At 67.9% G+C, this 113,141-nt stretch carries 100 protein-coding genes and 1 tRNA gene (1 of these 101 only partly in view); 56 read left to right on the top strand and 45 right to left on the bottom strand.

What is annotated here, in order from left to right; translation table 11 throughout:
* Positions 1–198 precede the first annotated feature (198 nt).
* The 5 genes from fabF (OJA40_RS07340) (at position 199) to OJA40_RS07360 (ending at position 5,250) form a co-directional block, all read left to right on the top strand.
* A complete protein-coding gene (fabF, locus tag OJA40_RS07340) occupies positions 199–1,464 on the top strand; it encodes a beta-ketoacyl-ACP synthase II (protein ID WP_263789320.1) in 1,266 nt (421 codons plus the stop codon).
* A gap of 87 nt (positions 1,465–1,551) precedes the next feature.
* Positions 1,552–1,962: a hotdog fold thioesterase gene (locus OJA40_RS07345; protein WP_208425804.1), complete on the top strand. Its 411-nt coding sequence runs from the start codon at positions 1,552–1,554 to the stop codon at positions 1,960–1,962.
* 36 nt (positions 1,963–1,998) lie between these two features.
* Positions 1,999–2,949, top strand: coding sequence for a ring-cleaving dioxygenase (locus OJA40_RS07350; protein ID WP_208425803.1), 951 nt, complete (start codon positions 1,999–2,001; stop codon positions 2,947–2,949).
* A gap of 35 nt (positions 2,950–2,984) precedes the next feature.
* Positions 2,985–3,638: an alpha/beta hydrolase gene (locus OJA40_RS07355; RefSeq protein WP_208425802.1), complete on the top strand. Its 654-nt coding sequence runs from the start codon at positions 2,985–2,987 to the stop codon at positions 3,636–3,638.
* A gap of 169 nt (positions 3,639–3,807) precedes the next feature.
* Complete coding sequence (locus OJA40_RS07360; protein ID WP_208425801.1) at positions 3,808–5,250, top strand: glycoside hydrolase family 13 protein; 1,443 nt, start codon at positions 3,808–3,810, stop codon at positions 5,248–5,250.
* A gap of 7 nt (positions 5,251–5,257) precedes the next feature.
* Here the strand turns inward: OJA40_RS07360 and OJA40_RS07365 are convergent, their stop codons facing one another.
* The 7 genes from OJA40_RS07365 to OJA40_RS07395 form a co-directional block, all read right to left on the bottom strand.
* Positions 5,258–5,638 carry a hypothetical protein gene (locus OJA40_RS07365; protein WP_263810232.1) on the bottom strand — a complete coding sequence of 127 codons (381 nt, stop codon included), beginning with the start codon at positions 5,636–5,638 and terminating at the stop codon, positions 5,258–5,260.
* A 186-nt stretch (positions 5,639–5,824) separates the two neighbouring features.
* A complete protein-coding gene (locus tag OJA40_RS07370; RefSeq protein WP_263810233.1) occupies positions 5,825–7,435 on the bottom strand; it encodes a cadherin-like domain-containing protein in 1,611 nt (536 codons plus the stop codon).
* A 286-nt stretch (positions 7,436–7,721) separates the two neighbouring features.
* A complete protein-coding gene (locus OJA40_RS07375; protein ID WP_208425799.1) occupies positions 7,722–8,222 on the bottom strand; it encodes a Uma2 family endonuclease in 501 nt (166 codons plus the stop codon).
* Positions 8,223–8,302: 80 nt separating this feature from the next.
* Positions 8,303–10,780, bottom strand: a complete 2,478-nt coding sequence (gene priA / locus OJA40_RS07380; protein ID WP_208425798.1) for a replication restart helicase PriA — start codon at positions 10,778–10,780, stop codon at positions 8,303–8,305.
* A 107-nt stretch (positions 10,781–10,887) separates the two neighbouring features.
* Positions 10,888–11,415 carry a UpxY family transcription antiterminator gene (locus OJA40_RS07385; protein WP_208425797.1) on the bottom strand — a complete coding sequence of 176 codons (528 nt, stop codon included), beginning with the start codon at positions 11,413–11,415 and terminating at the stop codon, positions 10,888–10,890.
* A 271-nt stretch (positions 11,416–11,686) separates the two neighbouring features.
* Positions 11,687–14,224 (bottom strand): ATP-dependent helicase HrpB, encoded by a 2,538-nt coding sequence (gene hrpB / locus OJA40_RS07390; protein WP_263810235.1) that lies wholly within the window; start codon positions 14,222–14,224, stop codon positions 11,687–11,689.
* Positions 14,225–14,461: 237 nt separating this feature from the next.
* Positions 14,462–15,115 carry an HAD family hydrolase gene (locus OJA40_RS07395; RefSeq protein WP_208425795.1) on the bottom strand — a complete coding sequence of 218 codons (654 nt, stop codon included), beginning with the start codon at positions 15,113–15,115 and terminating at the stop codon, positions 14,462–14,464.
* 366 nt (positions 15,116–15,481) lie between these two features.
* Between OJA40_RS07395 and OJA40_RS07400 the strand changes: the two genes are divergently transcribed.
* Entirely contained in the window at positions 15,482–17,995 is a 2,514-nt protein-coding gene (locus tag OJA40_RS07400) for a zinc-dependent metalloprotease (RefSeq protein WP_208425794.1), read from the top strand.
* 46 nt (positions 17,996–18,041) lie between these two features.
* Here the strand turns inward: OJA40_RS07400 and OJA40_RS07405 are convergent, their stop codons facing one another.
* Positions 18,042–18,677 (bottom strand): MlaC/ttg2D family ABC transporter substrate-binding protein, encoded by a 636-nt coding sequence (locus tag OJA40_RS07405; protein WP_263808819.1) that lies wholly within the window; start codon positions 18,675–18,677, stop codon positions 18,042–18,044.
* A gap of 116 nt (positions 18,678–18,793) precedes the next feature.
* Positions 18,794–20,260: a TolC family protein gene (locus OJA40_RS07410; protein WP_263808820.1), complete on the bottom strand. Its 1,467-nt coding sequence runs from the start codon at positions 20,258–20,260 to the stop codon at positions 18,794–18,796.
* Positions 20,261–20,438: 178 nt separating this feature from the next.
* Between OJA40_RS07410 and OJA40_RS07415 the strand changes: the two genes are divergently transcribed.
* The gene (locus OJA40_RS07415; protein ID WP_011405456.1) at positions 20,439–20,729 is read left to right on the top strand and encodes a DciA family protein; all 291 of its coding nucleotides are present in this window, start codon (positions 20,439–20,441) and stop codon (positions 20,727–20,729) included.
* A 21-nt stretch (positions 20,730–20,750) separates the two neighbouring features.
* Here the strand turns inward: OJA40_RS07415 and fabF (OJA40_RS07420) are convergent, their stop codons facing one another.
* Both fabF (OJA40_RS07420) and OJA40_RS07425 read right to left on the bottom strand, forming a co-directional pair.
* Positions 20,751–22,010, bottom strand: a complete 1,260-nt coding sequence (fabF, locus tag OJA40_RS07420; RefSeq protein WP_208427492.1) for a beta-ketoacyl-ACP synthase II — start codon at positions 22,008–22,010, stop codon at positions 20,751–20,753.
* 136 nt (positions 22,011–22,146) lie between these two features.
* The gene (locus OJA40_RS07425; RefSeq protein ID WP_011405458.1) at positions 22,147–22,383 is read right to left on the bottom strand and encodes an acyl carrier protein; all 237 of its coding nucleotides are present in this window, start codon (positions 22,381–22,383) and stop codon (positions 22,147–22,149) included.
* 386 nt (positions 22,384–22,769) lie between these two features.
* Here OJA40_RS07425 and metK point away from each other — a divergent pair, with 386 nt between their 5' ends.
* Entirely contained in the window at positions 22,770–23,930 is a 1,161-nt protein-coding gene (gene metK / locus OJA40_RS07430; protein WP_208427493.1) for a methionine adenosyltransferase, read from the top strand.
* 263 nt (positions 23,931–24,193) lie between these two features.
* Here metK and OJA40_RS07435 read toward each other — a convergent pair whose 3' ends face one another.
* Positions 24,194–25,228, bottom strand: a complete 1,035-nt coding sequence (locus tag OJA40_RS07435) for an isoaspartyl peptidase/L-asparaginase family protein (protein ID WP_263810236.1) — start codon at positions 25,226–25,228, stop codon at positions 24,194–24,196.
* A gap of 391 nt (positions 25,229–25,619) precedes the next feature.
* Between OJA40_RS07435 and OJA40_RS07440 the strand changes: the two genes are divergently transcribed.
* Both OJA40_RS07440 and OJA40_RS07445 read left to right on the top strand, forming a co-directional pair.
* Positions 25,620–26,285, top strand: coding sequence for an RNA polymerase sigma factor (locus tag OJA40_RS07440; RefSeq protein ID WP_013062898.1), 666 nt, complete (start codon positions 25,620–25,622; stop codon positions 26,283–26,285).
* A gap of 142 nt (positions 26,286–26,427) precedes the next feature.
* The gene (locus OJA40_RS07445) at positions 26,428–26,745 is read left to right on the top strand and encodes a DUF971 domain-containing protein (protein WP_263808823.1); all 318 of its coding nucleotides are present in this window, start codon (positions 26,428–26,430) and stop codon (positions 26,743–26,745) included.
* A gap of 245 nt (positions 26,746–26,990) precedes the next feature.
* Here OJA40_RS07445 and OJA40_RS07450 read toward each other — a convergent pair whose 3' ends face one another.
* The 4 genes from OJA40_RS07450 to OJA40_RS07465 form a co-directional block, all read right to left on the bottom strand.
* Positions 26,991–28,736 (bottom strand): DEAD/DEAH box helicase, encoded by a 1,746-nt coding sequence (locus OJA40_RS07450; RefSeq protein ID WP_263810237.1) that lies wholly within the window; start codon positions 28,734–28,736, stop codon positions 26,991–26,993.
* A gap of 208 nt (positions 28,737–28,944) precedes the next feature.
* On the bottom strand, positions 28,945–31,521 hold the full coding sequence (locus tag OJA40_RS07455) for a S9 family peptidase (protein WP_263810239.1): 2,577 nt from the start codon (positions 31,519–31,521) through the stop codon (positions 28,945–28,947).
* Between the two features lie 323 nt (positions 31,522–31,844).
* Complete coding sequence (locus OJA40_RS07460) at positions 31,845–32,738, bottom strand: 1,4-dihydroxy-2-naphthoyl-CoA synthase (protein WP_263808826.1); 894 nt, start codon at positions 32,736–32,738, stop codon at positions 31,845–31,847.
* A gap of 69 nt (positions 32,739–32,807) precedes the next feature.
* Positions 32,808–33,905, bottom strand: a complete 1,098-nt coding sequence (locus OJA40_RS07465) for a glycoside hydrolase family 113 (RefSeq protein WP_263810240.1) — start codon at positions 33,903–33,905, stop codon at positions 32,808–32,810.
* Between the two features lie 220 nt (positions 33,906–34,125).
* On the opposite strand from OJA40_RS07465, the gene lhgO reads away from it, so the two are divergent.
* The 9 genes from lhgO to msrA all read left to right on the top strand — a co-directional run bounded on the left by lhgO (position 34,126) and on the right by msrA (position 41,724).
* A complete protein-coding gene (lhgO, locus tag OJA40_RS07470; RefSeq protein WP_263810241.1) occupies positions 34,126–35,364 on the top strand; it encodes an L-2-hydroxyglutarate oxidase in 1,239 nt (412 codons plus the stop codon).
* Between the two features lie 108 nt (positions 35,365–35,472).
* Positions 35,473–36,033, top strand: a complete 561-nt coding sequence (locus tag OJA40_RS07475) for a peroxidase-related enzyme (protein WP_208427247.1) — start codon at positions 35,473–35,475, stop codon at positions 36,031–36,033.
* A 273-nt stretch (positions 36,034–36,306) separates the two neighbouring features.
* Positions 36,307–37,179, top strand: coding sequence for a class II glutamine amidotransferase (locus OJA40_RS07480; protein WP_263808829.1), 873 nt, complete (start codon positions 36,307–36,309; stop codon positions 37,177–37,179).
* Between the two features lie 46 nt (positions 37,180–37,225).
* Positions 37,226–37,984, top strand: a complete 759-nt coding sequence (locus OJA40_RS07485) for a flavodoxin family protein (RefSeq protein WP_263808357.1) — start codon at positions 37,226–37,228, stop codon at positions 37,982–37,984.
* Positions 37,985–38,125: 141 nt separating this feature from the next.
* Entirely contained in the window at positions 38,126–38,659 is a 534-nt protein-coding gene (locus tag OJA40_RS07490) for a hypothetical protein (RefSeq protein WP_263808358.1), read from the top strand.
* Positions 38,660–38,762: 103 nt separating this feature from the next.
* Positions 38,763–39,350: a TetR/AcrR family transcriptional regulator gene (locus OJA40_RS07495; RefSeq protein WP_208427722.1), complete on the top strand. Its 588-nt coding sequence runs from the start codon at positions 38,763–38,765 to the stop codon at positions 39,348–39,350.
* Between the two features lie 134 nt (positions 39,351–39,484).
* Positions 39,485–40,009 carry a carboxymuconolactone decarboxylase family protein gene (locus OJA40_RS07500; RefSeq protein WP_208427721.1) on the top strand — a complete coding sequence of 175 codons (525 nt, stop codon included), beginning with the start codon at positions 39,485–39,487 and terminating at the stop codon, positions 40,007–40,009.
* Between the two features lie 212 nt (positions 40,010–40,221).
* Complete coding sequence (locus tag OJA40_RS07505; protein ID WP_263808359.1) at positions 40,222–40,932, top strand: peptide-methionine (S)-S-oxide reductase; 711 nt, start codon at positions 40,222–40,224, stop codon at positions 40,930–40,932.
* Positions 40,933–41,031: 99 nt separating this feature from the next.
* Positions 41,032–41,724, top strand: coding sequence for a peptide-methionine (S)-S-oxide reductase MsrA (msrA, locus tag OJA40_RS07510; protein WP_263810242.1), 693 nt, complete (start codon positions 41,032–41,034; stop codon positions 41,722–41,724).
* Positions 41,725–41,748: 24 nt separating this feature from the next.
* Here the strand turns inward: msrA and OJA40_RS07515 are convergent, their stop codons facing one another.
* A complete protein-coding gene (locus OJA40_RS07515) occupies positions 41,749–43,182 on the bottom strand; it encodes a Na+/H+ antiporter NhaC family protein (protein WP_208426996.1) in 1,434 nt (477 codons plus the stop codon).
* Between the two features lie 87 nt (positions 43,183–43,269).
* Positions 43,270–43,956, bottom strand: coding sequence for an SDR family oxidoreductase (locus tag OJA40_RS07520; RefSeq protein ID WP_208426997.1), 687 nt, complete (start codon positions 43,954–43,956; stop codon positions 43,270–43,272).
* A 403-nt stretch (positions 43,957–44,359) separates the two neighbouring features.
* On the opposite strand from OJA40_RS07520, the gene OJA40_RS07525 reads away from it, so the two are divergent.
* Entirely contained in the window at positions 44,360–45,988 is a 1,629-nt protein-coding gene (locus OJA40_RS07525; RefSeq protein WP_208426998.1) for a sodium:solute symporter family protein, read from the top strand.
* Positions 45,989–46,136: 148 nt separating this feature from the next.
* Entirely contained in the window at positions 46,137–46,886 is a 750-nt protein-coding gene (locus OJA40_RS07530; RefSeq protein ID WP_208426999.1) for an SDR family oxidoreductase, read from the top strand.
* A 35-nt stretch (positions 46,887–46,921) separates the two neighbouring features.
* Here OJA40_RS07530 and OJA40_RS07535 read toward each other — a convergent pair whose 3' ends face one another.
* On the bottom strand, positions 46,922–47,290 hold the full coding sequence (locus OJA40_RS07535) for a DoxX family protein (protein ID WP_263789375.1): 369 nt from the start codon (positions 47,288–47,290) through the stop codon (positions 46,922–46,924).
* A gap of 287 nt (positions 47,291–47,577) precedes the next feature.
* Here OJA40_RS07535 and OJA40_RS07540 point away from each other — a divergent pair, with 287 nt between their 5' ends.
* Positions 47,578–49,071, top strand: a complete 1,494-nt coding sequence (locus OJA40_RS07540) for an HAD-IG family 5'-nucleotidase (protein WP_263810244.1) — start codon at positions 47,578–47,580, stop codon at positions 49,069–49,071.
* Between the two features lie 156 nt (positions 49,072–49,227).
* On the opposite strand, the gene nuoH is transcribed toward OJA40_RS07540, so the two are convergent.
* The 3 genes from nuoH to OJA40_RS07555 all read right to left on the bottom strand — a co-directional run bounded on the left by nuoH (position 49,228) and on the right by OJA40_RS07555 (position 52,165).
* On the bottom strand, positions 49,228–50,265 hold the full coding sequence (gene nuoH / locus OJA40_RS07545; protein WP_263810245.1) for an NADH-quinone oxidoreductase subunit NuoH: 1,038 nt from the start codon (positions 50,263–50,265) through the stop codon (positions 49,228–49,230).
* A 222-nt stretch (positions 50,266–50,487) separates the two neighbouring features.
* Entirely contained in the window at positions 50,488–50,721 is a 234-nt protein-coding gene (locus OJA40_RS07550) for a hypothetical protein (protein WP_263810246.1), read from the bottom strand.
* 796 nt (positions 50,722–51,517) lie between these two features.
* Complete coding sequence (locus tag OJA40_RS07555) at positions 51,518–52,165, bottom strand: TetR/AcrR family transcriptional regulator (protein ID WP_263810248.1); 648 nt, start codon at positions 52,163–52,165, stop codon at positions 51,518–51,520.
* A gap of 992 nt (positions 52,166–53,157) precedes the next feature.
* On the opposite strand from OJA40_RS07555, the gene OJA40_RS07560 reads away from it, so the two are divergent.
* Complete coding sequence (locus OJA40_RS07560; protein ID WP_263810249.1) at positions 53,158–54,141, top strand: PLP-dependent cysteine synthase family protein; 984 nt, start codon at positions 53,158–53,160, stop codon at positions 54,139–54,141.
* Positions 54,142–54,328: 187 nt separating this feature from the next.
* Here OJA40_RS07560 and OJA40_RS07565 read toward each other — a convergent pair whose 3' ends face one another.
* From OJA40_RS07565 to OJA40_RS07585, 5 genes are all read right to left on the bottom strand, one after another.
* On the bottom strand, positions 54,329–55,018 hold the full coding sequence (locus tag OJA40_RS07565) for a response regulator transcription factor (RefSeq protein ID WP_208426437.1): 690 nt from the start codon (positions 55,016–55,018) through the stop codon (positions 54,329–54,331).
* A gap of 630 nt (positions 55,019–55,648) precedes the next feature.
* A complete protein-coding gene (locus OJA40_RS07570; RefSeq protein ID WP_208426438.1) occupies positions 55,649–56,410 on the bottom strand; it encodes a response regulator transcription factor in 762 nt (253 codons plus the stop codon).
* Positions 56,411–56,567: 157 nt separating this feature from the next.
* The gene (locus OJA40_RS07575) at positions 56,568–57,269 is read right to left on the bottom strand and encodes a sensor histidine kinase (RefSeq protein WP_208426439.1); all 702 of its coding nucleotides are present in this window, start codon (positions 57,267–57,269) and stop codon (positions 56,568–56,570) included.
* A 506-nt stretch (positions 57,270–57,775) separates the two neighbouring features.
* Positions 57,776–58,375, bottom strand: coding sequence for a dephospho-CoA kinase (gene coaE / locus OJA40_RS07580; RefSeq protein ID WP_208426440.1), 600 nt, complete (start codon positions 58,373–58,375; stop codon positions 57,776–57,778).
* A gap of 95 nt (positions 58,376–58,470) precedes the next feature.
* On the bottom strand, positions 58,471–58,815 hold the full coding sequence (locus tag OJA40_RS07585; RefSeq protein ID WP_043552785.1) for a histidine triad nucleotide-binding protein: 345 nt from the start codon (positions 58,813–58,815) through the stop codon (positions 58,471–58,473).
* 258 nt (positions 58,816–59,073) lie between these two features.
* Here OJA40_RS07585 and OJA40_RS07590 point away from each other — a divergent pair, with 258 nt between their 5' ends.
* From OJA40_RS07590 to OJA40_RS07600, 3 genes are all read left to right on the top strand, one after another.
* On the top strand, positions 59,074–59,487 hold the full coding sequence (locus OJA40_RS07590; protein ID WP_208426441.1) for a 6-pyruvoyl trahydropterin synthase family protein: 414 nt from the start codon (positions 59,074–59,076) through the stop codon (positions 59,485–59,487).
* Between the two features lie 52 nt (positions 59,488–59,539).
* Entirely contained in the window at positions 59,540–60,196 is a 657-nt protein-coding gene (gene folE / locus OJA40_RS07595) for a GTP cyclohydrolase I FolE (protein WP_263789384.1), read from the top strand.
* A gap of 82 nt (positions 60,197–60,278) precedes the next feature.
* A complete protein-coding gene (locus OJA40_RS07600; RefSeq protein ID WP_208426442.1) occupies positions 60,279–60,977 on the top strand; it encodes an SDR family oxidoreductase in 699 nt (232 codons plus the stop codon).
* 7 nt (positions 60,978–60,984) lie between these two features.
* Here the strand turns inward: OJA40_RS07600 and OJA40_RS07605 are convergent, their stop codons facing one another.
* Positions 60,985–61,500: a DUF4442 domain-containing protein gene (locus OJA40_RS07605; RefSeq protein WP_208426443.1), complete on the bottom strand. Its 516-nt coding sequence runs from the start codon at positions 61,498–61,500 to the stop codon at positions 60,985–60,987.
* Positions 61,501–61,751: 251 nt separating this feature from the next.
* Between OJA40_RS07605 and OJA40_RS07610 the strand changes: the two genes are divergently transcribed.
* Entirely contained in the window at positions 61,752–62,303 is a 552-nt protein-coding gene (locus tag OJA40_RS07610) for a YiiD C-terminal domain-containing protein (RefSeq protein WP_208426444.1), read from the top strand.
* Positions 62,304–62,306: 3 nt separating this feature from the next.
* Here OJA40_RS07610 and OJA40_RS07615 read toward each other — a convergent pair whose 3' ends face one another.
* Both OJA40_RS07615 and nfi read right to left on the bottom strand, forming a co-directional pair.
* Complete coding sequence (locus OJA40_RS07615) at positions 62,307–62,765, bottom strand: GNAT family N-acetyltransferase (RefSeq protein WP_263808368.1); 459 nt, start codon at positions 62,763–62,765, stop codon at positions 62,307–62,309.
* A gap of 473 nt (positions 62,766–63,238) precedes the next feature.
* Positions 63,239–63,913 carry a deoxyribonuclease V gene (gene nfi, locus OJA40_RS07620; RefSeq protein ID WP_208426445.1) on the bottom strand — a complete coding sequence of 225 codons (675 nt, stop codon included), beginning with the start codon at positions 63,911–63,913 and terminating at the stop codon, positions 63,239–63,241.
* A gap of 291 nt (positions 63,914–64,204) precedes the next feature.
* On the opposite strand from nfi, the gene OJA40_RS07625 reads away from it, so the two are divergent.
* From OJA40_RS07625 to pheS, 6 genes are all read left to right on the top strand, one after another.
* Positions 64,205–64,278: transfer RNA gene (locus OJA40_RS07625), tRNA-Val, on the top strand.
* Between the two features lie 103 nt (positions 64,279–64,381).
* Positions 64,382–66,352 carry a threonine--tRNA ligase gene (gene thrS / locus OJA40_RS07630; protein WP_208426446.1) on the top strand — a complete coding sequence of 657 codons (1,971 nt, stop codon included), beginning with the start codon at positions 64,382–64,384 and terminating at the stop codon, positions 66,350–66,352.
* Positions 66,353–66,534: 182 nt separating this feature from the next.
* Positions 66,535–67,053, top strand: coding sequence for a translation initiation factor IF-3 (gene infC, locus OJA40_RS07635; protein WP_208426457.1), 519 nt, complete (start codon positions 66,535–66,537; stop codon positions 67,051–67,053).
* A 168-nt stretch (positions 67,054–67,221) separates the two neighbouring features.
* Entirely contained in the window at positions 67,222–67,419 is a 198-nt protein-coding gene (rpmI, locus tag OJA40_RS07640) for a 50S ribosomal protein L35 (protein WP_103015481.1), read from the top strand.
* 156 nt (positions 67,420–67,575) lie between these two features.
* A complete protein-coding gene (gene rplT / locus OJA40_RS07645; RefSeq protein ID WP_011405508.1) occupies positions 67,576–67,923 on the top strand; it encodes a 50S ribosomal protein L20 in 348 nt (115 codons plus the stop codon).
* 288 nt (positions 67,924–68,211) lie between these two features.
* Positions 68,212–69,222, top strand: coding sequence for a phenylalanine--tRNA ligase subunit alpha (pheS, locus tag OJA40_RS07650; RefSeq protein ID WP_208426447.1), 1,011 nt, complete (start codon positions 68,212–68,214; stop codon positions 69,220–69,222).
* A gap of 43 nt (positions 69,223–69,265) precedes the next feature.
* On the opposite strand, the gene OJA40_RS07655 is transcribed toward pheS, so the two are convergent.
* Positions 69,266–69,610 (bottom strand): four helix bundle protein, encoded by a 345-nt coding sequence (locus tag OJA40_RS07655; RefSeq protein WP_208426448.1) that lies wholly within the window; start codon positions 69,608–69,610, stop codon positions 69,266–69,268.
* A gap of 100 nt (positions 69,611–69,710) precedes the next feature.
* Here OJA40_RS07655 and pheT point away from each other — a divergent pair, with 100 nt between their 5' ends.
* From pheT to OJA40_RS07680, 5 genes are all read left to right on the top strand, one after another.
* Positions 69,711–72,203, top strand: a complete 2,493-nt coding sequence (gene pheT / locus OJA40_RS07660; RefSeq protein WP_208426449.1) for a phenylalanine--tRNA ligase subunit beta — start codon at positions 69,711–69,713, stop codon at positions 72,201–72,203.
* A gap of 279 nt (positions 72,204–72,482) precedes the next feature.
* The gene (locus tag OJA40_RS07665) at positions 72,483–72,872 is read left to right on the top strand and encodes a dopamine receptor D4 (protein ID WP_263808372.1); all 390 of its coding nucleotides are present in this window, start codon (positions 72,483–72,485) and stop codon (positions 72,870–72,872) included.
* 28 nt (positions 72,873–72,900) lie between these two features.
* On the top strand, positions 72,901–73,266 hold the full coding sequence (locus OJA40_RS07670) for a cell division protein ZapA (protein WP_208426451.1): 366 nt from the start codon (positions 72,901–72,903) through the stop codon (positions 73,264–73,266).
* Between the two features lie 63 nt (positions 73,267–73,329).
* Positions 73,330–75,339, top strand: a complete 2,010-nt coding sequence (locus tag OJA40_RS07675; protein WP_208426452.1) for an ABC-F family ATP-binding cassette domain-containing protein — start codon at positions 73,330–73,332, stop codon at positions 75,337–75,339.
* 152 nt (positions 75,340–75,491) lie between these two features.
* Positions 75,492–76,700: an FG-GAP repeat protein gene (locus tag OJA40_RS07680; protein ID WP_263810256.1), complete on the top strand. Its 1,209-nt coding sequence runs from the start codon at positions 75,492–75,494 to the stop codon at positions 76,698–76,700.
* Positions 76,701–76,874: 174 nt separating this feature from the next.
* Here OJA40_RS07680 and OJA40_RS07685 read toward each other — a convergent pair whose 3' ends face one another.
* From OJA40_RS07685 to OJA40_RS07715, 8 genes are all read right to left on the bottom strand, one after another.
* Entirely contained in the window at positions 76,875–78,044 is a 1,170-nt protein-coding gene (locus tag OJA40_RS07685; protein WP_208426454.1) for a family 10 glycosylhydrolase, read from the bottom strand.
* 167 nt (positions 78,045–78,211) lie between these two features.
* The gene (locus tag OJA40_RS07690; protein WP_263810259.1) at positions 78,212–79,945 is read right to left on the bottom strand and encodes an amidohydrolase family protein; all 1,734 of its coding nucleotides are present in this window, start codon (positions 79,943–79,945) and stop codon (positions 78,212–78,214) included.
* 24 nt (positions 79,946–79,969) lie between these two features.
* A complete protein-coding gene (locus OJA40_RS15585) occupies positions 79,970–80,164 on the bottom strand; it encodes a type II toxin-antitoxin system death-on-curing family toxin (protein WP_272506968.1) in 195 nt (64 codons plus the stop codon).
* 10 nt (positions 80,165–80,174) lie between these two features.
* Positions 80,175–80,351 carry a hypothetical protein gene (locus OJA40_RS15405; RefSeq protein WP_208425602.1) on the bottom strand — a complete coding sequence of 59 codons (177 nt, stop codon included), beginning with the start codon at positions 80,349–80,351 and terminating at the stop codon, positions 80,175–80,177.
* 6 nt (positions 80,352–80,357) lie between these two features.
* Entirely contained in the window at positions 80,358–80,582 is a 225-nt protein-coding gene (locus OJA40_RS07700) for an AbrB/MazE/SpoVT family DNA-binding domain-containing protein (RefSeq protein ID WP_208425560.1), read from the bottom strand.
* Between the two features lie 152 nt (positions 80,583–80,734).
* Positions 80,735–81,313, bottom strand: a complete 579-nt coding sequence (locus OJA40_RS07705; RefSeq protein WP_208425561.1) for a TlpA family protein disulfide reductase — start codon at positions 81,311–81,313, stop codon at positions 80,735–80,737.
* 302 nt (positions 81,314–81,615) lie between these two features.
* Entirely contained in the window at positions 81,616–82,170 is a 555-nt protein-coding gene (locus OJA40_RS07710) for a peroxiredoxin family protein (RefSeq protein WP_263810260.1), read from the bottom strand.
* 100 nt (positions 82,171–82,270) lie between these two features.
* The gene (locus OJA40_RS07715; RefSeq protein WP_208425563.1) at positions 82,271–82,648 is read right to left on the bottom strand and encodes a hypothetical protein; all 378 of its coding nucleotides are present in this window, start codon (positions 82,646–82,648) and stop codon (positions 82,271–82,273) included.
* 147 nt (positions 82,649–82,795) lie between these two features.
* Here OJA40_RS07715 and OJA40_RS07720 point away from each other — a divergent pair, with 147 nt between their 5' ends.
* The 12 genes from OJA40_RS07720 (at position 82,796) to OJA40_RS07775 (ending at position 100,754) form a co-directional block, all read left to right on the top strand.
* Positions 82,796–83,905, top strand: coding sequence for a methyltransferase domain-containing protein (locus OJA40_RS07720; protein ID WP_208425564.1), 1,110 nt, complete (start codon positions 82,796–82,798; stop codon positions 83,903–83,905).
* A 159-nt stretch (positions 83,906–84,064) separates the two neighbouring features.
* Positions 84,065–85,879, top strand: a complete 1,815-nt coding sequence (locus OJA40_RS07725) for a DUF885 domain-containing protein (protein ID WP_263808382.1) — start codon at positions 84,065–84,067, stop codon at positions 85,877–85,879.
* A 219-nt stretch (positions 85,880–86,098) separates the two neighbouring features.
* A complete protein-coding gene (locus OJA40_RS07730) occupies positions 86,099–87,943 on the top strand; it encodes a methyl-accepting chemotaxis protein (protein WP_208425566.1) in 1,845 nt (614 codons plus the stop codon).
* Between the two features lie 312 nt (positions 87,944–88,255).
* On the top strand, positions 88,256–89,611 hold the full coding sequence (locus OJA40_RS07735) for a TolC family protein (protein ID WP_208425567.1): 1,356 nt from the start codon (positions 88,256–88,258) through the stop codon (positions 89,609–89,611).
* Between the two features lie 97 nt (positions 89,612–89,708).
* Complete coding sequence (locus OJA40_RS07740) at positions 89,709–90,818, top strand: efflux RND transporter periplasmic adaptor subunit (protein ID WP_208425568.1); 1,110 nt, start codon at positions 89,709–89,711, stop codon at positions 90,816–90,818.
* Between the two features lie 50 nt (positions 90,819–90,868).
* Positions 90,869–94,117, top strand: a complete 3,249-nt coding sequence (locus OJA40_RS07745; protein WP_208425569.1) for an efflux RND transporter permease subunit — start codon at positions 90,869–90,871, stop codon at positions 94,115–94,117.
* A gap of 28 nt (positions 94,118–94,145) precedes the next feature.
* Positions 94,146–94,484: a P-II family nitrogen regulator gene (locus OJA40_RS07750; RefSeq protein ID WP_208425570.1), complete on the top strand. Its 339-nt coding sequence runs from the start codon at positions 94,146–94,148 to the stop codon at positions 94,482–94,484.
* Positions 94,485–94,540: 56 nt separating this feature from the next.
* Entirely contained in the window at positions 94,541–95,035 is a 495-nt protein-coding gene (locus OJA40_RS07755; RefSeq protein ID WP_208425571.1) for a hypothetical protein, read from the top strand.
* Positions 95,036–95,222: 187 nt separating this feature from the next.
* A complete protein-coding gene (locus tag OJA40_RS07760; protein ID WP_208425572.1) occupies positions 95,223–95,594 on the top strand; it encodes a high-potential iron-sulfur protein in 372 nt (123 codons plus the stop codon).
* 213 nt (positions 95,595–95,807) lie between these two features.
* A complete protein-coding gene (locus OJA40_RS07765) occupies positions 95,808–96,554 on the top strand; it encodes a response regulator transcription factor (RefSeq protein ID WP_208425573.1) in 747 nt (248 codons plus the stop codon).
* Positions 96,551–98,056: a sensor histidine kinase gene (locus OJA40_RS07770; RefSeq protein WP_208425574.1), complete on the top strand. Its 1,506-nt coding sequence runs from the start codon at positions 96,551–96,553 to the stop codon at positions 98,054–98,056. Before OJA40_RS07765 ends, OJA40_RS07770 begins: the two co-directional genes overlap by 4 nt.
* Before the next feature lie 727 nt (positions 98,057–98,783).
* Positions 98,784–100,754, top strand: coding sequence for a methyl-accepting chemotaxis protein (locus OJA40_RS07775; RefSeq protein ID WP_263810267.1), 1,971 nt, complete (start codon positions 98,784–98,786; stop codon positions 100,752–100,754).
* A 120-nt stretch (positions 100,755–100,874) separates the two neighbouring features.
* Here the strand turns inward: OJA40_RS07775 and clpB are convergent, their stop codons facing one another.
* Complete coding sequence (gene clpB, locus OJA40_RS07780; RefSeq protein WP_208425575.1) at positions 100,875–103,565, bottom strand: ATP-dependent chaperone ClpB; 2,691 nt, start codon at positions 103,563–103,565, stop codon at positions 100,875–100,877.
* A 389-nt stretch (positions 103,566–103,954) separates the two neighbouring features.
* On the opposite strand from clpB, the gene OJA40_RS07785 reads away from it, so the two are divergent.
* The 5 genes from OJA40_RS07785 (at position 103,955) to OJA40_RS07805 (ending at position 106,428) form a co-directional block, all read left to right on the top strand.
* Entirely contained in the window at positions 103,955–104,614 is a 660-nt protein-coding gene (locus OJA40_RS07785; protein WP_208425576.1) for a phasin family protein, read from the top strand.
* 123 nt (positions 104,615–104,737) lie between these two features.
* Complete coding sequence (locus OJA40_RS07790; RefSeq protein WP_263810270.1) at positions 104,738–105,103, top strand: cupin domain-containing protein; 366 nt, start codon at positions 104,738–104,740, stop codon at positions 105,101–105,103.
* A 125-nt stretch (positions 105,104–105,228) separates the two neighbouring features.
* On the top strand, positions 105,229–105,699 hold the full coding sequence (locus tag OJA40_RS07795; protein WP_263810272.1) for a hypothetical protein: 471 nt from the start codon (positions 105,229–105,231) through the stop codon (positions 105,697–105,699).
* Between the two features lie 82 nt (positions 105,700–105,781).
* Complete coding sequence (locus tag OJA40_RS07800; RefSeq protein ID WP_208425579.1) at positions 105,782–106,054, top strand: hypothetical protein; 273 nt, start codon at positions 105,782–105,784, stop codon at positions 106,052–106,054.
* Positions 106,051–106,428: a hypothetical protein gene (locus tag OJA40_RS07805; RefSeq protein ID WP_208425580.1), complete on the top strand. Its 378-nt coding sequence runs from the start codon at positions 106,051–106,053 to the stop codon at positions 106,426–106,428. Before OJA40_RS07800 ends, OJA40_RS07805 begins: the two co-directional genes overlap by 4 nt.
* A 179-nt stretch (positions 106,429–106,607) precedes the next feature.
* Here the strand turns inward: OJA40_RS07805 and OJA40_RS07810 are convergent, their stop codons facing one another.
* From OJA40_RS07810 to OJA40_RS07820, 3 genes are all read right to left on the bottom strand, one after another.
* Positions 106,608–107,051, bottom strand: a complete 444-nt coding sequence (locus OJA40_RS07810; RefSeq protein ID WP_208425581.1) for a hypothetical protein — start codon at positions 107,049–107,051, stop codon at positions 106,608–106,610.
* Positions 107,052–107,100: 49 nt separating this feature from the next.
* Positions 107,101–107,436 (bottom strand): hypothetical protein, encoded by a 336-nt coding sequence (locus OJA40_RS07815; RefSeq protein ID WP_208425582.1) that lies wholly within the window; start codon positions 107,434–107,436, stop codon positions 107,101–107,103.
* 125 nt (positions 107,437–107,561) lie between these two features.
* Positions 107,562–109,355: an ABC transporter ATP-binding protein gene (locus tag OJA40_RS07820; RefSeq protein WP_263810273.1), complete on the bottom strand. Its 1,794-nt coding sequence runs from the start codon at positions 109,353–109,355 to the stop codon at positions 107,562–107,564.
* Positions 109,356–109,613: 258 nt separating this feature from the next.
* Here OJA40_RS07820 and OJA40_RS07825 point away from each other — a divergent pair, with 258 nt between their 5' ends.
* Positions 109,614–110,012, top strand: coding sequence for a hypothetical protein (locus OJA40_RS07825; protein WP_263810275.1), 399 nt, complete (start codon positions 109,614–109,616; stop codon positions 110,010–110,012).
* 19 nt (positions 110,013–110,031) lie between these two features.
* Here OJA40_RS07825 and OJA40_RS07830 read toward each other — a convergent pair whose 3' ends face one another.
* Together OJA40_RS07830 and OJA40_RS07835 are read right to left on the bottom strand one after the other, a co-directional pair.
* Positions 110,032–112,566: a DUF5686 and carboxypeptidase-like regulatory domain-containing protein gene (locus OJA40_RS07830; RefSeq protein WP_263810277.1), complete on the bottom strand. Its 2,535-nt coding sequence runs from the start codon at positions 112,564–112,566 to the stop codon at positions 110,032–110,034.
* Between the two features lie 58 nt (positions 112,567–112,624).
* Positions 112,625–113,141 carry the 3' portion of an ABC transporter ATP-binding protein gene (locus tag OJA40_RS07835; RefSeq protein WP_263810280.1) on the bottom strand. It continues 248 nt past the right edge of the window, so the window shows 517 of its 765 coding nt (coding positions 249–765); its start codon lies beyond the right edge, outside the window — the gene reads right to left on this strand; its stop codon occupies positions 112,625–112,627.

A 113,141-nucleotide genomic window follows, 5' to 3' on the forward strand; every position in this document is an offset into this window, starting at 1 on the left:
AGTGTCTGGAGGTACAGGCGCTGTTTCGGGCACATCGACGTGTGTTCCCTTGGTGGCGGGGGCTGTTCCCCGTCACGGTCTTTTCTCCCCACACGGCCTCGTCGCCTGCGAGCGTCGGCCCTGCCCGTGAGGCATCGCTGCAGGGCCCCGCTGTGCTCGCGTCGCCCCGCACTGACTGCCGACCAGCCTGCCTGCTTCATGGATTCTACCGCTCCCTCTCGCCGCGTCGTCGTTACCGGCCTCGGGGCCCTCACGCCGCTTGGCCACTCCGTCGATGAGTTCTGGGACGGCCTCCTGGCCGGCAGGAGCGGGGCGGGCCCCATCACCAAATTCGACGCGTCGGACGTCCGCACCAAAATCGCGTGTGAGGTTTCGGGCTTCGACCCCACCGACTACATGGACGCGAAGCTGGCCGAACGCCAGGACCCGTTCAGCCAGTACGCCCTGGCCGTCGCCCAACAGGCCTTCGACGACGCGGACCTCGACACCGACGCCCTCGCCCCGGAGACGCGGGACGACATCGGGGTGATCTTCGGCACGGGCGTGGGCGGCAGCGACCTGTTTGTCGACTCGGTGCTCGACCTCGACGAGAACGGGGCGCGGCACATCTCTCCCTTCTTCGTGCCCATGATGATCAGCAACATGGCCGCCGGCCTGATTGCCATGGAGCACACGCTGCGCGGCCCCAACCACTGCGTCGTGAGCGCGTGCGCCACCGGCAACGACGCCATCACCGACGGGCTCCTGCTCCTGCGCCAGGGCCACGCCCGGGCCATGCTCGTGGGCGGCACGGAGGCGTCGATCAACGAGCTCTGCGTCGGGGGCTTCGCCTCGATGCGGGCCCTGTCGACCCGCAACGACGCGCCCACGAAGGCGAGCCGCCCGTTCGACGCGGCCCGGGACGGGTTCGTGCCCGCCGAGGGCGCCGGCGCCCTCATGCTCGAGACGCTGGAGCACGCCCGCGAACGGGACGCCACCATCTACGCCGAGGTGGCGGGCGTGGGGAAGTCAAACGACGCCCACCACTACGCCGCCCCCGACCCGGACGGACGGGGGGCCGCCCTGGCCATGGACAAGGCGCTCGACGACGCCGGCCTGGCCCCGACCGACGTGCAGCACATCAACATGCACGCCACCTCCACCCCCGTCGGCGACGTGATCGAGTCGGACGCCGTGAAGCAGGTGTTTGGCGATCACGCCGCCGCCCTCAACCTGTCCGCCACCAAGAGCATGACCGGCCACATGCTCGGCGCCGCCGGCACGGCCGAGGCCATCGCGTCGATCCTCGCGATCCGCGACGGGCGCGTGCCCCCCACCATCAACCACGAGACGCCGGGCGAGGACTGTGACCTCAACTACACCCCCAACGAGGCGGTGGACCGCGACGTCTCGGCGGCCCTCACCAACGCCTTCGGGTTTGGCGGCCACAACACCACGATTGCGGTCACGGCGTTTGAGGACTAATCGTCGGCCGCTCCCTGTCGCTCCCCTTCCGTGACCCATGAGTGATCCGTGAGCAGCCCGCCCTCTGCCTCACGGGTGCGCCCCGCAATGCCCTCCCTCCCCGACAACCTCGGCGGCGTCGCCGACCTGCTCGACATTGCGATCGAGACGGCCACCCCCGAGCGCGTCGTCGCGACCATGCCGGTCACGCCCGACCACCATCAGCCGTTCGGGCTGTTGCACGGGGGCGTGAGCGTGGTTCTGGCCGAGACGGCGGCCAGCGTCGGGGGGAGCCTGGCGGCGCCGGACGGACGAGCGGCGGCGGGCCTCGAGGTGAATGCCAACCACGTGCGCCCCGTGCGGGACGGCACGCTGACGGCCACGGCCGCCCCCCTCCACACCGGGCGCACCACACAGGTGTGGGAGATCAAAATCCGGAACGCAGACGATCAACTCGTGTGCGCAAGCCGTTGCACACTGGCCCTCGTCGATCAAACCGATGCCCCCTCGGCGGCGTGAGGGATCGAGCCCCCTTCATCTCGACGTCTCCTCCCGATGCCCGACGCTTCGCTCCCCGGCGTTCACCACATCACGGCCCTGTCCGGCGACGCCCAGGAGAATCTCGACTTCTACGCGGGCGTGCTCGGCCTGCGCCGGGTCAAGACGACCGTCAACTTCGACGACCCGACCACGCACCACCTCTACTACGGCGACGCCTCGGGCCATCCCGGAACCACGCTGACCTTCTTCCCCTGGCCGCAAGCGACGAGCGGACGGAGCGGGGCGGGCATGGTGCAGGCCGTGGCGTTTGCCGTGCCCGAGGGCGCCCTGTCCGGGTGGCGCGACCACCTCGACGCGCACGGCATCGAGCCGGAACTGAAGACCCGCTTCGGCGAACAGCGCCTCCACTTTGCGGGCCCGAGTGGCCTGCCGCTGGCCCTGGTGGCCACCGACGCCGCCGGGGACGCCGCGCCCTGGACCAACGGCCCCGTCCCCGCCGGCCTCGCGATCCGGGGGCTCCACGCGCCCGTCCTGCCCGTCTTTGCCGACGACCGCACCCCGGAGCTCTTCACGGACGTGTTCGGCTGGACCCGGGCCGGCGCGGACGGCGACCTCGTGCGTCTTCACGGCCCCGGACCGGGCGCCGGCACCGCGGTGGACCTGCTCGTGCGCGACCGACACCCGTCCGGCCGCATGGGCCGGGGCGCCGTGCACCACATCGCCTTCCGGGCCCCGGACGACGCGGCCCAACGGGCGTGGCAGTCCCGCCTGCGGGAGCACGGCCTCCAGGTGACCGACGTGAAGGACCGCCACTACTTCCGCTCCGTCTACTTCCGCGACCCGGACCGGACATCGGGGCTGCTTTTTGAGATCTCCACGGACGGGCCCGGCTTTTACGTCGACGAGGACGAGGCGGAGCTCGGCCGGTCCCTCGCGCTGCCGGAGCACCTCGAGCCGCGCCGCGCCGACCTGGAGAGCGCCCTCCCCACGCTCACCGCTCCCTAACACCGCCGGCCCTCTTCCCCTTCCCTCTTCTTCCGATGAGCACCGACGCCATCCACCAGGGCCAGCCCGTCCACACCGGCGGGGCCCCGCTCGACGACGCGCAGGCCGGCCTCGTGCTTCTGCACGGGCGCGGCGCCTCCGCCCAGGGCATGCTGCAGCTCGCCGACGACCTTGACGTGCCGGACGTTGCCCACCTTGCCCCCCAGGCCCGAATGCGCTCGTGGTACCCCCAGTCGTTCATGGCCCCCCGCGACCAAAACGAGCCCGAACTCTCCTCCGCCCTCGACACCGTCGGCACCGTGCTCAACGATGTACGCGAGGCCGGCCTCGGCCCCGACCGCACCGTCCTGCTTGGGTTTTCGCAGGGCGCCTGCCTCGCCACGACGTACGCCGCCCAGCGCCCGCAGCGGTACGGCGGCGTGGTGGGCCTCAGCGGCGGCCTCATCGGCCCCGAAGGTGCCTCGTTCGACTACGACGGCTCGCTCGACGCCACCCCGGTCTTTCTGGGCTGCAGCGACCAGGACCCCTACATCCCTCGGGCCCGCGTGGCGGAGACCGCCGAGGTGCTCCGGGGCCTGGACGCGGAGGTCACGACCCGAATCTACGAGGGGCTGGGCCACACCACCAACGACGACGAACTCCAGCGCGTCCGATCGCTCCTCCACGACGTCGCGGCGACCGACTCGTAAGCCGTCGGCCCTCTCGGGGACAGGCGGGTTGTGGACGCTCCGGTGGGGACGGAGGCCCCGAACCATCGGTTTCCAGGCTAGCCGGAATCGTCTCTCGTCCAGGCCCCCCAGCTTCCCGACGGGTCCCGCCTACACCAGACTCGTCTCCGACAGCCTCGCTACCCAATACATGTCCCCTCCCGACTGGGCCAAGCACGCCGTCTTCTACCAGATCTTCCCCGACCGCTTCGCTCGGAGCGGCGCGGTGAGCGCCCAGGAGAACACCGCGCTCAAACCCTGGAGCGCCCCGCCCGAGGAGCAGGGCTTTCAGGGCGGCGACCTCTACGGGATTGCCGACCGGCTCGACTACCTCGACGCCCTGGGCGTGACCGCCCTCTACCTGAATCCCATCTTCGCCTCGGCGGCCAACCACCGCTACCACACGTACGACTACTACGAGGTGGACCCGCTGCTCGGCGGCAATGACGCCCTGCGGACGCTGCTCGACGCCACCCACGCCCGGGGCATGCGCGTCGTGTTGGACGGCGTGTTCAACCACGCCAGCCGGGGCTTCTGGCCGTTCCACCACGTCCTCGAAAACGGCCCCGACTCCCCCTACGTCGACTGGTTCAAGATTGAGGACTGGCCCCTCCGGCCGTACGCCGCCGACCGGCCCCACAACTACGCCGCCTGGCACGACATTCCCGCCCTGCCGGAACTCAACACCGACCACCCGCCGGTGCGGGACTTCCTCTTCGACGTGGCCCGGCACTGGGTCGACTTCGGGATCGACGGGTGGCGCCTCGACGTGCCCCGCGAGATCGAGACGGACGGCTTCTGGGAAGACTTTCGCGGTGTCGTCAAGGACGCCGATCCGGACGCCTACCTCGTGGGCGAAATCTGGGACGAGGCCCCGGCCTGGCTGCAGGGCGACCGGTTCGACGGGCTCATGAACTACCCGCTGCTCGACATCACCCTTGGCTTCTTCGGGGCCGGGTCGTTGCGCGACTACTCGAAGGCCCACCTCACGTTCGATCCGCTCGACGCCCCGGCGTTCGCCCGTGAGCTTGAGCGGCTCCTGGCCCTCTACGACTGGGAGGCCACCTGTGCCCAGCTCAACCTGCTCGACAGCCACGACATGGCCCGGGCGCAGTGGATCCTGAACGAAGACACCGATGCGCTCCGCCAGGCGGTCCTCTTCCTCATGACAATGCCGGGCGCCCCCTGCATCTACTACGGCGACGAGATTGGTCTCTCGGCGGCCGGGGACCCGCACTGCCGCGAGGCCTTCCCGCGCGACGAGGCGGACTGGGACACGGACCTGCTCTCGTTCTACCAGTCGGCGACGGCCCTGCGCCACGAGCACGAGGTGCTGCGCACGGGCCGCGTCGAGGTCCTTCACGCCGACGCACGTGCGCTGGTGCTTCGGCGAACATTGGGCGACACGACGGCCCTCGTGGCCTTCAACGCCGGCCCCGAGTCCGTACAGGTCGACCTCGAGGCCGGCGCCCTGCCCGACAGCCCTCTCGCCCCCGCCTGGCCGCCGTCCGCCGAGGCGTCGCTTCCGGTTGCCTCGTCGTCGATGACCCTTTCCCTCTCGGGCCGGGAGACGCGCGTGTGGACGACGGCCTAATTCGGGGCTACGGCCGGAAGCGGGCGGCCACGCCTTTCCCGGCCTCTCCCCGCCCGTCCTCCCTCTTCGTCGCGCCGGCCCGGAGCAGCCGGTCGACGGCCCGGATCAGATCGGCCCGGGTGAACGGGTGGCGGAGGGCCGCATCAACCGCGTCGGACGGGGGGCGCGTCGCCCAGAGCGTCAACGTGGCGGGCGCCCCGGTGCGGCGGAGGGCGGCCCGGAAGGCCTCTTGCCCCTCTCCCTCGGGCAGGCGCCCAAGAACGAGCCCGCGGGGCGGACCGTGTCGCAGATGGACAGCCCCTTCTTCGCACGAGGCCGCCGTGGCCACCCGGCACCGCCGCCGCAGGCTCGACCGCAGAAACCGGCGGTGGTCGGCGCGTTGGTCCACCACGAGAACGGACGGCCGAGCTGCCCCGTCCGCCGGCGGGCAGACAAGCGTGGAAAGGAAGGGCCCGTTCGCCATGTCGAATCGCCTCGGTCCGTGCAACGCCAGCGCGAAGGTTCGCGGTCGACACCACGTGTCGGACGCCCTCTTCGCCCTCGGGACGCCCGCCGTTCTACGACACCGCTCCGTTCACCCTCCTGGCGGGGGCGGCGGCCTCAGCGCCGTCACCGCAATCGTGACCGTGGTTTCGCCGGAGGTCCATCCGTCCTGATCGGCCACCGTGTAGGTGTACTCGTCCGTCCCGGTAAAGCCCGGCTCGGGCGTGTAGGTCACCTCGCCGGTCGACTCATCGACGCGCACCGTTCCGTGGTCCGGTCCGTTCTGGACCTGCACCGTCGAGGCGTCGAGGCTGCCGTCCGGGTCCGCGTCGTTGGCCAGGACCGCCGTCGTCGTTGCCTCCCGCTCGGTCGTCTCGGCGCTGTCGTCGGCCGCCGTGGGCAGCCGGTGCCCCCCGGCCCCACAGCCCTGCGTCGTGCCCACCGCCATGACGGCGACGCCCTCGCGGCCGGCGGCGTAGACGTGACAGCCGACCCCCATCACCCGGCGGACCGGGGACACAGCCCCCGTAAGCTCTCTCAGGTGAAGGGTGCCCACGGCACGGAGTGCGGGGTCCGAGCCCCCTGTGTCGGGGCCGCCCTCATCCACCCGGTACACGTCGAGCCGCCCCTCGGGCCGGACGGCGTACACCAGTCCCGTCGGCTCGCCGGACACCTCCGGATCGTCTTCGTGCACGGAGATGCTGGTGTAGGCGGGCCCCTCTCGGCGGGCCAGCACGTCCCCGCTGGTCGCGTCGAGCACGGTCACCCCACCGGCGTCGGGGGCCAGAACCAGGCGCTCGCCGTCCAGAGCCGCCCCCGTTCGGGCCCGACGCTGATCCTGGCGTCCGTCCCCGAGGTCGAAGATCTGTGCGAAGGAGTCCTCCGTCTCGACCTCGCTGGAGTACACACCTCCACTCCGCCCGGCCACGAGCAGAGCCGTCGGCGTGGCATCCACCGACGCCAGGGCCGCGCCGGACATTGTCCGACGCGTCCTGTCGTCGAGGGCCTCACCAAACTCGGACAGCGCCTCCCCGCCCGACACGGCGTAGACCTCGTGCTCGTCGTCGCTCTCCGGTGCGCCCGCCACGCTGGTCCTGCCGGTGCCGGCCAGCCCGGCGACTGACACCTGTGGGGCCTCTCCCTCATTGACGGCCAATAGCGAGGCCGGGGTGCCCCGAAGGTCGCCGTCGTACGCGGAGGGGCGGAGCCCCCCGGCCACGTACAGGGCGCCGTCCTCGCTCCCCTGCGCCACGTCCTCTACGTCGACGGCATCTCCCCGAAGGCCGTTCGGGGCGAGCAGTGTCGTGGGGTCGCTCGCGTCAAGGCGGTCGATCCCGCCCCCGAAGGCCGGGCCGGGCGTGTCGTACCCAATGTATACCGTGCCGCCCGCGTGGGTCAGGGTCCGCACCCGCATCGTGTCGCGGGGCGGAGCGATCCGGGTCACGCTCGCCAGTGCGACGGTTTCCATCCCGTTCACCGACGAGGACTCAGGGGCCTTGAGGCGCGCGGCCCCGGCGGACTTCTGTCCCCTGGACATCCGCGTGTCGAGGTCGTTGGTCTCCGTCAGGAGCGCGGAGGACAGATCCGAACTGGAGCCCGCGCCCCGCTCCACCGGGGCCACACTGTCACATCCCGCGAGCGCCAGGATCAGCCCAAGGACGGGCACGAGCAGTCGGAGCGGGCGTGGCGTGCGGACGCGCATGACGCTGAGGGCGGCTGGTCGGAAGAGTGCGATCGGACGCTCGCCGGTCCCTCCGGCTCCGTATCAACGCCGGAGATGGTGTCCGAAAGACGCACCCACAGAATGCCGATGCCTCGGCGGAAATGATGGTAGATTTTGCGCAAACCCGTGTAGACATCTGGACTGTGTGCACTTCCCTCATGCACAGATCATGCACGGGTTTGTCATTTTCGTGCATCACCGTGGGTCAAGGGATGCGGGCCCTTCCTCGCTCAGCAGTATCGCCTCCCCCTCAATGTGCGTCCGCTTACGTCTCGATGGCCGTCGGTACGTCCGGAGCAAGGGCCGACTGGGTTCGCTCCCCCTCCGCGTCGAAGAACCGAAGGGCGCCCTCCTCGTCACAGACCCAGACCTCTTGCGCCCCCTCCTCCAGGTAGAGGCGACGCTTTTCCGTCATCTCTTCGTCGGTGTTGCCCGCCGACCGGCCCTCGACGCACAGCTCCGGCACCACAGGGCTGGCCTCCGCGTCCTCGGGAATTTGACTCCACCGATCCTCAGAGAGCCAGACCACGTCCGGCACCTTCACTCCCCTCGAGGTCTGCACGGCAAACTCGATTGTTGCCTCGCCGGAGGGTGGAGCATACTCGTCGAGCAGGCGAAGGACACGGCTTTGAAAACGACTGTAAAATGGGGTATGAGGACTCAAGACAAGTTGACCGTGTCTGTTCGTCTCAATTTTGAAGGGGAGATCCCGCAACTGAGGATCGTGTAGGACACGTTCCCAAATGGATTCAGTCGTGGCATCCATGTGGTCGGGCCCCTCAATTCGAGAAATGACGGAAGTCTTGTACCAAAGGCGTTCGTGACCGATCCCGACTGCCCTTCTCGTTACAGCACGTCCTGCGCGTCCACGTCGATTGCCACGTGGTACCCGTTCGGCGGACTGCCGTGGGCGTCGCGCGTCCGGCGCAGGGCCGTCTGGAGGGGGGCTGGACTCCCGCCGCGCACCTTCAGGAGGGTCCGGTACCGGTGCTGCTTCTTCACGCGCTGAATGAAGGCGGGCTCGGGCCCCATCACCCCGGCCGCCCCCGCATGCTGCCGCAGCTGCTCGGTCCAGTTCTCCGCGAGGCGCTCCACCCGGTCCTCGTCCGGCCCCCGAAACTCGACGGTCGCCACGTGCCCGAAGGGCGGGTAGCCCAGCTCGCGGCGCTCGGCGAGGGCCTCCGCCGCGAAGCCCGCGTAGTCGTGCTCCTGCGCGTAGCGGAGGGCCATGTGGTCCGGGTTGCGGGTCTGGAGAATCACCTCGCCGGCCAGCTCACGGGTCCGGCCCGCCCGGCCGGCCACCTGGGTGAGGAGTTGAAACGTGCGCTCCTCCGCCCGGAAGTCGGGAAAGAGGAGCCCCACGTCCGCGTCCACCACCCCCACCAGCGTCACGCGGCTGAAGTCGAGCCCCTTCGCGATCATCTGCGTGCCCAGGAGGATGTCCGCGCCGTTGTCGAACCGGCGGAGGAGGTCGCGGTGGCCGTGCTTCTGGCTCGTGGTGTCGCGGTCCATGCGGAGGATCGTCGCGTCGGGGACGACCTCCTCCAGCTCCGCCTCCACCCGCTGGGTGCCCGTGCCGATCTGGTGGATGTCCCGCCCGCCGCACTCCGGGCACTGACGCGGCACGCGGGCGGCGTAGCCGCAGTAGTGACAGCGCAGCTGCTCCCCCCCACCGTGTCGGTGCAGCGTGAGGCTCACCGAACAGCTCTGGCACTCGGGCGCCCAGCCGCAGTCCTCGCACTCCAGGACCGGCGCGTAGCCCCGGCGGTTTTGGAGCAGGATCGCCTGCTCGCCCCGATCCACCCGGGTGCGGATGGCCTCCCGGAGCGGGTCGGCCAGGGCGCCGTCCAGCTGATGCTTCTTGCGCTGCAGGGCGAGGTCGAGGACGCGAACGTCGGGGAGCGCGGCGGTCTTTCCCGAGGCGTCGGGCACGCGCTCCGGCAGTTCGAGCCGCTCGTACTTGCCCCAGCGCGCGTTCATGGTGCTCTCCAGACTGGGCGTGGCCGAGCCGAGGATGCAGACCGCGTCGGCGCGATGGGCGCGCATGACCGCCACGTCGCGGGCGTGGTAGCGCGGGGCCGGGTCGAACTGCTTGTAGGAGGTTTCGTGCTCCTCGTCCACCACGATGAGGCCCAGGTCCTCCAGCGGCGCGAGGACGGCCGAGCGAGGGCCAATCGCGATGGCGGCCGCCCCCGTGCGCAGCCGGCGCCACGCGTCGTAGCGCTCGCCCATGGTCATCTGGGAGTGAAGGACGGCAATCTCGTCGCCGAAGTGCGCCCGGAAGCGCTGGACGGTCTGGGGCGTGAGGGCGATCTCGGGCACGAGGATGATGCCGGTGCGCCCCCGCGCCCGAACGGCCCGGAGCGCGCGGATGTAGACCTCCGTCTTGCCGCTGCCCGTGATGCCGTGGAGCAGAAAGGTGCCGTAGCGGTGCGCGTCGACCGCGTCGGTGACGGCGTCGAGGGCCTCCTGCTGGGCCGGAAGCAGGTCGTGATCCGGCGGCGGGTCGGGCGCAGGCAGGTCGTCGAGGGGCGAGCGCATCACCTCCTTCTCCACCAGCTCCACCATGCCCTTCTCCACGAGGCTGCGGACGGTGGAGTACGAGGCGTCGGCCCGCTCCATCACGTCGGTCCGGCGCGGCTCGGGCGTGCCCTCCGCCCGGAAGCCCGCCAGCGCCCGGATTGTGGCCTGCTGCTTCTTGCCGCGGAGCTGCTCGATCAGGTCGTCCGGGGCGTCCTTGTGCTGGAACGCGGGGGCGAAGCGGAGGTGCGTTTCCGTCTTGGGGGCCACCCGCTCGTCGGAGAGGGTCGTCTCCACCGCCACGACATCGTCGGCGGCCATGCGGCGGATGAGGGCGAGCGGCACGGCGGGCCCCACACGCTTGCGGACCGCCGCGAGGGTCGTCTCGCCGTGGGCCGCCAGGTCTTCAAGGACGGTCCGTCCCACCTCGTGGTCGGCCCAGACGTCCGGGGCGGCATCGGTGCGGGCCAGGCGGTGCTCCGTCTCGACCGTGGTGCCGGCCGGAAGCACCGCCTTCAGCGCCTCCCCCCAGGGACAGACGTAGTAGTCGGCAATCCACTTCGTGAGGTCGAGCAGCCCGTCCGTGCATACCGGCACGTCGTCGAGCACGTCCAGGACCGCCTTCACGTCAAAGTCGAGCGCCTCGGCCGCCGGCCCCTCGCCCACGATGATGCCGGTCAGGCGCCGGTTGCGGAACGGAACCAGCACCCGGGCCCCCGCCTGGGCCGCCCCGGCGAGGGCCTCCGGCACGCGGTACGTGTAGGCCTGATCGAGCGGAAGGGGCAGGACGACATTGACGGTCACCGGGACGGGCAGCGCTGTTTTTGATACGACTCCGTCCCCCGTACGGACCGTCGTCGCGTGGGTGCCGGGGCGGCCTCGATCGCCCGATGCCCCCCGTGCCCCGTTGCCTACGTGTTGGAGGTCGCCTGGACCCAGTCCGCCGCGACCTCGATCTTGACGGCCTGTCGCACGGCTTGCACCTGCACCAGCAGGTAGGTCTGCCCCCGGTGCTGCAGCACCTTGCCCGTCAGGCCCTGCAGGCGCTCGGGCCCGCCCGTGATCGTGACGGTCTCGCCCACTGCCGGGCGAAGGTCGACCGTTGAGAGCCGTTCGGGCACCGCCTGGGCCTTCCGGAGCCGACCGACCGTCTCCTCGCGGAGGCGGGCCGGCTCGCCGTCGAAGTGGACACAGCGCACGATGCCGTTGGTGCGGAGCACGCGCAGGCGGTCTTTTTCGTCGACCCGGGCAAAGAGGTAGTTGCGGAAGAGCGGCTCGGTGACCTCCTTCGTGCGGTCGGACCACTGCCGCACCTCCGTCTTCTTCGGCACCATCACGTCGATGCGCCGCTCGTCGAGCCGGGTTTCGCACTTCTTTTCGGCCCGGGCCCGGGTGTAGAAGACGCGCCAGACGCGGTTGTCGTCGGGGGAGGGGCTCATGACACGGGCGCCCGCTGGGGCTGAAATTCGGGGGTCGACGGGACTGCGCGGACGGCGCGGTTGCCTTCGCGCCGAGGCGAGTACAGCGGTGTCTCTCGTGCCGCCTCCTTCTCCATCGCGGCATGGGGACAATCGTTCCCGCCCCGGCCGCCGGCGACAGCATCATACCTACGCCTTCTCGGCCGTAACCGCAACCGGCAGCAACACTCGGGCGTCCGTGGGCCGCCGCACCGGGACGGGACGGCAGTGAAAATGACGTGGGGCTTCCGCGTTACACGTCCGCGTCCATTCGTGCCTTCGTGGTGTGGGTCGCGGGGGCATCGATCGGGTCCTCGGGCCAGTAGTGCTTCGGGTAGCGCCCCCGCATGTCCTTGCGGACCTCGTGGTAGGTGCCCCGCCAGAACCCGTCGAGGTCCTGCGTGATCTGGACCGGGCGCTGGGCCGGCGACAGGAGATGAAGGGTCAGGGGCACGCGCCCGTCGGCGATGCGCGGCGTCTCGGTGCGCCCGAACAGCTCCTGGAGGCGCACCGCGAGGACGGGCGCTTCGGGATCGGAGTAGTCGATGGCCCGGTCAAACCCGCTGGGCACCGTAACGTCGGTCGGGGCCCACTCCCGCAGGCGGTCGCGCTGGTCATAGGAGAGCTGATCGCGCAGGATCTGGGGGAGGTTGAGCTGCTGGAGGTCGTCGGCCCGCTTCAGGCCATACAGGTGGGGCAGGAGCCAGTCCTCCAGCGTATCGAGCAGCGCCTCGTCGTGGACGTCGGGCCAGTCGTCGCCAAGGTGGTGGTGCAAAAACTGGATGCGGTGCTGAAGCTGACGGGCGTGGTCGGTCCACGGCAACAGGCCCAGCCCCGCCTCCCGGATGCCCTCCGCCAGCGCTTCCGCCACCGCCGTGGGGTCGGGCGCCTCAACGGGCCCCTCCGTGAGCGTGAGGGCGCCGAGCTGCTCGCGGCGCCGGGCCCGCACCCGCTTCCGCTCGGGGTTCCACGCCACCCTCGTCTCGGTCTCGATCTGGTCGCCGAAGTAGTCGACGATCTCGTCTTCCGAGAGGGGCGCGGCCAGGAAGATGCGGTTCTCCTGCCGGCGGGCGTCCACGTGGGCGGCCACGAGGTAGTCGGCGTCCGACAGCAGCTGGGGCCGCGGCAGCGTGGCGGCACGGCCGGTGCGGAGCCGGAAGCGCCCGCTTTGCCCCTCGCGCCGTTGCGCGAGGCGATCCGGGTAGGCGAAGGCAGTCAAAAGACCCGTAACCGCGACGTCGCCCGCCACCTTCGTGGAGACCCCCAGTTGGGCCCGCCAGTGGTCGGCCACCTTGCGGACGTGGCCGACGGCGCCGTAGGGGACCACGTAGCTGCGGGCATGGTCGGGGGTGGGCCGTTCGCCGCGGCGCAGGCGGTGGAGCGCCTCCAGGCGCAGTCGGAGGTCCACGTCCGGCGCCTCGCCCTGTCCCTTGAAGATGTCGCGCTCGCCGAGCAGGGCCGCGAGGTCGCACGCCACGGCCCCGTGGCCCAGCGCCTGCGCATTGAGGAGCATGTGGGCGAGGCGGGGATGCAGCCCGAGCTCGGCCATCTCGCGGCCGTGGTCGGTAATTGTGCCGTCGCGGTCGACGGCCCCGAGGCGTTGCAGGAGGGCCTGTGCCTGCGCGTAGGTGTCGTCGGGCGGCGGGTCGAGCCAGCGGAGCGCCGACGGGTCGGGCGTGCCCCACTTTGCCAGCTCCAGGGCGAGGGGCGCGAGGTCGGCGTTCTCGATCTCCGGCGCGGTGTGCGGGTCGAGGTGGTGCTGTGTGCGCTTCGTCCAGAGCCGGTAGCACGTGCCGGGGGCCACACGCCCGGCCCGCCCCGTGCGCTGGTCGGCGGAGGCCTGCGAGACACGCACCGTCTCCAGGCGCGTCATGCCGGTGGTGGCGTCGAACCGCGGGGCACGGCGGAGGCCGCTGTCCACCACCACCCGGACGCCCTCGATGGTGAGGCTCGTCTCGGCGATGTCGGTGGCCAGGACGACCTTGCGCTCCCCGTCCGGGCTCGGCGCGATGGCCGCGTCCTGCTCGTCCGGCGGGAGGTTGCCGAAGAGAGGATGCAGGGCCACGTCGCCGGGCACATCGTCCTCCAGTCGCGACTCGGTGCGCCGAATCTCGCCCGCGCCGGGCAGAAAGACGAGCACGTCGCCGTCCGTCTCCGTCAGCACGTCTTGCACCGTCGCCGCGACGGGCGGCGCAATGCGGTCGCCGGGGCTGAGCGGGCGGTCCGCGTAGTGCACGTCTACCGGGTAGCTGCGGCCCTCGCTCTGGATGAGCGGCGCATCGTCGACGAGGCCCGCAATGGGCCCGGTGTCGAGCGTGGCGCTCATGACGAGCACGCGCAGGTCGGGGCGGACGACCTCGCGGGCCTGGAGCGCGAGGGCGAGGCCGAGGTCGGCCTGCAGGTTGCGCTCGTGGAACTCGTCGAACAGCACCGCGCCGATGCCGTCCAGCGCCGGATCGTCCTGCAGCATGCGCGTGAGCACCCCTTCCGTGACGACCTCAATTCGGGTCTGGGCGCTTACCCGCGTGTCCATGCGCACCCGGTACCCCACCGTCTGCCCGGCGTCCTCGCCGAGCTGCCGGGCCATGTACTGCGCGGCGGAGCGGGCCGCCAGCCGCCGCGGCTCCAGCATGAGGAGCCGGTCGCCCCCGAGCCACGGCTCCCCCAGCAGGGCCAGCGGCACGCGGGTCGTCTTGCCCGCGCCCGTCGGGGCCTGGAGCACCGCCTCCGTCCGCTCGCGGAGAGCGGCCGTCAGGTTCGGCAGCACATCGTCGATCGGAAGGTTCGGCATTCGCGTCCAGGGCGCTCGTTCAGACATCTACCGCAGGGCTTGTAGCCGCGGGCCGAGCGGCGGGTTTCAGCCCACGTGTCGTCCACGCGCTTCCGAAGAACGACATTGTCCCTCCTCGTGCCCGGGCCACGCAGCGGAACGAGGACGAGCCCCCGCCCGGCGGTGAGGGGGCAGACTGGGCGAGACGCCCTCGTCTCCGCCTGTCACGCCCCCCGAAGCAGGGGTGTGGCTCGCCCCTCACGCCCCCTCCTCGTGCTGCCAATCCACGCGGAGCCCGGCGTCCCCGGCACGCACGTCAAGCGCCTTCACGTGGGGGATCACCGCCGTGGCCGCCGCGAGGGCGTCGGGCGGCTGCGAGGTCGCCACGCCGAGGACCGTCGCTCCGGCCCGTCGGGCCGACGCCACCCCCGCCGGGGCGTCTTCCAGCACGACGCAGCGCCCGGGATCGATGCCCAGCCCTGTCGCGGCCTGCTGGTACGGTTCGGGGGCCGGCTTGCCCCGCTCCACATCGTCGGCCGTCACAAACACCTCCGGCTCCGGGAGGCCGACGTGCGCCATCCGTGCGGTGGCCGTGCGGCGGCGCCCGCTGGTGGCGATGGCCCACCGGTCCCGCGGCAGGCGGTTGAGGAGCGCCTTCGCCCCGTCGAACGCCTCAAGGCCGTCGGTGGCCCTCTCGTCTCCCAACCGCTCGATCTCCGTCTCCGGGTCGAGGTGCGGCGCCACCTCCTCGATGACCTCAACGGCCGGGCGCCCCGTCTGGACAGCCTCGACCTCTTCGAACGGGATGCCGCGATCCTCGGCCCAGCGTTTCCATTGTCTCCGGACGACGGCCTCGGAGTCGACAAGCACACCGTCAAGGTCGAAGAGAATAGCGTCGCACGAATGCGCCATGGGACTGAAAATCGATGGGTGCCTGCGAGACGAGTTCGTGTTCGTGGCGTGTGGCTGATGTTTCTCACACCCTATGCCGGGGGATTGGGTTCGATCTCGTCCGGCGCGGAAGGGCTTTCTGCGTGCGCGCTTCACGAACATGTCTTTCGTCCCACTCGGTCCCCCCGTCCCGACACGGCCATCATTTCGATTCACCCCTCCTGCGTGCGATTCACGGCAGCCCCCCGCCGTACGTTTGCTTTCGTCCACCGGGACCCAGTTTATGTGACTGGTTTCGCTTTCCTGTTGGCGGGGCCAACACGATCGCCCCCATGACGACCGCCCTCCACCCTTCGCTGTAGGCTCACTTCCCCTGTACGGTCCTCAATGCCCTCATTGTCCCCTACTCGCGGCCGACTGCTCATTGCCGCGGCCCTGCTGATCGGCCTCTTCGCAGGCTGCGCAAGCTCTCAGTCCACAACCGCCCCCTCCCCGGACGGTTCGGCACAGGCGCAATCGTCGGCCCAGAACGAGACGGGGGAGAACGGCTTCAAGCCCTTCGGGGAGGTCGTCCCCGACTCGGCCCGGACCGACCCCGGACTGCTCACGACGCACCGCTTCGACGGCACCCTGTACGTCGAGATTCCCGACTCGCTGATCGGGCGGGAGCTGCTCATGGTCTCGCGGGCGGCCCAGACGCCCGACGGCTTCGGCTACGGGGGGGAGAAGACCGCCACCCAGGTGCTGCGCTGGCAGCGCCGTGGCGACCAGCTCTACCTGCGGGTCGTGAGCCACGAGGACATGGCCCAGGAGGACGACCCTGTCTACCAGGCCGTCCAGAACTCGAACCTGGAGCCCATCATCCAGTCGTTCTCCATCGAGGCCCTCAACGAGGACTCGACCGGGGTCGTGGCGGAGGTCACGGACCTGTTCACCGCCGACGTGCCCTCCCTCGGAATTCCGAGCGCGGCGCGGGAGGAATATCGGGTCCGCCGGCTCGACGGGGATCGGACCTACATCAAGGGCGTCGAGAGCTTCCCGGAAAACACGGACATCGAGGCCGTCCTGACGTACCAGGCCGAAAACCCTCCGTCCAACGCCTCGACGAAAACCCTGACGGTGTCGATGAACCACTCGATGGTGCTGCTGCCGAAGGAGCCGATGCAGCCCCGTCTCTGTGACGACCGGGTGGGGTACTTCAGTGTCGAGCGGGTCAACTACAGCTCCGACGAGCAGCAGGCGACCGAGGAATGCTTCATCACACGCTGGCAGCTGGAGCCGAAGGACCCGGAGGCCTACGCCCGCGGCGAGCTCGTGGAGCCGAAAGAGCCGATCGTGTACTACATCGATCCGGCCACCCCTGAGAAGTGGCGCCCCTACCTCAAGCAAGGCGTGGAGGCCTGGCAGTCGACCTTCCGCGAGGCCGGCTTCAAGAACGCAATCCTCGCGAAGGATCCGCCGAGTGCCGAGGAGGACTCCACCTTCGACCCGGACGACATTCGCTACTCCACGATTCGCTACTTCGCCTCGGAGGTCCAGAACGCCTACGGGCCGCACGTGCACGACCCCCGCTCCGGGGAGATCCTGGAGAGCGACATCGGCTGGTACCACAACGTGATGAACCTGCTGCGCAACTGGTACTTCGTGCAGACGGCAGCGGTCAACCCGGAGGCGCGGAAGCCAGTGTTCTCGACGGAGGTGATGGGCACGCTCGTGCGCTTCGTGGCCGCCCACGAGGTGGGCCACACGCTGGGCCTGCCGCACAACATGGGCTCCAGCAACGCCGTCCCGGTCGACTCCCTCCGCTCGCCCTCCTACACGGCGGACCACGGCACCGCCCCCTCCATCATGGATTACGCCCGGTTCAACTACGTGGCCCAGCCGGGCGACGGCGTCGAGAATTTCCTGCCCCGGATTGGCACCTACGACGAGTGGGCCGTGCGGTGGGGCTATACGAAACGCCCGACGGGCACGCCCGAGGAGCAGGCCCAGACGCTCGACGCGATGATTCGGGAGCACACCGACGACCCGCGCTACTTCTTCGGGGCCTCCGGCTCCATCGACCCGCGCGCCCAGTCCGAAGACCTGGGCCGGGACGCAATGGAGGCCAGTCGGCTCGGCATCGCGAACCTGAAGCGCATTCTCCCCAACCTCATCCAGTGGACGAGTCGGGACGGGGAAGGCTACGCCACCCTGGAGGAGCTGTACGGGGCGGTGGTGAACCAGTGGCGCCGCTACATGGGCCACGTCAGTCAGCATCTCGGCGGCGTGCACGAGACGCCGAAGACGTACGGCCAGGAGGGCCCGGTGTACGAGCCCGTCTCGGCCACGGATCAGGAACGCGCGGTGGACTTCCTCCTCACCCACGCGTTCGAGACGCCCACGTGGATGGTGGAGGCCGACGTGCTACGCCGCATCGAGCACGCCGGGGCGCTGGAGCGCGTGCGGGAGGCGCAGGTGGGCGTCCTCGACGGCGTGCTCGACCCGGAGCGCATGGCCCGCATGCTGGAGGCGGAGGCCATGAGCGAGGACGACGTGTACGGCGTCGGCGACCTGTTCGGGGACCTGCGGGGCGGCGTTTGGGCCGAGTTGGAGTCGGGCACGGCCATCGACCCGTACCGGCGCAACCTGCAGCGCGGCTACCTGGAGCGGCTGGACTACCTCATGACCGCGGAGGTGGAGGCCCCGCCGCCCGAGTACCGCCAGTACATCGACTACACGCCGGTCGACGTGAGCCAGTCGGACATCCGGCCGTACGTCCGGGCGGAGCTTAAGACACTGCGGGACGACGTCCAGCAGGGCCTCCGCCGCACGACCGACGAGACGACCGAAATGCACCTGCAGGACGTGCTCGCCCGGATCGACCAGACCCTCAACGGAAGCGAGGACGCCGGCGCATAGCCCCTACACAGGGCGACGCCCGGCGTGGCTCTCGGGGCCGTTGGGGCTAGCGCCCGGTCTCAGAGGTGTCGGTAACTTCGTCCCGCTTCTTGCGGAGGCTTTGCATCAGGGAGTCGAAGCCCCGCTTCCGAACGACCGTCTGGAACGAGCGGGCGTAGCCCTCCACGGTGCTCACCCCGTCGATGATGATGTCCTCCGCCCGCCACTCGTCCTCGCGGCGCTCCAGCACGTACTCGACGGACGTGGTGCGGCCTTCATACGTCGTTTGGGTGCGCACGAAGGCACTGTCGCGCTGTACGTCAATCTGGTCGTAGGTGACCGCGGAACTGTACACCCCGAGGTCGCTCATCGACTGCGCGCGCACCACCTCGCGGAAGACGGAGACGAACTCATCCCGCTGGTCGGCGCTGAGATCCTCCCAGTGCGGCCCAAGGGCCCGCTGGCCCATCACCCGAAAGTCGATGACGCCGTTGACCAGCTCCTTCAGCTGGGCACGCTGCTCGGCGGTATAGTCGTCCGTCTCGCCGAGGATGGACTTGATTTCCTGGTCGCGTTGCTCCAGCATTTGCCGAATCTCGGCCGCTGTGGCGCTTTCGCCCTGCCCGAACGCGGTCGGGGCGCCGCCGCTCAGGAGCAGAAGGGCGGGAAACAGGACGGAGAGGGATCGGCAAAGACGTGTCATGGCGTAGCGTCGATGATGGGTAGAACTGCGCGACGAAAACCTGTATGCGTTCGTGTAGGGGCCGGCGTTTGTCTCGGTGGATCGCGGGGCGTCTCGTGCACCAATTTCGGCCCCGGCTATTCCTGCTCGTCTCTGGTCTCAAGAAGCGTACCGCTCTGCGCCCGGTCGGCGAGCGTGCCGGTGGCCCGCAGGAGATCGAGCACGGCCACGTTGTACCGCCGCACCGCCCGGAGGTACTCGGCCTGCGCCTGCAGGTCGGCCCGCACGGCCTTCACCAGGTCCTCGGTGTTCCCCAGGTCGAGGTCGAAGTTAACCTGCTCGGTCCGGAGCCACTCGCCGGCGATGGTGGTGGAACGGTCGCGAGACTCGACGGCCGCCTTGGCCGTGAGGAGCGACCGGTAGGCCTCCTCCACCTCGAACCGCACGAGCTGCTCGGCCGCGGTGCGCTGGTACTGCACCGCGTCGAGCTCCGCCTCCGCCTGCTCCACCCGGGCCCGCGTCTGTCCGAAGTTGAGGTTCTGCTGAATGCCGATGCCGCTGCGCGTGCCCGTCCCCATGAACGAGTCGCCCACGAAGGCATTGTCGGGGTTCGGTCGCTCCGGGAGGGTGATGCTCTGGGACAGGGTGGCCTGCAGGCCGATCGTGGGGTAGTAGTCGGACCGGGCCACGTCCACGAGCGCCCGGCGCGCCTCCACGCCCGCCGCGGCCTGCTCCACCTCCGGGCGGTTCTGCAGGGCCCGCCCGATGTAGTAGTCGAGCGAGTCGGGGTGGATGGCGAACGAGAGGGGCTGCAGCTCGTCGGCAGCCGGCTCCACCCACATCCGATCCGACAGGAAGAGCTGGCGCCGCAGGGCCGAGCGGGCCGTCTTCTGATTCTGCTCGATCTCGACGATGCGACGCTTGGTTTCCTCCTCGGTCAGGCGCGTCTGGAAGAGGTCCGACTGGCTCACGCCCTCGTCGCCCTCGTCGAGCAGGCGGTTGATCTCCCGCTTCGCCCGGTCGATGACCTCCTGGGTCCGGTCGGCGAGGCGGTCGAGGGCCTCCGTGAGAATCAGCCCGTAGTAGGTTTCGCCGGCCCGGACCGCCACCTCCAGGGCCTTCTGCTCCACGCGGGCGGCCTCCACGTCGACCCCGCGCCGGGCCGCCTCGATAGACCCCGACAGCTCGCCCCAGGTCCAGAGGGGCTGCTGGACCGCAATCTCAAACCGACTGAACGGGCGGAGGGCCCTGGGCGACCAGTCGTTGGTTACGCCGGGCTGCAGGTACAGCCGGTCCCCCGAAACCCCGTCGGGGACGTTGTCCAGCCCCGGCGCGAACGAGTGGGCCGTGCTCAGCGAGACGTCGGTCAGGAACCGGTTGGCGCGGGCCTCCTCGCTCCGGGCCGTGGCAAACTGCTTCTGGGCCTGGCGCCGGTCCACCTCCGGGCTCTCCTCCAGGGCCCGGACGACCGTTTCCGTGAGGCCCACCTCCACGGTGTCCATGGGGGCGGGGGGGGCGGTCTGGGCAGCGGCGGGCCCGGCCCCGGACAGGAGCCCGGCGAGGGCGACGGCCCCGAGCAAACGAGCAAAGGAGGAGGCGGTCATTCCGGAGGGACCAGGGTTGGGTACGGGAGAACACCGATCGTATAGGCGACGAGCCGTGACGCCAACAGGGCCGCCCACTGCCGGACGAAGGTAACGCCCCGGCGGCCCCGGCACACGATGACACGCCCGGCGTAGGAGACACAAACCCACACTCCCCCCTGATTATTTCGCCGTCCCCATGCCCGCCGACGGCCCCCGTCCCCTCGGAGAGGTTCTCAAGGAAGTCATCGACGAGCTCGGCGTTCAGGAGGAGGTCGATGAGGCCCGCGTCGTCGAGACGTGGGCGAGCCTCGCGGGGGAGAAGATCAACAGCGTGACCGAGTCGGCCTGGATGAAGGGCTCGACGCTGTACGTGAAGATCACCTCGGCCGCCTGGCGTCAAGAGTTGCACATGAACCGGCGCAAGTGGCGCGATCGCCTCAATGGCGCGCTCGAGGCCGAACTGGTCGACGAGATCGTGTTCCGGTAAGGGGCCTGACCGCCCCCGTCGTCACTCGTCGTAGGCGCGGAGGGCGAGGGAGGTGTTGTGCCCGCCGAAGCCAAAAGCGTTGGACAGGGCCACGCTCACGGGCCGCTCCTCGGCCTCGTTGAACGTGTAGTCCAGGTCGCACGCCGGATCGGCCTCCTCGAAGTTGATGGTCGGCGGCACCACGTCGTGCCGGAGGGCCTGGATGGCGGCGATGGCCTCAATGGCGCCCGCGGCCCCGAGGAGGTGGCCCGTCATGCTCTTCGTCGAGGACACGTTTAGGTCGTACGCGTGGTCGTCGAACACCTTTTTGAGCGCCTTCGTCTCGGCCTCGTCGCCGAGGGGGGTCGACGTGCCGTGGGCGTTGATGTAGTCGACGTCGGTCGGCTCCAAGCCGGCGTTGTCGAGCACGCGGTTGAGCGCGAGGCACACGCCGCCCCCCTCCGGGTCGGGGGCCGTCAGGTGGTGGGCATCGGCGGACATGCCAATGCCCTCGATTTCCGCGTAGATGGTGGCCCCCCGGGCCCTGGCCCGCTCCAGGTCTTCGATGAAGAGCGCGCCGGCCCCCTCGCCCATCACGAAGCCGTCCCGGTGAGCGTCAAACGGCCGCGACGCCCGGGCCGGGTCGTCGTTGCGCGTCGAGAGGGCCCGCATGCTCGCAAAGCCCGCAATGCCGAGCCGCGTCACGCAGGCGTCGGTGCCGCCGCAGAGGGCGGCATCCATGTCGCCCCGCTGGATCATGCGGTAGGCGTCCCCGATGTTGTGGTTGCCCGTGGCGCAGGCCGAGACCATGGCGTGGTTTGGCCCCCGAAAGCCGTGCGCCATGGCGATCTGGCCGGCCGCAATGTCGGGAATCAACGTCGGGATGAAGAAGGGCGACGTGCGCTTCTCCCCGCCCTCGATGAACTCTTCGGCCTGGTCCCGAAAGGTTTTGATGCCCCCAATGCCGGTGCCGTAGACGACCCCGATCCGGTCCTTTTCGTCCTGGGACATCCCGTCGGGGTTGAGGCCGGCGTCCGCCACCGCCTGGTCGGCGGTGACGAGGGCGTACTGGCTAAACGGGTCCACGCGCCGGGCCTGCTTGGCAGGAAGGTGGTCCTCCGGGTCGAAGCCGTCGAGCTCGCAGGCAAAGGTCACCCGAAGGCCCTCCGGATCGAAGGACCCGATGGTGGCGGCGCCACTCTCCCCCTCCACGAGCCCCTGCCAGTACTCCTCCACCGAGAGCCCGAGGGGGGTAAGCGCCCCCATGCCCGTAACGACGACGCGACGTGACGTGCCTGCCATGCTTTGTGTGGTTGCGACTGCCTATACAGTGTACGCGGCCCGCGCCCAATCCGACCCTGTGCCCCAAAACACAAACGCCCGGCGAGCCGTCCGGCCCTTCCGGGACGGCGCTCACCGGAACGCAGGAGCAGAGGGACTACGCCTTCTCCTCGAGGTACCCTACGGCGTCGCCGACCGTCGCGATCTCTTCGGCCTCCTCGTCCGGGATCGTCAGGTCGAACTCCTTCTCAAACTCCATAATGAGCTCGACGGTGTCGAGCGAGTCCGCGCCCAGGTCGTTCGTAAAGGAAGCGTCCGACGTCACGTCGTCTTCGTCGACGCCCAGTTTGTCGACAATGATCGACTTGACCGTCTCTTCGATGTCGCTGGCCATGGTTGGCAGTTTCGTTGATGAGAAGTAGGCAGATGAGTGAATACGCGATTTACCACCCCGAACGACGCGTCCTCCCGCTGGGAGGACCCGAGCCCAAAATCGCCTCGGGCTTGCCGGGGCAGGGGGTATTCAGCCACGCTAAAGTACAACGGGACCCGTGGAGAAGCAACGTTTGATGCAAGCTTCGCACTCGCGGAACCCGGCCGTGGGCCGTGTTGGGCGTGTCTTTACAATCCAACGTTGGCAATAACGCCCCCGGGTCTTATGTTATCGGTCGATTTCGAAACTTTCCTTTCGCCTCCGCTTAGGGCGTAGTCGTTTGTCCCTTCTTCGGAGCGGAGCCGTTTTTAAGGCGGCGCGTTTTTCTCACGGACCGATTGTTGTTCATGGCTTACCTCTTCACCTCCGAGTCGGTCTCGGAGGGCCACCCCGACAAGATCGCCGATCAGATTTCGGACGCCATCCTCGATGCCCACCTGGCCGAAGACCGAAACAGCCGGGTGGCCGCGGAGACGCTCGTGACGTCCGGGCTCGTCGTACTCAGCGGCGAGATCACGTCTCAAGCTCGTGTGGAGCCGCGGGAGATTGCCCGCGAGGTCATCCGGGACATCGGGTACACCGACCCTCGCATCCGGTTCGACGCCGAATCATGTGGGGTCATCAGCAGCCTCCACGAGCAGAGCGGCGACATCAGCCAGGGCGTCGACGGCGGGGAGGAACAGGGGGCCGGGGACCAGGGCCTCATGTTCGGCTACGCGTGCCGGGAGACCGACGAGCTGATGCCCATGCCCATCACGTTCTCGCACCGGCTCGTGCAGGAGCTCGCCCACATCCGCAAGGAGACGGACAAGATGCCCTACCTGCGGCCCGACTCGAAGAGCCAGGTCACCATCGAGTACAACGAGGACCGCATGACGCCGCGGCGGGTGCACACCGTTGTCGTGTCTACGCAGCACGACGAAGGGGTGCCCCAGAAGAAGATTCGGAAGGATGTGCGCGACATTCTCCTCCCCCGCGCCCTCCCCACGGACCTTCTGGACGAGGACCTCATCCTCCACGTCAACCCCACGGGCCGGTTCGTCACCGGCGGGCCGCACGGGGACACGGGCGTCACGGGCCGCAAGATCATCGTGGACACCTACGGCGGCAAGGGGGCCCATGGCGGGGGCGCGTTCAGTGGAAAAGACCCCTCGAAGGTGGACCGGAGCGCCACCTACGCCGCCCGCCACGTCGCCAAAAACCTGGTCGCGGCGGAGCTTTGCGACGAGGCGGAGGTGCAGCTCGCCTACGCCATCGGCGTGGCCGAGCCCGTGTCGATTGACGTGTCGACGAACGGCACCGGCGTCCTCCCCGACACGGAACTCTGCGAGATGGTGCGGGAGCACTTCGAGCTGTCCCCCTCCGCCATCATCGACCGGCTCGATCTGCTGAAGCCCCGCTACCAGAAGACCGCCGCGTACGGGCACTTCGGGCGCCCGACCTTCCCGTGGGAGGAGCTGACCCACGTGGAGGCCCTGAAGCGAGAGGCCCCCGCGGTGGCCCCGTAGCCCGGCCCCACTGCCATTCCGCGTCGCCCCACGCCCTCGTCGCCCACTCGGCGGCGAGGGCTTTTTGTGTTTGGTGGCGGTCTGGGAGCAGACACCTCACCTCTACATGTTTTCTCCATCTTTTCCCTGTAACCCTGCCGGCGTTTGCAACGGCCCGCCCGGCGACCCGCCTGGAAACGGCAATCCGCCCGACAGAGGCCCGCCGGACAACCCGCCGGGGGGCGGGAACGGCAATGGAGGGGCGTAGCGACGCCTCCGATGCCTTACTCCGCGCCCCCGGTGTCGAAGATGCGAACGTCCGTGTTGCCGTCCGGATCGACATACGCCCGGAACATGCCGCCGGTGCTGAAGGGCGTGGCGATGTTGCCCTCGCGGTCGAGCGCAATGACGCCGCCTACGCCGCCGAGCTCTTCAATCTCGTCGATCGTGCGCTGGGCGGCCTCGCCGAGCGGAAGCCCCCCGAATTGCATGCGCGACGCCACACTGTGGGCCGCCACGCCGCGAATAAAGAACTCGCCCTGCCCCGTGGCCGACACCGCACACGATGCATTGTGGGCGTACGTCCCGGCCCCGACGATGGGGGAATCGCCCACGCGCCCGAACTCCTTGTCCGAGATGCCCCCCGTCGACGTTCCCGCCGCCAGGTTGCCCGCCGCGTCGAGCGCCACGGCGCCGACCGTGCCGTACTTCTCGTTCGACCCCGGTGCCGCGGGCGGGTCGGCGGGCGCCTGGCCCTGCCCGGAGCGACGCGCGTCCGTGATGAAGTACTCGTTCTCCACGAGATCGAGCCCCTGCTGCTCCGCAAAGGCCTCCGCCCCCTCCTGAGCAAACATCACGTGGTAGGAGTCCTCCATGATGGCCCGGGCGAGCCGAATCGGATGCTTCACCGTCTGTACCCCCGTGAGCGCCCCGGCGTTGCGGGTGGCCCCGTCCATGATGGCGGCGTCGAGCTCCACCGCGCCCTCACTCGTGCGAACCGCCCCCCGGGCCGCGTTGAAGAGCGTGTCGGCCTCCATGGTGGTGATGGCGGCCTGGACGGCATCGAGCGCACTGCCGCCGTCCCGGAGCACTGCGTTGCCCTCCTGCAGCGCGGTGCGGAGGGCCGACCGGTACGCCTCCGCCCGGTCGTCACTCATCTCGTCGGCGCGCAACGACCCAGCCCCCCCGTGAATGACGAGGGCCGTTTCCGAGGATGGACCGTCCTGCCCCTGCACCGTAACAGGAAGCAGGCACACCCAACCCAAAAGAGTCCCCACAATGAGAAGAGCACGATGGACTCGCACCGGAACGTCGCACATGGTGGTGTACAAAGGACATGTGTGTTGAATAATTTGCGCGGAGGCCCCATAAATAGGAAAACAAAACAGAGAATCGCCACCCGGATTCCGCCCGACGCCCCGACGAATCGACCCACACATCGCCCGTCGCCTGCTCCTCCCCTGACCCTGTGGCGGAAGTTGCATGACCTTCACACAATCTTAGGGGCTACTTCCCAAAAAACCCCCGCCTGGATCGCATTTTGCCGGACAATAATGTCCCGATGTTACACGTTTGGGAACACGCCCCTACATAGCTGATTTGTAGCATTTTCCGCTTGCGACTCAGCGGAATCCTTTCCACATTATATCTTCCAGGAAGCAATTTCCTGGCGTTCGGCACTCCTCCTACACAGACCGATCCCCCACATACATGGCGAAGGACAAGGCAGAAGTCGTCACCAAAAAGACCGCCTCGAAGGACAAGAATGCCTTCAACCAGCATGAGGCCCTCCAGGAGATGAGCGACGAGGACCTCATGTCTCAGTTCCAAGCCGGGACCGTGGAGGCCTTCAACATCCTCGTGGAACGGTACTCTGATCGCTTGATGCAGTACCTCTACCGCTTCTTGGGCGACAAGAAGCGGTGCGAGGACCTGCTGCAGGAGACGTTCCTGCGCGTCCACCGGAACCGTCACTCCTACCGGCGCATCGCCAAGTTCTCGACGTGGCTCTACACCATCGCCGGAAACCTCGCGCGCTCCGAGTATCGGAAGCGGAAGCGACGGCGGATGCAGTCGATCCAGTCCGTCAACCGCGACAACGAGGAGTACGAGATGGAGATTCCGGACGAGTCGTTCTCGCCGGACAAGCACGCGGAGAGCACGATTCAGGACCACTACATTCAGGAGGCCATGAACGAGATTCCGCCGGCCTTCCGCGAGGTGGTGGTGCTACGCGACATCCAGCAGCTCGCGTACGACGAGATTGCGGAGATCACGGGCCTGCCGATGGGCACCGTCAAGAGCCGCATCAACCGCGGGCGGACGAAGCTGCAGGCGCTGCTCCAGGACGTATACCCGTTCCAGGAAGAGGAGTAGCCTCGGCCGCACGGTCCACGAGGGTGACTTGCCGATCGCACTGGGCGATGCCACGCCGGATCCCTACAGGGGTCCGGCGTTTTTATTTGGCCCCGCCCCGCCGTCTCTTCCCCGCACGCGACCGGTTCCGTCCCGAATGAACATGCCCGAGCCGAGCCGGCTCCAGGTAGACACGAAGGCCCAAACCCTCACCGTGGACTGGGCAGACGGACACACCTCCGTCTTTCCCCTCTCGCGCCTCCGGGCCGCCTGCCCGTGCGCCGAATGCCAGGGCGACGCGATCGACCGGATCGACCCGCCCGCCCCCGACGCCGGGCCGCCCGACGCCTCCCCGCAATGGACGGATCTCGAAATCGAGCCCGCCGGGAGCGTCGGCATCCGCATCACGTGGGACGACGGCCACAACGCCGGCATCTTTCGGTGGGACCGACTTTGGGACCTCCAACCGCCCCGTGCATGAACGGGCCCCGCCGTCCGTTCTTATCCGGTGACCTGGGCGATGGCGATGAACAGGAGGACGATGCCGGCGAAGACCCCGAGGGCGATCAGGATCTGACGCACCACACGACGATTCATGGCAAATGGGGGGCAAGACGGGGGGCTGGCGAGATTGTACGGCGCGGACGGGTCGGGCCTCCTCACCCACAATGTCCACCCGTACTTGTTAAGATCGGCCACCCCACCCGTCTTTGTCAAGGCCGGCGCCTACACCAGCCGCTTGCTCCGAAGGCACCGCTTCAGCCATTTCTTCTTGCGCCTCAGCAATTTCAGGCTCATGTCGGACTGGGCCTTGCGGAAGCGATCCTTGGCCTTGGCGTGCACATCGCGCATGTGGACGTCCATCCCGCGGTTCTGCAGCGCGTAGGCCACCTGCGTCGCAAGTTCCGAGCATTCCTGACGGAGCTCCTCCTCCTGCGCCGAGAGGTCGAGCGTATCGGAGCCCGACTCCTCAAAGGGCTGGCGCTGCACCTGGAGGTTGGAGTCCCGTCCGTTGTCTTCCAACTCCAGCCGGTGGGTCTCGATTTCCCCCTCGTTGACGCCCGTCAGCGCCCACTCGGAGCGATCGTCGGTCTGCTCGGACTTTTCCGGCGAGGTGCCCTCTTCCGTCCGCCGGCGGAGGCCCTCCTGCACCTCCCGCGTCATCCAGGCCAGCGTTTCGGAGAGGCCCAGGTCGCCGGACGTGAACACGTCGCACACGTTGGCGTCCTCGTCCCACGCGTCGTAGTACCGCATGCCCCGAAAAATCTGCTGCAGCGTCTTGGAGCGGGCGCTCACGAGGTCGAGCTTGGCGATGACGCTGATGGTTTTGATGTCGGTGCCTTCCCCAATCATGTCCACCTGCACCATCACGTCCACCTCGCCCTGGCGGTAGGCCTCCAGGCGCTCCGCCCGCTCGTCGCGCGGCACGTCCTGCCCGATGCGGGTGGCGCTGAGCCAGCCGTAGCGCCGCTCCATGAAGTCGAGCACGTCGGCGGCGTGGCGGTTGCTCATGCAGGTGACGAGCATCTGGTGGTTGCGTCCGTCCTCGGCACCGATCTGGCCGGCCCGCTTCTTCTGGAGGCGCCCCACGGCCGGGCCCAGCAGCGTGTCGAGGTAGACGTCGTGGAAGCGGAGACTGCGGCGGGCGAAGTAGCGGTCCAGGTGCGAGGTGTCCCGCCCCACCTCATCTCTGAGCTCGCCAAGCGAGACCTCCACCTCCTCGCCGGTGTCCTCCTCCACCATCGTAATGGTGTAGTCGATCACGTGCGCCTCGATGCGCTTCAGGATCTGCCCTTCGGCGTGGGCGTCGCGCAGGCTCACCTCGTGGAGGGCGCGGTAGTGGAGTTGCTCCCGACCGTCGTCGCCCGCCACCACGTCGTGCGGCACGCCGAAGAGGGGCTGGCCGTCGCTGCGGAGGGGCGTGCCGGAGAGGCCGATGAGCGAGTCGTACGGCAGGCGCCCCACGGCCTGCGACCAGGTGCCCTCCTCCGGCAGGTGGTGAATCTCGTCGAGGACGAAGAGCGGCGCCCCCTGGTTGCAGTAGCGCTGCAGGTCGCGGGTGCCCGACTCTCCACAGGCGTACTGGTAGGTGGCGATGACGATGGGGATCTCCGGGTTCTTGACGAACACGCGGTCCGCGTCGGCCACACAAAAGGGCATGCGCGGCGCCCCGATCCACCGCAGCATGCGCGCCATCTCGTCGGCGTCGGCGTACTGCTCCTGCAGGTTGCTCCGCGGCACGAACACGACGAGCGTATCGCTCACGCCCATCGCCCGCGCCACGGCGAAGGAGGCAAGGGCGGTCAGGGTCTTGCCGTAGCCGGGGACGAAGACGCCGAGGTGGTCGGTGCGGCCCTCCTGGTACGCCTTGGCCAGCTTGGCGAGGAAGGCGCGTTGGCCGTCGCGGAACGAGAAGTCCTCGGCCGGGTCGAGGCCGGGCAGGTTGGCGGCGGAGACGGACGACACAGACATAAGGGGGCTGCGAGACAACAGATACTGCGGCGGGGCAGCCGGGGCGACGGCCCCGGCGTAGACACCGCACCCAACGTACAGGTCACGATCCGGAGGGGAAAGGCCTTCAGCCAGAGTTAGTCGTGCCGGGCCCCGCCGGATCTACGTTCGGGGCGCCGCACCAACAAGGCTTGGGAAAATGGCCCCGTTCCGCCTCGCCTTCCGGTCGTTAGGGCCGCTCACTGGCCGGCGTCTCCTGCTGGAGGGGCGTCACATTTGGACGGTCCCGGCCGTCGTTCAGCAGATGCTCGGCGAAGTACTCGGCCCGGAGCCAGAACCAGTAGTCGTCCATGCTGCCGTAGCCGTGCCGCTGGCCCGGAAAGACGAAGAGGTCAAACCGCTTGCCGGCCTCGATCAGTGCCTTGGCCATCCGATAGGTGTTGGCCGGGTGCACGTTGTTGTCGATTGTGCCCGTCGTCAGCAGAAGGTCCCCCTCCAGGTTGCCGGCGAGGTCCGAGTTTTTCCCGATGGAGAAGTCGAAGGAGACCTCCCCGGAGTCGGTCTCGGTCGGCTCCACGCCGTGGTGCGTCTCCGCCCACCAGCGGTTGTACACGTTGTTTTCGTGGTTGCCCGAGGAGGCCACCCCCACGTCGAACACGTCCGGGTACTGCAGCAGGGCCGCTGTCGTCAAAAAGCCGCCGCCGGAGTGCCCGTAGATGCCCACGCGATCCCCGTCGATGAAGTCGTGACGGGCCGCGAGCTGCTCGATCGTGGCCTTCTTGTCCGCGAGCGGGTAGTCCCGCAGGCTGCCGTAGCCGTAGGTGTGGTACCACCGCGAGCGATCGGGATGGCCGCCCCGATGCCCCGCCACCACCACGATGACCCCCAGCTGGGCGAGGCCCACCTCGTCCCCACTCGGGGCGAAGGCCTTCGGGACCGCCTCCGTCTGCGGGCCCGGATAGACGTAGGTGATGACCGGATACTCCTTCTCCGGGTCGAAGTCGAACGGCTTGTACATCACGCCGTGGAGGTCCGTTACCCCGTCGGCCGCCGTCACCTCGAAGGGCTCCGGCATCTGCCAGCCCGCCTCGTTTAGGCTGCTTAGATCGGCCGTCTGCAGCTCCGTCACCACCTCGCCCTCGCTGTTTCGGAGGACGGCCCGGGGGACGGTGTCCACCCGGCTGTGGTTGTCGACGAAGAACCGGGCCGACTCGTTCATCGTTGCGCTGTGGTCGGCGTCACCGGGGTTTAGGAGCTCGACCCCCGACCCGTCGAGTTGGACCCGGTAGAGGTGGTCGTAGTACGGGTCTTCGCCCGCCGCCCGGCCGTTGCCGGAGACGTAGGCAACGCCCGCCTCCTCGTCGACCGCCTCCACCGCGTCGACGTGCCAGTCGCCCTCGGTGAGCTGGGCCTCCACCGTGCCGTCCGGCCCGTAGCGGTAGAGGTGCGACCACCCGTCCCGTTCGGACAGCCAGAGCACGTCGCCGTTTGACAGCAGCTCCGGGCGCTGGGTGTGGAAGTACGTGTTGAACCGCTCCTCCACGACCGTCCGCTCGACCTCGCCCGTCTCGGCGTCGGCCACCACCAGATCCGCTTTCGTCCGGTCGCGGCTGTGCCGCTCGTACCAGAGCCGATCGGAGCCCTCCGAGAGCCAGACCCGGCGGCGCGGTGCCTCGGAGCCGGGATAACGAAACTGCCGGTCGTCGATGATCGAGAGGCTCTGATCCGTCCAGCTCGTGTCTGCGACCCGGGTCTTCTCCATCGCCTCCAGGTCGTAGACCCAGAGCTCGTCGCGCCCGACGCTGTCCTCGCCGGGCATCGGGTACTTGAAGGTCTCCAGCTCGGGCCGGTCGTTGCCGGTCGCGTGCACCACCCACAGCTCCTCAACGTCGCGCAGGTCCGACCGGACGAGCGCAAAGCGACGCGAGTCCTTCGCCCAGGAGATGTCGACCGCCTTGCGCTCCCCTTTCTCCTCCTGCTTCTTCGTGTCTGTTTTCCCCCGTCCATCGTTGTTGGCCGCGTAGCTGTAGTACTTTTCGCCGTCCTCCGTCAGTCGCGTCTCCTCCAGGTCGAGCTCCTCGACGGCTTCTTCCGCGTCCTCCCCATCCTCGCCTCGGCGGGCATCGAGCACCTTCTCGTACGCCGCCCCATCCATCATCCAGAGGTCGTAGTTGCGGGCAAAGACGACCGTCTCGCCGTCCGGGGAGACGTTGGCCCAGTCGGGATGATCGTCCGGCTCTTCGTAGTCTTCGAGCTCGCGGAGGGTCTGCGTCGTGACGTCGTACTCGAAGTGGAAGACCTTCTGCTCGGTCTCCTCGTCGGCCTCGGCGCCTTCTTTGTCCTGTTTTTGCTGGTTCTCCTCCCTGTCCTTCTCGTCCTTCACCTCCTGCGAGGAGGTCACGTCGAACTGAAGCGTATTCTCATCGACGAACCGGATGTTTTCAATGGGCAGGTGTTTGGCATCCCAAGGGTCTTGCGTGATGCGCGTGAGCTCGGATGCCAGGCGTTCACGGTCGAACAGCTCGCGCTGCGTGCCGTCGTCGGGGTCGACGATCCAGTAGCGCGTGCCCGCGGCGGTCTCGAAGTCGTACCAAAACCCCTCCCGGCCCTCGATCCACTGCGGCTCGACGGTCAGGTCGTAGGCCATGTCCTCGACCCTGTACGGGGCGAAGCGCTCGGCAAGCTCGTAGTTGGCCGCCCCCGGGCCGCCGACCCGGCCCTCTTCGTCGCCGGCCGCCTGCGCGAACGCGGGCGCCGCGGGCCGCCCCACGACCACGGCCATCAACACCGCGCTAACGAGGAGCAACGAGCACGTAGATACACGAGTGGATGCGCAACGGGATAGGAAGGAGCTTCGAACGGACGAGAGGTGCATCGACGACAACTTAGAACCGACGGGAAGGCGCGAGGACGGGATGTGAGGTGAAAACCAAACACAAGCTACATCAGAGCCTCCCTCGAACGCAACCGCCAGCGGGCTCCGTCCATGAATTGCATCCCGGCCCGAATCAGCCGCACCAGCAGACCGTGGAGACGAACCCACCCTCCGCTCCCTGCATTCCGACAGTCGTGGTGCCTGGCAGTATCACCGCGCGTTTGCCCTCGTGCCCGTGCACCATGGTGCCTTTCTCAGTAGTGCCACGGCACGTCGCTCCAGTCCGGGTCGCGGCCCTCCAGAAACGCGTCGCGGCCTTCCTGCGCCTCGTCGGTCATGTACGCCAGGCGCGTGGCCTCCCCCGCGAACACCTGCTGCCCCACGAGCCCGTCGTCGGCCATGTTGAAGGCGTACTTGAGCATGCGGATGGCCGTGGGGCTCTTGCCGTTGATGGTCTCGCCCCAGTCGAGCGCCGTCGATTCCAGCTCCTCGTGCGGCACCGCCTCGTTGGCCATGCCCATGTCGACCGCCTCGTCCGCCGAGTAGTCCTTGCCGAGGAAGAAGATCTCGCGCGCCTTCTTCTGTCCCACCTGCTGCGCCAGCAGGGCCGAGCCGAAGCCGCCGTCGAAGCTGGCCACGTCGGGGTCGGTCTGCTTGAACGTGGCGTGCTCGGCGCTGGCGAGGGTCAGGTCGCAGACCACGTGCAGGCTGTGGCCGCCGCCCACGGCCCACCCCGGCACCACGGCAATCACCACCTTGGGCATCAAGCGGATGAGGCGCTGCACCTCCAGGATGTGCAGGCGCCCGGGGCGCGTCGCGTCGGGATCGCCCGCCTCGTCCTCGTACTGGTACCCGTCTGGGCCCCGAATCTGCTGGTCGCCGCCCGAGGAGAACGCCCACTTCCCGTGCTTTTCCGAGGGCCCGTTGCCGGTGAGGAGCACACAGCCCACGTCGGGCGACTGGCGGGCGTGGTCGAGGGCCTGGTACAGCTCGTCCACCGTCGGCGGGCGGAAGGCATTCAGCACCTCGGGGCGGTCGAACGCAATCCGGACCGTGCCGTGGTCGACCGAGCGGTGGTAGGTGACGTCGTCAAAGTCAAACCCGTCGACGGGCGTCCACGCGTCGGGGGCGAACAGGTCGGAGACCATGCGAGGCTGTAGGGGTTGTGCAAAGGAGAGTGCATCGGGCGGCCCCGTTGCCGGCCGCCGCGAGGGCGCCTACGACGGTGAGGGCGCCGCGCCCGTGAACCAACGGCGCAGGACGCGCTCGGCGGGCTTGCCCTGCGGGGTGAAGGCGGTCGGCCCCTCCACCTCGGCCGGCGGGTGCCACTTCCAGATGATGCCGCCCTTCAGCCAGGGCGCCCGGCCCACGGTGGACAGGAAGGCCCGGTAGCAACGGGCCTGGAGGGCCGCGTCGGGCGCCGCGCCGTCGTCGCGCTCCGGCCATTCCCAGGGCCGCGCTGCCGCCCCTTCGGCACTCCGGTAGCCGACCTCTGTCAGGAGCACGGGGCGCCCGGTGCGCTCGTGGATCTCTGCCAGGGCCGCCCGGTGCGGGCCCCAGCCCGTCCGGAGGGCCGCGAGCGACGGGTCCGTGGCGTCCGTGAGGGGAAAGTAGGCCTGCACGCCGACGTAGTCGAGCGCGTCCCAGAACTGGATGCTGTCGTACGCCTTGTGCCAGTTGGCCGCGTAGGTGAGGGGGCCGTCGTAGACGGTGCGGGCCGCCTCGGCGAGGCCGCGCCAGAAATCCGGCCGCTCGGTGGCGGACCGGGTCAGCTCGGTCCCCAGCACGAGCGCGTCGGCGTCCACCTCCGCGGCGAGGCGGGCGTAGAGCATGAGGAAGCGGCGGTAGTCGGCCTCCCAGGCCGCCCAGTTGGCCTCGGTGTCAAAGCCGATGTCGCTCCGGTCCTGCGCCTCGTCGTACCCGCCCACCCACAGGTGCGGCTTCAGGATGACGCCCATCCCCAACGCGTCGGCCTGGCGGGCGAGGGTGCGGACGCCCCGGTGCGACTCGCTGTACCAGCCGTCGCCCGTGTCGGCCCGGACGGTCGGCACGTCGGGCGCCTTCTGCCACCCGAACGCGACCAGGGTGAGGTGCGTCACGCCGAGGTCGCGGAGCCGCACGAGCAGGCTGGAGTCGGGGCGGTTGCGGGCATCGAGCGTCACGGAGCGCACGTCGAAGATGGGCTCCGACGGCGCAAGCGTATCGGCGGCTGCCGGCGGCGCCCCGTCGGTCTTTCCGCACCCCGCCCCGGCGACGAAAAGCACGCCGAGGGCGAGCCCAGTCGCGAGACACAGACAGTGGAGCGGCTGGCGCACGGGACTGAGGACGCTGATTCGAGGACGCGTCGCCTAAACTCTCCGCGGGCTCGGGTGTTGCCTCTCTGGCGGACACGTCGCCCCTCCCGGCAGACCGGCGGGCACTCGACGGGGGCCGCTACGCACTTTTCAGTGTGCGTCGTCTTTGTACCTTAAGGCCCACGTCCCTGGAGCCTTTCGGGGCGCCTCGCGGTCTTTGCACTGGATCGATCATTGCTGTATGCCAACCTACGACGTTGCCATCATTGGGGGCGGAATTGTGGGCCTCGCCACGGCCTACCGCCTCACCGAGCAGTACCCCGACGCAGCCGTCGCCGTACTGGAGAAGGAGGACCGGGTGGCGGCCCACCAGACAAGCCACAACTCCGGGGTGATTCACTCGGGCATCTTCTACGAACCCGGCTCGCTGAAGGCGGAGAACTGCCGGACGGGCAAGCGCGCCCTCGTCGAGTTTTGCGAGCGTGAGGACGTCGACTATGAGATGTGCGGCAAGGTCATCGTGGCCGCCGACGAGAGCGAGGTCCCCGAGCTGGAGCGGATCGAGGCCAAGGGCCGCCAGAACCAGGTGGACTGTACCCGCCTCGGCCCGGAGCGCCTGCACGAGTTGGAGCCCCACGTGCAGGGCGTGGCGGGGCTCCACGTGCCGGCGGCCGGCATCGTCGACTACGAGGCGGCGGCCGAGGCCCTGGCCGCCCGCGTGAGGGACCGTGGGCACCCGATCCGGACCGGGGCCGCCGTGCGCGACCTGCACGTTACCCCAAACCACGTGACGGTCGACACCACGACCGGCGCCGTGCAGGCGCGCCATGCCGTCAACTGCGCCGGCCTCTACGCCGACCGCATCGCCGCAATGAGCGGCCAGGACCTGAACACGAAGATCGTGCCGTTCCGCGGCGAGTACTACGAGCTCGTGCCGGAGCGGCGGTCCCTCTGCGAGCGCCTCGTCTATCCGGTGCCCGACCCGGCCTTCCCGTTCCTGGGGGTCCACTTTACCCCGACGGTGGACGGGCGCGTGGAGTGCGGGCCGACCGCCGTCCTCGCGTTTGCCCGCGAAGGGTACGGCCTCACCAACATTGACGGGGGGGAGCTCCTGGAGATTCTCACGTACCCGGGCTTTCGGAAGCTGTCCGCCCGGCACTGGCGGAAGGGCCTCCGCGAGCTGCTCCAGTCGATGAGCAAGCGGGTCTACCTGCGGGCTGCCCGCCAGCTCATCCCCGAGGTGCAACTGGACGATTTCACGAAGCCCTGGGCCGGCGTGCGGGCGCAGGCCCTCCGGCGCGACGGCACTCTCGTCGACGACTTCCTCATCCGCGAGACCGACCGGGTCGTGAACGTCATCAACGCGGCCTCGCCCGCCGCCACCTCGGCGCTCAACATCGGATCGCTGATCGTAGAAAACCACCTGCGCGACCGGCTGGCTGACCTTCAGGTGTCGACTGGGGCCCTGGGCGAGGGATAGCCCTCGCTCCTCCCGCCCGGGGCCCCGGCACGGGGCGCCGTAACTGCGGAGCCGCAGCCGACACACAGCGTCCCGCGCGTCCACTCATCACCCCACACACAGCCTCATATGGCCTGGATCGACGTCATCGACCCCGAGGACGCCACCGGCGACCTCAAAAAACTCTACGACACGATCGCCGAACAGCGGGGCAAGGTCTCCAACGTCCTGACCGTGCACAGCCAGAACCCCGCGGCGCTGAAGGAGCACCTCGACCTCTACGACGCCGTCCTGTTCGGGGCCTCCCCCCTGAGCCGGGCCGACCGCGAGGCGATGGCCGTCGTCGTCTCCGCCGCCAACGAGTGCGACTACTGCGTCCGCCACCACGCCGAGGCGCTCCAGGCCTACTGGCAGGACGAGGATCGCGTACACCAGTTGGCCGACGACTACACCGCGCTCGACGCCCTCGACGATCGGCTCCGCACGGCGTGCGCCGTGGCCGAGAAGCTGACGGCCGCCCCCGGCGCCATGGCCGAGGCGGACGTGCATGCCCTGCGCGACGCCGGCTGGTCGGACCGGGCCGTGCTCGACATCGTGCTCGTGACCTCGTACTTCAACTTCGTGAACCGCATCACCAACGGCCTCGGCGTAGAGGCGACCGAGGAGGAGGCGGCCGGCTACAACTACTAACCCTGCCGGCCCCGGTCCCTCGCTCGTCGCTCGTTCCCTCCGCTGGATGGGCCACGCGCCCGGGGCCGTTCACTGAGAAAAGGGAGACGGGGCCGGACCACAGATGCGGGCCCCCACCGACCGGGCACGGCCCCCCTCCTCCTGACAGCCCACGGCGCGCGTCCGCTGCGAGGACCGTTTTGAGAGTCCGGTCGGGGCCGTGTAACACACTCCTCCAACCGCCCTGCGTAGGGACGCTTCGCCGAGCTCTACTCTGGACCCTCTACCACCCGCATGTGCCGACTCTACGGCCTTCAAGCCACCCACCCGACCCGCTCCGCCTGCGAGCTGCTCGACGCCCAGAACGCGATGATCCAGCAAAGCCGCAAGGACGCCCGTGGCCTCTCCAACCCGCACGGCTGGGGGATGGGGCAGGTCACCGACGGCACCACGTCGTGCTTCCGACAGGTAAAGCCCGCTTCGGAAAGCGAGTCGTACCGGGACGAGGCCCTCCAAACTGAGGGGACCACCGTGCTGGCCCACGTCCGGCGGGCCACAGTGGGCGACCCGTCGCACGCCAACACCCACCCCTTTCGGCACGGCCCCGCGCTTCTGATCCACAACGGCCACGTGCCGGCCTTCGACGCCGTCCGGCCGCACCTCCTGGGCCGCCTGTCCGACGAGCGGGCCCGCTACGTTCGGGGCACGACCGACAGCGAGCACGTGCTCGCGCTCCTCCTGCAGCTCCGGGAGGAGGCGCCCGACGCCCCACTGCACGCGGTGACCCGGGCGGCCCTCCAGCAGGTTCAGTCGTGGGTGGCGGCGGAGGCCGCCGACGCGGAGCCCGCTCCCACCGACGCCGACACGCAGGCCCTCTCCCACGACGAGCTGGAGCACATCCTCGCCCTGAACCTGCTGTGGACCGACGGGACGGCCCTCGCTGGCTCCCGACTGAACCGCACCCTCTGGATGCTCGACCGGCCTACCGTCCGGGCCTGCCCGCTCTGCGGGGAGGAGCACGCCGCGCCCCCGGAGGCCGAGGACTACCGCGCTACGGTCTTCGCCTCCGAGCGCATCACCGACGAAGACTGGACCGAAGTGCCCAACGGCGCCGTCTTCTCCACCGCCCCCGACGCCACCCCCCACCTCGAACCCCTCGACACCTGACGGCTCCCCCCAACCCTCCACCCTCCACTCTCAACCCCCACCCCCCATGTCCCTCAACGACACACAGCAGGCCCTCTGCGACGAGTCCGACACCGACTTCTCCGCCCTCAGCGCCCTCTTCCTCAACTGCACGCTCAAGCCCTCGCCCCAATCGTCGCACACGCGGACCCTGATGGACACGTCCGCCGCCATCATGCGGGAAAACGACGTGGACGTCGACATCGTGCGGCCCGTCGACCTGGACCTCGCGCCCGGGGTCTACGGCGACATGACCGAGCACGGCGCCGACGCCGACGACTGGCCGGCCCTGTACCAGAAGGTCCTGGGCGCCAACATCCTGGTGCTGGGCTCCCCCATCTGGCTCGGCGAGAAATCCTCCGTCTGCCAGCGCGTGATCGAGCGGCTCTACGGCAACAGCGGCGACCTCAACGAGGACGGGCAGTACGCCTACTACGGCCGCGCCGCCGGCTGCCTCATTACCGGCAACGAGGACGGGATCAAGCAGTGCGCGATGGGCATCCTCTACGCCCTCCAGCACCTCGGCTACACGATTCCGCCGCAGGCCGACGCCGGCTGGATCGGCCCGGCCGGCCCCGGCCCCAGCTACGGTGACGAGCGGGACGACGGCTCCCGCGTGGGCGTCGACAACGACTTTACCCAGCGCAACACCACGTTCATGACGTGGAACCTGATGCACACCGCCCTCCGGCTCCACGAGGCCGGGGGCGTCCCCGCCCACGGCAACCAGCGCTCGGAGTGGGAGGCCGGCTGCCGCTTCGATCACCCGAACCCGGAGCACCGATAGCGGCTCGCCCCCCCTGTGCGCCCCTCTCCAGAGGCCGCCTCCGGGCGGACATGTAACGCTGGCGGCGGCTGGTGACCTGAGTCCGTGCACGCTGAGTGCGAACGCTTGCACGAACTCCCCTCACAATACCCCCCTGATATCATGCCCTCCACCGCAGCATCCCCCCCACGCCCCACCGCGGGACCGGCCCTCCGCCGCGAGGTCGGGCCCTGGGACTGGGTCCGTGGGGCCTTCGGCGGCTTCGTCGGAAGCGTGGCTTTCGGCCTCTTCATGGCGTTTATCATGCCCCCACCGATGCTCGAGGTCGTCATTCCCAATCTGTACGGCATCGGGGCCACCCCCGAGGCTCCCGCCCCCCTCGCCGGCTGGGCGTTCCACCAGTTCCACGGCGTCATGCTGGGCATCGCGTACGTCGCGTACGTAGAATACCCGTCGGTCGCCGACTGGATGGCGCCGCGGAGCCTGCAGGGCGGCCTGGTGCACGGCCTAACCTGGGGCGTCGTCACGACGATCGCCTTCCCGATTCTCGTGATGCCCCTGTGGCTCCAGGCCGCCGGATTCGCGGGCGCGCCGCCGTTCCCGAACGTCGGCTTTCCCGCCACGCTCCTCGGCCTGACTGGCCACGTCATCTACGCCGTGCCCACGGGCATCCTCTACGCCCTGTACCGGAGGTAGCCGCGCACTGCCGTCTCTCCTGTGACTCGGGCCGCCGGAACCTTCCTGTAGGTACGGTATTCCGTTCGTTGCTTACCAACCAGTAAGTAACTGCGCCCGTCACATGGAGGACGCCCCGGATACCGACCGTACCCCCACGGCCACCCGCATCCTCGATACGGCTCAGGACCTGGTGCAGCGGCGCGGCTACAACGCCGTCAGCTACGGGGACCTCGCCGACGAACTGGACCTCACCACGACGGCCATTCACTACCACTTTCCTGCCAAGGCCGACCTCGGGCAGGCACTGGTGCGCCGGTACCGGCGGCAGAGCAGCCAGACACGGGCGGCCCTCGAAGACCAGCACGAGAACCTCCGCGAACGGCTCGTGCAGTACGTCGAGCTCTTTTCGGGGATTCTGGAGAACGGTGGGCTCTGCCTCTGTGGAATCCTCGCGGCCGACACGGAAACGCTCCCGGATAAGGTGCAACGGGAGACCCAGCGGTTTTTCGCCGAGCAGGAGGACTGGCTCACGACAATCATCGGGGCGGACTCGTCCGGCGGTGCGGGCCTGCAGGGCTGCCCCTCTCCACGGGCCACCGCCCGGGTGCTCCTGGCCGCGGTCGAAGGCGCCATGCTCACGACGCCACAGCGGGATCCGGAGACGTACACCGATACGCTTCGCCGTCTCATCGACTCGATTGTAACGTAGCCGGCAGCTCCACCACAGAGAAACAGCAGAAGGAACCTCCTGCTGTCCCGTATTTACTTACCTACTAGTAAGTAAATTAGCAGGACAGCCTCAATCCGCACTCACACCCACGCATCCATTCACTCTACCTCGTTATGGCTACGACCACCGCTGAAGAGACCGCTGCCGAGCAGGTACACGAGAAGGCCGAACAGGCCCTCGGCTTTGTGCCCAATCTCATCACGGAAATCACGGAGGAGAACCCCGCCGTCGGGGACGCTTACCTGACGTCGCAGGGCATTGTGGAAGAGGGAGGCGTGCTCTCCGCGGCCGAGCAGCAGGCCGTCATCCTCGCCGTCTCCAGCTACAACGACTGCCACTACTGCACGAAGGCCCACGCCGTCGCCGGGCAACAGGCCGGGCTCGACGCCGAGACGACCGCGACGATCAACGAAGGGGGCCTTCCCGACGACGACCGCCTGGGCGGCCTCGTCCGCGCCACGCGCCGCATTCTCGGCAAGCGCGGCTGGCTCTCCGACGTCGACGAGGCGGAGTTTGCGGACCTCGGCCTGGAGCGCCCGGAACTCTACGAGATTGTTGCGCTCGCCGGCATCAAGACGATCAGCAATTACGTAAATCACATTGCCGACACGGAAGTCGACGAGCCATTCCAGACGTAGGGTCTGGCCCTTCATGTCGGGGACTGTTTGACGCCCCCACCAAGACGGCGGCAATGGATCGCCGCCGACCGAGTGCGCCGGCCTCCCCCCTCGGGGGACGGTCGGCGTTTTTTGTTGGGGCGACGCCCCGTTTCTCCAGGCCGGCCCCCCCCGACCGGACTGCGAAATCAACGTCGCTGTCCGCACGTTCGACGAGCAACCCGCCGCCCCTGATGGCACCCCCGACCGACCCAGCGATGCAGCCGCCCCCGATGGACCGGACCGCTCGGACCGACCTCGAGGCCGCCGTCGTGGCCCTCGGGTGTTTCTGGGGCGTGGAGGCGGCCTTCGGGGCGCTGGACGGCGTGGTCCGCACCACAGTCGGCTATGCCGGCGGGCAGGCGTCCGATCCCGCGTACGCCACGCTTGGGGACCACGCCGAGGCGGTACGGATCGAATACGACCCGGCCCGGTTCCGCTACACCGCCCTCCTGGATCGCTTCTGGTCCCTGTTCGATCCGACCCTCACGCCCGCCAAGCGCCGGTACCAGCCCCTGCTCGTGCCCCAGAACGCAGAGCAGGCGGAACAGGCGCGGGCCGCGTGTGCCAACGCCGTCGCGCAGGACGAGCGGGCCACGCGTGTTGAGGTCGTTGGCGACGGTGCATTCTGCGCCGCCGCGCTCCGACACCAGAAGCACCTGCTTCGGCGCCACGACGACGTGACGGCCGCCCTCCAGGCCCGGCTCCCGGACGCACGAGCGCTGGTGCGATCTCCCGCGGCCACGCTCGCCACCGGCTACCTCGGCGGCCACCGCCATCCCTCCCGCCTCGCCGACGACCAAGACCGACTCGGACTTCCCGCCGGCGCCCTCTCGACCCTCCGTGCGGCGGCCCGGCGGCACGGAAGCTGGGGCACCTTCGTACAGGCAGAACGATCCACGTAGCGTCGGGACCTCCTTCGTGCCCCTCCGTGGACCCGCCGAACGCTCACCGGGGCCGTCGGGGAATTCTCGCGTTCGCTTCTCCATGCCTCTCTCCTCCCCATGCCCTCTTCCTCGACACCCCCCGCCGACGCCTCGATGGACATGCCGCCCATGGACCGCCGTGCCCCGGCCGACCTGTCCCACGCCGCCTTCGGGCTGGGGTGCTTTTGGGGCCCGGACGCCCTCTTCGGCGCCCAGGCGGGGGTGGTGCGCACCACGGTGGGGTACGCCGGCGGCGGATCCCCCAATCCCACCTACGAAGACATTGGCGACCACGTCGAGACCGTCCGCGTGGCGTACGCCCCGGATCAGATTTCGTACGCCGACCTGCTGGATCTCTTCTGGGCCGCCCACGACCCCACGCGGGCGCCGCTGAAGCGACAGTACCAGTCGGCCCTCTTTCCCGCCACGCCCGAGCAGGCCGAGCAGGCCCGTGCGTCGAGATCCGATGTCGCCGCCAGGCACGACAGCGCCCTCAGCACCGAGATCATCGAGGCCGCCGCTTTCACCCGCGCGGAGCCGTACCACCAGAAGCACAAGCTCCGCCGCCACGCCGCGGTCGCCGACCCGCTTCGGTCCGTGTACCCGGCGGATCGGGCCTTTGCCGATTCGCCCGCCGCGGCCCTCGCAAACGGCTACGTCGGCGGCCACCGCGCCCCGACCCGGCTCACGGACGACGCGGCCCGCCTCGGCCTGCCCACAACGGCGACGGAGGCCCTTCGCACGATCGCCGAGGATCGCCATCGGGCGTGAGCGAGGCGTCGTCGCCGGGGGGAATCATCCGGCGAGCAGGCCCGCCACCACGAACGCGACGGCGGCCAGCCCGGCCTGCACGAGGGCGTAGGGCATCTGCGTGTTGACGTGGTCCACGTGGTCGGACGCCGCCGCCATCGACGAGATGATGGAGGTGTCGGAGAGGGGCGAGGTGTGGTCCCCAAAGATCCCCCCGGACAGCACGGCCCCGAGCATGAGGGACGCCGGCAGCGCAATCTCGACGGCCAGCGGCATCACCACGGGAATGAGGATCGCGAAGGCGGTCCACGACGAGCCGAGCGTGAACGCCACGAAGCTCGTCACCGCAAACACGAGCACGGGCATCCACCAGGCCGGGCCCTGCTCGCCGACGAGCTGCACCACGTAGTCGCCCATCTCGAGCGCCTGGGAGACCTGCCCAAGCGCAAACGCGAGCACCAGCAGCAGCGTGACGGGCACGAGGCCGGACGCGCCCTTCACGACCCAGTCCATCGACGTGCCCAGCGTGAGGGTGGCGCGCCCCTCCCGGAGCGGACGCGGGAGGGCGTAGAGCAGCAACGCCGCCCCGAGGGCCGTCCCCACCGCCCACAGCACGGCCGTCGAGCCGCTCCCCTCCATGAGATTGCCCCCGCCGGTGACGTACAGCCCGACGAAGATCATCGCGACCATGACGGCGACGGGAAGCAGCAGGTTGCGTGCCTGCGGCGTCACGTGGCCGGGCGGCTCGATGCGGGCCACGTCGTCCTCAATCATCGGCTGGGCGTCGGGGCGCAGGACCTGCCCGGTGTCCGCCGCCCGCTCTTCGGCCCGTCGCATGGCCCCGAAGCCCCAGCCCGTCAGCGCCAGCACGAGCGAGAAGCCGATCGCGAACAGGGCGAAGAAATTGAAGAGCACCGCCTCGGCCAGCACGGCCACGGCGTTTTGCGACAGCTCCTGGGCCCCGACCAGGCCCAGGACGAAGGCGCCCCACCCGTTGAGCGGGACCGACATGCAGACGGGCGCGCAGGTGGCGTCGCAGTAGTAGGCCAGCTTCTCGCGGGGCAGGCTGAGGCGGTCGAACAGCGGGCGGCTCACCGCCCCAACGGTCAGGGACGAAATGTTCGACTCGACGAAGAGAACCACCCCGATGCCCCACGCCAATAGCTCGGCCCCGCGCCGGCTCTCCCCCCAGCCGCGGGCCCGCGCCCACTTGATAAAACCCTGCACCCCGCCTGAGGCCTGGACCAGCGCCACGAGCCCGCCCACCAGCAGACAGAACACGAGGATGCGGGCGTTGCTCTCGGTCGTGAAGACCGTCACGATCTGGTCGGCCAGCTCGCGGAGGCCCAGCACCGGATTGCCCCCGGCCAGGATGGTGGTGCCCAGCCAGAGCCCGGCAAAGAGCGACAGGTAGATCTGCCGGGTCCACATCGCAAGTCCAATCGCCACGACGGGCGGCAGCAGAACGATCCAGTCCATTCAAACACTACGTCCCTGGAGGAGTCCCGTCGACGAGGCCGGCGCCGCCGGGTGTACCGAAAAGGAGGATGACCGTCACGGGAGGCACTACGACGTTGCGCGGACCTTCAGCTCCGGCACGTGGCCGCGCGGGCTGCGGGTGGCGGCGTAAAGCATCGCGTCGGCCAGCTCGCGCGGGTCGACCCAGGTGGACGGGTCGGCGTCCGGCATCGCCGCGCGGTTGTCCGGCGTGTCCACGACGCCCATCGGGTAGAGGACCGTCGTGCGCAGGCCTGCGCCCCGTTCTTCGAGCCCCAGGGACTTGACGTAGGACGCCACGGCGGCCTTCGACGCCCCGTAGAGGCCGGCTTCGGCCTGGCCCTCCAGTGCCGCCGGTGCGGACACGCCGAGCAGAAAGCTGCTGTCCGCCCGCGTGAGGAAGGGCACCGCCGCACGGGCCGTGTTGAAGAGGGTGCGGAAGTTGAGCTCCATCATGCGGGCGTAGTCGTCGGCCGTCGACTCGACGGCCTGCTGCATCGCAAACCCGCCCGCGATGCCAAGGACGGCGTCGAGCGCCGCCTGCTCCTCCCAGACATCCGCGAACGTCTCCATCGTGGCGTCCGCGTCGGTCAGGTCGACGTCAAAGACCTGCGCGTCGGGAAAGGAGGCCTCCAGGGTGGCCCGGTTCTCGGCCCCGATGTCGATGAGGGCAAGGTCCCAGCCCGCGTCGTCGAAGACCTCGGCGGTCACGGAGCCGATGACGCCGGCGGCCCCAGTGATGGCTACGGTGGGCATAGCGATCGAAGCATTGATCTGTGGGCAGTGCGTGTGCCCCCAACGTACCGACTGGAACGGTTCGGGTCAACGAGCCGGAGCCTCCGCGTCGGGCGCGCCGAAGATACCGGGGCAGAGCGGTTGGTCGCAGGCGAACGTTATGTCTTTCCACAACACCACACGGCATTCCTCTGTGCCGAGTCCATACTCCCTCACTTCATATTCACACCTGTATGAAGGTCTGTAACAATCCGGAATATGGACGGCAGATCGCCCAAAACGGTGGCGACTCGTCGAACGAACCTATACGTTTGGTCGTGGTCTTGCAGGTGCGGAGGCGCTACGAGCACCGTCGGACTGTGCACGCCGGCCCGCAAGCAGTCGTGCGGCACGGGCTCTCTTCCATCACACCGATTCTCAAGGGATGAGTGAACTAGCGATCTACTGGGTCTTCGCGGGGGCGTTCTTGGCAAGCATGGTCGCCATCGGCGCCTACCAGTTTATTGGCCTCCGGACGGTGGACGACCGGGGGGAACGGGCCTTCGACTTCTGGATCGGCGAAGGAACGGTGCCGGGCTGGTGGACGGCCGCCTCCCTGGCGGCCGGCTGGCTTTTGCTCGGCTGGATGACGTGGCAGATGTACCTCTGGTACGCCTACGGCCTCGGGGCCATCTGGATCTTCACGATCCCCTGGCTCCTGTGCACCGTCGGGCTCCTGTTCGTGCCCAAGCTGTTTCGGCGGTTTCCGGGCGTCTCGATTCCCGAAATCCTCCGCTTCCGCTTCAACCGCATGACGCAGACGCTCCTGGGGCCCGTGCAAAGCTTTGCGTACCTCACGTGGCTGGCCGCCGAAATCTACGTGCTGAGCGCCGTGCTGTCGAAGCCGCTGGAGGTCGGCATCGTGACGATGGCCATTATCGTGAGCATCACGTTCGGCATTTACGTGACCATGGGCGGCTTCCGCTCCGTCCTGCGCACGGACCTGATCCAGTTCGTCTGCGCGGCGATCATGCTCGTGGCCCTCTCGGTGTTCGGCATCATGGAGGCCGCGGCCCTCTCGGGCGGCTTCGGACAGATCGTCGCTCAGATCAATGAGACGCCGCCCGTCTACGCCGATCACTTCTGGGACTGGGACTCGCCGGGCTACTCCTACATGTTTGCGTCGCTCCTTATCTACACGCCCGGCTTCATCACCCTGCAGGGGGCATGGCAGCGCGTGATGGCGACCTCCACCGAGACGGAGGCCCAGAAGGGAATGTGGTGGAACGTCACGTTCAACGTCATCATCGTGGTCCTCATGCCCACCCTCATCGCCGTGGCGGCACTGGTCGTCTTTCCGCCCGTCGGCGGCGAGATTCCGAGCGAGGTCGGCAGCTTCGGCTACTTCATCTTCTCGTCGATGATCACGGAGCTGTTTAGCAACCCGATCGTCGCCGGGGCGCTCATCGTGGCGCTCATGGGGATGGCGCTCTCGTCGGTCGACACCTACGTGAACGTCTGCGCCATGAACCTCACGAAGGACGTGCTGGAGCCGCTCGTATTCGAGCGATACGACGTGAGCGGACAGGCTCGCCTGAACACCGGCCGCGCCGTAACGGCCGGCTTCATCGGCATCTCGCTCCTGTGGGCGTTCGAGTTTCCGGGGCTGTTCGACATGTACTTCCTGTCGAGCGCGCTCATCTCGGCGACGACGGCCGTCGCCACGTTTAGCGCGTTTTCCAAAAAGCCGACGACGCTCTCGGCCTACCTGGCCATCATCTTCGGCACCGTCGGCATCTTCCTGTTCTTCTTCCTCGGCAAGTACGAGATGCTGGGCTGGCTGCCAACGTGGCTCACCAACTCGGGCCTGGCCTACGGCGTGATCGGACTCGCCCTTTCCATCATCGGCATCTTCGTGGGCATCGCCTTCGGCACGCCCCCGAGCGACCGCGTGCTCGAACGCTACGACGGAGACTACTACTCGGGGCGCCGCGAGATGTACGAGCTGAACCAGCAGCTGAAGCAGGAGGAGAAGGAAGAACGAGAGACGGCCGCGGCGGCCCCCTCCGCGTAGGCGTTCGGCGATGCGGGGCTACTCGCCCCCCCAAGCGCTCCTGCTCCCTGGCCGAACTGCCCCTCACCGCCCCCTCCGATACGCCTGTCCCGGGCTTCTCTTGTCGGACAGGCCCAATGCGTTTCCAACCACAATCCGTTCCAACTCCATGACCGACCTCACGGGAACATCCGCCATCGTCACCGGCGCCTCAAGCGGCATCGGCGAAGCCACCGCACACCGTCTTGCGCAGGACGGCGTGTCCGTAGCGCTCGCCGCCCGCCGCGCGGAGCGCCTCAACACCCTCCGCGACGACATCGACGCCGAGGGCGGCACCGCCATCGTCTGCCCGACCGACGTGACCGACCGGGACCAGGTGCAGACCCTCGCCGACGCCACCCTCGACGCGTTCGGGAGCATCGACATTCTGGTCAACAACGCCGGCATCATGCCGCTCTCCCTCATGGAAAACCTCCACGAGGACGAGTGGGAGCAGATGGTGGACGTGAACGTGAAGGGCGTGCTCCACGCCGTGGGCGCGGTGCTGCCCGCGATGATGGAGCAGGGGCACGGACACATCGTCAACATTTCCTCCGTGGCCGGGCGCCGCACCTTTCCCGGCAGCGCCGTGTACTCGGGCACCAAGTTCTTCGTCCGCGCCCTCTCGGAGCGGATGCGCAACGAGCTGGCGCCGTCGCACAACATCCGGGTCACCTCCATCGAGCCCGGCGCCGTGGACACGGAACTAACCCACACCATCACCGACGAGGACATCCTGGCGGGGATGGGCGACATGCAGGACGAGATGCAGATGATGGCGTCCGCGGACATCGCGGACACGATCCACTACGCCCTCACGGCCCCCGAGCACGTGGACGTGGAGGAGCTCCTCGTGATGCCGACCGACCAGCAGGGGTAGTCGCGTCGACGCTTCCAAGTGCTCCGATCGGCCCGTTACGCCCTTATTCGGAGTCCAAGGGCCCAGTAGATCCAGCCGACGAGGGCGACCTGAAGCGGCAGGCGCAGGTAGAGCGCCCACGCCGGGATGCCTTCGAAGTCGGCCGGGTGGAGCGCCATGTGTACGTTGGCGGGGAAGACGGCCAACGCGAGCAGGATGAGGCCCCACCCAGCGTACTCGCGCGATTTGGGGATCAGCACGCCCAGGGCGCCCAGCAGCTCGGCGGCCCCGCTCACGTACACCAGCACGTAGGGGGCCGGCAGGGACGGCGGGACAATGCGCGCAAAGGCCGACGGCCACACGAAGTGGGCCGTGCCCGCCGCGGCAAAGAGCAGGGCAATGAGGCACACGGAGAAACGGTGCATGGGGGCGGATCAAATGAACGTGAGAGCACAGGGGGCAGGGGCGGGACCTGGAGCCAGAGGATCGCACCCGCGTGGCCGTGGTGCGTGCCCAATCCGGGCAGGGGCCTGATGCAGATGTGCCCAGGCCGGCACACAGCGCCTTGACACTCCGTCAACCAGGAGTGCCCCGCATCCCTCTGTTTGACTGATCGTTTCGTAACGAAGCAATCCGGAGGCCCCCGCGTTTGTGAGGGATCCGAGTATACACTCCCTCCTCCGCCGCGCTTTTCTCCGACCCGCTTCGTTTCATGGACGCCACCGATTCCTCCCGGGGCCTCTTCTGCAACCGTACCCTCAACCTGCGGGGCATTCAGGCCATCGGGTACGACATGGACTACACGCTCATCCACTACCACATGCGCAAGTGGGAAAAGCGCGCCTACACGTTCATCCGGGAGGGCCTCCAGGCGAAGGGCTGGCCGGTAGACGATCTGCAGTTTGACCCGGAGCTGGCCATTCGCGGCCTCGTAATCGACGTCGAGCGCGGCAATGTGGTGAAGGCCAACCGGTTCGGGTACGTCAAGCGGGCCTTCCACGGCACCACCCCCCTCGGTTACGAGCGACAACGCGACGAGTATCAGCGCACGCTCGTCGACCTCGGGGAGGACCGCTGGTACTTCCTCAACACGCTTTTCTCCATCTCGTCGGCCTGCATGTACATGCAGCTGGTGGACCTGCTCGACGCCGACGCGCTGGAGGGCTCCATGGGCTACACCGATCTCTGGGAGCGCGTACAGCATACGCTCGACGAGGCCCACATGGAGGGGCGGCTCAAGGAGGCCATCGTCCAACACCCGGAGCGGTTCGTGGACCTCGACCCGCAGATGCCCCTCACCCTTCTCGATCAGAAGCGCGCCGGGAAGAAGCTGCTGTTGATTACCAACTCCGAGTGGAGCTACGCCCAGCCCATGCTGGCGTACGCCTTCAACGGCTTCCTTCCCGACGACATGACGTGGCGGGACCTCTTCGACCTCTCCATCGTGGGGGCGCGGAAGCCGGACTTCTTTTCGGTCGACATGCCGGCCTTCCGCATTGAGCGCGACGACGGCCTGCTGCGGGAGCACATGAACGGCCCGCTGGAGGAGGACAGCGTGTACGTGGGCGGCAATGCCCCGCTCGTGGAACGGTCGCTCGGGCTGCGGGGCGAAGAGATCCTCTACGTGGGCGACCACCTGTTTGTGGACGTCAACGTGTCGAAGAAGGTGCTGCGGTGGCGCACGGCCCTCGTGGTGCGGGAGCTGGAGCAGGAAATCGAGGCGTTTCAGTCGTTCGCCGACCGGCAGGCCCGCCTCTCGCGGCTGATGGAGCAGAAAGAGCAGTTGGAGGCGGAGTTCTCGGCCAAGCGCCTGCAGCGTCAGCGTCTGCACGCGAACTACGGGGAGACGGACGGCCAGGACGTGGAGGCCCTCGAACAGGAAATGTCGGCCCTCCGCACACGCCTCACCGCCCTCGACGAGGACATCGCCCCCCTCGCCAAGGCCTCCAGTCAGCTCGTCAACGAGAACTGGGGCCCCCTCATGCGCACCGGCAAGGACAAGAGCCTCTTCGCGCGGCAGGTGGAGCGCTACGCCGACGTCTACACCGGGCGCGTCTCCAACTTTCTCCACCACACCCCCTTCACCTACCTGCGCTCCCACCGGGGCAGCCTGCCGCACGACGAGGCCGCCGAGCGGGACCCGCAGTACGAGTCCCTGACCTCCGGCTACGAGTGGGACGAAACGACCGCCAAGGAGCGCGGGTGAGGAGGGCGGGAGTGCAAAGGAGCGGGGGAAGGAGAGAGTGGGCCCGGGGAGGACGGGGCGGCGACAGCCCCAGTCGTCTCGACCCAAACGTTCAACCTTCGAACCTTCAACCTTCTAACGCTCAACCCTCAACGCAAAACCCCCAACCCGAAAACCCTACAGCCCGACCGCCCCGAAGAGGACGACGCCGAGCGCGATCAGAATGGCGTTCGCGAGGGCAATGGGCAGCAGATACTTCCAGCCCACCTTCATGAGCTGGTTGTACTTGAAGCGGGGGAACGTCCACCGCACCCAGATGAAGACGAAGGAGAAGAAGCTGACCTTCAGCATCAGGCTCACGAACTGGAGCAGGGCGAGCAGGGTCGAGCCCTCCAGCGCCGGAAAGAGGGCAATCAGCTGCGGCTCAAGCGGCACCAGGTAGCCCCCGAAGAAGAGCGTCACGATGAAGAAGGAGGCGATGAACCAGTTCACGTACTCGGCAAGGAAGAACATGCCGAACTTCATCCCACTGTACTCGGTGTGGTAGCCGGCCACCAACTCCTCCTCCGCCTCCGGCAGGTCGAAGGGCGCGCGGTTGGTTTCGGCGAAGGCCGTCACGATGAAAATGAGACAGCCGATGGGGTTGCGCACCGCGTTCCAGCCCAGCAGCGCGCCGCCCGAGTTCTGGTGCTCCACGATCTCCATGAAGTTGAGCGACCCGGCGATGAGGACGACAGAGATGACCGCCAGTCCCATCGAGAGCTCGTAGGACACCATCTGCGCCGCCGACCGCAGCCCGCCGAGCAGCGAGAACTTGCTGTTGGAGCTCCAGCCCGCCAGCGTCACGCCGTAGACGCTGATGGAGGTGAGCGCCAGGAGCATGATGACCCCCACGTTTAGGTCGGCCACAACCACCCCTTCGGCAAAGGGAATGAGCGCCGCGGTGGTCATGGCGATGACGACCATGACGACGGGCGCCATCGAGTGAATGAACTTGTTGGACTGCGCGGGCTGCACGTCCTCCTTCAGCACGAACTTGAGCACGTCGGCGAACGGCTGCAGGAGGCCGAGGGGCCCCACCCGGTTCGGCCCCGGGCGGTTCTGAATGAAGGCCGAGACGCGTCGCTCCGCAAAGACCAGCAGCGACGCCGAAAGCAGCATCGCATTGATGACGAGGAAGGCGCCGAGGGCCGTCCAAACCATTGAGGGGATCATGTCCGCACGGTTGAGTTCGGGGGACGCGGGCAAGGAAAGTGTAGGTACACCTCTGAAACGTACTCGTTGCCGGCGACGGGCGCAAGCACTCCGGCAGCATCCGGTCCTGAAATGCTGCGGGGCCCCCGCCATTTTTGGGGAGAGTTCACGGCCCGCCTCTCGACGTCCTCGCCTCCCTCCGCCCGTTCACTCGCCCGCGGAGACGATCGTGGTTTGTCTCCTTTACGGCGACTTTACGGCGACGCCGTCGACCCGCAAGCTCAGCGCAGCCCGGACCGCGTAGGCACCGGGCGAAACCGAGGCGGCATTGCTCGACGTGCGGGCCGCCTGAAGGTCGCACCGGCGCGTCCGCACGCCCGCGATCACCGAGACCTCCGTCTGAACCGCCGCGCAGATCCGCCCTGCTCCCTCGACGGGCACCGTTTCGTCGCCCTCGTATATTCCGAAGCGGTACATGCAGGCACTCCCGGACAGGATAGAAACGGGAGGTCCGATGGGAGTTTTCGGTCTGGAGGTGCATCCGGAACGAATCGCCGAGCGCGACGGTGTCCGGTGCGTGACCTGAAGCCCCGGCCCCACGACGGTGCTGTCGGCCGTCCGCAGGGGGTGGGACTCGGAATTCGGAGGGGGCCCGTCAGAACCTGTTTTGCGAGCAGATGCTCAGCCGAGACACCGTGGGCAACGCCGCAAGATGGCGCCCAAATGAACCTTGTCGTGGAGCTACCGGGAAGGTGCCCCTCTTACGAGGGAAAATCAACATACCAGTCTCCAGGCTGCACGAGACCCACGCAGTCGCCGGCCGCAGCTGTCTCCCCGAACAGGTTCTCAAGGCCAAACGCATCGCACCCGACGAGGAGCCCCAAGAGAAGCATTGCACTACAGATCGACGTTGCCTGCGAGGAAAGGAACGAGAACGTGTGCCGCATCGGCTAGAACACGGAGTCAGGATGAGGGGAATGCGTCCATCCGGGGGACACGTCCCTGGACCGCAGAACCCAATCCCGCTCTTGACACACTGTCACCCCCAAACCATAAACCCGGTTCTCCAGAGCTCCCTGCCCGCTGCCTGCCTCCACGGCAGCCACTCCCGCAGGCCCCGAACCGACGATCCGCCAAACGCTGCGACATTGACTGACGGTGTGACAACGGCCAACCGTACGCGCGCAAATCATTTCCTGTGCTTCCCTCTACCCGCACCGAATTGCCCCCAGAGACGTGACGGCGCATCGGGTACGCCCTGCTTGACACTCCGTCAAGGTCCGTCCTGATCGGCGAGGGCCCGGCCGAGGAAGTCAAGCCCGTTGTTGACAAGGGAGCCGGGATCCAGGTTGTATCGTTTTTCGAGGCCGCTTCCTTTGTTGGCGGCAAGCTGGATAAGCCCATGCGTGGCCCCCCAGAGCGTCACGGCCGTCTGCCGCGGGTCAAGGTCCTGGCGGATCGAGCCGTCGTCAATGCCGGCCCGGATGGCGGTGCTTATGACCTGCAGCCCCCGATCCGCCTCGGCCAGGCACCGGCGCACCCGTTCGGAGGACTCGTCAGGGTCGGCGGCACGGGACTCAAACTGGGCGACGAGCTGGAAGAGGGTCGGCTTTTCCCGGGAAAACCGGACGTACGCGTCGCCAATCGCTCGGATCTGGGCTCGTCCGGTGTTGTGTTGCCGCGCGGCCGCCTCGAATCGCTCCCGCATTGACCGGAAGCCCCGGTGCGTGACTGCGAGCACGATGTCGGCCATGTTTTCGAAGTACACATAGAGCAGACTTCGGCTTACCTCCGCCTCGTCGGCGATTTCGGCCATTGTCATGGCGTCACGGCCCTTCTCGTCGAGAACGGTTTCCGCGGCGTCAACGATGGTGCGGCGGCGCTGGCGTTTTTCTTCGCGCTGTCGGTCATCAACGGACATGGGAAGGGGGTGGCAGTGAACATGGCGCGTTGGACCCGCACAACACGCCGTCAACATGGAGGTGTTCTGACGCGTCGGCCCGTGCCGGACGCCCTCCCCCCGCCCTGACACTCCGACACGTCCTCCAGACGGGCTCAGAGGGCTAGCGGCCGGACGGGTTTGAATGGCAGGTCGCTGCCCTCCGGTGAAGCTCCCTAAGAATTCCGGTCATTCTGAGCAGAGCGAAGTGGCGTCGAAACGCTAAAAACGCAGTGAGCGAGTGCTCCTTGTATGCTGGGGGGAATCTTCCTGAATAAAACGGAACTGGTCCCGAGAAACACGGCCGCCCGTCGAGCACAGGCGCCCTTTTCTGTTGTCCGCCATTTTCGAAGAGATTCTTCAGTCGCAATGATCAGAGAGAGCCCCGTGCCCGAGTCGGGGTCCCACGTTAAAGACGACGCCCCTACGTCTCCACACCCCCCGAATATGCAGTCGGTTTGACGAAACGTGGTGGGGACCGATGTCCCCTCCTCGCCGCACGCGTTCCGACCATTCTCTGGGCGGCCACGCCCCGCGCACGTTTTGACAATTTGCGAAAACGTCTTTTTCTGACACCTTGTCAAAAAAAAAAAAAAAGGACCTGCATCACACACCGTTCATCGTATTCGCCACCACGGCGGCGGGGGAAGGTTCATTGGTCGGGGACGACCGCCCGTGGTGGATCCCGGGACCGGCCGACTGCTGGCGTGGGCCCTGGGCAACAATTCCGGGGGAGGGGCCGCTAGCGGGAGTCCGCGTGCGGGCTCGGTGAGCGGGCGGCAACGGCAAGGCCCCATCAGAATCTCGGGGACAGTTTTCCAAGCGCGTACTCGTTCCCACTGGGGTCTCTGCCCGCCTCTGTCCCGCGTCCGGGCGAATGCCTCCCGAAATCAGCGAGGGGACCGAACATGAAGGAGGCGGACCGGTCCAATTCGCAGCATTTCGTCGTTTTCCTGTTCACTGCGTTCTCCCCCATGCCGACCGACGCGCCCCTCCGCTCCGCACAGCCCGACACCCTACCGCCGTCGCCCTTTCCCACCGACGATCCCATTCTGGGCCAGATCGGCGGCACGCCCATGCTCCCCTATCCCGGGGCGGAGGACGGGCGACTGCTCTGCAAGATGGAGTCGGCGAACCCGACCCGTTCGATGAAGGACCGGATCGCCATGGGCATCCTGACGGAGGCCCTGCAGAATGGGGAGTACGACCGGGTCGTGGAGGCCAGCTCCGGCAACACGGCCGGCGCCGTGGCCCTCGTTGCGAACCGGCTGGGGGTTCCCTGCACGCTGACGTGTCCGGAGGGGACGAGCCCGCACAAGATCGGCTACATGAAGGCATTCGGCGCGGAGGTGCGAACGTGTCCCGACGTGGACTCGGACCATCCCGACCACTACCGGGCGGTCGCCCAGCGCATCGCCGAGGACACCGGGGCGTTTTTGGTGGACCAGTACCACAATCAGTCCAATCCGGGGGTTCACTACCAGTGGACGGGGCCCGAAATTTGGGCACAGGCCGGCGCCGACATGACGCACCTCGTCAGCGCGATGGGCACGGGCGGACTCGTCAGTGGCACGGCCCGGCACGTCAAGGAACAGGCCGCGGACGCGGGACGAGACGTAACCGTCGTGGGGGTCGATGCCGAGCACTCCAACATCTCCACCTCGTTCTACGGCGCCGACGCGGTTCCCTACGACACCTGCGTGGAGGGGCTGGGCAAAGGGGGAGAGCTTCCCACCATGTGGTTCGATCACGTCGACGAGATGCGCGACGTGGCCGACGAAGAGGCGTTCCGACAGGCCCGCGAGGCCGCTCAGACCCACGGGATGCCCGTTGGGCCAAGCGCCGGGGCCGCCCTTTCCGTCGCCCGGGACATTCACGCCGAGCAGCCGGACGCGACGGTCGTCATGATCGTCTGTGACGGCGGCGAGCAGTACTTCGACACGCTGTTCAACGTGTAGCCGCCTGCTTCTGGACCCGGGCCACGTGCGATGCCCCTGTGGGAGGGGGGGCGGGACGGAGCAGGGTGGTGAGATGCCCTAGCGCCCGAATCCACTGCGCCCCCCGTGGAGGAGCCCCCCTTGAAAGAGGACCACGGGCGCCCCACGCACACGTCGGCGCGGCACAGACCGGAGCCCACCACGGGTGCTATTCCGTGTCTGTCTGCTCGCGCGTTCCCTGCTCCACCCACTGCACGGCGTGCCGCAGCAGGTCCTCCACGGTCTCGTGGCCGAGTTTTTCCTTCGCACGCCGCCGGTATGTCTCAATCGTCTTCCGGTTTAGGTCGAGCTGGTCGGCGATCTGGCGCACGCTGTGTCCCTCCCCGATTTTCCGGAAGACAGTCAGCTCGCGATCGGTGAGCTTTTCGAGCGGCGATGTCTCCGTGTCGCCGCTGCCGCGCACCAGCCGGCTCAGGATGCGGGACGAGACGTGCCGACTCAGAAACACCTGCCCTTCGCTGACGAGCTCGATGGCCCGCATCACCTCTTCGGTGGGCTTCGTCTTCATGACGTACCCGGAGGCCCCCGCCTCGACGGCGCGCTCCGCATACAGGTCCTCGTTGTACTTGGAGAAGACGAGAATGCGGACCTCCGGCACCTTGGAGCGAATTTCCTGGATGAGCGTCAGCCCGTCGGCGTCGCCCAGTGAGATTTCGACCACCACCACGTCGGGGTCGTGCTGCTCGACGAGGGCGAGGGCATCCTCCGAATTCGCGGATTCCGCTTCCAGCTCCATCTCTGGACGGCCCTCAATCCGGGACCGCAGAACCTCCCGGATGGCCGGATGCTTGTCGACGACGACAATCTGCGTCTTATCGCGAACCGTTTCGGAGCTCATTCGCCTGGAATTGAGATGGCTGGTGGTGTGGAGATCTCAGATTGGGACCGACGCCTCGGTGGCCCCGTCCCGAGTGACCGCGAGAGCAGGCAGCGTCGAACGGCCCGCACGCGGGATTGGCAAGCGACGGGAGGTCCGTCGATGCCGCTCCACCTCGCGTGCGTTTTCTTGATACGACCTGTTCACGTCGTGCTCGCACCCCGCAGTCTCGCCCAACGGATCTGCACGGGCCTCGTGGAAGAGCGGCTGGCTTGTCTGGTGGGGCCCAGAATGTTTTTTCTTTGGCACGCAAAGAAGGCGGACTTTCATCCCGTGAACGCCACCATTCATCCAACGGCGTCACCTTTGCCGAAGGACCGTGCCAAAATTTGCGGTCCGGTGCGCTTTCAGAACGATGCACCGAACACACCCCTCAATCACAGAGACGCGCACTTCGGCAGTCTACCACATCAGCGCATGCATACGGTGGGGAAACGGATCATACTTCCGTAATCTGGCAGAGCACTATTTTTCGATTTGACGCACCCCTTCTGTCGCCTTGGTGAAGTGGCGATCGCAGAAAATCGGCGTCAGAGTTGCCCTGCCGGCTTCTCTTCAGCAGCCCCCGCCCGCCCAATCGGGGCCCCAGACCTATTCATCGGTGTTCTCCCCCTCGCCTTCGCCCGAAGCCTTCCCGTCGGCCGACACTTCGGCGTCCCCATCGGGCATTCCCGAGACCTTTTTGCCAGCCCCCGGCGCAGACGCCCACTGCACCGCAAACTGGAGCAGCTTCGACACGGAGTCAAACCCCAGCTTTTCCTTTGCCCGCCGCCGGTACGTCTCTACGGTCTTCCGCGCCAGGTTCAGCCGGTCTTGGATTTCTTCGATGCTGCACCCCTCCCCGAGCATCTGAAAGACGGCCAGCTCCCGGTCGGTAAACTCCTCGATGGGGAAGCTCGGCTCGGAGGACTCCCCACGGGCAACCTTGTTCAGGATCTGTGAGGCCATCTCTCGGCTCAGGAAGACCTCCCCCCCGTCCACCACTCGGATCGCCTCGATGAGATCTTCGGTGGGCTGATCTTTCATCAGATAGCCGGACGCCCCGGCCTGGATGGCCCGCTCCGCGTAGACCATCTCGTCGTACATCGAATACACCACGACCTGCACCTCCGGACACTGCGACTGGAGGTTTTGCACAAGGTCCAACCCATGGGCGTCCTCCAGGGAGATGTCAACGACGGCGGTATCCGGCGCCATGTCTTCGATCTTTCGGAACGCCTCGTCCGAGGACGTTGCCATTCCGCACACCTCCACGTCGAGGGTGTCGTCGATGCGATTGCGAATCGCCTCCAAAATCGCCGGGTGGTCGTCGACGAGAAAGGTCTGAATGTGGGTGGTAGACTGATCCGGCATGTGGATCGCGGAGACAATGAAAGAGACAGCGCGGACAGAATACGAGCGCCCGGCCTTCGCGACTACGGACAAGAGTTGTACGTTTTCCTAAATGTATACATGGGCGCGCACGGCTACAACCCTGATGTGGGAAGACGCCGGGCCCGCCACCACCCCCCTACTGATGATTTGCGGATACGGACGCCGCCGGGAGGATGAGGGTGAAAATGCTCCCCCTTCCCTTCTCCGTTTCGACGTCCACTTCTCCGTCGTGGCGACTGATGATCTCGTTCACGAGGTAGAGCCCCAGCCCCAGCGACACCTCTCCGTCTGTGGGCTGCTGCCCGAGGCGCTGGAATGGCTTAAACAGCCGATCCAGGTCGTCCTCGCTGAGGCCGGGCCCGCTGTCGGACACAGCAAAGCGCACCTCCGCCTCGGTCTTTTGGACCTGCACGTCGACCGTCTCGCCACGGGGCGAGTACTTGAGGGCGTTGTTCACAATGTTCTTCATGGCCTCCAGGAGGCGCACCTCGTCCCCAACCACCATGGCCTCGTCGGCAAACTCGGCCCGCCGCAGCGTCTGGTCCTTGTACTCGGCGTGGGGCTGGAAACTCTCGACCACCCGCTCGGCCAGGGCCGACACGTCAACCGGGGCGAAGGAGAAGTCGTCGGCAAGGACCGGCGGAGAGGAAAAGTCCAGATCCTCCAGATAACCGGACGCCTCCTTCGCCGACGTATGGATCAACTCAATCTTGCGTTTGGTATCGCTGGAAAAATCCTGGTCGTTCTCGAGCAGAATGTCGGACAGACGCTCGATGGCCAGGATGGGGTTCTTCAACTCATGCAGTACGGCGGAGAGCTGTCTCGAATCGTTGCTCATCGCACTCCCTCAAGTTAGAAACCGTCAATGTCTACAGCCTGCGCGCGCCCTTCGCCGGCCCCGAACGTCTCGATTCCGCCAACGGAACCGGCCAAACAACAATCGCGCGCTTCTGCTCGGCAGACGAGCGCCGGATGCCCGCCGTCAATCAGACGTGAAAACAACGTGCCACAAATGCCCACCCGGGCCGATGTGATTGGTTCTCGTGCAGGGCCGCCCTCCGAGCCGACCGGCGTTCGGGGCTTCGCCCTCTTCCCCTCCCTGAATGGGACCTCAACAGGTCTTTGGAGGCCTAGCGGCCACGACGCGGTGGGCTACACACGAACTTGCCGTAAAGTACCGTGTAAACTTTTCGATTTCAAGGTACGAGTTTTCGGATCACGCCTCCTTAATTCATCCGGGGCCCGGGCCCGTCGCCGGGACGTGCGGGCGTTTCCTGCCCCGGCGGGCGGCCGTTGGGGCAAATCCTCCCCTTTCCCAGGGATGGACGAGAACTTTTTAAACGCTCATTGGTCGCCCGTGACGGCCCAGTACAGCTCTGCGCTTTGCCGACGCAGGTCGTTGAGGGTTCCGTCGTTCTCGAGCACGTGGTCGGCCCGCTCGCGGAGTTCATCCTGAGGGAGTTGATGCTGCATGCGCGCCCGGACCTGCCCCGAAGACACGTCGTCACGGGCCGTCACCCACGCAATGCGGTCGGCCTCCGGGGCCACCACCGCGGCCGTAACGTCGACGTGCTCGTCGCCGCCCGCCTCGAAGAGAAGTGCCGCCTCGTGGACGAGCAGGGACACCCCTTCGTCCCCTGCCCGCTCCTTTGCCGCCTCGAACGCGTCGAAGACGTGCGGGTGGACAATGCCGTTTAGCCGCTCCACACGCCCGGCCTCGCCGAATACCTGTTCGGCGAGGTACTCCCGGTTCAGGGTGTCGTCTTCGTGGTAGGCCGCGGCCCCGAAGGCCTTGACGATGGCGGCCCGCACGTCGGCGTTCTCCTGCATGAGCCGCTTCGCCTCGAGATCGGCGTAAAAGACGCGAGCCCCTTTTTCTTCCAGGAATCCGCAGACCGTCGTCTTTCCACTTCCAATGCCTCCTGTTACGCCCAGCGTGGTCACGGCGACGAAGCAGAAATGCAAAACACAGACGTCCCCCCGGCGACAGACGGCCGCCCCCTACTCGCAACATATCCCCGCAACGTGTCGGTGCTCAATCATCCCGGGGGCCAGCTCATGCGGCGCCCCCCGAGAAGATGGAGGTGGAGGTGCCACACCGACTGTCCGCCGTCGTCTCCACAGTTGATGACGGTACGGTAGCCGTCACGCAGCCCCTCCTCCTGGGCCAGTTCCCGGGCCACCACGAAGAGGTGGCCGACCAGGTCTTTGTCTTCCGTATCCAGGTCGTCGAGCGACGGGATCGGCTTTCGGGGCACGATGAGAATGTGGGTGGGCGCCTCCGGGTTGATGTCCCGGAAGGCCACGCACCGGTCGTCCTCGTGGAGGATGTCGGCGTCTTCTTCACCGTCGATGATGCGTTGGAAGATGGTCTTCTCGGACATGGGATCAGTCCACAGTCCGTGAGCGGAATCGAGCGGACGGTCCTGCATATACGGACCGTGCTTTCACAATATAGATGCGGCGGACGAATCACAAGGGCCCTACCGGCCCGGAACGGCCCGTTTCCCGACGCCTCCGATACATGTGCGAACAGACTGACAACTATGCGGCCGTTTATTCCTGCTAAACAACATCGATCGGAGTGATCGGTACCTACGGGCATAATAATCGTCTCCGGCTTCTTCGAACGTCACTCTGCCATGCCCACCGTTTACATCACCCGCAAGGTTCACTTCAACGCCGCCCACCGGCTCCACAACCCCAACAAGTCGGATGCGTGGAACGAGGACACCTACGGAAAGGATAACAACCCGAACTGGCACGGCCACAACTACGAGCTGGAGGTGACGGTGGCCGGCGAGCCCGACCCCGAGACCGGGTACGTGGTGGACCTGGGCGTCCTGAAGGACATCCTCCACGACCGGGTGCTCGACAAGGTGGACCACAAGAACCTGAACCTGGAGGTCGATTTTATGGACGGGGTCATTCCGTCGAGCGAGAACTTTGCGATCGCCATCTGGAACGAAATCGAAGACGCACTGCCCAACGGGGAGCTCCACTGCGTACGACTGTACGAAACCCCTCGCAATTTCGTGGAATACCGGGGCGCGTAGCCGCTCCGGCCGTTCGCTTCCACACGCTGTCTCACCGCCCTCATCTTCTGTAATGGCTGAGAAAAAGATCCAATCGAGCGGGCTGCGCACCAACGGCTCCGCCGACGGCATGCCGCCGAAACTCTACGAGCGGCGCGACATCTACGACGAAGAGACCTCCGAGGCCCTCGGCGAGCACATCGAGGCCATCCTCGACATCCTGGGCGAAGACGCGGACCGGGAGGGGCTCGCCGACACCCCCGAGCGCGTCGCCCGGGCCTACCAGTTTCTGATGCACGGGTACGCCCTCGACCCGAAGGACATCCTGCGCCAAGCCCTCTTCGAAGAGGCCTACGACGAGATGATTCTCGTCAAAGACATCGAGGTGTACTCAATGTGCGAGCACCACATGCTGCCGTTTTACGGCAAGGCCCACGTGGCCTACATTCCGGACGGCCAGATTGTGGGACTCAGCAAAATCCCGCGGACGGTCGAGGTCTTCGCCCGGCGCCTGCAGGTGCAGGAGCGCCTTACGCTCCAGATCCGAAACGCCATCGACGAGGTGGTCGACCCCATGGGCACGGCCGTTGTCATCGAGGCGAAGCACCTCTGCATGATGATGCGGGGGGCCGAAAAGCAGAACTCGGCGACCACCACCAGCTCGGTGAGCGGCGAGTTTAACAATCACGCCACCCGGGACGAGTTCATGCGCCTGATCGATGCCGAGTAGCCCCGGATCGGGCCGGGAGAGCGGGGCCGCCCGCGCAAGCGACTCACCCCTCGTAAATTGCCTCGTAAATTGCTCTTCGAAAATGATTGTCGTCGTCACGGGCGCGAGCCAGGGCATCGGCCAGGCCATCGCGGAGGCGTTCGCCGCGGAACACGATGCACGGGTGGCCCTGGCGGCGCGGACCCGCACCGCCCTGGAGCAGACCGCCGATGCCTGCCGGACGCGGGGCGGCACGCCGCTCGTGCTCCCCACCGACGTGACCGACGACGCGGCGGTGGCCGACCTGGCGGCGGCCGTGCATGAGGAGTGGGGCCCGCCGGACGTGCTGGTCAACAACGCCGGGGCGTTCACCGGCACGCCCCTCGACGAGCTGACCCTGGAGGGCTTCCGCGACCAGATCGACGTCAACCTCACGAGCGCCTTCGCCGTGACGACGGCGTTTCTGCCCGCAATGCGCGAACGGGGCACGGGGCACCTTTTCTTTATGGGCTCGGTGGCGTCCCTGATGGCCTACCCCGGCAACGCCGGCTACTGTGCCGCCAAGCACGGCCTCCGCGGGCTCGCCCGCACGGTGCGCGCGGAGACGAAGGACGAGGGCCTCCGCGTGACCACGGTGCTGCCCGGCGCCACCGACACGCCCACCTGGGAGGGGAGCGGCATTGCGGAGGAGCGGCTCATGGCCCCGGAGGACGTGGCCCAGTCCGTGGTGGACGCCTACCGCCTCTCCGACCGCACGGTGCTCGAGGAGCTGCTCCTCCGGCCGCAGGAAGGGGACGTGTGACCCATCGTCAGCGCTCGCGCTCGTCCGCGAGCCGCGCCGCCGGGACCCACGCCCACGTCAGCGTGCCGGCGACGAGCGTCGTGTCGTCCCCGGGGGCCGTAAGCGCCACGTCCACCGCAATCTGGCCCAGGGGCCGGGAGCGGACCTGGCTCGTTTCGGCGTCGGTGAGGGTGGCCTCCGCCTGCACGGCGTCCCGCGCGAAGTTCTCGAACGAGATGTCCATCGTCCGCAGCAGGGGCGAGGAGCCGTCCGGCACGTTGAGGGCCACGACGAGGCCGGACGCCGTTTCGGCCAGGAGCGCGAGGGCCGCGGCGTGGAGGCCGCCGAGATGGTTGTGGAGGCGCTCCTCGTTGTCGAGGCGGACGGCGACGCGGCACGGGGTGTACGCCTCGACGAAGCATCCGGCGGTGTCGACGAACGGGATCACCTCGCCCACGGCCTGGGTGACGAGGGGCGGCCGCAGGCGTGGGGGCGTCCCCTCGTATCGGTCGGCGATGCGGACGAACGGATTGGTGTTGGCCATCGGACACGGATCTGCTTGTGAGAATGAGGCGGGGGCCACCGGCCGAACGCTGCCAGGGGCCGCACAGAAAAGGCGCGACTCGTTTCTTGCTTTGGTAACGTCTGGGTTCTTTGTCCCTTCACCCGTCGAACCCCTGCGGTTTTCCCGAATAGATTCGACACGACGGCGAACGTGTCCCCCCTCGGCTCGTAAGGAGACTCCGTCTGTCTTAACTTGCTCTCCGGACCCTCGCCTCGCAGGTTGTTCGCGTCATGCCCAACCCGTCGCTCAAGGACACCGCTCTCGACGAACTGGAGCGCCTCATCACCGAGAAGATGCCCATCACGGAGCATCTCGAGTTCGAGCTTGCCGCGGACGAGCAGGGCCGCCTGCGCGCCTCCGCGCCCCTGAAGCCGAACGCGAACCACATGGGCAGCGCATTCGGGGGCAGCCTCAGCATGCTGGCCACGGTCACCGGCTGGGCGATGATGCACCAGCTCGTGCAGGACGCGATGCACGACGCGATGGAGGACATGCGCGAACGGGTGGAGGTCATGATCCAGGAAAGCGACATCGAGTACCTGCAGCCCGTCTACGAAAACATCTCGGTGGTCTGCGAGCCCCCAGACGAAGATGCCCAGGAGCGGTTTCAAGAAATGCTGGACCGCTGGGGGCGGGCGCGAATCGAGCTGGAGTGCAAAATCAACGAGGCGGGAGAGCGGGCCGTCACCTTCATCGGCCAGTACGTGGCCCTCGACCGGAGCGAAGAGCAAGGCGACGGGGCCCCGTTCCACATGGAGAGCTGCGACCCCGCGGACCTGTAGCCGTTACAGCCCCTCTTCGTACATCCGGTACGGCGGCTCGCTCATCCCCCGTGTCTCGTACACCGCCCGGGCCGCCGCGTTGTCCCGCTCTACGTAGAGGCGGAGCCCACACACGCCGTCCGCCTCGCGGGCCCGCCGGCGCACCTCGCGGTGAAGAGCCGTGTAGACGCCCGTCCGCCGCGCCGACGGGCGCACGTACACGCTCTGGATCCACCAGAAGTCCGCGTTGCGCCAGTCGCTCCACTCGGTCGTGATCATCAGGCTCCCCACGACCTCGCCGTCGCGTTCCGCGACGAGATAGAACGCCGGACCGGGCGTGTCGAACACGGCCTGCACACCGGCCCGCACGGTCTCGGGATCGAGCGTCTTGTTCTCGGTCTCCTCGGCCATTGCTTCATTGAACCGGGCAAGGGTCTCGGCGTCGTCGACAGTGGCGCGGCGGATGGTGGGGGCGTCTGCCATAAGGGACGTCAATCCGTTCGTTAAGTCTAGCGTGCTGAGGGGCTCCGAGCCTCCGCAGGGACGGAACAGGCGTTTGGACGGAGCCTCACCCCTTCGCGAACAGCGGTCGAGAACTGGAACAAACGCCTGGGCCGGATGTGTGCCAAAATGATTTTGCATGAGTCAAATTTACGCTCCTCGTTGAAGATCACCGCTGATCGTCTGTCGTGAACACGAGCACGTCTCGACGATCAGCCGATGCCCCCACCCAGCAGGCTTCCGATTCGTTCCGGCCGATCGGCCATGCCAGAATGGTTCTCACCCCCGTTCTCCTGATTGGGGGTCTGGACACCTGTTTTTTGGCCCGGGGACGCTCCTTGGAGATGCGGCTCCGGCCGCGATCCTGGTGTTGTTTTCGGTCCTGAACGGGGGGACGTTCTACCAAAAGTGGACAGCGAATACCTGAATACCCCGGGCAGCAGGGACAGGGCCCCCTATTCCCCCTCCGTCTTCCGACTCAGCTTGTGGGCCTGCCGGGTCGGCTCGGGGATCTTGTACCGGGGACTGCAGTCCAGCATCAGGTCCGCCGCGCCGTCGAGCGTACAGCGGTGGCCGACACTCACGTAAACCGGGTTCACGTCCGTCCGCGTCCGGAGCACCGTCCCGACCGTCTCCCCGTCGTCGACCAACGGCACGCGACTGCCCTTCTCGGGGCCAAGCTCCCCCTGCGGCGCCCCGACGAGGATCGACTTTGCGACGCCGATTGCCGGCGCGTCGAGCAGCACGCCGAGGTGACAGGCCAGCCCAAAGCGGCGCGGGTGGGCCGCCCCGTGGCTGTCGGTCACAAACACGTCCGGCGTCGAATGGAGCCGCTCAAGCGCAGGGAGGACGGCCGGCATCTCCCGGAAGCTGAGCAGGCCCGGCACGTACGGAAACGGCACCTCGCAGCGATGAATCGCCTCGTCGACCACGTCCAATTCTGGCAGCCGAAGCACGGAGACGGCCGCCTGGGCCGTGTCGTCGCGCACGCTGACGTCGATCCCGGCGACGGTCTCGACCCCGCCCGGCAGGGCCCTCGCGGTCACCTCCGACGCCAATCGACGTTGGATGCGCTTGGCCTCGTCGGTCGAGACATTCCAGTCGTGGGGGTGCGGGCGAGCGTCCTGCATGCGGCAAGGAAAAAGTGGCGTGGCAACGAATCCGTCGGGGCAGTTTGACGGCCGAAAAAGGAAGGGGTTTGGCACACGCAGCGTTTCTCTGGGGCGGTCGTCGCCCCGTCTTCTGGTCCCCTGCACGGTTCTTCCCCCTTGCACACCGCAGAGCGCCCCCGACGCCGTAGGCGCGCCCCGCCCGCCACACGAGTCGAGGTCAAAGTTTCGGTGAATCAAGGCGAAGAGGAATCCTGATCGCAGTGCGAGCATTGATATTGAGTCCCAAGTACCGACAGCAGGCTCCGATTTGGGTCCATAGCTCAGTTGGTTAGAGCGCTACGTTGACATCGTAGAGGTCAGTGGTTCGAGTCCACTTGGACCCACTGTTGCCGCTCTCAGCACCGACAGCTGTCGGTATGGGGCGGCTTTTCTGTTGCGGGCTTCTTCCCCGCTCCCATCCTGCACCCCCATCAGGTTCGCTCCGTCATGGCCGAGATCCAGGAAAAGACCATCGACATCACCCTCCCGGACGGCTCCACACACACCCATCCGGCGGGCACGACGGGGCTTGAGATCGCCGAGAGCATCGGTGCCGGCCTGGCCCGCGACGCCCTCGCCATCAAGGTGAACGGCGAGGTGCGCGACCTGGACCGCCCCGTCACGGAGGACGCCGAGATCGCGATCCTGACGTGGGACGACGAGGAGGGCAAGCAGACCTTCTGGCACTCCTCCGCCCACCTCATGGCGGAGGCGCTGCAGGCCCTCTACCCGGACGTCAAGTTCACGATCGGGCCGCCCATCGACCAGGGCTTCTACTACGACGTGGACCTGGGCGACCAGACCCTGTCCGCCGACGAGCTGGAGGCGATCGAAGACAAGATGCTGGAGCTCGCCCGCCGCGACGCGGAATACGAGCGGCACGAGGTCTCGAAGGCGGACGCGATTGAGCACTACGAGGCGGAGGGCAACGAGTACAAGCTGGAGCTGATCGAGGGGCTGGAGGAGGGCGAGATTTCCTTCTACGAGCAGGGCGAGTTCACCGACCTCTGCCGCGGCCCGCACATTCCGTCGACCGGGGACATCAAGGCGCCGAAGCTGCTGTCGGTGGCCGGCGCGTACTGGCGCGGGGACGAGTCGAACCCGCAGCTCACGCGCATCTACGGCATCAGCTTCCCCAAGCAGAAACTGCTCGAGGACTTCCTGGAGCGGCGCCGGAAGGCCAAGGAGCGGGACCACCGCAAGCTCGGCACGGAGCTGAACCTCTTCACCTTCGACACCGAGCAGGTGGGGCCCGGCCTGCCCATGTGGCTGCCCAAGGGGACGACGCTGCGGCAGACGCTGCAGGAGGTCCTGCAGCAGGAGCAGGTGAAGCAGGGCTACAAGCCGGTCTGCACCCCTCACATCGGGCGGCTCGACCTCTACCGCACCAGCGGGCACTACCCGCACTACGAGGACGACCAGTTCCCGCCGATGGTGACCGGAGAGGGGGACGACGGCGAGGAGGACGGCTACCTCCTCAAGCCGATGAACTGCCCGCACCACGTCAAGATCTACCAGAACGACCACCACTCGTACCGGGACCTTCCGGTGCGGCTGGCCGAATTCGGGACCGTCTACCGCCAGGAGCAGACCGGCGAGCTCGGGGGGCTGACCCGCGTGCGCGGCTTCACGCAGGACGACGCCCACATCTTCTGCACCCCCGCGCAGGTCAAGGACGAATTCAAGTCCGTCATCGACCTCACCCTGAAGGTGCTCGACGCCCTGGGCTTCGAGGAGTTCGAGGCGCAGATCTCGCTCCGCGACCCCGGCGACACCGAAAAGTACACGGGCCGCGACGCGCTCTGGACCCGCGCCGAGCAGGACATCCGCGAGGCCGTGGCCGAAACGGACCTCGACGCCTACGAGGAGCCGGGCGAAGCCGCCTTCTACGGGCCGAAGCTCGACTTCATGGTGGAGGACGCGCTGGGCCGCGCCTGGCAGCTCGGCACCATCCAGGTCGACTACAACCTGCCGGAGCGCTTCGAGCTGACGTACGTCGACGAGCACGACGAGCGAAAGCGGCCGGTCATGATCCACCGCGCCCCGTTCGGGTCGCTGGAGCGCTTCATCGGTGTGCTCATCGAGCACTGCGGGGGCAACTTCCCGACGTGGCTCGCGCCGACGCAGGTGCAAATCATCCCCGTGGGCGACGATTTCGTCGACTACGCCCAGCAGGTGGCGACGACCCTCCGCGCCGAGGACGTGCGCGTCGAGATCGACACGTCCGACGAGACGGTCGGCTACAAGATCCGTGCGGCCGAAACCCAGAAGATCCCCTACATGCTCGTCGTGGGGGGGGACGAGGAGGGCGACGGCACCGTCTCGGTCCGCTCCCACGCCGACGGCCCCCAGGGCACCGTATCCGTCCAGGACTTCCTCGACCGGACCGGGCCGGAGTTCGAGCCGACGCTCGACTAGCCGCCCGCCCCCTCCTACGAACCGCCCCAATTCAGGCGACCTTCACTGAAACCTCAAAGGGGCGCCCACGTGTATAGCATGTGCCGACTCGGTCTTTCGTGCCGGAGCCTGTCATCCGCTCCGCACAGACCGAGTTTTTCACTATCCCCGCGCTCTTCTCTTAAAAAACCACCGATCCCGCTATTGCTGACGTCGATAAACTCCGCGTAAATCAAGAAATTCGTGCCGACGAGGTTCGTGTGGTCGAACCCGACGGCGACCACGCCGTGGTTCCGACCGGCGAGGCCCTCGACCGCGCCCGCGACCACGAACTCGATCTCGTGGAGGTTGCGCCGGACGCCGACCCGCCCGTCTGCAAGATCCTCGACTACGGCAAGTACCGCTACGAGAAGCAGAAGGAGGAGCAGCGGCGCCGGAAGAAGTCGAAGTCCATGGAGATGAAGGAGCTTCGCTTCCGGCCCCGTACCGAGGAGCACGACTTCAACTTCAAGGTCGATCACGCCCGCGAATTTTTGGAGGACGGCAACAAGGTCAAGGCGTACGTCCAGTTCAAGGGACGCGACATCGTCTACAAGGACCAGGGCATGGACCTGCTGCGCCGCATGATTGAGGAGCTTCAGGAGATTGCCCGCATCGACCAGCAGCCGGAAATGGAAGGCCGGCGAATGGTGATGATCCTCGCCCCGCACAAGAACAAGTAGGGCGACCGCCCCCCCCGACGTGGGCCTGCCGACGCGTGCGTCGCTCCGCCCGTGCCCGGCTCCTTTTTGTGGACTCTGTGCGGACAGGAACGCCCGTGCGCTCCTCTCATATGTGGCGTGTTCCACTTCTGCGTACTTCGTGAATGAATCCCTCGGGGTGTTGCTGCCATGCCCAAGATGAAATCCCACAGCGGTGCCAAGAAGCGCTTTAAGAAGACCGGCAACGGCAAGATCAAGCGCAAGAAGGCAAACAAAGGGCATCTGCTGACCAAGAAAAACGCAAAGCGCAAGCGCCAGCTGCGCAAGAGCGTGGTCGTCGACGACAAGGCGAACCGGGACCGGATCAAGCGCATGCTGTCCACCTAACCGCGCCGAAGACGCCGGGCGGCCTGCCGGAAGGCGAGCCTTGTTCGGTCCTCCATCTGTTGTTTGTGGAGTCTTTCCCGAAACGGGGTTGGCCTGTCGCCAGCACTCGCTTAGTTTGTGTTTTCGACTGTGTTGTCAAACTGACGTTTTGTTTCTATGCCGCGCGCAACGAACAAGCCGGCGACCCGTCGGCGACGGAAGAAAATTCTGAACAAGGCGAAGGGCTACTGGGGCCGTCGGAGCAAGGTCTACAAGGTGGCCAAGCACGCGGTCGAAAAGGGCCTGCAGTACGCCTACCGGGACCGCCGCCAGAAGAAGCGCCGGTTTCGGCGGCTGTGGATCACCCGCATCAACGCCGCGACGCGCCAGCACGACGTGAGCTACTCCCAGTTCATGGGCCAGTACCGGAAGTCGGACCTGGACATGAACCGGAAGGTGCTCGCCGACCTGGCCGTCCACGACCCGGACGCCTTCGAGCAGATCGTGGACCACGTGATGGAATAGATGATGCGTGACTCCTGAGGAGAGGGAGGCATCACGCATCATGACTCACGACCCACTCTTCCCCAGCCGTCCTGCTGCGATGTCATTGATTCCGCCGACGTTTCGGTTTGCCTTTGCGGGGTCGACCGTCCGAACGCTGCAGGGGCGCTGACCGTCGACCGCCACCATTGCTGGTGACTGCATCCCGCCCCTGCCCCGCAGGCTCGGCGGGATTTTTTATTGCCCCTTGCGTTTCGAGTCTCCGGCGCCGCGCCGCTCTCTGTGACCCTTGACTCGCGATTCCCTTCCATGCCCGACGAAATCGACCAGCTCCGTGAACAGATTGAGGCCGAATCGATCGAGAGCGCCGAGGAGGCCGAGGCCTTTCGCATCAAGTACCTCGGTCGCAATCAGGGCGCGATCCCAGACCTGTTCGATCAGATCGGCGACCTGCCCCCGGAGGAGCGCCCCGAGTTTGGACGGCGTCTCAACGCCCTGAAGGACCGCGCCCAGGAGCGAATCGACGAGGCACAGGCGCGCCTCGAGCGACAAGAGCAGACGGGCGGCCCCGACATCGATCTCACCCTGCCGGGCCGACGCGGCTTCACGGGGTCGACGCACCCCCTCACGCAGACGCTCGACGAGATCCTGCGCATCCTGCGCGGGCTCGGCTTTGCCACCCACGAGGGGCCGGAGGTCGAAACCGACTGGCACAACTTCACAGCCCTCAACTTTCCGCCCGACCACCCGGCGCGGGACATGCAGGACACCTTCTTCCTCGAGGACCCGCCCGAGGGGACGGAGCCCCGTGTCCTCCGCACCCACACCTCGCCCGGTCAGATCCGGATCATGGACACCCAGACGCCCCCCATTCGGGTGGCGGTGCCGGGGCGGGTGTACCGCAACGAGGCGATCTCGTACAAGTCGTTCTGCCTCTTTCACCAGGTGGAACTGCTATACGTGGACGAGAACGTGACGATGGCCCAGCTCAAGCAGGTGCTCTACAGCCTCGCCCGCGCCCTCTTCGGGGAGGACGTGACGCTCCGCTTCCGCCCCAGCTACTTCCCCTTCACCGAGCCGAGCGCGGAGGTGGACGTGTGGTGGGACGACGAGGACGCCGACGACGGCGGGCAGTGGATGGAAATTCTGGGCTGCGGCATGGTGCACCCCAACGTCTTCGACGCCGTCGACGTGAACCCGGAGCGGTACACCGGCTACGCGGTGGGCATGGGCGTGGAGCGGATGGCCATGCTCCGGCACGGCATCGACGACATCCGGATCTTCTACGAGAACGATGTGCGGTTTCTCGACCAATTCTGACAATTGCGAAGTACGAATGTCGAATTTCGAATTGTCAGGAGCCCTATTCCTCGCGGGCAGTTTTCTTGGACGCGACGATGATCGATGCAATCTGGCGTGCCTCGTCCTGTAGTTCTGAAACCTGGGAAGCGGGTCCAGCACCGAGCTCATCGAGAAGCTCCAGCCAGAACTGCGATTCATCGGCCTCTTCTTCCACAAGGGCAAGCTTGGCAATGAAATCCTTGTGGGACCGGGCATGGCACGCAGCTCGGTAATTCGCCCCTACGGATGTGGCAGACCGGAGGAGTTGCTTCCGAATAACGCGGCATTCAGGAGCATTGGGAAGCGATTTGCAAAGGTGAATCACGTTCAGCGTGAACCGCTTTGTCCGAGGTCGGAGATCTGACATCGGCACCAGAAGATTCCATGACGAAAGAAGCCGTCGTGCGATAGACACGTGAGCACGATGGATATAACACCATTCGCCATTCGAAATTCGCCATTCGAAAATGGATATCAGCTACAATTGGCTCAACGAGTACGTCGATCATGACTGGAGCCCCGAGAAGTTGGCCGAGCGCCTCACCATGGCCGGGCTGGAGGTGGAGACGGTCCGCCCCCTGGGCCAGGCGCTCGACGGCGTGGTGGTCGGCGAGGTGACCACCGTCCGCGCGCACCCCAACGCCGACCGCCTCGTGCTCTGTGACGTGGACCTCGGCGACGGCGCCCCATCCCAGATTGCCTGCGGCGCGCCGAATGTGGCCGCGGGGCAGAAGGTGCCGGTGGCCACGGTGGGCACCACCCTGTCGCGCCCCGACCCGGATGCCCCCGAGGCGCGGCAGGAGCTAACCGTGGAGGCCCGCGAGCTGCGCGGCGAGGCGTCGAACGGCATGATCTGCGCGGAGGACGAGCTGGGCCTCTCCGACGACCACGCCGGCATCATGGTGCTCGACGACGAGGCGCCCGTCGGCACGCCGTTCCCGGAGTACCTCGACGCCCATGGCATCCCGGCGACCGACGCGGTGCTCGACATCGAGCTCACCCCGAACCGCCCCGACGCCGCCAGCCACATCGGCGTGGCCCGTGACGTGTCGGCCCTCGCGGACAGCACCCTGCAGCGCCCCGCGGTGGAGACGCCCTCGGAGGGCGGCCCCGTGGCCGAGGAAATCACCGTCGACCTCCGGGACGAGGCCGGCTGCCCCCGGTACGTGGCCCTGCTGGTGCGGGGCGTAGACGTGACCGACTCGCCCCTCTGGCTGCGCCGCCGCCTCACGGCCATCGGCCTGCAGCCGCGCAACCACGTGGTGGACGTGACCAACTTCGTGCTCCACGAGTGCGGCCAGCCGCTCCACGCCTTCGACCTCGACGCGATTGCCGACGACACGATCGTCGTCCGCTCCACGGACGACGAAACGCCCTTCACGACGCTCGACGACCAGGAGCGAGAGTTGCCCGAGGATACGCTCCTCATCTGCGACGCGGAGAAGCCCGTGGCCGTGGCCGGTGTGATGGGCGGGGCCAACTCGGAGGTGTCTACGGAGACGACGGACGTACTCATCGAGAGCGCGTACTTCGACCCGTCCACCATCCGCCGCACCGCGAAGGCGCTCGACGTGCAGACCGACTCGTCGTACCGTTTCGAGCGGGGCGTGGACCGCGACGGGCAGGTGTGGGCCGCCGCGCGCGCCGCCGAGCTGATCGCGGACCTGGGCAACGGCACCGTCGTCCCCGGCATGGTCGACGAGCACCCCCATCCGCCGGACGAGGAAACGGTGTCCCTCCGCCCCGACCGGCTCACGCAGGTGCTCGGCACCGAGGTGGCGACCGACGAGGGGACGCGCCTGCTCGGTGCCATCGGCTTCAAGATCGAGGACGGGGAGGACGCGCTCCGTTGCACCGTGCCCACCTGGCGCCCCGACGTGTCGATCGAGGAGGACCTGATCGAGGAGGTGGCGCGCCTGCACGGCTACGACCAGATTCCGGAGCCCGAGCGCGTGCCCGTGCCCAGCCGCACGCCGCAGCAGCCGCCGGAGGAGACGCTGGGGCGGCAGGCGCGAAGCCTGCTGAAGGGCCTCGGCTACCGCGAGATCTACACCAACAGCATGCTGCGCAAGGACCGCGCCGAGCGCTTCAACGCCCCCCCGGCCGGTAGCGATCGGGCGCCCGTCGTGGAGACGAAAAACCCAATCTCGGAGGAGATGGCCGCCCTGCGTCCCCGGCTGCTGCCGGGCGCGCTGGAGGTCATGCAACACAACCACAACCACGGGCAGGAGGCACTCCGCGTGTTTGAGTTCGGCCGCGTCTTTCGCCGTGCCACCGATGCCGACGCCCCACTCGTCCCCGGCTACAGCGAACACCCGGCGTTGCTGGTTGCCCTCAGCGGCCCCCACGCACCCACCGGCTGGGACACCGAGCCACGAGACGCCGACCTCTTCGACCTCAAGGGCACCGTCGAGACCCTTCTGGAGGACCTCCGCGTGCCGGACCGTCGGGTGCGTCCCCGCGATGCGGGCGCGGTGGACGAGGCCCCGCCGGTCACGCAGCACCACATCGACGTGGCCGCCGGGGACACGCCGCTCGGCACCGTGGCCCGGGTCCGGGACGACGTGGCGGCGGACTTCGACCTCGACACGCCCGTCTTCGTGGCCGAATTCCACTGGGCCGCCCTCGTCGGCAGTGCGACGGCAGAGCAACACCGCGACTACGAGCCGGTGAGCCGCTTCCCGGTCGTGGACCGCGACCTCGCCGTGCTCGTCCCCGCCAATCAACCGGTAGGACCGCTGCAACGCGCGATCCGCGAGGCCGGGGCGCCCCTACTCCGTCGCGTGGACGTGTTCGACACGTACGCGGGCGCGGGGATCGACGAGGACACCAAGAGCGTGGCGTTTACCCTCCGCTTCGGCGCCGACCGCACGCTGACCGACGAAGAGGTGGACGCTCGACTCGACGCCATCGTTGAGCGCCTTGCGGCAAACCACGGCGCCCGCCTGCGACAGCAATAGCCTCGTGCCCGCGCCCTCATGAGCCGCCGCCTGTTATTCCCTACCTGGTGATTTTCATTCTCGCGGTCGTTCTCCTGATCTTCGGGTAGCTTCCCTCGGCGGCTGGGGCCTGCGCGGGCGGAGGCGCCGCGGGCCGAGGCACGAGACGAAACCGTCTCGAATCGCCGGCTGTTGTTCCCTTCTACACCTTCGCGTCCGCAATCCGCTCCCGGACGGCCTCGACGGGACGGCCGTCGCCCGCAGCCCCCGGTTCTGCGTTTCACCTGTGCGGTGCCCCCTATGGACGATCCGACACGCGCATCGTTGCCCGACTCCGACCCCGCCCCGCCCGTGCCGGAGTCCATCAAACCGGACGACACGCTGCCGGACGCGGACCTGAGCCCCCTGCCGCCCGAGTACCGGGCCGTGGTGCGGCGCCTCCAGGCCGACGTGGACCGGGCCACCACCGCCCTCGATCGCCTGCAGGCCGAGAACGAACGCCTCCGGCGTCGCGTCGCGGAGCTGGAGCGGCGCCCAGCGGTGCGTCCGGACACCACCCCTCTCGTGCTCGACGACGACCCGGGGGCCCTCCGGGACCGCATCTCGGCCTTCATCGAGGCCATCGACGCGTACCTCGACAACGAAGCCGACGGGGCCCCGAACACATCTTCCTCTCCCGACTCGCCTTGACGACGCTTTCCCCCCTGCCTCCGTCTCCATGGCCGACCCCGAGCCGACCAAGTCGATTCGCGTGCGCATCCTGGGCCGGGAGTACGCCCTCCGCGTGCGGGAGGACGACGAGGCCCACACCCGGCGCATCGCGTCCTCCGTGGACGCCCGGATGAGGCAATTCAAGGACAACCACCCCGACCAGGCCGAACTGACAACCGCGGTCATGACCGCCCTTACCCTCGCCGAGGAGTTGTATCTTCAGCGTGAGGAGCACGAGGACGGCACCACGGCCCTCAACGAGGAGCTGGCCCGCCTGTCGAGGCAGCTGGAGGAGGCAACCCCCACGCCCGACGACGCCCCGGACGCGGACGGGCAGGCCGCCGGCGATTCCCCCGACGGACCTCCCCCCTGATCCGCCCTCCATCTGGCACGAACCGGTTGGACGGGCACTCATCGCAGAGCGACGCACCCCTACATGATCAAGCTCGAAGACATTACCATTGAGTTCGGGGAGGACCCGCTTTTCCAAAACCTGTCGTGGACGATCACGCCCGAGCCGCACCGCGTCGGGCTCGTGGGCCCCAACGGCGCCGGCAAAACAACCCTCCTGAAGGTGATTGCCGGCGACCAGCGGGTGGACTCCGGTACCATCACGCGGGAGGGCGTCTCCATCGGCTACCTGGAGCAGGACGTGCAGGACCTGCCCGACGACCGGACGGTGCGGGAGGAGGCGCTCCGGGCCTTCGAAGAGGTGCTGGCCCTGGAGGAGCAGGAGCAGGAGATTAGCCGCGCGCTGGAGGCGATCGACCACGAGAGCGACCGCCACGAAAAGCTTCTCAACCGGCTGCATCGGGTGCAGGAGCGACTCGACGCCCAGGACGCCCACCGCATTCGCCCCCGCACCGAGGCCACCCTCACCGGGCTCGGCTTTGCCCCGGACGAGCTCGACCGCCCCCTCCGCACCTTTTCCGGCGGCTGGCGCATGCGGGCGGCGCTGGCCCGCCTCCTGCTGAAGCAGCCCGACGTGCTGCTGCTCGACGAGCCGACGAACCACCTCGACATTGAAAGCATCGACTGGCTCGAAGACACGCTGGAGACCTACCCCGGCGCCGTCCTCCTGGTAAGCCACGACCGCTCCGTGCTCGACCGCATGGTCACCTCCACCGCCGAGCTCGTGCGGGGCCGCCTGCTCCACTACGACGGCAACTACTCCCACTACCTGGAGGCCCGCGAGGCGCGCTACGAGCGCTGGCGCCGCAAGTACGAGAACCAGCAGAAGCGGATTGAGAAGATCCAGGAGTTTATCTCCAAGTTTCGCTACAACGCCGCCCGCGCCAGCCAGGTGCAGAGCCGGATCAAGAAGCTGGAGAAGATGGACCGGATCCCGCCGCCGCCCGATCCGGCCCCCGCCATGTCGTTCGAGTTTCCCGAGCCCCCCCGCTCCGGCGTCGTCGTGCTGGAGCTCTCCGCGTTTCGCAAGACCTACGACACGGAGCACGGCCCCGAAACCGTCTTTACCGACGCCGGCCCCCTCACCATCGAACGGGGCGACAAGGTCGCGCTCGTGGGCCCCAACGGCGCGGGCAAGTCCACCCTCGCCCGCATCATCGGCGGCCGGGAGGACTTTGCGGGCACCCGCACGGAGGGCCACAACGTCGAGATGGCCTTCCACGCCCAGCACCAGGCCAAGACGATGGACCCGGACCAGACGGTGTTCGACACCGTCCGTGAAGCGGCCCCCGACCGGCCCAAGACCGAACTGCGCAGCCTGCTGGGGCGCTTTCTCTTTACCAGCGAGGACGCGTTCAAGGACGTGCGGGTCCTCTCCGGCGGCGAAAAGAGTCGCCTCTCGCTCGCCCGGACGCTGCTGTCGCCGGCCAACCTTCTGCTCCTCGACGAGCCGACGAACCACCTCGACATCCAGTCGCGCGAGGTGCTCATCGAGGCCCTGCAGAAGTACGAAGGAACGGTTGTGCTCGTGAGCCACGACCGCCATGTGCTCGACGCCGTGGCCGAAAAAACGTGGCGCGTGGGCGGGGGCACCGTGCGCACCTTCCTCGGCAACTACTCCGACTTCCGCTGGCAGGTGGAGGAGGGCTCGGCCCGCCCCCTGCAGGACGTGCACGAGGTGGAGCCCGCCGCCGAGCCGTCCCCCAACGGACACGATGCCGCGGCCGGCGACACGGACCCGCCCGCCGAGGACAACGACCCGGCCGCCCCCAACACCCGGCCGGACGGCCCGTTCGCCGACCTCAATTCGTATCAGCTCAAGCAGAAGCTGGAGGACACGGAGGCCCGCATCCTGGAGATCGAGGAGAAGCAGGAGGCGCTCGAAGCGGCGATGGCCGACCCGGACGCCTACGACGGCGACGGCGTGGAGGCGCGGGAGCTGTCCGACGAGTACAATGCGCTCAAGAAGGAGCTGTCCGGCCTCTACGAGGAGTGGGAGGTCCTCACCGAACACGTGATGGCGCTGGAGGACTGACGCGCGTCGGCGAAACGCGCCCGGCGTGCGGCAACACTTCGTTTCCGGGGGCTCGTCCATGTCCCGAGCGTTTCACTGGGCCCCGCCCGTCCCGGACCGGCGTCCCCGTGCATCCGTTAGCGTTCCGCACCCTGCTCGGAACCAGTGCCCACATGCTCCGCCCCCGCCTCCTCATGTGTCTCGGTCTCCTCCTCGGGCTCGGCCCGCTGGAGGGACACGCCCAAATCGAGGCCCTGCCCCGCCCCGACACGCTGCAGTCCGCCTCCTTCGGCGTGTCCGTCGCCATCGACGACTCGATTGCCGTCGTCGGCGCCAGCGGGGCGTCGGTGTGCGGCGACAACGCCGGGGCCGTGTTCGTCTACGAGCGGCAGCCGGGCCCCCTCGTCACCTCGTGGGCGCTTGCGGCCCGCCTCGTCCCGACGCCCTGTCGCGCAGACGCCTTCTTCGGGGCCGACGTGGCCCTCAGCGGCGCGCGGGTCCTGGTGAGCGCCTCCAGCGAGAACTTCGTCGGGGAGGGAGAAAACGCGGCGTACGTGTTTGAGCGCTCGGCGGACAGCACCTGGCAGCAGACGGCCCGCCTCACCGGGGCCCCGGACCGGCGCGAGGGGCTCTTCGCGGCGGGCGTGGCGCTCGACGGCGACCGGGCGGCCGTGAGCACCTCCGGCAACCCCAACCGGAACGACCCCGAACGGGCGTACGGCGGGGCCGTCTACGTCTTCGAACACGACCCCGACACCAACGCCTGGGCCCGAACGGCACGGCTCCCGTCCGATGATCGTTCGGCCTCGGGAATCATCGGGGGGGACGTGGCCCTCGACGGGCGCTACCTGGCCGTGGCGGCCTCCACCTTTTTTGAGCGGGAACCGGGCTCCGCCTACGTCTTCCGACACGACCCGTCGACCGACCGCTGGCGCGAAGACGCCCACCTGAAGAACATCGACGCCTTCTTCATCTCCCTCGACCTGCACGGCTCGACGCTGCTCGTGGGGGAGGGCCGGGCCCGCGACGACGGCTCCGGCGCCGCCACCGTCTACACCCGCGGCGACACGTCCTGGCAACAAGCGACCACCCTCCGCCCCTCCATCCCCTACGAGTCCGGCTCGTTCGGGGCCACCGTGGCCCTTCACGACGGACGGGCACTCATCACCGGATACGATGAGCAGCTCGGCAACGAGATCAACATCGACCGCGTGGTCTACGTCTTTCGCCGGCGGCCCGAGGGGGCATGGCGCGAGCGCACGGTCCTCGACATCGGGTCCGTCGACTTCGGCGCGTCCCTCGCCCTAAACGGGGCGGTCACCCTCGTGGGCACCGTCGCCGAGGACGAGTCGGGCACCGCCCACATCGCCCGGATTCCGTAGAGGCCCCCTTCCGGCTCCTCGTGCTGCGTCGGCGCTCCTACGGAAGGGGCTCGTGAAGCGTGCGGAGAAGCGCCCCGAGCCGAACGGTGTATCGACGTGGGCCCGGGTCGGGCATAGCATTCGTCGCGTGGATGAGGGAGAAGCCCCGCCTCCACGCCTCGCCAACCGCTCGAATTACGCCTTCGAGGTCGCCTCCGCGAAGGCGGTCCACAGCGCGTCGTTCATGCTGCCGGCCGCGAAGAGGGTGATGCCGCTGGCGTCGCCCGCGTGCGCCTTCTCGATGAGCCGTTCCAGGCCGCCCGGCGCCACCGCCCCCACGTTGAGGCCGCTGTACAGGCGGGTGGACCGGCCCTGTCCCCGCAGCCGCTCGATGCCGGCCCGCGTCTCGTCGCGCACCCAGTTCGCCCCGGCGTGGTAGAAGTTGTGGTACAGCATGGGATGGACGTAATCGAGGTCCCAGTGGTGCCACCGCTGGCGCACGGCCTCCCAGTTCGGAAAGGTGGCCGCCGAGACCGCCTTGCCGTTCTCGCGGGCGATGGGGATGAGGCGGTCGTTCACCAGATCCGTGATGCTCTCGTACCGGAAGAGGCGCCAGGCCGTGCTCGTGGTCGGGTCTTCAAGGTCGTGGGGGGCTGCCCCGTGGTCCCGCTCAAACTTCGACCGGCAGGCCTCGCAGTAGCAGTAGTCGTACGGGGCCTGCTCTTCGTGCTGGACGATGCCGTACTTCGGCTGAAGGGCCTCCGCGATGATGACGTCGGGGAAGCGAATGTAGTCGAAGTGAATGCCGTCCAGCCCGTCGATGGAGGTGATCTCCTCAACACGCCGCTCGATGAAGTCTTGGGCCCCGGGGCGATTGGGACACGTGAACTTGTAGTAGTCGACGTATGCCGGATTGTCGACCGCCGACTCTCCGTTCCGGTTCACCACGAACCACTCCTTGTGTTGGTTGACGATCTCGGGGATGGTGCAGGGCATCGATACCATCCACCCGTGCACCTCCAGGCCCACCTCCTTCGCCGGGGGGAGAATGGTTTCGAGCCACTCGCCCTCGACCGGGAGAAAGTCGCTCCCGTAGTAGGCCGCACTGTTGGTGTACACCTGCGGCAGGATCGCGTCGATGTTGTGCGCCCGCAGGCGCTCGAAGCGTCGCCTCCACTCGTCGGGGGAGACATCGAGCTCCGGGGTCATCCACACCCAGTTCGTCGGGGCCGAGTCGGGCCCCGACGGGTCGCTCGCGTTCGTCGAGGCGGAGGGGACGCGGGCGGGCGGGGTCGAAAATCCTGTGGCGGCTGCGCCGAGGGCACCCGCCCCCAGGGTCTTCAGAAATGTGCGTCGCTCTGGCATGGGCAAAGGCGTGCGGTCCAACGGGCGGACCCGCCCCCACGGTGATCAACGCGCGGGACGGGGCCGCGGGCGAAAAGCGAACCGTCAAACTACGGCCCAATGGCCGGACCATACACCCTAGACCGCCCGAAACCGCTTCCAAACTTCCTCCTCCCCCAGTCGCCGCCCTATTCCTCCTGCACGAGCCAGGCCCGGTCGATCGCCCCGTCGGTCACGCGGTACAGCAGCACCTGAGACAAGGGCGTCTCGCGGCCGGGCAGGTTTCGGATGGTCTCGTGGGCAGTGAAGGTGGGGCCCACGGTCGTGTGGTAGTGAAACTCGGAGTGCAGGTTGGTCGCCCCCTCAAGAAGAGGCCGGTACTGCGTCGCAAGGGTGTCGCGCCCCTCCATCACGAGCGTGTTGGGGGGGCGGTACACCTTCACGTCGTCGGCGAGTGCGTCGAGAAAGGCGCCCGGATCGTGGGTGTTGTACGCATTGTGCAACTGGAACACCACCTCTGCCGGCGTCCGCGGCACGAGCCTGTCGGGGGCGTACAGGCGTCCCTCCTTCACGACCCGGTGGATGGACATGACGTGTTTGATGTCCGCGAAGGGGTCGCGGTTGAGCACCACGAGGTCCGCCATCATTCCGTCCCCAATCCGCCCGAGGTCGTCCCGCCCCATGAGCCGGGCCCCGCCCGCCGTCGCCGTTGCCAGAATCTCGCGGGGCGTGAGGCCGGCCGTGCGCATCAGCTCAAACTCGCGGACGAGGGCCGGGCCGTGCGGCGTCCCGATATTGCCCGCGTCGGTGCCGGCCACGACGTCGATGCCGGCTTCGTGGAGCCGCTTCAGGTTGCGCATGGCCGTGGTGTCGGACGGCACCGTCGGGGCCTGCCGGATGCGCCGGCGGAGGCCGGTCGGGACGAGCGAATCCGGAAGCGTGCGCAGGTCGGTGAGGGAGCTGATCACGTCCTTCTGCCCGATGCGATGCTCGGCGAGCGTCAGGTCGAGCTGCTGGGCAAACGTTTCGCCGTAGCGTTCGCCCACCACGAGCGTCGGCGTGTAGAGCACGTCGTTCTCCCGAAGGAGCTGCACGAAGGCGTCGTCGACCGGCTGGTCGGACACACTGTGCACGAGGATGTCCGCCCCGGCCTCAACGGCCGCCCGGGCGGTCGCCAGCGCGGTGGCGTGGACGGCCACCCGGATGCCCGCGTTGTGGGCCTCGTCGATGGTCGCCTCCACGACCGGGCGGTAGTCGGCCGGGGTCTCGTCCCCGCCCACGATGTACCAGATCTTGATGAGATCCACCCCGGCCATGATTTGGTCGCGGACCTCTTTCCGGGCCGCCTCCGGCGTCGTGATCTGCAGGATGGGCGGATCGCCCTCGTCGAGCGACGGACGCGCCACGCTGGAGAGGAGCGGGCCCGCCGTCACGACCGTCGGGGCCACGGCCGCGGTGTCGGCGCGGGCCCGCACGTCGAGGTTCCACATCGGCCCGCCCACGTCCACCACGCTCGTGATGCCGCTGCGCAGGTAGCGCCGGAAGGTGTCGGGGAGCCGCTCCTTGATGCGGCGCAGCTCTTCGGCGTAGGGGCGTTCGGCGCGCAGGTCGATCACGTCGGGGCGCGTGTAGAGCCCGCCGCTCTGGAAGAAGTGGACGTGCCCGTCCACGAGGCCCGGGATCACGTACTTGTCGGGCATCTCGTGCACGGTCGCCCCGGGGGGCACCGCCACCTCGCTCGACGGCCCCACCGCGGCGATGCGACCGCCCTCCCACAGGACCGTCGCGTCCTCAATCACCGTCGAGTCGGCCGGGTTGAGGGCCGTGGGGCCGACCAGGGCCGTGGGCTGGGCCGCAACAGGCCCGACCCCGAGCAGAAAAAGGAAAGCAAGCGTCCAGCGTTGAATGGGAAAGGAGGCCATCGGGGTCTACTGGGGCTCAGAATTTTACTCGATCCATCGAGCGAGTTCGTCTTCACTCGTCTCTCCCGCCGCTACTTGTTCCACAATCTGCACCATCTCGGCCTCGTCCGGACCAAACGGATATCCATTCCTCGCGAGAAACGCCCGGACCGTGAGGAGACCCGTTCGCGTATTCCCGTCGACGAACGGATGATTCCGAACGATGCCGTGGCAGTACACTGCGGCGAGCTCAGAGGGCGGCGGCTCCGCGAACGCATGCCGATTTCGGTCGATCAAGGGCGCTTTCCAGCCGCCCCTCCTTCCGAAGGCCCGTCGTTCCCCCGAACCGACGGAGCGTCTCGGCGTGCATCGCCCGTACAAACCTCTTCGAGAGCCACGCCGGCTCGTTGTTCTGGGCATCCTCCATGACTCATCACGCAAGCTCGCGGAAGGCATTTCGATGTGGGCGCATAAACTCGCGCGCGTCTTCCATTGCCTCCGCAAACTCCGGGTCGTACGGCGTGAGCTGACCCCCATCCGGCGTCTGGATGGCGAAGAGCTCGTCCCCGTCTTCCACATCCAGATCTTCCAGGGTCGAAGTGGGGAGAATCACACCGAGCGAGTTCCCAATTTCGCGGACTTTCAGTGTGTCGGACATGCCGGGCGCTTTGATGACCGAAGGACTGTCCTCCCAAAACTCACAACGCCCCCATCTGGCTACAGGATCCCACCGAGGCCCACTCGAATCCCGAGTACGGAATATCCTTGGTCCAATGAATTCAGAACATTCCCTTTTCACAGCGTCCCGCCCTACGGCTCGCTCTTCTCCGGCCTCGTCTCATCCACCAGCCGCGCCAGGGCATCGTCGAGCGCCCACTTGAGGATCACGCCGCTGTGCTCGTACCGGATGCGCCCTTGCTTGTCGATCAGGTACGTCCGCGGCACCGCCTCCCCCGGAAAGTGACGCGCCGCCACCGCCGGGTTGGCAATCTGTGGAAAGTTGATCCCCTGTTTCTCCACGAACGGACGCACCGCGTCCGCCCCGTCCCGGTCCACCGCGATCCCGACGAACTGCACGCCCGCGTCCGCAAACTCGCGCTGCAGGTCCACGAAGCCGGGCATCTCCACGCGGCACGGCGGGCACCACGTGGCCCACACGTTCACCACCACGACCGTCCCGCGGTGGTCCTCGAGCCGAAAGCGATCGCCCGCCAGCGTCTCGGCCGCCACCGTCGGCGCCGGACGCCCCTCGTCGGCCAGGTCGATGCTCGGCATGTACTGCTGATAGACGTAGATCCCCATCACCAGGAGCACGGGCCAGTGCCAGTAGGCCTTGGTGTAGGCCCAGACGGTGTGCCAGGGGGAGCGGTCGCGATCGGAATCCGGCATACGGGCGAATCCGGGGGGGGTCGGTGCGCGGGCGTTGAGGGACAAGGCCGAGACGCAGCTATGTAAGCACGCAGAAATACGTTTATTCGAGGGTCATTCTGAGCGACCGACGACCGGAGGGAAGAGCGAGTCGACGAATCTTACTGGGTCCAGCGCGAACGCTGATTTGGGCATATACCGGCCTGAAGGTCGCCTCTGCTGATCTTCGAAGAGATTGATTTCATCAGTCGCTTCGATCGCGTCTCGACCCCGCTTCGCTGCGCTCGGAATGACTTGTTGGGAAGGGTCTTTTGCGTGTCTACTTACAACGTCTCTCGCAGGAGCGCCTCCAGCAGGGGACGGATCCGGTCCTCGGTGGTCATGCCCGGAATGTGCTTGCGGATCTGCCCGTCCGGGCCGATCACGAACGTCATGGGCAGCCCCCGCACCCCGCCGTATTTCTCCGCGATGGCGCCGTCGCCCAGCCCAATCGGGTAGTTGATGTTCATTTTCTCGGCAAAGGCCCGCACCTCCTCGGGGCCGGCGCTCCGTTCGAGCGCCACGCCCACGAACTGGAGGCCCCGGTCGCCGAGGTCGTTCTGCAGCGACACGAAGTCCGGAATTTCGCGGCGGCACGGCGGGCACCATGTCGCCCAGAAGTTGAGCACGATGACCTCGCCACGGTGGTCGCCGAGGCGGAAGGTGTCGCCGTCCAGGGTGTTGAGGGCAAAATTGGGGGCGTCCTGTGCGGTGTCGCCCCCCGTTGTTTGGGCAGGCGAGGCGGGCTGTTCGGCCATCACGAGGGCCACGAGCCCCCCGACGACGAGCAGACCCGCTGCGAACGAGCCCACCCAGTTGGGAAAAGAAAAGGATAGCATGGGGATACAGGAGTCGTCTCCAAAGAATCGAACCGAGAACGAGCCGACCGGGCGGCCGGCGCACGACCCTCCGGCGCCAGCGGAGGGCGGACGGAGACGACTAAATTTGGAGGACGACCGGACGCAAGGCGTCCAGCGTTGGCGAGATGGGCGGTGACGGGGGCCGCTGCGCATCCAGGCGGACGGGGGGAAGCTCGGCGGAGGCCTCTCCAATCGCCTCGCCCCCCGACAGGCCGTCGAGCGAATTCGCTGTCCCCTCCGGCGACACCGCACGAACCATTGCCCCGGCGTCCGTCGCCGAACAGGACCACTGCGCGCTCGACGCGACGGTCGTTACGACGGGCGCCGACGCCGCGTCGGCGCCTCCCCCGGCCCCGAGGCACGGCGTAGCGGCCTGCGCCAGGGGCCCCATAACCAAGATGAGGCCAAGGGCGACGGCCCAGCGGCCCATGGTACTGGACGACCGGAGGCGGTGCATGCCAACAGGGGAAGTTGATACAAGGTGCTAGACAAACCTTTGGTTGACAGATCGGGTTCCTCCGTCGGCCCTGCACGTCCCTGAACTCCACCCGGTTCGGCCCGGTAGGACCGCCCTCGGTCCGTCATGCCAAGCCCCCTCTTTCCTATGCCGTCGCCCTCGCCGGTCACCTCGCTCCGTTCGTCGGGCCGTACGCCGCTCCTGTTCACCGTCAACATGGGACTGGAGGACGTGGTCGTGGACGAGTTTCGGGAGCGGGCGGCGGCTGCAGGCCTCAACGTGATCAACACCGACGACGCCCCCTTCGGCCTGCAGAGCTACGCCCTCGTGGGGGTCGACGCGGCCCCCGACGATGTCCTCGACGTGGCCCGCCGGATGCGCTTGGTGCACCACGTGTTGGCGCCCCTCTACACGTTCACGCTCCCTGCGGACGGGGAGGATGCCCTCCAGGCGATCCACGACACGGTGGCAACGCTCGACGTCGATGCGATGGAGACCGCGGACACCTTCCGCGCCTCGTCGGTCCGGCAGGGCGAGCACGACTTCACGAGCGTCGACGTGCAGACGCGGGCGGGCGGGGCCCTCGATGCCCGCTACGACGCGTCCGTCGACCTGGAGGACTACGACGTGGAGGTGCGGGTGGACGTCCGTGAGGACCAGTGCCTCGTGAGCGTCCAGCACACCCGCGAGGCCCTGAGCCGCCGGCAGCTGGAGGGCTACCAGCCCCGGGCCGCCCTCAAGGCGAACGTGGCCTACGCCCTCCTCCGCCTCGCCCACCTCGACGCCCCGCCCAGCGCGCTGCTCGACCCCTTCTGCGGCTCCGGTACCATCCTGCTGGAGGCCGCCGACCTGTGGGCCGACACGCAGTGCTACGGCAGCGACTGGAACGAGGAGGCCGTGTCGGGCGCCCGCACGAACGTCGACCTGGCGGGCCTGAGCGACCACATTGCGATTCGGAAGGGCGACGTGTGGCAGCTCGCCGACACGTTCGCGGACGTGACGGCCGACCTGATCGTCACCAATCCCCCCTTTGGCGTGCGCATGGCCAGCAGCATGGACTTTTATCCCTTCTACCGGCGCGTCCTGGGACAGATGGCCGAGGTGCTACGGCCCGGCGGCCTCGTGGTCATGCTGGTGCTGCGGCAGGGCCCCTTCAACACAGTCCTCGACGAGTCCGATCGGTTCGCCAGCCGTCACGTGCGGGCCATCGAGATCGGGGGGCTGTATCCGTACGTCTTCGTGCTCGAACGCCTGTAGGCCGGCCGTGCCCCCACCAGGGCCGCGTAGCCGGCCTCATCAAGACCCGCCGTGTTCGGCTCGGTCTGGCGCCCACCGGCGCCCCTCCCAAAAATCGTCAGCGTAAATCGTCAGCGTACTCCGCACCGGCTCGCTTCCATGCACCTGCACCTCTCCCCCGTGTCCCCTCTCGTTTCGTCCCACGGCCGGCCGCCGGCCCGCCCCAGTAGCGCTCACACTGCCGTCCTGGCCGTCGGCCTGCTCTTGCTGGCGGGGCTGGTGGCCCCACAGGCCTCCCCGGCCCAGCCGGCCTCCCCCCCGGCGGCAAACGCCCTTCTCCAGAGCGACTCCAGCGCGATGATTCCGGTCGTCGAGCGGTTCGCCGAGGACCGCGCGGCCCTTCGCCGCCGCTACGACGCCGCAGGGCCGACGCGGTGGGCGCGGATGCGGACGTTTTACACCCGGTGGCTCGACGAACTGGACGCCGTCCGCTTCGATCGGCTCGGCGTGGAGGGGCGCATCGACCACGTGCTCCTCCAAAACGAGATCCAGGGGGCGCTGCACCGGCTGGACCGGACGGAGCGCCGCCACGCCGAGATGGAGCGGTACCTGCCCTTCGCCTCCACGATCACGTCCCTCTACTACCGGTGGCGGGCAGACCCTGCCCTCGACCCGCGCGCCGCGGCCGACACGCTGGCTGCCCTCCGAGACACGATCGAACACGTCCGGGAGCGCCTCTCGGAGCAGAGCATCGATACAGCATCGGAGCGTGTCGTGGCCCACCGGGCGGCCACCGCCGTCAGGGACCTCCGCGGTAATGTGCGGGAGTGGTATGAGTTTTACGACGGCTACCATCCTAAATTTACCTGGTGGGCGGAGACCCCGTACGAGGCCGTCCAGGACGACCTGGAGGCATACGCACAGTTTCTCCGCCGGGAGATTGTGGGCGTTGAGGAGGGGGCGGCCGATCCCCTCATCGGGGACCCGATTGGGGCCGAGGCGCTCAAGACGGCCCTCCGGCACGCCATGATTCCGTACTCGCCGAAGGAGCTGATCGCCCTGGCCGAGCAGGAGCTCGAGTGGGGCCGGCGGCAGATGCGGGCGGCGGCCCGGGAGATGGGGCACGGGGACGACTGGCGTGCCGCCCTGAAAGCGGTGAAGAGCCGTCACGTGGCGCCGGGCCAGCAGCCAACACTCGCCCGGGACCTGGCCGAGGAGGCCGTGTCGTTTCTTCGGGATCGGAATCTGGTGACGATTCCCCCGATGGCCGAGGAGGTTTGGCGCATGCAGATGCTGTCCCCCGAGAGGCAGCGCATCGCGCCGTACTTCCTGGGCGGCGAAGTCGTCCGGGTGGCCTTTCCCGCGCAGAAGATGTCCCACGAGAACAAGCTGATGAGCATTCGGGGCAACAACCGGCACTTCTCCCGGGCGGTCGTCCACCACGAACTCATTCCGGGCCACCACCTGCAGGGCTTCATGACGGACCGGTACAACGCCCACCGCGACCTGTTCGCCACGCCGTTTTGGGGCGAGGGGTGGGCCCTCTACTGGGAGATGCAGCTCTGGGACCTCGGCTTTCCCCAATCGCCGGCGGACCGGATTGGGATGCTGTTCTGGCGGAACCACCGGGCGGCGCGCATCCTCTTCTCCCTCCGCTTTCACCTGGGGACGATGTCGGGGCCGGAGGCCGTGGACTTCCTGGTGCGGGAGGTCGGGCACGAGCGGGCCAACGCAAGGGCGGAGGTGCGGCGCTCCATCATCGGCACGTATCCCCCGCTGTACCAGGCCGCCTACATGCTCGGCGGCCTCCAATTCCGTGCGCTCCACGAGGAGCTCGTCGAGAACGGCGACCTGTCCGACCGCGCATTTCACGACCGGATTCTGCGGGGCGGGCGCATGCCGGTCGAGATGGTGCGCGCCCGGCTCCAGCAGCGGCGCCTCCCGAAAGACTACACGCCGCACTGGCGGTTCGCCGGGGCTCCGCAGGCGGAGTAGCGTGCCGCAGGGGCCGCAGGCCCGCCCTGGTCTGTTCGGATGAGATCCCCCCTGCGTCCTGCGGCGGTTAACATTCCAGCCCCCGCGTTCGATAACTGTTGTGGACCATAGGTCTTGCCCGCCGACGGCCTCGGAGGGCGACCTCCACCGGCCCGCGACCAGTTCACTCTAGGGGGGCGGGACCCACCGCATGCACCCAAACAACCTCGTGGCGGCGTGATGACTGCGTTTCTCGACTTCTTCCTGCCAGACGCCCTCCCTGAACATTCTGATCAGCGACGGAAGGCGCGCCTGACGCTGTCAATCACGCTTCTCATCATCGGGGCCTGCCTCGCCTACACCGGGGCGCACTACCGATGGGCGTTTTGGAGCGGGATTCCTGTGCTTCTGGGCGCGGCGGCCCTCCTAGCGGGGGTCCCGATTGCCCTGCGCCAGGGCGCCGCCCCGTCCCTCATGGCGAAGGTGACCGCCGTGGTGATGCTGGGGCTCATCACACTGCTCACAGTTCGCTCCGGGGGGACCGCGTCCACGTCGGCCCCCTGGTTCATGGTCGCGCCGCTGATTGGACTTCTGCTCGCGGAGCAGTGGTTTGCCGTTCTCCTTACGGTGGTGAGCATCGCGGAGCTGTCCGTCATCTACGGCCTCGAACTGAGCGGCTACGCCTTCCCGACGCCCATGTCCGAATCCATGGCCGGCGAGTCGCTCTTTTTCTCCTACGTCGGCCTCATCACCGTCGTGCTCCTCATCGCACGGGTGTTCAAGCAGGAACAGGGCCGCGCGCTGCGGCGGGCCGAGTCCGCCGTGGAGGAGGCCAAGGCGCAGAAGCAGGAGACCGAGGAGATGGCCGAGCGACTCAAGCAGCAAAAAGACTCCGTCGAGGAGCAGGTGGAGGAGGCCACCCGGGAGCTTCAGGCACAGAAGGAGGCGCTCGCCCGCCACACGAGCGAGATGCTCGACGCGATGAACCGGTTTGCCGACGGGGACCTCAGTGTTCGGGTCGACACGGACCGCGACGACGAGATTGGCGATCTCTTCGACGGGTTCAACCGGGCGGTCGCGAGCGTCCGGCAGACCCTCGTCTCCGTCCGCGACGCGGCCGAGGAGACCGCCCGAACGACCGAGGAGATCAGCGCCTCTTCCGAGCAGATGGCGACCGCCGCCGAGCAGCAGTCCGCCCAGGCCGAGGAGGTGGCCGCGGCCGTCGAGCAGATGAACCAGACGATTAGCGAAAACGCGCGCAGCGTCCAGCGGGCCGCCGAGGCCACCCGGGACGCCGCCCAGCAGGCCGAGCGCAGTGGTGAGATCGTCGCGGAGGCGACGCAGCAGATCCGACAGATCGCCGAGGGGGCCCGGGCCACGGCCGACACCATCGAGGGCGTGGGCGACGCGAGCGAAGAGATCATCCAGATCGTCGACACGATCGACGAAATTGCGGGGCAGACCAATCTCCTTGCCCTGAACGCGGCGATCGAGGCGGCGCGCGCCGGGGACGAGGCCGCCGGACAGACCGGACAGGGGTTCGCCGTGGTCGCCGAGGAGGTGCGCGAGCTGGCGGAGGAGGCCGACGCGGCCACGACCGAAATCGAACAGATGGTTCAGGGGACGACCGGCGAGATTGAGGACGCGGTCGGCGCCGCCCGCCGGAGCAGCCAGCGGGCCCAGCAGGGGCTGGAGCTGGCCGGCGAGGCGGACAGCGCCCTGGACGACGTGGCCGCCGCCATCGACCGCGCCCAGCAGAAGGCCGACGAGATTGCGGCCGCCTCCGAGGAGCAGTCGACCACCAGCAACGAGATCGCCCGGAGCGTGCAGTCCATCTCGACGGCGGCCCGGGAGTCGGCGGCCGGCGTCACGCAGGTCTCCGACTCGGCGGAGGACCTGGAGGCAACCGTCCAGCGCCTGCGGGCGAGCGTCGAAACGTTTGAGCTTGGGCGGGGCGACCGCACGAGCCCGTCCCCCCGCCCCGCCCACCCTCCTCACTCGACGGAGGACCGGGCCGACGACGCTTCCGCCGCCGGTCCGCACGCCGACCCGGCGCGCCCCGCAATGAGCTCAACAGGCGATTAGGGCGTCACGGACGGAGCGAGAACGAAGCGGGGCCCCGCGAAGAAGCGACGACCGGCCGGCCCCGTATCGCGCCTCCGTATTGCCCCGAATACGTCTTCGTCTCTCTTCGGGATCGTGACGACGCGTCTGGGTGACGGGCCCAATGGGTCGCCTGTCGCGGCCCGCCGACGATGCCCCTGCTCGCCCCCCGGCTGCGCGGCTCTAATCGAACTCTAACCCGTCTCTCACCGCCCTATAAGATCCCTCCGGCCGAGGAGGCGTGGGTACGACTGACAGATCAACCGCCGCCCCCTGCTCAGTCGTCGCCACTCCATGGTCTGCCTGCCACCAAAAACGCACTGGGGCCTCGGGCTTGCCCTTCTGCTGGGGACGCTCGCCGTTCTGGACGGGCCCGTCGTTCGTGTCGCACAGGCCCAGACGGCTGGGGGGCCGGACACGCTCACGTTCGAGCGCGCCACCCGCCTGTTGCTGGACCACAACCCGCAGCTCCGCGCCGCCCGTGCTCGGGCCCAGGCCGACGAACAGAGGGCTCAGGCCGCGGCCCTCTTTCCCAACCCGACCCTGGAGGGCTCCGCCGAGCATACCCCGCTGCCCAACGGCGGGGCCGACGACGAATGGTTTCTGACCCTCACCCAGCCCCTTCACTACCCGGGCGAGCAGCGCGCCCGGCGGCAGTCGGCCGACGCCGCCACACGGGCCGCAAAGGCACGGCTCCGGGAGACCCGCACGGCCCTCTACCGGAACCTGCGCCACCGCTACCTCGCCGTCGTGGCCGCGGACGCCCGCCGTCGCCTCCTGCGCCGGTACGCCGACGCGGTGCGGCAGGCCGCCCGGGCCGCCACCGTGCGGTACGAGGAGGGCGACCTAAGCCCGATCCGGCGCACGCGCCTCCAGAGCGCCGAGGCAACCTTCGCGAACGACCTGGCCGACGCGGAACAGCAGCATCGGGCCGCGCGGCGGGAACTGGCCGCCCTGCTCCGTCCCCCCCGGGCGACGCAGTCGGAGGGGCTCCCCTACGCGGTTGTGGACTCCCTCTCGTTCCGGGCGGTCGCCGTGGACGCGCAGGCCGCCCTGTCGGTCGCCGCGGCCCAGCGGGATCGGCTTCGGGCCCGGCGTGCGCGGGTTGAGCGCGCACGCCGGGCCCTCGACCGCACGCGCTACCAGCGGTATCCGGACCTAAGTCTGTCGGCGGGGCCGAAGCAGCTGTCCACCCCGGGCGGCACGGCCCTCGGCTTTACGGCCGGCCTCCAGGTGGAGCTCCCGCTCTGGGACGGGGGCCGCACGGCCGTCGCGGCCCGGGACGGTCGTCGCAGCCAGGCCGAGGCCGCCCTCGACGCCACCCGGCGTGCCGTGGAGGTGGACGTGCGCAACGCCCTAGACCGCCTTCGGAGCTACCGGGCCCGCCTGCAGGACACGGCGGACTCTCCGCCCCGGAAGGCCGACGAGCACCTTCAGGACGCACTGTTCACCTACGAGCAGGGCGGGCTGACCCTCTTCGAGCTGCTGGATGCCATCGAGGCCGCCCGGCAGACGAAATTGCTCCGTGTGCGCCTCACCGCAGAGTACCTGCGAGCGCTCTACGACCTGGAGGCCGCCATGGGCGTGGGGCCGCAGGACGCGCCCGTCGTCGTTGAGGGCGCCCTCTCTCCCCGCGCCCCCGACCTGTGAGGACTACAGGCCTTCCCTCCGCACCGCCCCGGCATTGTCCCGACGCGGCCCCTCCCCCAGCGGACCAGACTCCCCTTCCAAAACCGCTTTCCCACACATGCACCGCCGCCTCCGTCCCCCACTCGTTCTGGTTCTTGCCCCTGCACTCTTCCTCATCGGCTGCGGAGAGGCCGACGCGCCTCCCGCCACCGCCACGGCGGAGACGCCCCCCACCCCAAACGTTATTACACTGAGCAAGGCTGAACTTGAGGAGGTCGGGGTCGAAACCGTCAAGGTCACAGAGCGCCCGGTCACGACACCCCTCGAGCTCCCGGCCCGGGTGCGCCCGGCGGCCGACCAGGAGGCCTTCGTGACGTCGCTGGTGGACGGGCGGGTGGAGCGGCTCCGCGTGAGCCCCGGGACACGGGTGGCGCAGGGCGAGGTCGTGGCCGATGTGGCCGCCCCGGACCTGAGCCGGATGGTAGCCGACCTCCGGCAGGCGCGCAACGACCTTGACCGCCAACGCCGCCTGGACGAGCGGAGCGTGGCCGTCGAGAAGAACGTGCGGGCCGCCGAGCGCAACTGGCAGGCCGCGCGCCAGCGGCTTCGCGCCGTCGGGGTCCGACCGACCCGCATCGAACAGGTCGCCACCGGCGCCCGGGACATGCGGACGCTCCCACTGGAGGCCCCCCTCGACGGCATCGTTCTGGACCGGATGGGGGTCCTCGGGGCCCCTGTGCAACAGGGCGATACGCTCTACCGCATCGTCGACCTGCAGCCGATCCGCGTGGTGGCCCGCGTCTTCGAGCAGTCCCTCGACAAGGTGCGTACCGGCCAGCCCGCCACCATCACCACCCCGATGGCCAACCGCCGCTACCAGGGCACCATCGACCGGATCACCCCTCAGGTCGACGACGAGAGCCGGGCGGCCAGCGCGCGGATCGTGCTCGACAACACCGACGGCACGCTCCGCCCCGGCATGTACGCCTCGGTGCAGGTGCAACGGACGGGCGCCCCGCAGGCCGCCCTCCCCGCCGACGTCCTGCTGACCGACGATTCCGGCGCCTACGTGCTCGTCCGCGAAGGGCCCCGCCGCTTTCGGCGCGTCTACGTGGACGCGGAGGCCGAGACGGAGGGGGACGTGCCCGTCCCCTCGCTTGACGTAGGCACCGAGGTCGCTGCCGAGGGGGCGTATCAGATTGCTAGTGCCCTCAATCAGAGAGGGTAGTAGGCCTCCTCGCCCCTCGATCCGCCCCCCTCGAAGCCCTCAGCCCCTCGATGTTTGACCGCCTCGTTACCGCCGTCGTCAAAAACCGGGTCCTCGTCCTGCTCCTCATGGCCGTGCTGGTCGGGTGGGGCCTCTACAGCTGGCAGCAGGTGCCGGTGGACGCCTATCCGGAGCTTACGAACAACCAGGTGCAGATCCTGACGCGCGTGCCGGGCATGTCGCCGGTGGAGGTGGAAAAGCTGGTGTCCTACCCCATCGAGACGAGCATGACGAACCTCAACGGGGTGACGGACAACCGCTCGCTGAGCCAGTTCGGCCTGAGCGTCGTCACGCTCGTGTTTGAGGAAGACATGGATCCGTATTTCGTCCGTCGCCTCGTTTCCCAGCGCCTCTCGAAGGTGAAGGAGGACCTGCCCAAGACGGCCGAGCCGGGGCTGGGGCCGCTCTCGACGGCCCTGGGACAGGTGTACCAGTACACCCTCACCGACGAGCCGGGCGACGGGCGTTCCTACTCCGCCCGGGAGCTCCGCACGATGCAGGACTGGATCCTCGCCCCCGAGCTCCGCACGGTGGAGGGCGTGGTGGAGGCCAACGCGCTCGGCGGCTTCGTGAAGCAGTACCACGTGCGGTTCGACCCGGACCAGCTGACGAACCACGGCCTCTCGCTCGACGAGGCCTACGCGGCGCTGCGGGAAAGCAATCAGAACGTCGGCGGCAGCTACATCACCCGCAACGACCAGCAGTACGTGGTCCGGGGGGTGGGCCGCCTCGGGGACGGCGACGGAAACGTCGTGGAAGACATCGCGAACACCGTCATCACGAGCCGGGACGGGACGCCGGTCCTGACGAGCGACGTGGCCGACGTGGAGGTGGGCCACGCCGTGCGCTACGGCGCCGCCACCGCCGACGGCGAGGGGGAGACGGTCGTCGGCATCGTCATGATGCGCCGCGGGGCCAACGCCCAGAAGGTGGTCAACAGTGTGCAGGCCAAGATGGACGAGCTGAAGCAGGCCCTGCCGCCCGGCGTGGGCGTCGACGTGTACTACAACCGCAACGAGCTGACGAGCGCGGCGATCTCGACGGTCACGACGAGCCTGCTGATTGGGGGCCTGCTCGTGCTCCTCGTCCTCATCGGCTTCCTCGGGGACTGGCGCTCGGCCCTCATCGTGAGCCTCGTGCTGCCGATGACGGCCCTCATCACGTTCATTCTCATGAATTACTTCAGGTTCAAGGCCAATTTGATGAGCCTGGGCGGCCTGGCGATCGGCCTCGGGATGTTCGTGGACGGGGCCATCGTGATGGTCGAGAACATCTACCGCCTCCGCGAGCAGAACCCGGACGCGTCGATCGGCCTCATCGTGGTGCGGGCCGGGCGGGAGGTGGCGCGTCCCATCGCCTTCTCCGTGTGCGTGGTGATCGCGGTCTTCCTCCCCCTCTTCACCCTGCAGCAGATGGAGGGGCGCATGTTTCGGCCCATGGCGTTTACGGTGTCGTTCGCTATGATGGCCGCGCTGTTCCTGGCGCTCACGATGGCACCGGCCCTGAGCTCGTACCTGCTCGCGTCCGTCGGGGGCTCGACGGACGAGGCCACTCCGACCGACGACACGTCCAGGAGCAATGGAACGGCCCCCCTGCCCGAGAAGGGCGCCCCCGAAGGGACGGACGGATCGTCGACCCGCGTGGTGGCGGCCCTCCAGTCGGTGTACGAGCCCCTGCTCGACACCGCCCTGGCCCACCGCTGGGCGACGGTGGCCACCGCGATCGCGGTGGCCGGCCTGGGCGTCGGGCTCTTCACGACGCTCGGGACCGAGTTTGCACCGGACCTGGAGGAGGGATCGGTGGCCATCCAGGTGGCCCTGGAGCCGGACGCCGCCCTCGAAACGTCGACCGAGGTGCAGACGAAGGTCGAGCGCGCCCTCATGGAGTTCCCCGAGGTGACGACCGCCGTGAGCAAGACCGGCCGCCCCGCCGTCGCCTTCGACCCGATGGGCCAGAACCTGACCGACATGTTCGTCGGCCTCGCCCCCCGCGACACGTGGTCCTTCGACTCGAAGACAGCGCTCGTGGACTCGATGCGGGCCCGCGTCAACCAGATCCCTGGCGCCAACTTTGCCTTCACCCAGCCCATCGCCCTGCGCCTCGACGAGATGGTAAGCGGGGCCAAGAGCGAGATCGCGCTCAAGATCTTCGGCGACGACCTCGACGCACTGCGCCGCCTGCAGTCGGAGGCCGCCGACGCGGTGTCCGGCATCGAGGGCGTGGCGGACGTGCTGCCCTCCCAGATTGCCGGCTACGGCTACGTGGAGGTCGACATCGACCGCGACCGGGCCGCCCGCCACGGCCTCAGCGTGGGCACCATTCAGCGGGCCATCGACGTGGCCATCGGGGGCGAGCAGCTGAGCACCATCCGGGAGGGGGACCGGCGCTTTGCCCTCGTCGGGAAGTTTCGGGCCGCCGCCCGCGGCTCCGTCGAGTCGATCCGCAACCTGCCGCTGACGACCGCCGAGGGCTCGCGGGTTCGGCTGCAGGACGTAGCGTCCGTTGAGCTTACGGAGGCGCCGGCGGAGGTGTCTCGGGAGCAGGGCAAGCGAAAGGTGACCCTGGGCATCAACCTCAGCGGCCGCGACGCCGGCAGCTTCGTGGCGGAGGCGAAGGAGGCGTTCCGGAGCGAGGTGGCCCTCCCCGCCGGGTACCTGGCCGAGTGGGGCGGTCAGTTCGAAAATCAGGAGCGGGCGCAGGACCGGCTCCTGCTCATCGTGCCCATCACGCTCGCCATCGTGTTCGTGCTCCTGTTCATGACCTTCAACTCCCTGGGGCAGGCGGTGCTCGTCTTCCTCAACATTCCGGCCTCGGTCGTGGGCGGCGTCGTCCTGCTCTGGGCGATGGGCCTCTACATGAGCGTGCCGGCTTCGGTCGGCTTTATCGCCGTGCTCGGGATCGCCGTTCAAAATGGCGTGGTGATGGTGAGCTTTATCGACAACCTCCGCGAGCGGGGGCGTTCCCTCACCGAGGCCGTGCGAACGGGCGCGCTGCTGCGCCTGCGCCCCATCCTCATGACGACGCTCACGACGCTGCTCGGCCTGCTGCCGCTGCTGGTGGCCACCGGCATCGGCGCGAACGTGCAGCGCCCCCTCGCGGCCGTGGTCGTGGGGGGCATCTTCACGCTCGTCCCCTCCACCCTTCTGCTGCTGCCCACCCTCTACGGCTGGTTCAACCCCCCGGCACAGTCCAAGCGGGCAATCGCCCGGGCGGTGGAGGCCCGCGATCAGGCCCAGCTTCGGGGCAGCGTGACTGCCTAACGTCCTCTGCCACAGACAACATTCCGCCATGAAGATGATCGTCGCCTACATTCGGCCCGTGAAGCAAGACGAGGTCGCCGAGCGCCTGCGCCGGATGGGGGTGCCCGGCGCCAGCATGCACCCCGTCGAGGGGTTTGGGCGGGAGGCCGACCCGAGCGGGCGGGCCTCTTACGGGCCGCAGGTAACGCCCTACGCGGAGATGGTGCGAGTCGAGATCGCCTGCGCGGACGACCGCGTGGAGGACTGGACCCGGGCCCTCGCGGAGGCCGCCCGGACCGGGCGGCGGGGCGACGGCAAAGTGTTCGTGCTTCCGGTCGCCGACGCCGTGGACATCCGAACCCTCCACACGGGAGATGCGGTCGTCTGAGCTGCGCTCCGCGTCCCGCCCCCACACGCCCCCCAATCTTCGTTGCCACATCTGCCATGACCGCCGCGCACCTCCACCTCGCCCTCAACCACATTCCCGTCCTCGGCACGCTCTTCGGCACCGGCCTCCTTGCCTACGGGCTCTGGCAGAGACAAGAGACCATTCAGGACGTCGGTCTCGGCCTCCTCGTCGGGGTCGGGGCTGTCGCCGTGGCGGTGTACTGGACCGGCGAGCCCGCCGAGGAGATCGTCGACGGTGTGGCGGGGGTCTCCCACGACGCGATCGAGGTGCACGAGCAGTGGGGATGGTACGCGTTTCTTGCGAGCATCGTGACGGGTGTCGCCTCGCTCGGCGCCCTGCTGTACGGCCGGTCTCGACGCACACTCGCGCGATGGGCCGCCCAACTTGTGCTCGTGCTCTCCCTGCTCACGACCGGCGTGATGGCCTACACCGCAAACCTGGGCGGAAAGGTGCACCACCCTGAGCTCCGTGCCGACCCGACGGCCGTGGGGACGCCCGACGGCCCGGGGCCGGACGTGCACGACGAGTGAGGCGCCGCCGCGCCGCATCGACGAACGGCCCCCGCCGGAGGACGGGATTGGGGGGATTCCACCACACGAGCGCCCGTCAGAGCTCCCCTAACACCCTTTCTCCTCGTACACAATCTTGTGGATTGCATCTACACTCTCTCCGTTCACAACCACGTACAGTCCCGTGACCGATACACACTCAGACCCTGTGTCCCGACGACAATTTCTTCGCTCGCTCGGCCTCGCCGGGGCCATGGGCGCGAGCGGCACGCTCCTGGTGGCCTGCGGGGGCGGCTCCGACGGCTCCGGGAATGGGGCCGGCGGCACCGACAGCGAAAGCGCGACGGCGGCGGCGGACTGCTCCGACCTGTCGCGCCTCTCGGACGCCCAAAAACAGCGGCGCAAGCAGCAGGTGAACGCCCTGAACTACGTGGAGGCGTCCCCCAAACCGAACAAGAACTGCGCGAACTGCCAGCTCTACCAGCAGGAGAAGTATGGCTCGGGCTGTGGCGGGTGCCAGCTCTTTCCCGGCCCGGTTGCCGGAGAAGGGTACTGCAGCTCCTGGGCCAAACAGAGCTAGGCCCGGCGCCCGCTCGGTTGCCCTTTCGGGAGGACGGCCCGCCCCCACCGCCATCACGAACCGGGGGAAGGGCCGTCCCCTACATTTCTGGCCCGCACACGGCACGGTTTCCCAGAACGCCGTTGTGGGGGCGCCGTGTGGGTCGGCACGACCGAACCACGGGGTTCGTACAACACGAGTGCATCTGCAGGCCACACACCGCACGCCCCGTCGATGAGTGACGCCCCCCATCTTTTGCTTGTCGAGGACGAGCCCGACGTCGCCTCGTTCGTGCAGCAGGGGCTCAACGAAGAGGGGTACGAGGTGAGCTGGGTCGAGGCCGGCCGGCGTGGGCTCGACTACGCCCGGCAGGGCGGCATCGACCTCGTGCTGCTGGACATCCGTCTCCCCGATCTGTCCGGGCTGGAGGTGTGCGAGCGCCTGCGCCTGCACCGTCCCGAGCTGCTGATCCTGATGCTCACCGCCCTCGACGCCGTGGAGGACCGGGTGCGAGGCCTCCGGGCGGGGGCGGACGACTATCTCCCCAAGCCGTTCGCCTTCGACGAGCTTCTGGCGCGCATCGAGGCCCTGCTGCGCCGTGTGGACCGGCCTTCGGAGTCGGGGCGGGTGGAGGACGGGCCGCTCGTGCTCGACCCGGCGGCCCGTACCTGCACCTTCGACGGGGACGACGTCGACCTTACGCCCACCGAGTTCGACCTGCTGGCCTTCCTCATGGCCCGCAACGGCCAGGCGTTGAGCCGCGACACGATCCATCAGGAGGTGTGGGGGCATGATTTCGATCGCGGGACGAACCTGATCGACGTGTACGTAAACTACGTCCGCCGCAAGCTCGACGAGGTTGGCTGCGAGGCGCCCATTGAAACCGTGCGGGGCATCGGCTACCGGTACACCGCCTGCTCAGACACAGACGCCTCCGCCGACGACCGCCCCTCCCCCACCGATTCCGCGAGCCCGCGATGACGGCCCTCTCCTCCCGGCCCGGCTCCCCTGACGCACCGCCAGACGAACGCCCGTCCTTTCGGCGGCGCCTGCTGATGCGGATCGGCCCCGCGGTCGTGCTCGCCCTCGGCGTCCTGGCTGCCATCGCCTGGGGCGGGGCCTACCTGACCGTCCATCAGAGCGCGACCAACGCGCTGGCGACGGAGGTGAATGAGATGCGCGCCGACGTGGGCGGTGAGGACACACTGGACCTGTCCCGGTACGCGTGGGACGAGGCCCACCACCGCCTGGCAGTCGACCGGGTCGACCCCATTTTCGTGCAGGTCTTCACGCCGGACGGCCGCCTCGTGCGCCGGTCGGCCAACATCGACTCGCTTCCCGTACACGTTCCGGCCCGGCGCCGGCCGGTTCATGCGGAGGGGATCTGGCCCTCCCTCCATACCTTCACGCTGGGCGGCCGCTCGTTCTACTACCGCACCCGGCCCCTGCGGGCGTCCTCCGGCGGCCGACTGGGCTTCGTTCAGGTCGCCCGTCTCGTGCCCGAGCACCGCTCCCTGCTGTGGGGCTTCGGGGCGGGGCTGGGCGGCCTCTGGCTGCTGCTGTCGGGCGGGCTGATGGGCCTCGTGGCCTGGGCCGCCGGGCGCGTGCTCCGCCCGCTCCGCTCCATCACCGAGGTGGCCCGGTCGGTGACCTCCGCGGAGCTGGAGGAGCGGGTCGACATCCCCCCCACCGCCGACCGCGAGACCGCGACGCTGGGCCGCGCCTTCAATGCCCTGCTCGACCGGATCGAGGAGCACGTGGCGGCCCTGCGGGGGTTTACCGCCAACGCGGCCCACGAGCTGCAAACCCCCCTCACCGCGCTTCAGGGCCACGTCGAGCTGGCCCTGCGCCGCGAGCGCACCCCGGAGAGCTACCGCGAAACCCTTCGCCTCCTGGACCGCAAACTCGGGGGGCTGGTGCGGACGCTCCGCGCCCTGCTCACGCTGACCCGCCTCGACCGGGAGGGCGCCTTCGAGCGAAGCCCCGTGGACCTGTCCGCCCTCGCCGCCGACGAGGCGGATGCGGTGCAGCCCGCGGCCGAGAAGAAAGGACTTGCCCTCACGGTCGACGCCGATGCGTCCGTCCGCACCTCCGGGCAGCCGGCCCTGCTCCGGAAGGCGGTCCGGAATCTTCTCGACAACGCCGTCAAGTACACCCGCGAGGGGGCCGTCCGCGTCGATGTCGGGACGACCGCGGACGGGCAGGCGCGCCTCACCTGCACCGACACGGGGGTGGGCATGTCCGACGAGGAGTGCGCCACGGCGACGGAGCGCTTCTACCGGGGCACCGAGGCCGGCCGCATGGCTCAGGGAAGCGGGCTCGGCCTCTCGCTCATCCGCCGCATCGTGGAGGAGCACGACGGCGAGCTGCGGCTCGACTCCACCCCAGGGGAGGGCACCCGGGTCACCATCATTCTTCCAGCACCCTCGTCGTCCGTCCCCTCGCTTGAGCCTGAGCACAAGCCGGCGCCCGACGTCGCGTAGCCCTTGTCTCCCAACGGCTGCGCCCGTGGCAGGGGGACGAACGGGGGGGCCGGTGCGCGGCGGCCCTCTTGGGAAAACCGGGCAGGACTCGGACGCGCCCCAAACGAGGCCCCCGCCTACGACACTCTTCCGGTCGGTTCGGCGGACACACCTGCCCAGTTCCTTTCGCTTCTCCGTTCCCACCCGCGGACTTCAATCCCGGCTTCCGGCCGGGACGGTGCCCCGCGGTCCACAAAACCCTTTTCTCAGGGACGGGGCGATTCGTGCGCGTTTCTGGCCCTCGGTGCCCCGACGCCGGACGAGACACACCGCCACATAGAAAACGCCCGGCACCCCCACCAGAGGGCCGGGCGTCGGCGCTTCAAGGCGCCGTTGGGAGAAATGACTGCAATACGAGTCCCACCAGGAACTCGAAGTGCGCCTCAAAGACACGTCTATACCCGCAACCCTAACGTCGCCCGCCCCTGCTTCAGATACTCTTCACCTTGGGGGCCTCAGCGTCGGAGACGGCCCCGGCGCGCTTCCCGCCATTCGCGTGGACGAGGGGCCGTCTCCCAGCGCCCGTCGGCCCTGTGGGGTCCCACGACACGGAGGGGACTGGCCGCGCCCCTTTAATACATCCTTTATGAACGATGCCGTTATAGTGCCCCGCACGCGTTTAATACGCGTCTGCTGCCCGACGATAACTCTACTCATGCCTGATTTTTGTAACAAAGGTGTTTTTCTTATGTGTTCGTTCGCCGACGACACCCCCAAGGCCGAACGGTCCGCGCCAGCGTCCTCCCCGCAGCCGTCCGCCGACGGCCCAACGTCGTCTCCCGCCCGACGCATCTTTGTTGCCTTCGGGGCGGCCACACTGTCCGCCAGCGCCGGGGTCGCAGGGGCCTTCGCACTGTCATCGGTCTGGATCAGCGCATTCGTTCTTGGCACGTGTGGACTGCTCGCGGCCGGAATTGCGAGCCACGTGGCGTGGCGGGTGGGCCGGTCCATCCATCGCGTCCGGCACACCGTGGAGGCCCATGAGGCGGGCGATCGAGATGCGTCACCGTCGTCCCGGCCGAGTGATTTTTTCGGCGACATTCCGGCCCGTCTCAGTACCCTGGTCGACGAGATAGAGCGGAGAGGGGCGCACATGGACGCCCTTGGGCAGATGATGATGCGCACGAGCACCGAAGAGGAGGTGCACGCGGCCTTCCGCACGTTTTTGAAGGAGGTGCGCGACGTGACACAGGCCCAGTACGCGGCCCTCAGCATCTTCGATGAGGACGGCGAGATCGTGGAGTTCTTCACGCTCGGCCTGACCGACGAGCAGGAGGCGGCCATCGACCATCCCCCGGAAGGAGAGGGCCTGCTCGGATACATTCCCGAGCAACAGGTCACGCTGCGGCTCGACGACATGACCACCCACAGCGAATCGGTCGGCTTTCCCGACGGGCACCCGCCCATGCAGTCGCTGCTGGCGGCGCCCATCACGTATCAGGACCAGGCGCTCGGCAACCTCTACCTGTCGGACAAGGCGGAGGTCACGACCTTCGACGCGGCCGACGAGCAGTTCGTCGAGGCGGCCGCGGAGGCGGCGGCCGTCCTCATCAACGAGCGGCAGTCGCGGCGGCGCAACGAGCGCATTCGACAGACGCTCCGCCGCGAGACGAGGGCGCTGGCGGACGTGCTGGGCCGACTGGCCGCGGGCGACCTGTCGGTCGAGGTCCCCCAGGACAGCGACGACGAGGACCTGGCCCGCGTGTGGAGTCGGCTCGACGAGACGGTCGACAGCCTCCGGGCGCTCATCGGGCGCATCGCCGGGGCGACCCAGGAGCTCTCCGCCACGTCCACCCAGCTGTCCAACACGGCGGACGACATGTCGGCCGGGGCCGAAGAGCAGTCGACCCAGCTCGAGGATGTCGCCGCGGCGATGGAGGAGATGTCCCGCACCATCGGCGAGAACGCCGAGACCGTCGACCGCACCTCCCAGCGCGCCGAGGCCGCCCGGGCGGCGGCCCAGGAGAACGGCGACATCGTGTACCGGGCCATCGAGAAGATGGAGCAGGTCGGCGAGGTCGTCGAACACTCCGCCGAGACGATCAACCAGCTGGGCACGTCCAGCGAGGCAATTGGGGAGATCGTGGCGACGATCGACGACATCGCGGACCAGACGAACCTGCTCGCCCTCAACGCCGCCATCGAGGCCGCCCGGGCCGGCGAGCACGGGGCCGGCTTTGCCGTGGTGGCCGAGGAGGTGCAGAGCCTCGCGGAGCGGACGGCCGAGGCCACCGAGCGCATCGAACAGATGATCACGTCCGTCCAGCGGGAGGCCAAGCAGGCCGTGGCCGCCATGGACGACGGCACGGAGGAGGCCCGACAGGGCATTGAGCTGGCCAACGAGGCCGGCGCCGCGCTCGACGAGATGATCGAGGACATTCAGGCCGTGGCCGGCGACATCGACGACATCGCCGCCGCCACCGAGCAGCAATCCGCCACGAGTGAGCGGGTCTCCCAAAACATCAAGGAGATCTCGACGGTCACCTCGCAGACCGCCCGGGACGTGACGGAGATCGCCCAGTCCGCCGCCGACCTCAGCGACCTGTCCGGACGGCTCGTCGACACGACCGACCAATTCGTTCTCGAGGGCGAGGACCAACAGTCCCCCACGGCGTCCCCGGCCCGTGGCGACGGGGCGCCGTCCGTCTCGGCACCGTAGGACTCGCTTCTGAATGAAGTCCGCGGCGCAGGGCCGGTCCAAAAAAAGCGCCGCCGCCCGCCGGTCCCCCGGACGACGACGGCGCCGCTGTTCCGCCCCTTGCATTCCAGGCCTCGTGGGTTAGGCGTCAACGGCCGCGGCCCCGTCCCCGCCGGTCGCGGCGGCGTCGGCGGCCTGCTCAGCCCCCGCCGGTGCCACGGCCTCGAACGTGAGGCCCTCCTCCTCGTCGGCCCGCTCGATGCGGACGGTGTTGCCGTCCACGATCGTGCCGTCGAGCAGCGCCTGCGAGAGGCCGTTCGACACGTGCCGCTTCATCACGCGCTTCAGCGGGCGGGCGCCGAAGGCCGGGTCGTAGCCCCGGTCGGCAAGCCAGTCCTTCGCGTCGTCGCTGAGCGTGAGCGTCAGGTCGTGGTTCTTCGCGGCGATCCGCTGGACGCGTCCGAACTGGATCTCGACGATCTCGCGGATGTGCTCGCGGCTGAGCGAGCGGAACATCACGATGTCGTCGATGCGGTTCAGGAACTCCGGCTTCACCTGGCGCCGCAGCATCTTGAGGACCTCTTCCTCCAGCTCCTGATGCTCGCGCTCCGAGAGGTACCCGCCCTCCACCTCGTCCATCCGCTCCGAGATCACGTCGGAGCCCATGTTCGAGGTCATGATGATGATCGTATTCGTGAAGTCGACCGTGCGCCCCTGGTTGTCGGTGAGGCGCCCGTCGTCGAGCACCTGCAGGAGGACGTTGAAGATCTCGGGGTGCGCCTTCTCGATCTCGTCGAGCAGCACCACGGAGTAGGGGGAGCGGCGGACCGCCTCGGTGAGCTGGCCCCCCTCCTCGTAGCCGACGTAGCCGGGGGCCGCGCCGATAAGGCGGCTGGCCGTGTGGCGCTCCTGGTATTCGCTCATGTCGATGCGCACCATCGCGTCCTCGTCGTCGAAGAGGAACGTGGCGAGCGTCTTCGCGAGCTCCGTCTTGCCGACGCCGGTGGTGCCGAGGAAGATGAACGAGCCGATCGGCTGGTCGCCCTCCTGCATGCCGGTGCGGCCGCGGCGGACGGCGTTGGAGACCACCTCGATGGCCTCGTCCTGCCCCACCACACGTTCCGACAGCTCGTCCTCCATGCGCAGGAGCTTCGCGCGCTCGCTCTCCAGCATCTTCGACACCGGAATGCCGGTCCAGTTGGAGACGATCTCGGCGATGTCCTCGCCGCCGACCTCCTCTTTCAGCAGCGCGCCGTCCTCCTGGATCTCTTCGAGCTTCTGGTTGGCCGCCTCGGCCTCCGCCTTCAGGTCCGGAATCTCGCCGTACTGAATTTCGGCGACCGCGTCGTACTTGCCCTCCCGCTCCAGGTGTTCGGCCTTCACGCGGAGCTCGTCGATGCGCTCCTTCGCCGAGCGGACCGTCTGAATCAGGTCCTTCTCCTCCGTCCAGCGGGCCTTCAGCGCGTCGCGCTCGTCCTCGAGGTCAGCGATCTGTCGGTCGATCTCGTCGAGCTTCTCGGCCGGGTCCCCCTCGTCGCGCTTCACGGCCTCGCGCTCAATTTCGAGCTGCCGGATCTCGCGCTCCAGCTGGTCGAGGTCGGCGGGCATCGAGTCGATCTCCATGCGCAGCCGGGCGGCCGACTCGTCGATCAGGTCGATCGCCTTGTCCGGCAGCTGCCGGTCGGTGATGTAGCGCTCGCTGAGATCGGCGGCGTTGATGAGGGCGCTGTCGTTGATGCGCACGCCGTGGTGCACCTCGTAGCGCTCCTTGAGGCCGCGCAGGATCGAGACCGTGTCCTCCACACTCGGCTCCTCCACGAGCACCTTCTGGAAGCGGCGCTCCAGGGCCCGGTCGTCCTCGATGTGCTTGCGGAACTCGTCGAGCGTGGTCGCGCCGATGGCGCGCAGCTCGCCGCGGGCAAGGGCGGGCTTCAGAATGTTGGCCGCGTCCATGGCGCCCTCGGACGCGCCGGCGCCCACGAGCGTGTGCAACTCGTCGATGAAGAGGACGATCTCGCCGTCGGACGCGGCCACCTCGTTGACGACCGCCTTGAGCCGGTCCTCAAACTCGCCGCGGTACTTGGAGCCGGCCAGCAGCGCGCCCATGTCGAGCGCCACGATGCGCTTCGACTGCATCGACTCCGGCACGTCGCCCTGCACGATGCGCGTGGCGATGCCCTCCGCGATGGCCGTCTTGCCGACGCCGGCCTCGCCGACGAGCACCGGGTTGTTCTTCGTGCGCCGGCTCAGGATCTGGAGCACGCGGCGGATCTCCTGCTCGCGCCCGATCACGGGGTCGATGTCGCCCTCGCGGGCCATCGCGTTCAGGTCCTGGGCAAACCGGTCGAGCGCCTCGTAGCGACTCTCGGCGTGGGGGTCGTCGGCGCCCTGCCCGCCGCGCACGTCGTCGAGCGCCTCCATCACGTGCTCCTTCGAGGCGCCCTGGTCGCGCAGGGCCTGCCCGATCTCGTTCTGGCCCTCGACGAGGCCGATGAGGAGGTGCTCGGTCGAGACGTACTCGTCGTCCATCACGTCCGCCTCGGCGCGGGCCCGGTCGAACACCTTCTTCAGCTCCTCGCCGACGTACTGGTCGCCGGCACTCGCGCCCGTCACCGTGGGCAGCGACTCCAGGGCCGCCTCAACATCGGTGCGGAGGCGATCGAGGCTCACGCCCACGCGCCGCAGGATCGACACGGCCACGCTGTCGGGGTCGCTCAAAAAGGCCTCCAGCAGGTGCGGGGGCTCGATGCCCTGGTGGTTCTTGGAGGCCGCCAGCTCCATCGCCTTCTGCACGGCCTCCTGGGCCTTGACGGTAAATTTTTGCAGGTTCATAGGTCCATCTTGGGGCTGGTCAAACGGCAACGGGAGTGCGGCGTGGCCCTCGGCCCAAGCGGGCGTCCCTGGACGAGCCTCCACGCTATGCATCCCGTGGAATAGACGAAAAGTGTACCAGCCGGCAGTGATCTGACAGGATGACAGAGAGTTGTTGGATCCGTGATGCGTGAAGCATGAGGAGGAAAAAACGTCACGCATCACGGTTCACGCTTCTGCCAGTGTGCGGAGCGTTCTGCCATCCCGCAATATCCCCACTCAATTCGTGCCGCGTTTCCTTCCAGCCCGGAACCAATGACGCGCTGCGTTATTATCATATTTGCAGTGTCTCACACATTGCAATTGTGTGTTCTTCGCAGGCCCCTCCATCAACGAGTTGACGGACTGCCATGACGGCCACAAACGACGAGACGCCCACGAACGACCGGAAAGGCTTCTCCCTGACGACGCTGCCCGACGAGGTATCGGGACGGGCGCGCGAGATTTGGCTCGCCGGCCTCGGGGCGCTGGAGCGGCTCGAACAGGAAGGCGACAAGGTGTTTGAGACGCTCGTTGAGCGCGGCCGGAACTACGAAGACGCGCGCCGCGACCAGATCGAAAAGGCCACTGAGACCGTCCGCGAGCAGCAGGAAACCCTTACCGAAGACGTGACCCGGCGGCTCGACGACGCCACGCAGTCGGTGGAGCAGGCCGTCTCGGACACCCTCAGCGGCACGCTTGGCCAGCTCGGGTTGGCCAGCCGCAGTGAGGTGCGCAACCTGTCTCGGCGCGTGGGGGAGCTGTCGAAAAAGCTGGACGCCCTCTCGGAGATGCTCACCGCCCAGCAGACGGCCGTCGAGCCCCGTGTCTTTCACGTCGCGCCTAGCGACGACGGGTGGAGCATCACGGTGGAGGGGGAGGAGGCCCCTGTCGGCGCCCACGACACGAAAAAGGCGGCCGTCAGCACGGCCCGCACCACGGCCAAGGAGCAGGCGCCCAGCCAACTCGTCGTCCACAAGCAGGACCGCTCGGTGCAGGAGAGCTTCTCCTACGAGGCGGACGGGGCGTAGCCTTCGGTTCGGCCTGACCATCCCGTACGGCACGAAAGCGGCCATCCCTCCAGGGTCGGCCGCTTTTTTATACGTGTCTCCGCCGCCACACCGCTCAATGCCATCGACGCGTCCCCCCGCCTCATGCACGCCGGAAGCCTCCGCGAGAAGCTGGAGCAGTTCGACGAACAGTGGGCGCCCCGCATCGTTGCGGCAGTGAACGACCAACACGTCAAGCTCGCCAGGCTGGAGGGGCCGTTCGACTGGCACCACCACGACGGCGCCGACGAGTTTTTTCTCGTCCTCCATGGGCGACTAGTGATCGAGTTTCGGGACGCGGAGGATCGGCGGCTCAACGCGGGCGACTTTTGCGTCGTCCCGAGCGGCACCGACCACCGACCGGTCGCCCCCGAGGGGGAGGCGCACGTGCTCCTCGTGGAGCCCGCCGCCACCCGCAACACCGGGAATCTCGACACCGACCGCACGGTTGAGGATCCCGAATGGATTTGAGCCGCCGGCTCGGGGCGGGGCGGACCGCCGGGAGCGGCCCCGCGAGGCGCGCGCCGCCGCGTCTCCTCCACCGAGGGCAACGCGTTTTTCTTTTCCAGTTTCTTTTCCAGAGCGCCCGCCTCCTCATGATCCACCAGGACGTGCTCATGCGGCAGATCCGCCAGTTCACGAAGGCGATCGCCACGCTGCTGGGCCAGTCGTCCCGCGAACAGCCCGACGGCCTGCTGCAGGGGATCGATGAGGCCTGCCGCACCCACCTCGACGGGCGGGCCGAGGACCTGCGCACGCTGCCGCCCGACGCGCTGCTGGAGCTGTGCCACGAGAACGACCGGTTTGTGCCGGACGTGGCCCAGACCCTCGCCCGCGCCCTCCACCGGATGGGCGAAACCTACGAGTACCGGGACGACGCCGAGAAGGCCGGGGGCTGCTTCGCCCGGTCCCTCCTCCTCTACCGCCACCTCCTCCACGACCCGGACGCCCCGGTCTCCTGGCAGGCCGGCACGACCGTCGCCGCGCTGTCGAAACGGGTCGACGCGTTGCCCGTCGACGACGCCACCCTGGAGGCGCTGGCGGCGCTGCGGAACGGCGCGGAGTAAGGCGTCACAGCCAGAACGGGAAAGAATCGGAGACGCCGTCGTACGAAGTGCACGTCAACTATTGGTCACCACCGAAATAGTCATGCCTGATGACACCGCAGAACTCGCTGAACGCGCCAACGAAATCTTCGACCGCGTGATACGTCCGCAGGTCGACGTGGAGGAAGACGCCCAAAAGTACGTCGCCATCGACACCGAATCGGAAGACTTCGAAATCGACGCCGACCAGCGGGCCGCGTCGGATCGTCTGCTCGAACGCCATCCGGAAGCCCGAGGCCGCATCTTCTTTCGCCGCGTCGGCAGTCCCTACGCCCATTACTTCGGGGGAGGACTGCGGGAGGAGCGCGGTAAATGACCACCGGCTTCATCACCCCCGACCAGGAGCCCGCTCTGCGACTGGAGGTTGTCGGCCCGGAGGGGGCCCGTTCGTTCGAGGCGATCATCGATACCGGCTTCAATGGCGGTCTCGCCATTCCTCCAGCGTGGATCGAGGCCCTCGGTCTGCCCCGAGCTGGACACGAACAGATGGTGCTGGCGGACGGAAGCGTCACCGGCGCCTACCTGTACGACGGCTACGTGCTTCTCGATGAGGAGGCCCACGATGTCGTTGTGACCGAAGCGCCGGGAACGCCCCTTGCCGGGACGGACCTTCTCTGGGGATTCTCCCTCTGTATTGAGTTCCAGGTTGATGGGAGCGTCGAAGTCGACCCACTGCCGTCCCCTTCCTGAAGGACCGTTCAGCGCAAAGTCGAGACATCTTCCGGGACCTGTGTCGCGCATTCATGTCTCCTCTCACAGGACTCTGACGCCCCGATGTTGTGGCAGGTGGGCACCCACTGTCGCGGCGCTCGCGGAGCGATCCGATCCTGTTCGTAGCATCAAAGAAGAATTGAGGACCGGTCGACTGGTCAGATGTCTTGAGAATTGAGATTCTCAATGATGTCTTCGGGGTCTGATATCTGGTGAATTTCCTCTTCTAAAGTTTCGCCATCGCTTTCCGAGAGAAAGAACAGTGCCAGGAACAAAGCGAAGAGAGCTGTTGCTATCGCGTTTCCTGTCGTCGCTATCTCCATCGTCGGATCTACTACTGGTCTCAAGACCACTCCGAGAGAGGTTGAGGCTAAGACTCCATATATTTTTCTCCACTTGCTGAGCTGCCGGATTGATGTGATTGCTGCTTTCGAGGGCCGCCCTTTATCCAAGAGATACTGTATTTCAAGTGTAGTCAGTGCATATCCAAGCCGTCCAGGAACCTCTGTGCTCCCAGTTTCGGGATCAAAGGATAGAGGAATGCTTGGATCTCGATCTCCTTCCCCGCTGTCAGTGGGATGGTTTGACTGTTCGGTAACCACTGCGCAGTGGTGAGTCTTGTCGCCTTATCTCGGAGTGAGTGTGGTATAACTAACTGTTTTCGGTTTCGAATGCTATTTCCCTCTCTTCCCGCAACACTTTCGTGTTGGCAATCTCCTCAGAGAATAAAATTTCCTCCAGGCTATCGGATGGTCGTTCCTGGCCGTCAACAGTTACCTTCCAGAACGAGGAGTCGAACTCGTCTAGGTCAATAGAATTGGGTTTGGGACCAGCATTTACCCGAAATACCAAGAGGTTCTCCCCTGTCCCCACACGTTGGTAGGTCACGAGGAACCTGTCTTGAGAGATACGGACCACCTTCACTTTGAGGGTTTCGTCTTCGTAGGGAACTACAGTATCTCCGACGGAGATGTCAGCCTGTTCCATCATTTCCTGGGCCGTCTAGAGGTTGAATTTATGTGCTACGGTGGAAAATTACCGTACGATTTTACTTCCAGCGTTGTTGGCTCACTAACGCATTAACTTCGGTCGAGACCTGCACACTCCTACATTCACCCCTCCACCGCACTCGGCGCCCGAAACTGATACGACGCGAGGCGCCGATAGAGCCCGCCTGCCTCCATCAGCTCCGCATGCGTGCCGCGCTGCACGATGCGGCCGTCGTCGAGCACGAAGAGGCGGTCGGCCGTCTGGACGGTGGAGAGGCGATGCGCGATGATGAACGTGGTGCGCCCCTCCATGAGCCGCTCCAGGGCCTCCTGCACGAGCGCCTCCGAGGCGGAGTCGAGGGACGAGGTGGCCTCGTCCAAGAGCAGCAGGCGCGCGTCGCGCAGCAGGGCCCGGGCGATGGCGACGCGCTGGCGCTGCCCCCCACTCAGCTTCACGCCCCGCTCGCCCACCTCGGCGTCGTAGCCGTCGGGCAGGTCCACGATGAAGTCGTGCGCGTTGGCGGCGCGGGCCGCCTCGGCCACCGCCTCGTCGGACGCGTCGAGCCGCCCGTAGCGGATGTTCTCCCCGATGGTGGCGTTGAAGAGGTGCACCTCCTGCGAGACGGACGCGATCTGGGCACGCAGGGACCGCCGCGTGACGCGGCGCAGGTCATGGTCGTCGACGCGGACACGCCCCTCCTGGGGGGCGTAGAAGCGAGGGATCAGGCTCATGAGGGTCGACTTGCCCGCACCGCTCGGCCCCACGAGGGCGACCGTCTCGCCCGCCGCCACGTCGAGCGAGAGGTCCTTGAGCACCGGCTGGCCCTCGTCGTAGGCGAAGGTCACGTCGTCGAGGCGCACCCGGCCGTCGATCGGGGGCAGGTCGACGGCGTCCGGGGCGTCGCGGAGGTGGGGCTCGGTGTCGAGCAGGTCGAACAGGCGCTCCGTGGCCCCCGCGGCGCTGTTAAACGTGGAGTAGAGCTGCGACATGCTGCTCACGCTCCGCGCGATGTTGAAGGCGTAAAACACGAACGCCACGAGGTCCCCCTCCGTGAGCCGCCCAGCCAGCACCTCGATGCCGCCGTACCAGAAGATCGCCACGAGGGCGGCGAAGAAGAGCAGCCCCACCGTCGACTCGAACAGGGCCGTCACGACCACGCGGTAGCGCGCCGTGCCGAAGAGGTCCTCCACCGCCTCGTTGTAGCGGTCCACCTCGTAGTCGGACCGCGCAAACGCCTTGACGACGCGGACGGACGCAAGGGCCTCCTCCGCCACGGCCGTCGTGTCGGCCAGCCGGTCCTGGATGTCGCGGGCGAGCGTCCGAATCTTGCGCCCGAAGTAGATCGCAAACCCGGTGACGGCCGGCACGATGAGGAAGATGATGAGGCTGAGGCGCCAGTTGAGCACCACCATGAGCGCCACCGACCCCACCAGCGAGAGCGACTGGGTCAGGAAGTTGGGAAGCGCGTCCGTCACCGCGCTCCGCACCGAGCCTACGTCGTTGGTGAGACGCGAGGTGAGGTCGCCCGTCCGGCGGTCGGTAAAGAACCGCAGGCTCTGCCGGTGGAGGTGCCGGTACACCTTCTTGCGCAGGTCCGCAACCACGCGCTCGCCGGTCCACCCCAGCAGGTACTTGCCCCCAAAGGCCGCCGCGGAGCGGGCCAGGAAGAGGCCGATCAGCACCAGGGTGAGAAGGTCGAGCAGGGCCCGGTTCTCTTGCTGAAAGACTGCGTCTACGAGCTCGCGCAGGCCCAGCGGCACGACGAGCGCCACCGCCGCCCCCACCACGGTGAGCACCACGGCCCCGACGAGGCGGGCCCGGTAGGGCCACCCGAGGCGAAGGATGCGCCGGAGGGACGTCCACAGCCGCTCGGGGCGGAGCGACGGCTCTTCGGACGTGGACTCGGACTCCGGCATGGGCGATGCGGACGGCGTTTTGATCGTACGTGTCGGACTCAGTGAGTCAACCTTTTCTGCGACGGCAGGGATTCGCGGGGGGCGTTCTCGTTTGGGAAAAAGACGCCAAACCAGTTGCCTAGCGCCGCGAATGGAGGCAGGTCGGCGCCCTGACTCGTTTCTCCAAACGGCCCCTCGACTGTGAAGCTGTGCGCAACAACCACGGGGCGTGCGTGTGCAAAGGCCAGGCTCGTGTCCCCCGCCCACTACCGCCCCCCCATGCGCTTCCCTACGCCATTTGTCTTGCTTCTCCTCGCGGTCGGACTCCTCGGGGCCTGTGCCACCGCCGGCGGCGCCCTGTTCGACGACGGCCGCGGGTCGTACGTCCAGGAAAACGCGCTGTCGGGCAAAGACAGCGTCCACGTGATGGAGGGCCGCATCTACCGCGGCATGCCGATCGACCACGCGCTGGCGGCCCTGGGGCCGCCCGCCAGCCAAGACACGACGACGGCCGACGGCGAGACGCGCGTCGAGTACGTGTACCGGTCCCGCCCCAATGCCTTCGACCCCGGCAACGTCCCCCGGGCGTACGTCTACGCGGAGGAGCAGACAGTGACCGACTGGACGGGCCTCGACCGGATCCCCCGCTTCGACGCGTACTACGAGGGCGGGATGTAGGGGCACCTCCCCACCCGGCCTACCAGAACCGCAGCAGACTCACGCCGACGCTCAGGCCGGACGCGTCGAGCCGCTTGGTGAGGTCGAGGCGCAGGGTATCCTCAAGCAGGCCGTTGACCGAGAGGCCCACCTCGTGGTGGAATCCGTCCGCCCGTTGAACCGCCGTGCCGCGCCGTTGAAGCCGCTGCTCGGTGCCGTCGTCAATCCAGGTGCGCCCGTGGCCGCCGTGCAGGAGGAGCTCAATGTCCTGCTCGACCGGCGCCTGCCACCCAAGGAGCTCGAAGGGCACCGTGCGGAAGTTGTGCTCCCAGAACAGGGCCACGTGGTGCTCGCCCTGGTACGGGCGATCGTCGAGCGTGCGGAGCGCCCCGAACGGCGTGTAGGGCTGCGGGCTCGCCTCGATCACGCCGAAGCGCTGTAGGGGGAGGGCCCCGAACGACGCCCCGGCGTCGATCCGAAGATCCAACGCGTTGGGACGGAAGCGGCGCTGGAAGAAGGTTTCGATGCGGGCATCGGCCACCGCCTCCACTCGCGTGAAGTCGAAGTCGCTCGCCGCAAGCCCTGGATCGCTGTGCTCCACGGACCCCTGCAGGCGGTTGATCGGGAGAACGCCGAGCAGCCCGCCGTCGCCCAGCGTGGCGGTGAGCGCGACCGACCGCAACCAGCCGTCCCCCACCGCGGGGTTCACCGGCTGCGTGACGGAGCGGCCGAGGGCATTGTAGTCTGTGCTCTTCGCGACGGAGAAGTGGCGCTCGTTGCGAAGCCGGAGGGCGAGGCCCAGGTTGGGACTGGAGAAAGCGTGCCGGACGGACACGTGGAGGCGCTCATTGCCGAAGTAGTCGAAGTAGTCCGGCGCCCCTGCGAGCGTCCAGAGGCTGTTTGAGAGGCGTGCCCAGAGCGGGGCGATGCGGGAGCGGGCCCGGTAGCGCGGCTCGATGCCGTAGTGGTACCCGGCGGACAGGGTCGTATTGTCGCCCAATGGCAGGGTGGCGTCGCCCCCGTACGACCACTGCGTGGATCCCGACGGGCCGGTGTTGTAGCCGCCCCGCCCCGTGACGGCGAGCGGCCCGACGCCGAGGTCGAGTCGCAGGCCAACGTGCCCCCCCTCCACGCGGTTGAAGCGAAGAATCGGAAGCCCGCCCTCTACGTCGACGAACGAGGCAGTTGCCTCGTCGCCGGCCCCATCCGTCGTGTCGGACGCGGCCGTCTCGTCCGCGTCCCCTCCAAAGCTGATCCCTCCCTCCTCGACGAGACCGAGGTCTTGAAGCCATCCGTAGAGCCCGCCCGGGTCGAATGCGTCCTGCACCGTATCGGTGCTGTCGATCTGCTCGTACGCCGTCTGCTCGTCCTGCGAGTACGGCACGAACGGGCCGCCCTCCAGCGAGTCGGGCTGGGCGCTGGAAAGGGCCGGAATGCCCACTGTGCTATCGGCACGCACCGCGACCTCGTCGGTCTCGCCGTCGGCGCCGTAGAGCGAATCGGGAAGCGGCTCGTTGATCTGATACTCGTTCAGGCGGCTGACCTGACGAATGCGAATGTCGGAGAGCGAAATAAGCGCGGACAACTGCACGTCTAGGTCGCGGCGGGCCCGGAAGTCGACGGGCAGCCAGTACGGCCCGCCGAAGTTGGAGAATTGCTGCTCGAAGGTGATATCGACCTCCTTTAGCACCCGCGACGTGCTCAGCGAGGGGGTGGGGCGGAGTTGGGCTTCGAGCAGGGCGTAGGCGCTGTCGAGCACCGTCACGGTGCCCCGGAACGTGGACGAGAGGCGATTGGCCGGCTCCACCTCGATGCGGAAGGCCTGCCGTCCGTCGATGGCGCGCGTGGTGTCGAGCGTAAAGTCGTAGTAGTCGAGCGCGTCCGGGTGGGTGACGCCGACCATCTGATTCCCGAAGACCCCGACGTTGTCCTCGTACAGGTTGAGGACCGTCGCGGCGGCGGGGAGGGCCGACTCGGCAATGCCCTGCAGGTTGGCGGTGCCGCGCTGGGAGCGCACCACCTCTCGGGTGCCCCGCTCCGCGTCCCAGAACGCGGTGGTCTGGCTTTCGGCCACGGCGACAATCGCCGTGTCATTGGCCAGCGTGAACCGGTTGTACGCCTCCACCGAATAGCGTTTGAGCGCCGGCCACCACGCCTGCTTGTTCTCAATCACGCGCCGCATGATGGTCTCGCCGGGGTTTCCGGAGCCCGTCACCTGGACCTCGTCCATCTGCACGGTCGAGGGCGCTAGGCGAAAGGTCTGCCGCGGCGGCGTGTCGGTAGTGATGCGGCGGCGGGCGGACTCATAGCCGACGTAGCGCACGACGACGGTGGCCGGCAGGCTGTCGAGCGCCAGGGTGTACTGCCCGTCCACGTTCGTGATGGTGCCCTGGTACGTGTCCGCGATGCGGAGATTGGCCTGCGGCAGGGGGTCGCCGGTCTCCGCGTCCACCACGCGTCCCTCCAGGAGGGCGGCGGTTGTGTCCTGCGCGTGGGCGGCGGTCGGGCCGACTGCCAGCGGGAGAAGGGGCAGTAGGACAAGGTAGAAAAGACGCAGGGCGGTGCGTCGGGCCATGGGTCAGCTCCAGGGATCGTCCACGGGAATCCAGTCGAGGGCGAGTGGGTCGCGTCGCCTATCCAATCGAGATGTCCGCGCCCGCCAGCGCCGGTTCCTCCACCGTTTCCTCGCGCTCCAGCTTTCCGTCGCGGAGGTGGATGACGCGGCGGGCGTGATGGGCGATGGCCTTCTCGTGGGTCACGAGCAGAATGGTATTGCCCTGCCGGTGGAGCCCCTCCAGGAGCTCCATGATCTCGTCGCCGGTCTCGGTGTCGAGGTTGCCAGTCGGCTCGTCGGCCAGCAGGAGCGCGGGGCGGTTCACGAGGGCCCGGGCCGTCGCCACGCGCTGGCGCTGCCCCCCCGACAGCTCGTTGGGGCGGTGGTCCAGGCGGTCGCCGAGCCCCACGCTGCGGAGCGCCTCCGCCGCCCGCTCGCGCCGGTCGCGCTTCGACATGCCGGCGTAGATGAGCGGCAGCTCGGCGTTGCGCAGGCAGTTGACGCGGGGCAGCAGGTTGAACGTCTGAAAGACGAACCCAATCTCGTGGTTGCGGATCTCCGCGAGCTCATCGTCGGAGAACGTGCTCACGTCCTCG

It is taken from the genome of Salinibacter pepae, from assembly GCF_947077775.1.
GTDB classification, from domain to species: Bacteria; Bacteroidota; Rhodothermia; order Rhodothermales; family Salinibacteraceae; genus Salinibacter; species Salinibacter pepae.

What these genes read in the sequence shown, in the direction of transcription:
- OJA40_RS07750 (WP_208425570.1), top strand. Translation starts at nt 94,146, where the DNA reads ATGAAGATGATCGTCGCCTACATTCGGCCCGTGAAGCAAGACGAGGTC.
- OJA40_RS07520 (WP_208426997.1), bottom strand. Translation starts at nt 43,956, where the DNA reads ATGCCCACCGTAGCCATCACTGGGGCCGCCGGCGTCATCGGCTCCGTG.
- OJA40_RS07575 (WP_208426439.1), bottom strand. Translation starts at nt 57,269, where the DNA reads ATGAGCAACGATTCGAGACAGCTCTCCGCCGTACTGCATGAGTTGAAG.
- OJA40_RS07700 (WP_208425560.1), bottom strand. Translation starts at nt 80,582, where the DNA reads ATGTCCGACACACTGAAAGTCCGCGAAATTGGGAACTCGCTCGGTGTG.
- OJA40_RS07400 (WP_208425794.1), top strand. Translation starts at nt 15,482, where the DNA reads ATGCCCTCATTGTCCCCTACTCGCGGCCGACTGCTCATTGCCGCGGCC.
- OJA40_RS07615 (WP_263808368.1), bottom strand. Translation starts at nt 62,765, where the DNA reads ATGGCAGACGCCCCCACCATCCGCCGCGCCACTGTCGACGACGCCGAG.
- thrS (WP_208426446.1), top strand. Translation starts at nt 64,382, where the DNA reads ATGGCCGAGATCCAGGAAAAGACCATCGACATCACCCTCCCGGACGGC.
- fabF (WP_208427492.1), bottom strand. Translation starts at nt 22,010, where the DNA reads ATGGCAGGCACGTCACGTCGCGTCGTCGTTACGGGCATGGGGGCGCTT.
- nuoH (WP_263810245.1), bottom strand. Translation starts at nt 50,265, where the DNA reads ATGATCCCCTCAATGGTTTGGACGGCCCTCGGCGCCTTCCTCGTCATC.
- metK (WP_208427493.1), top strand. Translation starts at nt 22,770, where the DNA reads ATGGCTTACCTCTTCACCTCCGAGTCGGTCTCGGAGGGCCACCCCGAC.
- OJA40_RS07745 (WP_208425569.1), top strand. Translation starts at nt 90,869, where the DNA reads ATGTTTGACCGCCTCGTTACCGCCGTCGTCAAAAACCGGGTCCTCGTC.
- hrpB (WP_263810235.1), bottom strand. Translation starts at nt 14,224, where the DNA reads ATGCCGAACCTTCCGATCGACGATGTGCTGCCGAACCTGACGGCCGCT.
- OJA40_RS07375 (WP_208425799.1), bottom strand. Translation starts at nt 8,222, where the DNA reads ATGGATGCCACGACTGAATCCATTTGGGAACGTGTCCTACACGATCCT.
- OJA40_RS07755 (WP_208425571.1), top strand. Translation starts at nt 94,541, where the DNA reads ATGACCGCCGCGCACCTCCACCTCGCCCTCAACCACATTCCCGTCCTC.
- OJA40_RS07500 (WP_208427721.1), top strand. Translation starts at nt 39,485, where the DNA reads ATGGCTACGACCACCGCTGAAGAGACCGCTGCCGAGCAGGTACACGAG.
- folE (WP_263789384.1), top strand. Translation starts at nt 59,540, where the DNA reads ATGGCTGAGAAAAAGATCCAATCGAGCGGGCTGCGCACCAACGGCTCC.
- OJA40_RS07555 (WP_263810248.1), bottom strand. Translation starts at nt 52,165, where the DNA reads ATGTCCGTTGATGACCGACAGCGCGAAGAAAAACGCCAGCGCCGCCGC.
- OJA40_RS07730 (WP_208425566.1), top strand. Translation starts at nt 86,099, where the DNA reads ATGACTGCGTTTCTCGACTTCTTCCTGCCAGACGCCCTCCCTGAACAT.
- OJA40_RS07655 (WP_208426448.1), bottom strand. Translation starts at nt 69,610, where the DNA reads ATGTCAGATCTCCGACCTCGGACAAAGCGGTTCACGCTGAACGTGATT.
- OJA40_RS07665 (WP_263808372.1), top strand. Translation starts at nt 72,483, where the DNA reads ATGGACGATCCGACACGCGCATCGTTGCCCGACTCCGACCCCGCCCCG.
- OJA40_RS07705 (WP_208425561.1), bottom strand. Translation starts at nt 81,313, where the DNA reads ATGCCGGATTCCGATCGCGACCGCTCCCCCTGGCACACCGTCTGGGCC.
- OJA40_RS07735 (WP_208425567.1), top strand. Translation starts at nt 88,256, where the DNA reads ATGGTCTGCCTGCCACCAAAAACGCACTGGGGCCTCGGGCTTGCCCTT.
- rplT (WP_011405508.1), top strand. Translation starts at nt 67,576, where the DNA reads ATGCCGCGCGCAACGAACAAGCCGGCGACCCGTCGGCGACGGAAGAAA.
- OJA40_RS07565 (WP_208426437.1), bottom strand. Translation starts at nt 55,018, where the DNA reads ATGAGCTCCGAAACGGTTCGCGATAAGACGCAGATTGTCGTCGTCGAC.
- OJA40_RS07460 (WP_263808826.1), bottom strand. Translation starts at nt 32,738, where the DNA reads ATGGTCTCCGACCTGTTCGCCCCCGACGCGTGGACGCCCGTCGACGGG.
- OJA40_RS07790 (WP_263810270.1), top strand. Translation starts at nt 104,738, where the DNA reads ATGCACGCCGGAAGCCTCCGCGAGAAGCTGGAGCAGTTCGACGAACAG.
- OJA40_RS07720 (WP_208425564.1), top strand. Translation starts at nt 82,796, where the DNA reads ATGCCGTCGCCCTCGCCGGTCACCTCGCTCCGTTCGTCGGGCCGTACG.
- fabF (WP_263789320.1), top strand. Translation starts at nt 199, where the DNA reads ATGGATTCTACCGCTCCCTCTCGCCGCGTCGTCGTTACCGGCCTCGGG.
- msrA (WP_263810242.1), top strand. Translation starts at nt 41,032, where the DNA reads ATGCCCTCTTCCTCGACACCCCCCGCCGACGCCTCGATGGACATGCCG.
- OJA40_RS07415 (WP_011405456.1), top strand. Translation starts at nt 20,439, where the DNA reads ATGCCCGCCGACGGCCCCCGTCCCCTCGGAGAGGTTCTCAAGGAAGTC.
- nfi (WP_208426445.1), bottom strand. Translation starts at nt 63,913, where the DNA reads ATGCAGGACGCTCGCCCGCACCCCCACGACTGGAATGTCTCGACCGAC.
- OJA40_RS07350 (WP_208425803.1), top strand. Translation starts at nt 1,999, where the DNA reads ATGCCCGACGCTTCGCTCCCCGGCGTTCACCACATCACGGCCCTGTCC.
- OJA40_RS07550 (WP_263810246.1), bottom strand. Translation starts at nt 50,721, where the DNA reads ATGTACCGCTTCGGAATATACGAGGGCGACGAAACGGTGCCCGTCGAG.
- lhgO (WP_263810241.1), top strand. Translation starts at nt 34,126, where the DNA reads ATGCCAACCTACGACGTTGCCATCATTGGGGGCGGAATTGTGGGCCTC.
- OJA40_RS07820 (WP_263810273.1), bottom strand. Translation starts at nt 109,355, where the DNA reads ATGCCGGAGTCCGAGTCCACGTCCGAAGAGCCGTCGCTCCGCCCCGAG.
- pheS (WP_208426447.1), top strand. Translation starts at nt 68,212, where the DNA reads ATGCCCGACGAAATCGACCAGCTCCGTGAACAGATTGAGGCCGAATCG.
- OJA40_RS07445 (WP_263808823.1), top strand. Translation starts at nt 26,428, where the DNA reads ATGCCCGAGCCGAGCCGGCTCCAGGTAGACACGAAGGCCCAAACCCTC.
- OJA40_RS07715 (WP_208425563.1), bottom strand. Translation starts at nt 82,648, where the DNA reads ATGCACCGCCTCCGGTCGTCCAGTACCATGGGCCGCTGGGCCGTCGCC.
- OJA40_RS07525 (WP_208426998.1), top strand. Translation starts at nt 44,360, where the DNA reads ATGAGTGAACTAGCGATCTACTGGGTCTTCGCGGGGGCGTTCTTGGCA.
- OJA40_RS07675 (WP_208426452.1), top strand. Translation starts at nt 73,330, where the DNA reads ATGATCAAGCTCGAAGACATTACCATTGAGTTCGGGGAGGACCCGCTT.
- OJA40_RS15405 (WP_208425602.1), bottom strand. Translation starts at nt 80,351, where the DNA reads ATGGAGGATGCCCAGAACAACGAGCCGGCGTGGCTCTCGAAGAGGTTT.
- OJA40_RS07475 (WP_208427247.1), top strand. Translation starts at nt 35,473, where the DNA reads ATGGCCTGGATCGACGTCATCGACCCCGAGGACGCCACCGGCGACCTC.
- OJA40_RS07560 (WP_263810249.1), top strand. Translation starts at nt 53,158, where the DNA reads ATGCCGACCGACGCGCCCCTCCGCTCCGCACAGCCCGACACCCTACCG.
- OJA40_RS07490 (WP_263808358.1), top strand. Translation starts at nt 38,126, where the DNA reads ATGCCCTCCACCGCAGCATCCCCCCCACGCCCCACCGCGGGACCGGCC.
- OJA40_RS07680 (WP_263810256.1), top strand. Translation starts at nt 75,492, where the DNA reads ATGCTCCGCCCCCGCCTCCTCATGTGTCTCGGTCTCCTCCTCGGGCTC.
- OJA40_RS07825 (WP_263810275.1), top strand. Translation starts at nt 109,614, where the DNA reads ATGCGCTTCCCTACGCCATTTGTCTTGCTTCTCCTCGCGGTCGGACTC.
- OJA40_RS07685 (WP_208426454.1), bottom strand. Translation starts at nt 78,044, where the DNA reads ATGCCAGAGCGACGCACATTTCTGAAGACCCTGGGGGCGGGTGCCCTC.
- OJA40_RS07775 (WP_263810267.1), top strand. Translation starts at nt 98,784, where the DNA reads ATGTGTTCGTTCGCCGACGACACCCCCAAGGCCGAACGGTCCGCGCCA.
- OJA40_RS07345 (WP_208425804.1), top strand. Translation starts at nt 1,552, where the DNA reads ATGCCCTCCCTCCCCGACAACCTCGGCGGCGTCGCCGACCTGCTCGAC.
- OJA40_RS07740 (WP_208425568.1), top strand. Translation starts at nt 89,709, where the DNA reads ATGCACCGCCGCCTCCGTCCCCCACTCGTTCTGGTTCTTGCCCCTGCA.
- OJA40_RS07360 (WP_208425801.1), top strand. Translation starts at nt 3,808, where the DNA reads ATGTCCCCTCCCGACTGGGCCAAGCACGCCGTCTTCTACCAGATCTTC.
- OJA40_RS07690 (WP_263810259.1), bottom strand. Translation starts at nt 79,945, where the DNA reads ATGGCCTCCTTTCCCATTCAACGCTGGACGCTTGCTTTCCTTTTTCTG.
- OJA40_RS07440 (WP_013062898.1), top strand. Translation starts at nt 25,620, where the DNA reads ATGGCGAAGGACAAGGCAGAAGTCGTCACCAAAAAGACCGCCTCGAAG.
- OJA40_RS07410 (WP_263808820.1), bottom strand. Translation starts at nt 20,260, where the DNA reads ATGACCGCCTCCTCCTTTGCTCGTTTGCTCGGGGCCGTCGCCCTCGCC.
- OJA40_RS07830 (WP_263810277.1), bottom strand. Translation starts at nt 112,566, where the DNA reads ATGGCCCGACGCACCGCCCTGCGTCTTTTCTACCTTGTCCTACTGCCC.
- OJA40_RS07435 (WP_263810236.1), bottom strand. Translation starts at nt 25,228, where the DNA reads ATGTGCGACGTTCCGGTGCGAGTCCATCGTGCTCTTCTCATTGTGGGG.
- OJA40_RS07535 (WP_263789375.1), bottom strand. Translation starts at nt 47,290, where the DNA reads ATGCACCGTTTCTCCGTGTGCCTCATTGCCCTGCTCTTTGCCGCGGCG.
- OJA40_RS07585 (WP_043552785.1), bottom strand. Translation starts at nt 58,815, where the DNA reads ATGTCCGAGAAGACCATCTTCCAACGCATCATCGACGGTGAAGAAGAC.
- OJA40_RS07815 (WP_208425582.1), bottom strand. Translation starts at nt 107,436, where the DNA reads ATGGAACAGGCTGACATCTCCGTCGGAGATACTGTAGTTCCCTACGAA.
- pheT (WP_208426449.1), top strand. Translation starts at nt 69,711, where the DNA reads ATGGATATCAGCTACAATTGGCTCAACGAGTACGTCGATCATGACTGG.
- OJA40_RS07425 (WP_011405458.1), bottom strand. Translation starts at nt 22,383, where the DNA reads ATGGCCAGCGACATCGAAGAGACGGTCAAGTCGATCATTGTCGACAAA.
- OJA40_RS07765 (WP_208425573.1), top strand. Translation starts at nt 95,808, where the DNA reads ATGAGTGACGCCCCCCATCTTTTGCTTGTCGAGGACGAGCCCGACGTC.
- OJA40_RS07800 (WP_208425579.1), top strand. Translation starts at nt 105,782, where the DNA reads ATGCCTGATGACACCGCAGAACTCGCTGAACGCGCCAACGAAATCTTC.
- OJA40_RS07495 (WP_208427722.1), top strand. Translation starts at nt 38,763, where the DNA reads ATGGAGGACGCCCCGGATACCGACCGTACCCCCACGGCCACCCGCATC.
- OJA40_RS07785 (WP_208425576.1), top strand. Translation starts at nt 103,955, where the DNA reads ATGACGGCCACAAACGACGAGACGCCCACGAACGACCGGAAAGGCTTC.
- OJA40_RS07480 (WP_263808829.1), top strand. Translation starts at nt 36,307, where the DNA reads ATGTGCCGACTCTACGGCCTTCAAGCCACCCACCCGACCCGCTCCGCC.
- OJA40_RS07710 (WP_263810260.1), bottom strand. Translation starts at nt 82,170, where the DNA reads ATGCTATCCTTTTCTTTTCCCAACTGGGTGGGCTCGTTCGCAGCGGGT.
- OJA40_RS07515 (WP_208426996.1), bottom strand. Translation starts at nt 43,182, where the DNA reads ATGGACTGGATCGTTCTGCTGCCGCCCGTCGTGGCGATTGGACTTGCG.
- OJA40_RS07370 (WP_263810233.1), bottom strand. Translation starts at nt 7,435, where the DNA reads ATGCGCGTCCGCACGCCACGCCCGCTCCGACTGCTCGTGCCCGTCCTT.
- OJA40_RS07450 (WP_263810237.1), bottom strand. Translation starts at nt 28,736, where the DNA reads ATGTCTGTGTCGTCCGTCTCCGCCGCCAACCTGCCCGGCCTCGACCCG.
- OJA40_RS07795 (WP_263810272.1), top strand. Translation starts at nt 105,229, where the DNA reads ATGATCCACCAGGACGTGCTCATGCGGCAGATCCGCCAGTTCACGAAG.
- OJA40_RS07605 (WP_208426443.1), bottom strand. Translation starts at nt 61,500, where the DNA reads ATGGCCAACACCAATCCGTTCGTCCGCATCGCCGACCGATACGAGGGG.
- OJA40_RS07805 (WP_208425580.1), top strand. Translation starts at nt 106,051, where the DNA reads ATGACCACCGGCTTCATCACCCCCGACCAGGAGCCCGCTCTGCGACTG.
- OJA40_RS07770 (WP_208425574.1), top strand. Translation starts at nt 96,551, where the DNA reads ATGACGGCCCTCTCCTCCCGGCCCGGCTCCCCTGACGCACCGCCAGAC.
- OJA40_RS07670 (WP_208426451.1), top strand. Translation starts at nt 72,901, where the DNA reads ATGGCCGACCCCGAGCCGACCAAGTCGATTCGCGTGCGCATCCTGGGC.
- OJA40_RS07405 (WP_263808819.1), bottom strand. Translation starts at nt 18,677, where the DNA reads ATGACACGTCTTTGCCGATCCCTCTCCGTCCTGTTTCCCGCCCTTCTG.
- OJA40_RS07385 (WP_208425797.1), bottom strand. Translation starts at nt 11,415, where the DNA reads ATGAGCCCCTCCCCCGACGACAACCGCGTCTGGCGCGTCTTCTACACC.
- clpB (WP_208425575.1), bottom strand. Translation starts at nt 103,565, where the DNA reads ATGAACCTGCAAAAATTTACCGTCAAGGCCCAGGAGGCCGTGCAGAAG.
- OJA40_RS07540 (WP_263810244.1), top strand. Translation starts at nt 47,578, where the DNA reads ATGGACGCCACCGATTCCTCCCGGGGCCTCTTCTGCAACCGTACCCTC.
- OJA40_RS07590 (WP_208426441.1), top strand. Translation starts at nt 59,074, where the DNA reads ATGCCCACCGTTTACATCACCCGCAAGGTTCACTTCAACGCCGCCCAC.
- OJA40_RS07395 (WP_208425795.1), bottom strand. Translation starts at nt 15,115, where the DNA reads ATGGCGCATTCGTGCGACGCTATTCTCTTCGACCTTGACGGTGTGCTT.
- OJA40_RS07485 (WP_263808357.1), top strand. Translation starts at nt 37,226, where the DNA reads ATGTCCCTCAACGACACACAGCAGGCCCTCTGCGACGAGTCCGACACC.
- OJA40_RS07505 (WP_263808359.1), top strand. Translation starts at nt 40,222, where the DNA reads ATGGCACCCCCGACCGACCCAGCGATGCAGCCGCCCCCGATGGACCGG.
- OJA40_RS07530 (WP_208426999.1), top strand. Translation starts at nt 46,137, where the DNA reads ATGACCGACCTCACGGGAACATCCGCCATCGTCACCGGCGCCTCAAGC.
- OJA40_RS07570 (WP_208426438.1), bottom strand. Translation starts at nt 56,410, where the DNA reads ATGCCGGATCAGTCTACCACCCACATTCAGACCTTTCTCGTCGACGAC.
- OJA40_RS07610 (WP_208426444.1), top strand. Translation starts at nt 61,752, where the DNA reads ATGCCCAACCCGTCGCTCAAGGACACCGCTCTCGACGAACTGGAGCGC.
- OJA40_RS07600 (WP_208426442.1), top strand. Translation starts at nt 60,279, where the DNA reads ATGATTGTCGTCGTCACGGGCGCGAGCCAGGGCATCGGCCAGGCCATC.
- rpmI (WP_103015481.1), top strand. Translation starts at nt 67,222, where the DNA reads ATGCCCAAGATGAAATCCCACAGCGGTGCCAAGAAGCGCTTTAAGAAG.
- OJA40_RS07355 (WP_208425802.1), top strand. Translation starts at nt 2,985, where the DNA reads ATGAGCACCGACGCCATCCACCAGGGCCAGCCCGTCCACACCGGCGGG.